The sequence below is a fragment of the Acinetobacter sp. V89_7 genome, from assembly GCF_029967895.1.
Lineage (GTDB): Bacteria > Pseudomonadota > Gammaproteobacteria > Pseudomonadales > Moraxellaceae > Acinetobacter > Acinetobacter soli.
Window position 1 is genome coordinate 1 of record NZ_JASCAJ010000028.1, and the last position, 103304, is coordinate 103304.

87 protein-coding genes and 4 tRNA genes are annotated in these 103304 nt (G+C 43.0%); 57 read left to right on the forward strand and 34 right to left on the reverse strand.

Annotated features, from left to right (window positions below; all coding sequences use genetic code 11):
- Position 1: 1 nt before the first annotated feature.
- From QLG00_RS08950 to QLG00_RS08995, 10 genes are all read right to left on the reverse strand, one after another.
- Positions 2 to 77, reverse strand: a tRNA-Glu gene (locus tag QLG00_RS08950).
- 160 nt (positions 78 to 237) lie between these two features.
- Positions 238 to 1122 (reverse strand): hypothetical protein, encoded by an 885-nt coding sequence (locus tag QLG00_RS08955; protein ID WP_282470826.1) that lies wholly within the window; start codon positions 1120 to 1122, stop codon positions 238 to 240.
- Between the two features lie 104 nt (positions 1123 to 1226).
- Complete coding sequence (locus QLG00_RS08960; RefSeq protein ID WP_004936271.1) at positions 1227 to 2135, reverse strand: alpha/beta hydrolase; 909 nt, start codon at positions 2133 to 2135, stop codon at positions 1227 to 1229.
- A 133-nt stretch (positions 2136 to 2268) separates the two neighbouring features.
- Positions 2269 to 3684: an amino acid permease gene (locus tag QLG00_RS08965; protein ID WP_004946267.1), complete on the reverse strand. Its 1416-nt coding sequence runs from the start codon at positions 3682 to 3684 to the stop codon at positions 2269 to 2271.
- Positions 3685 to 3810: 126 nt separating this feature from the next.
- A tRNA-Glu gene (locus QLG00_RS08970) sits at positions 3811 to 3886 on the reverse strand.
- A gap of 306 nt (positions 3887 to 4192) precedes the next feature.
- Positions 4193 to 4268, reverse strand: a tRNA-Glu gene (locus QLG00_RS08975).
- 18 nt (positions 4269 to 4286) lie between these two features.
- Positions 4287 to 4952, reverse strand: a complete 666-nt coding sequence (rnt, locus tag QLG00_RS08980) for a ribonuclease T (protein WP_004936280.1) — start codon at positions 4950 to 4952, stop codon at positions 4287 to 4289.
- Complete coding sequence (gene pyrC / locus QLG00_RS08985; protein WP_282470827.1) at positions 4937 to 5971, reverse strand: dihydroorotase; 1035 nt, start codon at positions 5969 to 5971, stop codon at positions 4937 to 4939. The genes rnt and pyrC overlap by 16 nt, the downstream gene beginning before the upstream one ends.
- Positions 5972 to 6160: 189 nt before the next feature.
- On the reverse strand, positions 6161 to 7504 hold the full coding sequence (gene argG / locus QLG00_RS08990; protein ID WP_004936287.1) for an argininosuccinate synthase: 1344 nt from the start codon (positions 7502 to 7504) through the stop codon (positions 6161 to 6163).
- A 220-nt stretch (positions 7505 to 7724) separates the two neighbouring features.
- A complete protein-coding gene (locus tag QLG00_RS08995) occupies positions 7725 to 8585 on the reverse strand; it encodes a LysR family transcriptional regulator (protein ID WP_104124531.1) in 861 nt (286 codons plus the stop codon).
- Between the two features lie 158 nt (positions 8586 to 8743).
- On the opposite strand from QLG00_RS08995, the gene QLG00_RS09000 reads away from it, so the two are divergent.
- The 6 genes from QLG00_RS09000 (at position 8744) to mhpT (ending at position 16325) form a co-directional block, all read left to right on the forward strand.
- A complete protein-coding gene (locus tag QLG00_RS09000) occupies positions 8744 to 9652 on the forward strand; it encodes a DMT family transporter (RefSeq protein WP_282470828.1) in 909 nt (302 codons plus the stop codon).
- A 261-nt stretch (positions 9653 to 9913) separates the two neighbouring features.
- Positions 9914 to 11944 carry an NADPH-dependent 2,4-dienoyl-CoA reductase gene (locus QLG00_RS09005; protein WP_282470829.1) on the forward strand — a complete coding sequence of 677 codons (2031 nt, stop codon included), beginning with the start codon at positions 9914 to 9916 and terminating at the stop codon, positions 11942 to 11944.
- Between the two features lie 85 nt (positions 11945 to 12029).
- Positions 12030 to 12119: transfer RNA gene (locus tag QLG00_RS09010), tRNA-Ser, on the forward strand.
- Between the two features lie 154 nt (positions 12120 to 12273).
- Complete coding sequence (locus tag QLG00_RS09015; protein WP_282470830.1) at positions 12274 to 14100, forward strand: DUF4209 domain-containing protein; 1827 nt, start codon at positions 12274 to 12276, stop codon at positions 14098 to 14100.
- Between the two features lie 535 nt (positions 14101 to 14635).
- Positions 14636 to 14845, forward strand: coding sequence for a cold-shock protein (locus QLG00_RS09020; protein ID WP_004936298.1), 210 nt, complete (start codon positions 14636 to 14638; stop codon positions 14843 to 14845).
- A 217-nt stretch (positions 14846 to 15062) separates the two neighbouring features.
- Complete coding sequence (gene mhpT / locus QLG00_RS09025) at positions 15063 to 16325, forward strand: 3-(3-hydroxy-phenyl)propionate transporter MhpT (protein ID WP_348994512.1); 1263 nt, start codon at positions 15063 to 15065, stop codon at positions 16323 to 16325.
- A 221-nt stretch (positions 16326 to 16546) separates the two neighbouring features.
- Here mhpT and QLG00_RS09030 read toward each other — a convergent pair whose 3' ends face one another.
- Entirely contained in the window at positions 16547 to 17986 is a 1440-nt protein-coding gene (locus QLG00_RS09030) for a PLP-dependent aminotransferase family protein (RefSeq protein WP_282470831.1), read from the reverse strand.
- Positions 17987 to 18372: 386 nt separating this feature from the next.
- On the opposite strand from QLG00_RS09030, the gene QLG00_RS09035 reads away from it, so the two are divergent.
- Both QLG00_RS09035 and QLG00_RS09040 read left to right on the forward strand, forming a co-directional pair.
- Positions 18373 to 18672, forward strand: coding sequence for a hypothetical protein (locus tag QLG00_RS09035; RefSeq protein WP_119025456.1), 300 nt, complete (start codon positions 18373 to 18375; stop codon positions 18670 to 18672).
- Between the two features lie 34 nt (positions 18673 to 18706).
- Positions 18707 to 20116: a S8 family serine peptidase gene (locus tag QLG00_RS09040; RefSeq protein WP_282470832.1), complete on the forward strand. Its 1410-nt coding sequence runs from the start codon at positions 18707 to 18709 to the stop codon at positions 20114 to 20116.
- Between the two features lie 56 nt (positions 20117 to 20172).
- Here the strand turns inward: QLG00_RS09040 and QLG00_RS09045 are convergent, their stop codons facing one another.
- On the reverse strand, positions 20173 to 21048 hold the full coding sequence (locus tag QLG00_RS09045) for a LysR family transcriptional regulator (protein ID WP_088459488.1): 876 nt from the start codon (positions 21046 to 21048) through the stop codon (positions 20173 to 20175).
- Positions 21049 to 21397: 349 nt separating this feature from the next.
- On the opposite strand from QLG00_RS09045, the gene QLG00_RS09050 reads away from it, so the two are divergent.
- The 10 genes from QLG00_RS09050 to QLG00_RS09095 all read left to right on the forward strand — a co-directional run bounded on the left by QLG00_RS09050 (position 21398) and on the right by QLG00_RS09095 (position 33398).
- Positions 21398 to 22555, forward strand: coding sequence for a cyanate transporter (locus tag QLG00_RS09050; protein ID WP_151795732.1), 1158 nt, complete (start codon positions 21398 to 21400; stop codon positions 22553 to 22555).
- A 117-nt stretch (positions 22556 to 22672) separates the two neighbouring features.
- Complete coding sequence (gene hutC / locus QLG00_RS09055) at positions 22673 to 23425, forward strand: histidine utilization repressor (RefSeq protein WP_004936319.1); 753 nt, start codon at positions 22673 to 22675, stop codon at positions 23423 to 23425.
- The gene (locus QLG00_RS09060; protein ID WP_282470833.1) at positions 23422 to 24000 is read left to right on the forward strand and encodes a HutD family protein; all 579 of its coding nucleotides are present in this window, start codon (positions 23422 to 23424) and stop codon (positions 23998 to 24000) included. Before hutC ends, QLG00_RS09060 begins: the two co-directional genes overlap by 4 nt.
- Before the next feature lie 240 nt (positions 24001 to 24240).
- Positions 24241 to 25917 carry a urocanate hydratase gene (gene hutU, locus QLG00_RS09065; protein ID WP_004946326.1) on the forward strand — a complete coding sequence of 559 codons (1677 nt, stop codon included), beginning with the start codon at positions 24241 to 24243 and terminating at the stop codon, positions 25915 to 25917.
- 77 nt (positions 25918 to 25994) lie between these two features.
- Entirely contained in the window at positions 25995 to 27533 is a 1539-nt protein-coding gene (gene hutH, locus QLG00_RS09070; RefSeq protein ID WP_076032774.1) for a histidine ammonia-lyase, read from the forward strand.
- Positions 27534 to 27597: 64 nt separating this feature from the next.
- Positions 27598 to 29013: an amino acid permease gene (locus QLG00_RS09075; RefSeq protein ID WP_025094276.1), complete on the forward strand. Its 1416-nt coding sequence runs from the start codon at positions 27598 to 27600 to the stop codon at positions 29011 to 29013.
- Between the two features lie 50 nt (positions 29014 to 29063).
- Positions 29064 to 30284 carry an imidazolonepropionase gene (hutI, locus tag QLG00_RS09080; RefSeq protein WP_282470834.1) on the forward strand — a complete coding sequence of 407 codons (1221 nt, stop codon included), beginning with the start codon at positions 29064 to 29066 and terminating at the stop codon, positions 30282 to 30284.
- Positions 30285 to 30300: 16 nt separating this feature from the next.
- Positions 30301 to 31221: a formimidoylglutamase gene (gene hutG / locus QLG00_RS09085; RefSeq protein ID WP_282470862.1), complete on the forward strand. Its 921-nt coding sequence runs from the start codon at positions 30301 to 30303 to the stop codon at positions 31219 to 31221.
- Between the two features lie 135 nt (positions 31222 to 31356).
- Positions 31357 to 32616 (forward strand): putative DNA modification/repair radical SAM protein, encoded by a 1260-nt coding sequence (locus QLG00_RS09090; RefSeq protein WP_282470835.1) that lies wholly within the window; start codon positions 31357 to 31359, stop codon positions 32614 to 32616.
- 2 nt (positions 32617 to 32618) lie between these two features.
- On the forward strand, positions 32619 to 33398 hold the full coding sequence (locus QLG00_RS09095; RefSeq protein WP_004946343.1) for a TIGR03915 family putative DNA repair protein: 780 nt from the start codon (positions 32619 to 32621) through the stop codon (positions 33396 to 33398).
- Positions 33399 to 33436: 38 nt separating this feature from the next.
- Here the strand turns inward: QLG00_RS09095 and QLG00_RS09100 are convergent, their stop codons facing one another.
- From QLG00_RS09100 to QLG00_RS09115, 4 genes are all read right to left on the reverse strand, one after another.
- Positions 33437 to 34138, reverse strand: a complete 702-nt coding sequence (locus QLG00_RS09100) for a VIT family protein (RefSeq protein ID WP_004936356.1) — start codon at positions 34136 to 34138, stop codon at positions 33437 to 33439.
- 222 nt (positions 34139 to 34360) lie between these two features.
- Positions 34361 to 35785 (reverse strand): deoxyribodipyrimidine photo-lyase, encoded by a 1425-nt coding sequence (phrB, locus tag QLG00_RS09105; protein WP_282470836.1) that lies wholly within the window; start codon positions 35783 to 35785, stop codon positions 34361 to 34363.
- A gap of 197 nt (positions 35786 to 35982) precedes the next feature.
- Positions 35983 to 36465, reverse strand: a complete 483-nt coding sequence (locus tag QLG00_RS09110) for a peptidylprolyl isomerase (RefSeq protein WP_004936362.1) — start codon at positions 36463 to 36465, stop codon at positions 35983 to 35985.
- 272 nt (positions 36466 to 36737) lie between these two features.
- Positions 36738 to 38048 (reverse strand): D-alanyl-D-alanine carboxypeptidase PBP6B, encoded by a 1311-nt coding sequence (locus QLG00_RS09115; RefSeq protein ID WP_004936366.1) that lies wholly within the window; start codon positions 38046 to 38048, stop codon positions 36738 to 36740.
- 168 nt (positions 38049 to 38216) lie between these two features.
- On the opposite strand from QLG00_RS09115, the gene QLG00_RS09120 reads away from it, so the two are divergent.
- Together QLG00_RS09120 and QLG00_RS09125 are read left to right on the forward strand one after the other, a co-directional pair.
- Positions 38217 to 39929 carry a M61 family peptidase gene (locus QLG00_RS09120; protein WP_282470837.1) on the forward strand — a complete coding sequence of 571 codons (1713 nt, stop codon included), beginning with the start codon at positions 38217 to 38219 and terminating at the stop codon, positions 39927 to 39929.
- Positions 39930 to 40270: 341 nt separating this feature from the next.
- Positions 40271 to 42505 carry an NADP-dependent isocitrate dehydrogenase gene (locus tag QLG00_RS09125; protein ID WP_004946371.1) on the forward strand — a complete coding sequence of 745 codons (2235 nt, stop codon included), beginning with the start codon at positions 40271 to 40273 and terminating at the stop codon, positions 42503 to 42505.
- A gap of 83 nt (positions 42506 to 42588) precedes the next feature.
- On the opposite strand, the gene uraH is transcribed toward QLG00_RS09125, so the two are convergent.
- A complete protein-coding gene (gene uraH, locus QLG00_RS09130) occupies positions 42589 to 42987 on the reverse strand; it encodes a hydroxyisourate hydrolase (RefSeq protein WP_004936374.1) in 399 nt (132 codons plus the stop codon).
- A gap of 113 nt (positions 42988 to 43100) precedes the next feature.
- The gene (locus QLG00_RS09135) at positions 43101 to 43895 is read right to left on the reverse strand and encodes an rRNA large subunit pseudouridine synthase E (protein ID WP_004936377.1); all 795 of its coding nucleotides are present in this window, start codon (positions 43893 to 43895) and stop codon (positions 43101 to 43103) included.
- Between the two features lie 715 nt (positions 43896 to 44610).
- Between QLG00_RS09135 and QLG00_RS09140 the strand changes: the two genes are divergently transcribed.
- The 4 genes from QLG00_RS09140 (at position 44611) to QLG00_RS09155 (ending at position 51216) form a co-directional block, all read left to right on the forward strand.
- On the forward strand, positions 44611 to 45999 hold the full coding sequence (locus QLG00_RS09140) for an L-cystine transporter (RefSeq protein ID WP_004936381.1): 1389 nt from the start codon (positions 44611 to 44613) through the stop codon (positions 45997 to 45999).
- Between the two features lie 127 nt (positions 46000 to 46126).
- On the forward strand, positions 46127 to 46969 hold the full coding sequence (locus QLG00_RS09145; protein ID WP_282470838.1) for a PhzF family phenazine biosynthesis protein: 843 nt from the start codon (positions 46127 to 46129) through the stop codon (positions 46967 to 46969).
- 132 nt (positions 46970 to 47101) lie between these two features.
- Positions 47102 to 48331, forward strand: coding sequence for a voltage-gated chloride channel family protein (locus QLG00_RS09150; RefSeq protein WP_004936385.1), 1230 nt, complete (start codon positions 47102 to 47104; stop codon positions 48329 to 48331).
- A gap of 107 nt (positions 48332 to 48438) precedes the next feature.
- Positions 48439 to 51216, forward strand: a complete 2778-nt coding sequence (locus QLG00_RS09155; protein WP_282470839.1) for a pitrilysin family protein — start codon at positions 48439 to 48441, stop codon at positions 51214 to 51216.
- A 38-nt stretch (positions 51217 to 51254) separates the two neighbouring features.
- Here QLG00_RS09155 and QLG00_RS09160 read toward each other — a convergent pair whose 3' ends face one another.
- The gene (locus QLG00_RS09160) at positions 51255 to 51638 is read right to left on the reverse strand and encodes a DUF3144 domain-containing protein (RefSeq protein ID WP_076033579.1); all 384 of its coding nucleotides are present in this window, start codon (positions 51636 to 51638) and stop codon (positions 51255 to 51257) included.
- 104 nt (positions 51639 to 51742) lie between these two features.
- Between QLG00_RS09160 and QLG00_RS09165 the strand changes: the two genes are divergently transcribed.
- Positions 51743 to 52375, forward strand: a complete 633-nt coding sequence (locus QLG00_RS09165; RefSeq protein ID WP_282470840.1) for a hypothetical protein — start codon at positions 51743 to 51745, stop codon at positions 52373 to 52375.
- A 21-nt stretch (positions 52376 to 52396) separates the two neighbouring features.
- On the opposite strand, the gene QLG00_RS09170 is transcribed toward QLG00_RS09165, so the two are convergent.
- Positions 52397 to 53866, reverse strand: a complete 1470-nt coding sequence (locus QLG00_RS09170; RefSeq protein ID WP_151977333.1) for a CYTH and CHAD domain-containing protein — start codon at positions 53864 to 53866, stop codon at positions 52397 to 52399.
- A 230-nt stretch (positions 53867 to 54096) separates the two neighbouring features.
- Here QLG00_RS09170 and QLG00_RS09175 point away from each other — a divergent pair, with 230 nt between their 5' ends.
- The 7 genes from QLG00_RS09175 (at position 54097) to rapA (ending at position 61724) form a co-directional block, all read left to right on the forward strand.
- The gene (locus QLG00_RS09175) at positions 54097 to 54477 is read left to right on the forward strand and encodes a DUF962 domain-containing protein (protein ID WP_212515451.1); all 381 of its coding nucleotides are present in this window, start codon (positions 54097 to 54099) and stop codon (positions 54475 to 54477) included.
- A gap of 156 nt (positions 54478 to 54633) precedes the next feature.
- Positions 54634 to 55398 carry an OmpW family outer membrane protein gene (locus tag QLG00_RS09180; RefSeq protein ID WP_282470841.1) on the forward strand — a complete coding sequence of 255 codons (765 nt, stop codon included), beginning with the start codon at positions 54634 to 54636 and terminating at the stop codon, positions 55396 to 55398.
- A 127-nt stretch (positions 55399 to 55525) separates the two neighbouring features.
- Positions 55526 to 56161 carry a thiamine phosphate synthase gene (gene thiE / locus QLG00_RS09185; protein ID WP_004936400.1) on the forward strand — a complete coding sequence of 212 codons (636 nt, stop codon included), beginning with the start codon at positions 55526 to 55528 and terminating at the stop codon, positions 56159 to 56161.
- A gap of 29 nt (positions 56162 to 56190) precedes the next feature.
- A complete protein-coding gene (hemL, locus tag QLG00_RS09190; protein ID WP_282470842.1) occupies positions 56191 to 57489 on the forward strand; it encodes a glutamate-1-semialdehyde 2,1-aminomutase in 1299 nt (432 codons plus the stop codon).
- 51 nt (positions 57490 to 57540) lie between these two features.
- On the forward strand, positions 57541 to 57960 hold the full coding sequence (locus QLG00_RS09195; protein WP_282470843.1) for a heme-binding protein: 420 nt from the start codon (positions 57541 to 57543) through the stop codon (positions 57958 to 57960).
- Between the two features lie 140 nt (positions 57961 to 58100).
- The gene (locus QLG00_RS09200; RefSeq protein ID WP_282470844.1) at positions 58101 to 58745 is read left to right on the forward strand and encodes an RluA family pseudouridine synthase; all 645 of its coding nucleotides are present in this window, start codon (positions 58101 to 58103) and stop codon (positions 58743 to 58745) included.
- A gap of 141 nt (positions 58746 to 58886) precedes the next feature.
- On the forward strand, positions 58887 to 61724 hold the full coding sequence (gene rapA, locus QLG00_RS09205; protein ID WP_004936414.1) for an RNA polymerase-associated protein RapA: 2838 nt from the start codon (positions 58887 to 58889) through the stop codon (positions 61722 to 61724).
- Positions 61725 to 61789: 65 nt separating this feature from the next.
- Here the strand turns inward: rapA and dps are convergent, their stop codons facing one another.
- Both dps and fabR read right to left on the reverse strand, forming a co-directional pair.
- On the reverse strand, positions 61790 to 62296 hold the full coding sequence (gene dps / locus QLG00_RS09210; RefSeq protein ID WP_004936417.1) for a DNA starvation/stationary phase protection protein Dps: 507 nt from the start codon (positions 62294 to 62296) through the stop codon (positions 61790 to 61792).
- 158 nt (positions 62297 to 62454) lie between these two features.
- Positions 62455 to 63147, reverse strand: a complete 693-nt coding sequence (gene fabR, locus QLG00_RS09215; protein ID WP_004936421.1) for an HTH-type transcriptional repressor FabR — start codon at positions 63145 to 63147, stop codon at positions 62455 to 62457.
- 142 nt (positions 63148 to 63289) lie between these two features.
- Here fabR and QLG00_RS09220 point away from each other — a divergent pair, with 142 nt between their 5' ends.
- Positions 63290 to 64351 (forward strand): ferredoxin reductase, encoded by a 1062-nt coding sequence (locus tag QLG00_RS09220; protein WP_004946394.1) that lies wholly within the window; start codon positions 63290 to 63292, stop codon positions 64349 to 64351.
- 13 nt (positions 64352 to 64364) lie between these two features.
- Positions 64365 to 65459: an acyl-CoA desaturase gene (locus QLG00_RS09225; RefSeq protein ID WP_004936426.1), complete on the forward strand. Its 1095-nt coding sequence runs from the start codon at positions 64365 to 64367 to the stop codon at positions 65457 to 65459.
- A 73-nt stretch (positions 65460 to 65532) separates the two neighbouring features.
- Here QLG00_RS09225 and QLG00_RS09230 read toward each other — a convergent pair whose 3' ends face one another.
- Positions 65533 to 66237, reverse strand: coding sequence for an SIMPL domain-containing protein (locus QLG00_RS09230; protein WP_282470845.1), 705 nt, complete (start codon positions 66235 to 66237; stop codon positions 65533 to 65535).
- A 475-nt stretch (positions 66238 to 66712) separates the two neighbouring features.
- On the opposite strand from QLG00_RS09230, the gene QLG00_RS09235 reads away from it, so the two are divergent.
- Both QLG00_RS09235 and QLG00_RS09240 read left to right on the forward strand, forming a co-directional pair.
- Positions 66713 to 68086: a diaminobutyrate--2-oxoglutarate transaminase gene (locus tag QLG00_RS09235; RefSeq protein WP_004936432.1), complete on the forward strand. Its 1374-nt coding sequence runs from the start codon at positions 66713 to 66715 to the stop codon at positions 68084 to 68086.
- A 3-nt stretch (positions 68087 to 68089) separates the two neighbouring features.
- Positions 68090 to 69622 (forward strand): aspartate aminotransferase family protein, encoded by a 1533-nt coding sequence (locus QLG00_RS09240; RefSeq protein WP_004946409.1) that lies wholly within the window; start codon positions 68090 to 68092, stop codon positions 69620 to 69622.
- Between the two features lie 107 nt (positions 69623 to 69729).
- Here QLG00_RS09240 and QLG00_RS09245 read toward each other — a convergent pair whose 3' ends face one another.
- The gene (locus QLG00_RS09245; RefSeq protein WP_004936439.1) at positions 69730 to 70215 is read right to left on the reverse strand and encodes an Lrp/AsnC family transcriptional regulator; all 486 of its coding nucleotides are present in this window, start codon (positions 70213 to 70215) and stop codon (positions 69730 to 69732) included.
- Between the two features lie 132 nt (positions 70216 to 70347).
- Here QLG00_RS09245 and QLG00_RS09250 point away from each other — a divergent pair, with 132 nt between their 5' ends.
- Complete coding sequence (locus QLG00_RS09250) at positions 70348 to 72069, forward strand: thiamine pyrophosphate-binding protein (protein ID WP_282470846.1); 1722 nt, start codon at positions 70348 to 70350, stop codon at positions 72067 to 72069.
- Between the two features lie 162 nt (positions 72070 to 72231).
- Positions 72232 to 73614 (forward strand): amino acid permease, encoded by a 1383-nt coding sequence (locus QLG00_RS09255; protein WP_151795717.1) that lies wholly within the window; start codon positions 72232 to 72234, stop codon positions 73612 to 73614.
- A 94-nt stretch (positions 73615 to 73708) separates the two neighbouring features.
- On the opposite strand, the gene paaZ is transcribed toward QLG00_RS09255, so the two are convergent.
- Positions 73709 to 75811 carry a phenylacetic acid degradation bifunctional protein PaaZ gene (gene paaZ / locus QLG00_RS09260; protein WP_282470847.1) on the reverse strand — a complete coding sequence of 701 codons (2103 nt, stop codon included), beginning with the start codon at positions 75809 to 75811 and terminating at the stop codon, positions 73709 to 73711.
- 250 nt (positions 75812 to 76061) lie between these two features.
- On the opposite strand from paaZ, the gene paaA reads away from it, so the two are divergent.
- The 14 genes from paaA (at position 76062) to sohB (ending at position 89985) form a co-directional block, all read left to right on the forward strand.
- Complete coding sequence (gene paaA, locus QLG00_RS09265) at positions 76062 to 76991, forward strand: 1,2-phenylacetyl-CoA epoxidase subunit PaaA (RefSeq protein ID WP_282470848.1); 930 nt, start codon at positions 76062 to 76064, stop codon at positions 76989 to 76991.
- A gap of 40 nt (positions 76992 to 77031) precedes the next feature.
- Positions 77032 to 77322, forward strand: a complete 291-nt coding sequence (paaB, locus tag QLG00_RS09270) for a 1,2-phenylacetyl-CoA epoxidase subunit PaaB (RefSeq protein ID WP_025094253.1) — start codon at positions 77032 to 77034, stop codon at positions 77320 to 77322.
- A 14-nt stretch (positions 77323 to 77336) separates the two neighbouring features.
- Positions 77337 to 78092, forward strand: a complete 756-nt coding sequence (gene paaC, locus QLG00_RS09275; RefSeq protein ID WP_282470849.1) for a 1,2-phenylacetyl-CoA epoxidase subunit PaaC — start codon at positions 77337 to 77339, stop codon at positions 78090 to 78092.
- 25 nt (positions 78093 to 78117) lie between these two features.
- Entirely contained in the window at positions 78118 to 78618 is a 501-nt protein-coding gene (gene paaD, locus QLG00_RS09280; RefSeq protein WP_282470850.1) for a 1,2-phenylacetyl-CoA epoxidase subunit PaaD, read from the forward strand.
- A gap of 49 nt (positions 78619 to 78667) precedes the next feature.
- Positions 78668 to 79726 (forward strand): 2Fe-2S iron-sulfur cluster-binding protein, encoded by a 1059-nt coding sequence (locus QLG00_RS09285; protein ID WP_282470851.1) that lies wholly within the window; start codon positions 78668 to 78670, stop codon positions 79724 to 79726.
- Positions 79727 to 79809: 83 nt separating this feature from the next.
- Positions 79810 to 80601, forward strand: coding sequence for a 2-(1,2-epoxy-1,2-dihydrophenyl)acetyl-CoA isomerase PaaG (gene paaG / locus QLG00_RS09290; protein ID WP_282470852.1), 792 nt, complete (start codon positions 79810 to 79812; stop codon positions 80599 to 80601).
- 219 nt (positions 80602 to 80820) lie between these two features.
- The gene (gene paaK / locus QLG00_RS09295) at positions 80821 to 82113 is read left to right on the forward strand and encodes a phenylacetate--CoA ligase PaaK (RefSeq protein WP_282470853.1); all 1293 of its coding nucleotides are present in this window, start codon (positions 80821 to 80823) and stop codon (positions 82111 to 82113) included.
- A gap of 63 nt (positions 82114 to 82176) precedes the next feature.
- Positions 82177 to 83124 (forward strand): phenylacetic acid degradation operon negative regulatory protein PaaX, encoded by a 948-nt coding sequence (gene paaX / locus QLG00_RS09300; RefSeq protein ID WP_004936468.1) that lies wholly within the window; start codon positions 82177 to 82179, stop codon positions 83122 to 83124.
- A 34-nt stretch (positions 83125 to 83158) separates the two neighbouring features.
- Positions 83159 to 83773 carry a gamma carbonic anhydrase family protein gene (locus tag QLG00_RS09305; protein WP_282470854.1) on the forward strand — a complete coding sequence of 205 codons (615 nt, stop codon included), beginning with the start codon at positions 83159 to 83161 and terminating at the stop codon, positions 83771 to 83773.
- Positions 83774 to 84044: 271 nt separating this feature from the next.
- Complete coding sequence (locus QLG00_RS09310) at positions 84045 to 85076, forward strand: substrate-binding domain-containing protein (RefSeq protein ID WP_004936473.1); 1032 nt, start codon at positions 84045 to 84047, stop codon at positions 85074 to 85076.
- Positions 85077 to 85179: 103 nt separating this feature from the next.
- Positions 85180 to 86559: a phosphate ABC transporter permease subunit PstC gene (pstC, locus tag QLG00_RS09315; RefSeq protein ID WP_004946438.1), complete on the forward strand. Its 1380-nt coding sequence runs from the start codon at positions 85180 to 85182 to the stop codon at positions 86557 to 86559.
- Positions 86556 to 87953, forward strand: a complete 1398-nt coding sequence (gene pstA, locus QLG00_RS09320) for a phosphate ABC transporter permease PstA (protein WP_004936478.1) — start codon at positions 86556 to 86558, stop codon at positions 87951 to 87953. The genes pstC and pstA overlap by 4 nt, the downstream gene beginning before the upstream one ends.
- 14 nt (positions 87954 to 87967) lie before the next feature.
- Positions 87968 to 88876 carry a phosphate ABC transporter ATP-binding protein PstB gene (gene pstB / locus QLG00_RS09325; protein ID WP_004936484.1) on the forward strand — a complete coding sequence of 303 codons (909 nt, stop codon included), beginning with the start codon at positions 87968 to 87970 and terminating at the stop codon, positions 88874 to 88876.
- A gap of 146 nt (positions 88877 to 89022) precedes the next feature.
- Positions 89023 to 89985: a protease SohB gene (gene sohB, locus QLG00_RS09330; protein ID WP_282470855.1), complete on the forward strand. Its 963-nt coding sequence runs from the start codon at positions 89023 to 89025 to the stop codon at positions 89983 to 89985.
- Between the two features lie 97 nt (positions 89986 to 90082).
- Here sohB and purB read toward each other — a convergent pair whose 3' ends face one another.
- Genes purB through QLG00_RS09350 form a run of 4 tightly spaced genes read right to left on the reverse strand, consistent with a single transcriptional unit; the run spans position 90083 to position 93898 of the window.
- Positions 90083 to 91471: an adenylosuccinate lyase gene (gene purB, locus QLG00_RS09335; protein WP_004936488.1), complete on the reverse strand. Its 1389-nt coding sequence runs from the start codon at positions 91469 to 91471 to the stop codon at positions 90083 to 90085.
- A 55-nt stretch (positions 91472 to 91526) separates the two neighbouring features.
- Positions 91527 to 92258, reverse strand: coding sequence for a high frequency lysogenization protein HflD (hflD, locus tag QLG00_RS09340; RefSeq protein ID WP_004936491.1), 732 nt, complete (start codon positions 92256 to 92258; stop codon positions 91527 to 91529).
- 13 nt (positions 92259 to 92271) lie between these two features.
- The gene (gene mnmA, locus QLG00_RS09345; protein ID WP_282470856.1) at positions 92272 to 93405 is read right to left on the reverse strand and encodes a tRNA 2-thiouridine(34) synthase MnmA; all 1134 of its coding nucleotides are present in this window, start codon (positions 93403 to 93405) and stop codon (positions 92272 to 92274) included.
- A 4-nt stretch (positions 93406 to 93409) separates the two neighbouring features.
- The gene (locus QLG00_RS09350; RefSeq protein WP_104125088.1) at positions 93410 to 93898 is read right to left on the reverse strand and encodes an NUDIX hydrolase; all 489 of its coding nucleotides are present in this window, start codon (positions 93896 to 93898) and stop codon (positions 93410 to 93412) included.
- Between the two features lie 328 nt (positions 93899 to 94226).
- Here QLG00_RS09350 and QLG00_RS09355 point away from each other — a divergent pair, with 328 nt between their 5' ends.
- Entirely contained in the window at positions 94227 to 95522 is a 1296-nt protein-coding gene (locus tag QLG00_RS09355) for a prolyl oligopeptidase family serine peptidase (RefSeq protein ID WP_282470857.1), read from the forward strand.
- Positions 95523 to 95568: 46 nt separating this feature from the next.
- Here the strand turns inward: QLG00_RS09355 and QLG00_RS09360 are convergent, their stop codons facing one another.
- From QLG00_RS09360 to QLG00_RS09370, 3 genes are all read right to left on the reverse strand, one after another.
- Positions 95569 to 96114 (reverse strand): gamma carbonic anhydrase family protein, encoded by a 546-nt coding sequence (locus tag QLG00_RS09360; RefSeq protein ID WP_282470858.1) that lies wholly within the window; start codon positions 96112 to 96114, stop codon positions 95569 to 95571.
- Between the two features lie 91 nt (positions 96115 to 96205).
- Positions 96206 to 97354 carry a D-alanyl-D-alanine carboxypeptidase PBP5/6 gene (gene dacC / locus QLG00_RS09365; RefSeq protein WP_004936509.1) on the reverse strand — a complete coding sequence of 383 codons (1149 nt, stop codon included), beginning with the start codon at positions 97352 to 97354 and terminating at the stop codon, positions 96206 to 96208.
- Between the two features lie 117 nt (positions 97355 to 97471).
- Positions 97472 to 97870 carry a hypothetical protein gene (locus QLG00_RS09370; RefSeq protein ID WP_004946453.1) on the reverse strand — a complete coding sequence of 133 codons (399 nt, stop codon included), beginning with the start codon at positions 97868 to 97870 and terminating at the stop codon, positions 97472 to 97474.
- Positions 97871 to 98118: 248 nt separating this feature from the next.
- Here QLG00_RS09370 and surE point away from each other — a divergent pair, with 248 nt between their 5' ends.
- The 3 genes from surE to QLG00_RS09385 all read left to right on the forward strand — a co-directional run bounded on the left by surE (position 98119) and on the right by QLG00_RS09385 (position 100889).
- On the forward strand, positions 98119 to 98886 hold the full coding sequence (gene surE, locus QLG00_RS09375) for a 5'/3'-nucleotidase SurE (RefSeq protein ID WP_004946454.1): 768 nt from the start codon (positions 98119 to 98121) through the stop codon (positions 98884 to 98886).
- A 130-nt stretch (positions 98887 to 99016) separates the two neighbouring features.
- Complete coding sequence (locus tag QLG00_RS09380) at positions 99017 to 99850, forward strand: peptidoglycan DD-metalloendopeptidase family protein (protein WP_282470859.1); 834 nt, start codon at positions 99017 to 99019, stop codon at positions 99848 to 99850.
- A 109-nt stretch (positions 99851 to 99959) separates the two neighbouring features.
- On the forward strand, positions 99960 to 100889 hold the full coding sequence (locus tag QLG00_RS09385) for a LysR family transcriptional regulator (protein ID WP_004936521.1): 930 nt from the start codon (positions 99960 to 99962) through the stop codon (positions 100887 to 100889).
- A gap of 49 nt (positions 100890 to 100938) precedes the next feature.
- Here the strand turns inward: QLG00_RS09385 and QLG00_RS09390 are convergent, their stop codons facing one another.
- Entirely contained in the window at positions 100939 to 102153 is a 1215-nt protein-coding gene (locus QLG00_RS09390) for an aspartate aminotransferase family protein (protein WP_151816069.1), read from the reverse strand.
- Positions 102154 to 102318: 165 nt separating this feature from the next.
- Between QLG00_RS09390 and grxD the strand changes: the two genes are divergently transcribed.
- Positions 102319 to 102660: a Grx4 family monothiol glutaredoxin gene (grxD, locus tag QLG00_RS09395; RefSeq protein ID WP_282470860.1), complete on the forward strand. Its 342-nt coding sequence runs from the start codon at positions 102319 to 102321 to the stop codon at positions 102658 to 102660.
- A gap of 44 nt (positions 102661 to 102704) precedes the next feature.
- Here the strand turns inward: grxD and QLG00_RS09400 are convergent, their stop codons facing one another.
- Complete coding sequence (locus tag QLG00_RS09400; RefSeq protein ID WP_004946459.1) at positions 102705 to 103046, reverse strand: hypothetical protein; 342 nt, start codon at positions 103044 to 103046, stop codon at positions 102705 to 102707.
- Positions 103047 to 103304 lie beyond the last annotated feature (258 nt).

The window sequence follows — 103304 nt, forward strand, 5'->3', positions numbered from 1 at the left end:
TTGGCGTCCCTACGGGGATTCGAACCCCGGTTACCGCCGTGAAAGGGCGATGTCCTAGGCCTCTAGACGATAGGGACGTTTCAGAGGTGGGCGTATATTAGGTTTAATTCCTGAGTCTGTCAAACTGTTTTCCTAAAAAAAACTGTAATTTAGCGATGAGTGTTTAAAAATACCGCGTTTCATTTATTTTGAATCAAAAAATCAAACATAATGAATAAATTTTGAGCTGAATATTGTTTAGCGGCTCTGACAACTTTCGATCAGTGCTTTGAGCACCTCAATATTTTGCAAATAACCAGAAATCTCATGTGGATGTGCACTCGATGTCGAAATTTCATGATTCAAAATAGGTGGATCAAAATCGAATGGGGGCTTTTCAAGTGGAAACGCTGTGAGAAAATCATCATGAGAATAAAAATTATGCCACACACCATGTAGACATTCGGGGTAACTGATCGGCTGTATGAGGTGTTGCTGAATGACACGAAACGCCAGAGGGGAGCCAAGTGTAATAAAGCCTTGGATATTAGAGATATTACACATTTGGCGTAGCAGATTATAGGCAATCACCGATCCTAAAGAGTGCGCCACAATAATACACGGTTGCTGAACAGGAATACCAATACGTATACGTTGATGAACACGTTGCATGAAGCTTTGATTTGCTAAATAACAATAACTTTCGATCAGAAATGTATGCATCAGCTCTTCATGTAATTTTGGAAAGTGATCTAGAAGTATCATCAGTTCTTTTAAAGATTGATCTTTTGCAGTCAAGCTCTCATCAAGTAATTTCTTCTTTATCATTGCTAAATCAAATAGATGTGCATGCCCACTGGCTTGTTTTTCTTTAAAAAGAGCGAATGAGGGAATATGAAGATGAGCAGGCAAGTGAAGTGAGAACAGTGATTTAGGTAAAAAGGTATCGAGGTCAAGGCGATTGCTTAAATGAAATTGGGTCAGTAAATCGCCATAAAAAGGAAAATGCAACTGATGTGAGTCGAATTGAAACAACAAATGATTCTGGCTTAGCCCATGCTTGAGCACGCTGAGCCAGTGCTTACGTAGGCTCTGTGCATTTAATTGCTGCTGATTCATACCATGAATAAACACAATATACATAGTGATACTTTTTATGGCCTATAGATTGAGCTTACATCAAAAAAATGTAGCGCTTTGTGTGGCTTGTTGAGTTGAAGTGTTGATGCAAAATCTGGCACTGCTTGTTAACCGTAATCCAGATAAAGCGCCGGATCTGGATAAAGCGGTTCCACAATACGCTCAATGACGGAAGGATGTTGTAGGTAGCCAATAATTTCATGCGGACGATTGACAAAGGTTGAAATCAATTGATTCTCAATTGGAGGATGAAAATCAAATGGTGCCTGATCGAGAGGAAAGGTGGTGAGATAATCTTCTTGCGAATAGAAATTGTGCCAATCTCCTATAAGCGATCTGGGGCGTTCTACTGGCATGTTGAGCTTCGATTGAATCACCTGAAAGGCCAGTGGTGAAGCAAGCGTAATAAAGCGTTGTACGCGTATGTGAGGCAATTGCTGTAATAGGTTGTACGCGATGACTGTACCCAGAGAATGCGCCACAATAATATACTCATCGTCGCTGTCAAAGGCAGATGCAATACGCTTGTGTACATCCTGCATAAAGTCTGGACTTGCCAGATATAAATACGCTTCAATAATCAGTTTTTGAATCACGCTTTCATGTAATTTGGGAAATTTGTTGAGCAGCACCACAAATTCTTTAAGTACGCGATCTTTGGCTAAATGCGAAAAAAGATAAAGTTTTGAAGTAAATGAAAGTTCTTCGTCGGTGTCAGATGTGAGTGAAATGAGCGGCTGGCTGTCATCTACAGGCTGAGATTCATCTGGAAGTAAAAAAGGCAGATGCCATTCTTGCCAAGTATCGCCAAGTAAATTGATCGGCTCAGTACTAAAACTGAGCATGTGCTTAAACAGTAAATCACCATAATAAGGAAAGGAGATATCCAGCGTATCGAGTTCAATGTGTTTTGCAGAATGATTCAGCCCAAGTTGAAAGATATTCAACCAGTAGTCTTGAAGCTGTGAGGCATCCATTTTTTGTTGCTGGGCGCCATGAACAAATACAATTTTCATCGTGATCAGGCTTATTTATTCTTATATTGACTTAAAATCTACAGAAGAATGATGCGCTAAACCAGTGATCTAAATAAAAAAAGTGTAGCGATTTTGCTACACTTTCCAATGAGTATTGTACCTTTTAACCGCTTTAGTTTTGATTACGGTAAAATATGTAGTGACTTAAATAACAACCCGCCACAAAGATCAAACAACCAATAAAACCGGGAAGCATTTCAGGATCAAGCGCCATACTTAAACCAGTAATCAAGCAAAATACAAATCCAAGAATCGGTAAAACTGGAAACAGCGGTGCAGCAAATTTGAGCTCAGATACGCTGTGGCCATCTTTATACCATTGACGTCTAAAGTTGAACTGACTCCAGCAAATACTCATCCAGACAATTACCATGGTAAATGCCGCAACGCCCAGTAAATTTTTAAAGATAGTCTCTGGTGCAAACTGCTCAGACAATAATCCCGGTATCGCACCAAACATCGTCACAATGAGGGCAATAATTGGCGTACCACTGGTGGTGAGTTTAGAGAAAATAGACGGTAATTGCTTTTGGCTCGAAAGCGACCACATCATACGAGAAGCAGCATATAAACCAGAGTTTGCAGCCGATAGCAGCGCCGTGATAATCACAAAACGGATAATATGGTCTGCATACGGAATACCAATATATTGAAAAACCGTCACGAACGGACTATTACTCACACCATGATTGCCTAAGCCAGTTGCCTCATAAGGCAACAGTGCGCTAATGACCACAATGGTGCCCACAAAGAAAATGAGCAAACGCCAGATGGCTGCATTAATGGCTTTGGGTACATTGACTGCCGGATCTTTAGTTTCACCTGCCGCAACGCCAATCAATTCTGTGCCTGAAAAGGCAAAGTTAACAATCAGCATGGTCGCAAAAATAGGCATCAGACCTTGAGGAAACCAACCATGACTGGTGAGATTGCTAAACAGTGGTGCGGTTTGATAGCCCTCAAAATGAATCAGACCAAAAATGGCCAATAGACCCAATATAATAAAGCCGATCACGGTCAGCACTTTCACCAGCGACAACCAGAATTCAGATTCGGCAAAAATATGCGTGGAGCTGAGGTTGAGTGCAAAAATGGTGATTGCAAAAACACTGGTCCAGATCCACATCGAGATATGGGGAAACCATTCTTGCATGAGTAATGCCGCGGCAGTAAATTCGGTACCTAGCGTGGCTGTCCATGTCAGCCAGTATAACCACGAAATCATGTATCCTGTGCCTGGCCCGATATAGCGTTTGGCATAGGCACCAAATGACCCAGACACTGGCATATGTACGGCAAGTTCACCCAAACACAGCATGACCATATATGCAATCAAACCGCCCAGCATATAGGCGATCACAGCGCCAATCGGGCCTGTTTGGGTAATCACTTCGCCTGAGCCTAAAAACAGGCCTGTGCCAATCGCACCACCTAACGACAGCATGACCAAATGACGAGTACTCATGGCACGTTTTAATGGAGCAGCACTGCTGAGTACTTGTTGGTCTGTAGAGTCTGGCGGCAGCATAGACAATATCGCTTCAAGATGAAAGAAAGCGCTATTTTAGTGAAAAAACTGAAATGTGCAATGCAGCATGAGTCAAAGAATAGACAGTGAGACAAGCAAAAAGAGAAATACAACAGAAAAATAAGATGGCGTCCCTACGGGGATTCGAACCCCGGTTACCGCCGTGAAAGGGCGATGTCCTAGGCCTCTAGACGATAGGGACGTTGCGAGGTGTGCGTATAATAGGAAGTTTCATCTGTGCTGTCAATTTGCATTGCAAAGAAAAAGGCAGAAATGTGATTAAGTGAATAAAAAATAGCTAATTGTATGAATATTAGGCAGTTTTTTAAATTTATTTGGCGGGTGACTGTTCAGTCGAAGTTTTCTTAGGTGCGTCATGCACGATATAAAGATAAAGCGCAGAAGGCAATAAAATGAGTATAGCGATCAAAATCTTTTTCAGCATGACATGTCTCGGTTTGAGCACAGGTAAACAGTATAAAAGAAAATGCAAGAGAGAAAAATAAGATGGCGTCCCTACGGGGATTCGAACCCCGGTTACCGCCGTGAAAGGGCGATGTCCTAGGCCTCTAGACGATAGGGACGTTGAGGATGGCGGTATCTTATTGATCCGCCACGAGTGTGTCAAGTAGGTGAGGAGAGAGTTTGTTTAAAATATAGCAAAACAGTTCGGCTGTCTTTTGCGTATCGTATAGCGCAGAATGTGCTTCCTTGCCATCAAACTCAATGCCTGCCTGTATACATGCCTTGGCCAGTACTGTTTGTCCAAACGTAACTGCACTTAAGGTCACCGTATCGAATACCGAAAAGCTATGAAACGGATTTTGATTTTTAGTGCTGGTACGTGCAATTGCAGCTTGCAAGAAGCCCAAATCAAAATGTGCGTTGTGGCCTACCAGTACAGCATGAGTACACTGCTGTTGCTTACGCACTTCATGAATCGACTTGAATATACGTTTGAGCGCTGAACGTTCATCTTCTGCCATGGCCATGCGCATCGGATTAAACGGATCGATCCCGATAAAATCGAGCGAACGACGATCAAGATTTGCCCCTTCAAATGGATTGATATGGGCTTGATAGGCTTCGCCTGGTACAAATTGCCCGGCTTCATCATAGACGATTGGAATACAGGCGATTTCAAGCAACGCATCGGTATGCGCATTGAAACCCGCTGTCTCGACATCGACAACAACGGGTAAGAAACCACGAAAACGCTGACCAATCACTGGAAGAGTGGAGGTTTCTTGAGTCACACTTTTCTCCATTGAAGGGTTTTACCTGCATAAAGCGGAATAATTTTTTCACCGTCAAGATAGTCTAGTTGCTCTGGAATCACTTGATCTTCTTTGACCAAGGTGATGGTCGAGGTGTTGCGTGGCAGGCCATAGAAGTCGGCACCAAAATGGCTGGCAAAGCCTTCTAAGCGCTCAATCTTTCCAACCTGATCAAATGCCTGTGCATATAATTCGATGGCTGTCGGTGCACTGTAGCAACCTGCACAACCACATGCATTTTCTTTGGCATCTTTCGAATGTGGTGCGCTGTCGGTACCCAAAAAGAATTTTGGATTGCCGCTAGTAGCCACTTCAATCAAGGTTTGTTGATGCGTTTGACGCTTTAAAATTGGGAGGCAATAAAAATGCGGTTTGATCCCACCGACCAGCATATCATTACGGTTAAATAGCAGATGCTGTGGCGTGATGGTGGCAGCTACGTTGCGGTCTTGTTCTAAAACAAAATGCGCGGCTTCACTGGTGGTAATGTGTTCGAGTACCAGTTTAAGTTTTGGAAACTGTTTGAGTAACGGAGACAATACTTCGTCTAGAAAGCGCTTTTCACGATCAAAAATATCCACATGGTTGTGAGTGACTTCACCATGCAGTAACAGTGGTACCTGATGCTCTTCCATTTGCTCAATTACAGCATAGACTTTGCGGATATCGCTTACGCCATTATCTGAATTGGTGGTTGCACCTGCTGGGTAAAGCTTAATCGCGTTTACAAATTCGGAAGCCTTGATTTTTTTGACTTCGCTCGCTGGGGTGTGATCGGTAAAGTACAGCACCATACGCGGATCAAAATGAACACCTTCTGGAACATGCGCCATGATTCGTTCACGGTAAGCCAAGGCTTCTTCCACTGTTTTGACAGGTGGGACAAGGTTCGGCATACAAATCGCGCGAGCAAACTGGTTAGCTAAATCTGGAACAGTACGTTGAAGTGCGATTCCGTCACGTAAATGCGCATGCCAATCGTCTGGCTGCAGAAGAGTAATCGTATCCAAGGGAATTCAAGCTGCAAAATAAAACAGATGATAATGCAAAAGCCCTGAAAATGGTAACAGGAAATGCTTACAATTCACCTCAAATTGCTTCAAGTGACTGCATCTAAGCGGATTTTTAATCAAAAAGTTGGTGCGTGCAGAAAAAATAAAAGCTGTCAGGTGACAGCTTTTATTTGAGATTTCAGACGATTATTTCGTTTTAGTCTCTAATTGTGGTACAGCTGAGCCTTGACCAATCGAGAGTAGGCCCGAGTTGGTATAAATGCCCAATTTTGCACGTGTATCGGTAATATCCAGATTACGCATAGTCAACTGGCCAATACGGTCCATTGGCGTAAACATCGAATCACCTTTTTCCATGGTTAAGCGTTCTGCTTCATAGGTCAGGTTTGCAGATTCAGTGTTCATGATGGTGTAATCGTTACCACGACGTAATTCTAAAGTCACAGTACCCGTAATGGCTTTTGCAACCCAACGCTGTGCAGTTTCACGCAGCATCAGTGCTTGTGAATCGAACCAACGGCCTTGATACAACAAACGACCTAAACGTAAGCCGTTGATGCGGTATTGTTCAATGGTATCTTCGTTGTGAATACCCGTCACCAGACGTTCGTAAGCAATATGCATAAGTGCCATGCCCGGTGCTTCATAAATACCGCGTGATTTTGCTTCGATAATACGGTTTTCAATTTGATCCGACATACCTAGGCCATGACGTCCACCAATACGGTTGGCTTCAAGAATCAATTCAACCGGATCTTCAATACGCTGACCATTGAGGGCAACTGGCATGCCTTCTTCAAAAGTAATGCTGACTTGTTCAGGCTGAATTTCAACGTCATCTTTCCAGAACGCAACACCCATGATCGGATCTACAATCTTGATACCGGCATCAAGGTATTCGAGATCTTTCGCTTCATGGGTTGCACCTAGCATGTTCGAGTCGGTCGAATATGCTTTTTCTTTCGACATTTTGTAGTCAAAACCATTATCGATCAGGAACTGTGACATTTCTGCACGGCCACCTAGTTCGTCAATAAAGGTTTGGTCTAACCAAGGTTTGTAAATTTTTAAGTTCGGGTTGGTCAGCAAACCATAACGATAAAAACGTTCGATATCGTTACCTTTGTAGGTCGAGCCGTCGCCCCAGATATTGACATCATCTTCTTTCATGGCAGTGACCAACATGGTCCCAGTAACCGCACGACCAAGTGGCGTGGTGTTAAAGTAAGGTACACCGCCAGTGCTGATATGAAATGCGCCACATTGGATTGCTGCAATACCTTCAAGTGCAAGCTGCAAACGGCAGTCGATCAGACGAGCTTTAACGGCACCGTACTGCTCAGCTTTCTTTGGAATCGCATCATAGTCATCTTCATCGGGCTGACCTAGGTTTGCTGTATATGCATATGGTTCAGCGCCTTTTTGTTTCATCCACAATAGAGCAGCTGAAGTATCTAGACCACCAGAGAAGGCAATCCCCACTTTTTTGCCTACAGGTACATGCTGCAAAATGGTTGCATTATCAGTCATTACTAATCCTAACGTTTATAAAAAGACCTAAAATGATGGTCATGAGAATTCACAATGGCGGGTATTGTAGCACTTTTTTTTATTGATTTTTTCCGATAATTCACTCGACCATCTGAAAAAAACAAAATTATGTTTTCGCTTGGAAGGCTGGCAGCAAAGGCTGCACGGCGCAGGCTGCTCGCGATATTTTATAATAGCCACTTTATACCTATGCAGATTTTTAGTTCACCTCAAGTGATTCGTTTAACTCGATGAACTGTTTTTCAATCGGGGTGAATACGTGATCATGCCGTGCAACCAAATAGAGTCCAATATTACGATATTGATCTGGAAGCTCTTTGTAATACTGGATGTCGTATTTTTTTAACAAAGATTTTGCAATCATGGAAACACCCATTCCCAATTGTGTAAAATTTATAAGTGCTTGATAATCATAAATATGAACCAATTCGCCTTGGCTTAAATTACGCTCTGTATAAATTTTATTGAGTGTAGTGGCATAGCAGCATTCTTCACAGGCCAGCAGAATATTTTGATGATTAAGACAATCGTCTAGAGATTCATGATTGATCATATTTTTACCAATAATCACCAGTTCATCCTGTTCCTTTAAACGGTACTGAAGATGCTTATGTTTGGGATGACCCAACACATAACCAAAATCGAGATGGCCTTGTGAAATTTCATCTTCAATAAAACCGGTCGATCCAGTTTTCATGGTCAGTGCCAAATCGGGATAGGCACTATATAACTGATTAAATGCAGGGTAAAAACGCATTCCACCCAAGCTGGTATTGGTACCAAAACGTAAAGTGGAGTCTTGTTGTTGAATCTTGTTTTCGGTTTCTTCCCAAGTAAACATCATTTTTTTGTACTGTGTGTATAACTGCATACCAGATTCGGTCAGTTCAACCCCTTTGGGTTTGCGAATAAATAGCTGACGATTATAGTGACTCTCAATTTTTTTGATTTTTGCGGTCATGTTAGATTGTAAATAATTCATTTTTTGTGCAGCGGCTGAAATGCTTTTGAGTTCAGCTACGTTTACAAAGGATCGGATATCATTAATATCAATATTCATGGCCGAACTCCGCATCAAAAAGAACCTAAGATGTATTTTTAGAGAGATGAATACAATAAGGTATTAAAAAAAATGATGCTCATATTAAAACATAACATTATTCATGATGTCATTTCTTTTCTATAATGGCGCATGTTTGTTGTGAAATGGGTGAAAACGTGAATATTCGAGTCATCAGTGCCATCACACTGTTGTGCCTTGTTTGGGGATCATTATGGGGATTGGTCAAACACAGCTTACAGGTGTTTACTCCATTTTTATTTATTTCCGCACGTTTGATTGTGGCTGCCCTAACCCTGATATTGGTACAGGCTTTACTGAAACGTTCGATTTTGCCTGCACGCCATGAATGGCGAAAAATGATTGTACTCAGTGTCTTGGTTTGTTTTGGATTTTATGCGACCCAAACCTTTGCCATGCAGTTTGTCGACTCAGGATTGTCGGCGGTATTGACTTTTACCATGCCAATTTTTGTAAGTGTTTTGGCGCATTTCTTACTGAATGAACGCTTGAATTTCCAAAAAACGTTGGGCCTGATACTGGGTGTGGCAGGGCTGATCGCGATCATGTGGCCGCAGCTTAAACACATTCAATTTAATCTGTCGGTGGTGGGTGAGTTGCTGTTAATCAGTTCGGGTTTCTTCTGGGCCACGGCGACGGTGTACATTAAGAAGGAATTTGCCGAGTATGACAAAATCAAGTTGACGATTTGGCAATTGCTTCTGGGGGCTGTGGTATTACTCGCTGGTGCACTTGCATGGGAACCTGTTGATTTGAATGTTTGGCTAGATCCATTGAATGCGTCAATCTTGTTCTATATTGCAATTGTTGGCACAGGATTTGCGTTTGTACTCTGGAACTGGATTGTGAGTCAGGTGGATACCTTTGTTGCTTCAATCTCGATTATGAGTATTCCGGTATTGAGCTTGTGCTTTGGTGCGCTGCTCTGGCATGAGCCTTTAACCATGAATATTGTATTGGGTGCGATTTGCATATGTTTAGGGATCGTGGTGAGCTCATTAAAGCTGGCTTCACAGCGACTTGCTGCCATTCAGAGTCATAAATAAACTCAAAAAACAGCTCTGTACAGCAGGGCTGTTTTTATAGATTTACTTGTAGATCAAGCTGAATAATCACCGTTAATATGATGTGATTCGAAACAAAGAATAAGATGTAAACTAACCAAAAGAATGTTTTGATAACTAATAAACTGACATTTTTAACACGTAAAAAAAGCACTCGGGTCATCCCAACCCCGATAAAAAGTATTAAAGTATTAAAGTATTATGCAACAAGTTGCAAAGCCAATAACAACCTAAGGATTCGTCATGACTAGCTATGCACATATTTTAAAACCACTGCATTTAGGTTTTACAACAATTAAAAATAGAGTCGTGATGGGCTCTATGCATACCGGCTTGGAAGACCGTTTTTATAATTATCCGAAACTTGCAGCCTACTTTGGAGAGCGAGCGAAAGGCGGTGTTGGCTTAATCATTACCGGCGGCATTTCACCTAACCGACAGGGCTGGCTTTTACCCGCAGGTGGAACTATGAATTCTTTGGCAGATATTCCACATCATCGTTTGGTTACGCATGCCGTACATAAGCATGGTGGAAAAATTTTGATGCAGATCTTGCATGCTGGTCGCTATGGTTATCAACCTTTTGTGGTGTCGGCAAGCCCAATTAAATCACCTATTTCACCGTTTAAACCGCGTCAGATGTCGGAAAGCAATATTTTAGACACCATTGAAGATTATGCCCGCTGTAGCGATCTGGCCAAGAAAGCAGGTTACGATGGTATCGAAATTATGGGTTCTGAAGGCTACTTGCTTAATCAGTTCTTGAGCCGTCATGTCAATCAACGAACAGATCGCTGGGGTGGCGAGATTGAAAACCGTATGCGCTTTGCAGTTGAAATTGTAAAAGCGATTCGTGAAAAAGTCGGTGAAAAATTTATTATTAGTTTTCGTCTGTCTATGCTGGATTTAGTTCATGATGGCAATACCATGAGCGAAGTGATTACGGTGGCACAGGCACTTGAAAAAGTGGGCGTTACCTTACTCAATACGGGTATTGGCTGGCATGAAGCGCGTATTCCAACCATTGTCACCTCTGTACCGCGTGCGGCTTTTGTTGATTATACTGCTTATGTGAAACAGCACGTGTCTATACCTGTGATTGCGGCCAATCGAATCAATATGCCAGATGTGGCAGAAGAGATCTTGGCACAAGGTAAAGCCGACATGATTCAGATGGCACGTCCACTTTTAGCCGATGCTTTTTGGGTGACCAAGGTGGCTACCAATCGTGTCGATGAAATTAATACCTGTATTGCCTGCAATCAGGCTTGCCTCGATCACACTTTTAAAAACCAGCGTGCAACGTGTTTGGTTAATCCGCGTGCAGCATACGAAACCGAGCTAACGTACATCAAAACCAAAAAGCCGAAAAAAATTGCGGTTGTAGGTGGCGGTGTTGCAGGGTTGTCGGCGGCCACCGTTGCAGCCAGTCGTGGGCATCAGGTGACGTTATTTGAAGCTGCGTCTGAAGTGGGTGGGCAATTTAACTTGGCCAAAGTTATCCCCGGCAAAGAGGAGTTTCATGAAACCATTCGCTATTTCAAAGTGCAACTAGAAAAAACGGGTGTAGATGTGCGTTTAAACACACGCGTCAATCGTGAGCAACTCGAGCGCGAGGGCTATGAAGAAGTGATTGTGGCGACGGGTGTTGTCCCACGCCAGCTTCGTATTGAAGGCAGTAATTTGCCACAAGTCCTTTCATATGCTGAAGTGTTACGTGGTGCTCCAGTTGGTGAAAAAGTGGCCGTGATTGGCGCAGGTGGTATCGGGTTTGATGTATCTGAATTTTTACTCAAACCTGCGCATCAGATTCAGCCCCAGCCCTTGGCGGATTGGCAGCGAGAGTGGGGGATCGACTCTAATCCGAATTACATTACCGAAGGTGGCCTGCAACCTGTCGAAATAGAAGTACCTGTGCGACAAATTTATTTATTACAACGTAAAACCACACCGCTAGGAATTGGCTTAGGAAAAACCTCAGGCTGGGTGCATCGCGCACAACTGAAAAAACATGCGGTGCGAATGATGCGTGGTGTGCAGTACAAAGCTGTAACCAATGAAGGCTTGTGGGTGGAAGTAAATGGTCATGATCAGTTACTTCGTGTAGATACGGTTGTGGTTTGTGCTGGACAAGAGTCGGTGAAAGATTTAATGCCTTTAGCACAGGAATCGACACTGGCACGCTATCATATTATTGGTGGAGCGAAGCTTGCTGCCGAGCTAGATGCCAAGCGTGCCATCCGAGAAGGCGCAGAATTGGCCGCAGAACTGTAATTTTGACGAAACAATATGCAAACGAGTGCAAAGCATTAAAATTTTTCTTGAATAAAATAAACGGTCTTTGTATTCTTACGCACATGGAAGCGTGGCAGAGCGGTTTAATGCACCGGTCTTGAAAACCGACGAGGGTGTGAGTCCTCCGTGAGTTCGAATCTCACCGCTTCCGCCAAATTTTATACAAAGCCCTGAGTATGTCAGGGCTTTGTTGTTTTTGGGGTTTATGCAACATAAGCCTGTAGTAAGCAAAATAAAAAATTAAAGTATTAAAATTTATGTATATTTAATAAGTATTATTTTTAAATTTATAAAAAATTGAGAGTCAGATGGAAAATACATTAGATCATGCACGTGAGAAATTTTTAGAATGTAATTGGGAAACAAATATTCCTGAAAATGATCATTATGGTTATTCCACCATTATGCAAAGTCTACAAACATTAGCGAAAAGTATGTTGGATACAGGAAGAACTGAGGAACATAAAGTTCTCGAGTTATTATCCAGAGCAGCTTCGATGAGACTTATACCAAGTAGCTTAAATGAACCGTTTAAGCCTATATTTGAAGATTTTCAAATGGGTAGAAGATCTACAATTCCTGAAGACTTCACGGCAGAAGAATTGTCTTTTTTTGAACAGATTCTAGATGACATAAGTGAGTCATTTTTAAAGGCGCGACTTGCTGATATTTTGTGGTTAATGCAAAAGCCTAAAGATATTAACCATGCAAGATTAGCTATTGATGCTTATATTGGAAATGAAATTGATGACCAATCTTGGCAAAAAGATATAAATAAATGTTTAGAACGAGGAGCACGTTTAGCTATACAAATTAAGGATTGGGAACGTTTAGAGCAAATAAAAAGTATGCTTTTTGCAGCTTTCCTTAAAGAGTATTCAGATAGTAAATTTATGCAGCTATGGATTGCTGATTTACTAGACACATTGAAGATTGACGATGATTTAAGGTCTCGAATAGCACAAACCTTATATGACAAAGCAAATGACTTAAAGAATAATAGTGACTTTCTTTCCGCAATCTTATATTTCGAACTATCTTCAAAAAAAAATAAGCAAGATGGTGAAGTTGAAAAACACTTACAGTCTTTAGTGGCAATTGCTGAATGCTATATTTCAGAAGCTAAAAAGAGAAGTTTAGATAGTAATTTGGTGGCAAATGGTTTTTATGAAAATGCTGTTCAAGCGTATCGCCGAATTCCTGTTAGAGATCGAAGTAAATATGATATTGAAAGTAAGATAATTGAGATTCGTCAGAAAATAACTTCTTCAGGGCAAGCTTCTTTAGATGAAATGGTTTCTTTTACATTACCTAATGTAGATATTTCAGATTTAATAGAATTATCTATTAAGCATGTGAAAGCAAAAGCTACTCCTCAAGAAGCCTTATTATTTTTTACAGGTGTGAGTCATCCAATTAAATATGAAAAATTATTAAATAGTGCTAACGATATTCTAAAGAATAGTATCTTTGGGAGTTTATTTGGGGGACGTCATCTCAGTAGTGATGGGCGTGTGATAGCAATCACGCCAGGTAGAAATTTAACAGCCGGAGAAGATGATCCTGCAAATCAAGCCGCTTTACTTCGTCAAGCTCAAAGCCAATTTTCTATCCACATTGATTTTGCGGTTCAAGTTCAAATTCTTCCATCATTAAAACAGCTTCAACTGGAACATAGATTCTCTAAAGATCTAATGATTGCTGTTTGTAAGCAGTCACCTATTGTTCAAGATGGTAGAGAAATTTTAATGGGTAATGCCTTATGGTTAGGTTTTGAAAATGAATTTGGTCTTGCGATACATCTTCTTTGTCCACAAGTTGAACATATGGTTAGATCATTATTAAAGCAAGCGGGTGCAATTACAACTAATCTTTCTATTGATGGTATAGAAAATGAAAATGGATTAAGTACATTAATGGAACTTCCTGAAGCTGAGCAGATTTTTGGAAAAGATTTAACTTTTGAAATCAAAAGTATTTTCACAGAAGCCTTGGGCTATAATTTAAGAAATAATGTAGCACATGGTTTATTAAATGATGATGAATCAACGTCTACAGCTAGTATTTATGCATGGTGGATGATTTTAAGATTAATTATTCGTTCAATTGTTCATGGTAAAATTAGAAAAGATTAATGGTTTATTAAAATATTTACGTTTGATTGATATTTAATAATTCAATCTATCTTCAACCAGCTTTCTCTGAGATATAGCTTCACACTCATTACAGAAAAAATAAATGAAAAAGCGACTAATAAATAATACTCGCTTTTTTATACGAATTTCAGCTCAAATGAAATCAAACATATTGCATTCTTTATAAGTTACCTTTTGTAAGATCAACAGTCTTGATCGTGCTGGTAATTTGTTTTTTAAGTTTGAACACGATCTCATTTAATCCCTGTTGCTGGATTCACAAGGCTTTGAGCGAGTAACCAACAAAATCCCGAATAAAGTTGCGAAACAGATCCAAGATACGGTTGAATAATTTCATTTTTGCTGTATGCTGATTGCAACTAGAAAAATTAGACGGTTAGTTCAATCTTCTTTAAGTATCGTAGTTTTAGTCTTAATCCTTCGTTTTATAGATCTTAAGCTCAATTTGTTCAATTTTTACAGTTAAATAGTCATCTCGCATGACGCTCCACCCTTAAAATTTATAGGATAGATTATGTCTAACACAGCTACTGGTACCGTTAAATGGTTCAACGAAACTAAAGGTTTTGGTTTTATTCAACAAGATTCTGGTCCAGACGTATTTGCTCACTTCAAAGAAATCGCAACTGACGGTTTCAAAACTTTGCATGAAGGCCAACGCGTTTCTTTCAACATCGTTGAAGGTAAAAAAGGCCCAAGCGCAGTGAACATCACTCCGCAATAAGGACATCTGTCCAAACAAGAGCACCTTCGGGTGCTTTTTGTTATTTAGAATGAAGTTTTAACTCGCTCGTAGGAGTGATCCAAACAAGATCAATTGAAATAATTATGCTATTCATAATTTAATTCACTATTGTGTAAATAAATACTCTTTGTTAGTTTGAAAAAAATAAAAAACAGCTCGGAAAGCTGATTTATACAAAATAAAAAGGAAGATAAACATGCAAAAGGTTGAATCCGGTCTCAAACAGCCTCCTCATTCATCTCATGTAATGATCATTACTTTGGTCTTGTGTTTTATTTTTGCGATTATTGAAGGTTTTGACTTGCAGTCTATAGGTGTTGCCGCCCCACGTATGAAAGCAGAAATGCTGTTGTCGAGCGCCGAGATGGGTTGGATCTTCAGTGCTGCTGTTTTGGGGACTTTACCCGGTGCATTAATTGCAGGGCGTATTGCCGATGTGATAGGTCGCAAAAAAGTGTTAATTGCCTGTGTCATTATTTTTGGTGCAATGTCTCTCATTACGCCTTTTATGCAGGAATATACAGCTTTATTAGCGATTCGCTTTCTGACTGGTATCGGCATGGGTGGCGCACTGCCAATTGTGATTACCATGGTGTCTGAGGCGGTTCCCGATAAATATAAGGCCACGGCAGTCAGTTCAATGTATTGTGGTATGCCAATTGGCGGTTTTTTGACTTCCGTAGTTGCACTAGGCCTAGATGCAGATCATCAATGGCGACATATTTTCTATCTGGGGGGCGGGGCGCCACTTCTTTTAGCCGTTGTTCTTTATTATTTTTTGCCTGAATCAAAAGCTTATCTGAAAAGCCATCAACGGCAAAGTACAAAATACAGTATGTCTGAGGTGCTGTTTTCTCAAGGACGAACCCGCACCACCGCCAGTTTATGGATCAGTTTTTTTGGAACCTTACTGGTGCTGGCCTTGCTACAAAACTGGCTTCCTACACTGATTGCCGGTTTAGGATTAACCAAGCATCAAGCAAGTTATATTCAAATGGGATTTAATCTGGGAGGTTCTGTTGGGGTGTTACTTCTGGGCCTAATGCTCGATCGTTTCAATAAAATTATGATTGCGATGTGCGCATATACCGGAATCTTCCTGTCATTGATTGGTTTGGCCTATTCGCATACCACTCTTGCCTTCATGCTCTCCGCCGCAGGGTGTGGTATGTTTGTTATTGGGTGTCAGTCGATTTTGTATACATTGGCTGCAACATATTACCCTACAGAAATGCGGGGGACTGGCGTTGGTGCGGCAGTGGCGTTAGGACGAGTTGGCGCATTTATCGGGCCACTTTTCGCAGGCTATTTACTGAGCGTTGGCCAAAGTGAAATCTTTGTAATTGCCTCCAGTATTCCCATGATTTTAATTGCTGCACTCTCCGTACTGTTTTTACTGTACCGACCAAATCATCAGCCAGTTACCGACACGGTGGCATCTTCACTTAAATCTTCCTGATCGGCTAAACCTAAAGCTTGACTCATTCAGCGCCTCTTGTGCGCTGTTATGGTCTGTTATAGTGTATTCATCAAAAATTGTATCTACCAGTTTTCCTATGGTCTGCCACACTCTGAAGTGTCATATTCAATCAGGAGTGGACAGCATGAACTTTTTATTTCGTAAAAATAAAGCCTGGTTTGTTTTTTTTATCATTACATTTTACTCATTTCTGGGCTTTTTTATGGGTTATCTGATTTGGGAATATGCATTGAATTGAGTGCAAATTGTCGCTTAATCGACTGTGCGAGTTGTTGAAGTGCCTGCTCAATGGTGGCGTCAATTTCAAACGAACAGTTTAAGCGCAAATGATGAGCATGTTCGGGACGCTGATTAAATAAATAACCTGGCGCAATTCCAATCTGGTGCTGTAGAAGATCTTGGTACAACTGTTGACTGTCTAGCTGTTCTGGAAGAGCAATCCACAAAAAATATCCAGAAGGATAATAATGTATGTGGCAAGTCGCTGGTAGTCGCTGTGTCAGTATTTCGTAATATTGATCTTTAAGGCGTTTTAAGCTGCTACGCAACTGCTTTAAATGTTTGTCGTAATGGCGTTGAGAAAGATATTCGACCAATGTACTTTGAATCAGCGCATTCACAGAGATGGTGCTCATCAGTTGTAAATGCTGAATTTGCGCTGAGAATTGTGCAGCATACACCCAACCCACACGAAATCCTGCGCCTAATGTTTTAGAAAATGAACTACAGTGTATCACTCGATGATGTCGATCAAAGAATTTCATCGAGTGTGGTTTGTGCGCGCCGTAATACAGCTCCTCATAGACATCATCTTCAATCAAGTACACATCATGCTCGTATAGTAATGCAGCAAGCTGTGCCTTAATTTCATCACACACGGTAAATCCGATCGGATTCTGGCTATTGAGCATCAATAAACATACTTTTATAGGGTAGGTGATCAGTGCTTGCTTAAAAGCCTCTAGATCGAGTCCGTATTCAGGGTGATCCGGTAATATGATCACATTTAAACCCAGATTTTCTGCGGCTTGCCAAGCACCATAAAAAATGGATTCTTGTAGCAAAATATAATCGCCTGCCTGAGTAAGCGCGCGTAGTGAAAGATTCAGTGCATCTAACCCACCCGAAGTGATCACAATATCTTCTGGGTCTGTCGGAATACCCTGCATGCAATAGCGCTGCGCTATGTATTTGCGTAATGCATAATTTCCTGGTGGAAGGCTTGGCATTTGCTGATAAGCCGCTTTGTGTTTAGCTTGTCGAGCCAATGTATGCATCAGCTGTGCTGAATAAAGTAAACGGCTGTCAGGAAAGGCACTTCCAAATGGCACAATATGCTCAGACTGAATTGACTTTAAATAACGAAATACCCGTGAATTGATTTCGATATTGGTACTCTGAACCATGTTATGTGTGCCCGATGCAGGCACTGGAGGGACAGCAACAAAGTATCCAAGCTTTGATTTGGAATAAATTAACCCTTGAGCTTCGAGCTCCTGATAGGCATTTAAAACGGTCATTAAGCTAAATCCAGAAATTTGGACTTGCTGTCTAAGCGAGGGAAGTTTGTCATGGGCTTTCCATGTCCCTGTTTCGATCAATCGCTTTAAGCTCAGTGCCAGTTGTTTGGATTTTTGCATATGATGGTCATGTGATTTGTCTGGATGACTATAACAGATTGTGTATGGATGCTTAAACCAGCGTTTTTTACTTGGATAATTTGTAAATGCTCAAATGGTTTCAGGCCTTAAGTAAATTTCAAAGATAAGATTATTTGTGTAACAAAAAATTTAAATGATATATTTATTACAGCATAAATAACTTCAAGATAATTGAATTTAAAGCGTTTTTTTATTTTATAAAGATATGAGGATTTTAACTCAGTATTTTTAAGAACTCTTCGTCAGTTTGTGGCTAGTTTTGATAATGATTCTCAGGTATGTTCGCTTGAAATTTGATCATGGATGATCTGGTTTTATCGATAGATCAGCCCATCACATCAACCTCAGTTCTACACGGATGAAACATGCGAATTGCTTCTATTTTGCTATTAGTTATTGTGCTTCTGACGTTATTGTTTTTTTATTTTCAACCATCTGAGACAGCTATCCCAATCAAGCAAAGTACTGCACAAGCTCAAGCAGGGCAGCTTGATCAGCCATCTCACCTAAATAATATCACTACTCAAGACGTGACATCTCATTCAGTTACTCAAGCAGAGCGGCAAGCATCCGACAGCGCGCCACTTGCCGATACCAAAAGTGATCTGAGCATTCAGCCCATAGATCCAGAAAAGGACCCGGGTAATCAAATTATTAAACCCTAACGTTTCTTCACCCAACAAAAATGGAATTAAACACATGCATAAGTACATGCTATTCATTGTAAGTATTGGATTGGGAATAACATCAGCGCACGCTCAGCTTTCATCTGAACAAGCTCGGGCGAAACTGTCTGCACAGGCGCTACAAAAAGTTGCACAAGGTAAAATTAATCTGGATGCACTATTGAATAATGCATCCAATGATTTGATTGTCGAGACGAATCATGCACAGCCATTAACAAGCACATCCTTAATTACACAACTGCATCAACAAAAACAGAATTTAAGACAACGTCTATCCGTACTTGGCGGTGTGCAGTTAATGCGTGATTACAATGCATTGCCTTTGACTTTTTATCGAATTCAACAGCGTGATACTTTGGTAAAGTTGCTCAATGATCCAGAGGTCAAAGCGGTTTATCCGAATATAGCGTCTAAAACCATGGCCAATGAAAATCTGAATCTGATTGGCCAACCAGCAATAAAATCTAAAGGTTATACTGGTCAGGGAACATCGGTGGCAATTTTAGATACGGGTGTAGATTATCGTTTAAATGATTTTGGAAACTGCACACGTGCCGGCACACCAGCCAGTTGTCGGGTCAGCTATGCTATGGATATGGCGCCAGAAGACAATCAATTTGATGACAGTGAAAAACACGGCACCAATGTTGCAGCGATTGCTGCCACAGTCGCGGCAGATACCAAGATTATTGCCATGGATGTTTTTCGTGGCAAACTGGCGTATGACAGTGATATTGCAGCGGCATTAAACTGGGTGACCAACAATGCCAAAACCCTCAATATCAAGACTGCAAACATGAGTCTTGGGGGAGATTTAAATACTTCGACCTGTACACGCTCATTATCAAAAAGCTTTCAAACGCTACGTGAAGCAGGTGTATTACCCGTCGTTGCGGCTGGAAATTCGGCTAAATCCAATGCCATTTCATATCCGGCCTGTTTACAGGGAGCAGTCAGTGTAGGGGCAGTGTACGACTCAAATATTGGCCGTGTCATGTATAGTTCATGTACCGATAGCAGTTCTTATGCAGATAAAGTCGCTTGTTTTAGTAACAGTTCTGCAAATTTAACATTACTTGCACCGGGTGTTCGAATTTCAGGTGGTGGCATTGTTATGAGCGGTACTTCTCAGGCAACACCGCATGTAGCGGCTGCACTGGCCATTATTCGAGCCAATAATGCCTTTGCAAATGATAGCCTCGACGAGAGCGTCAATCGACTCAAAAATAGTGGAACATTGGTGACCGATACTCGAAATGGTCTACGTTTTTCTCGTCTTAATCTGGCCGCAGCATTAAGTAGTTTAACAGGCACTCCAACGCAAAATAACACGGCAACGACTGATCAGAACAACAGCACAGCTGCGCCTGCGACGCCAACAAAATGTACCAGAACATTATTTTTTACCAGTTGCCGCGGCTAGCCTGAATCATTGAACTGAGTGTGATCGCTCAAAATGCGTGGCGATCACATTTGCTTTTACTCAGCACTTATCGATGTGAATGGCGCAAACTGATGCAAACGATTTTGTAATATTTGTGCCATTTGTGTGGCTAGTTCTGAGATAACGCCATCTTTTTCCCAGCGATAAAGCGATACCGCCATAGCGGGTGCTCGCCCAAAGACGCTGTATTCGCGCACATTGTATCCTTGTGTGGCTGCCACGGGCAAAAGCGAGATGCCTAATCCTGCTTCAATACCGACCAAAACACTGGCAAGGCTATTGCTTGAAAAAGCGACATACCAGTGTTTACGTTCACGTTCAATAAAATCAAACATTTCGTCGCGGTACAATCCACCTTGCGGAAAGGTTACCAAAGGAATGGGATCGGGCCATACTTGACTAAAATGCTGACTTTCAAACCAGGCAATTGCTTCTGGAAATGTTGCAAAATGATCTGCACTGGCCATCGGTTCCTTCACAACCACTATATCAAATTGTCCTGCGCGATAGCGTGTCATTAAATCACGACTTAATCCTGCCGTGACATCAAGCCGGATTGAACGGTGTGCTTCACTAAAGCTATGCAGTAATCTCGCCATTTCCGTATTCATAATGTCTTCTGGTACTCCAATACGGATGGGAATACTGCCTGTGGTGGTGCTCAGTACATTTTGTGCTTCAAGTTGCAAGGCCAGAATACGTCTGGCGTATCCCAAAAGCGACTCGCCCGCTGTGGTCAGTTGTAAAGAACGGGACTGGCGCTCAATCAAAGGCTTACCGACAGCATGCTCTAGCCGAGCCAGTTGCTGACTGATGGTCGATTGGGTCATATGCAGTTGATCTGCCGCCAAGGTAAAGCTTCCCGTTTCAACAATCGCCACAAATGCCCGAAGTAAACGAGGATCAAACATGTGGTGCTCCCAAATCGCTACAACGATCCTAAAAGTAAGTATTTATAATCTTAATGTATTCGATTAAATAATTTAATTTCTAAATATAAAAGATCATGTTTATGCTGAGTAATGAGAATGTACAGAACGGTTATGCTGAGCAGTATAAGAAACAAGAATATCTAAATGACTTGAGGAACATTTGAGTGAATGTGGATCGTGAGTTTTTACGCCATTTGCCAAGCAACCGATGCAAATTTGTTATGTTCCTACTCGCCCAGAACATCTCCCAGAGATCTACGCGTACTGGCAATCCATTAACATACCCAATCAACCGTGAGTAAATCAGGTGACCAATCGAGCTTTATTGATGATAACAGTGGCTTTAGTGGGGTTAAATTTGCGGCCCTTTATGACCAGTATTGGCCCTGTGGTCAATCGGATTAAAGCCGATATGGGCCTTGGTTTACAAGGAATTGCACTGCTGACATTGGTTCCTATGCTGCTCATGGGGATGATTGCGCTGCTGGGCCCGTGGATACACAACACTTTGGGTGAGCGAAAAGCCAGCCTGATAGCTTTAACTCTGATTTGTATAGGATGTGCGTCTCGATTTATCGCGCCGAATGGCTTATTACTGATTGGTACGGCAGGCGCAATTGGGCTGGGTGTCGCGATGTTGCAAGTGACATTTCCAAGCTTGATTAAACGAGAGTTTGCCGATCAGATGGGACCCATGATGGGGCTTTATTCTGCCATGCTCATGGGAGGCGGCGCGCTTGGCGCATTTTTAACGCCTCTGATCACTGCACAATATGGATCGTGGCAGTTTGGCCTTGCAATTTTTAGTGTTCCGGCACTGGTTGCGCTGCTTCTTGCGGCACGTTATTTAGCTCAGCCATCACAGCATAAGCTTCAATCAGCTTCGATTTCGCTGTTTTTATCACAACCGCGCACGTGGTTACTGATTGTATGCTTTGGGCTGATTAACAGTGGTTATACCAGCATTGTGGCATGGCTGGCACCTGCTTACCAAGAATTGGGCTGGAGTGCTAAATCAAGCGGAAACCTCATGGCGATTTTAACGCTTTGCCAAGCCATTTCCGCTTTAGTTTTGCCTTATTTGGCCCGGAAAAATCAAGATCGTCGGCTATGGCTCAGTGCGGCACTGGTGATGCAAATTGTAGGTTTTGCTGGTTTGGTTTTTATTCCTCAGATGTTTGCCTATGTATGGGTAATGCTGATTGGCGCAGGTTTAGGAGGCTGTTTTGCACTGATGATGATTATTGTGCTGGATCACTTATCTGATCCAGTCATGGCAGGTCAGCTTTCTGCACTCATGCAAGGAGGCGGTTTTTTAATTGCCGCAATTGCGCCATGGTGGGTTGCCATTTTGCACGATATAACAGCGAGCTATACCACCGCTTGGATGCTACAGTTGTTCATGGTGATTGTGGTCACTACTTTGGTGTATAAATTTAATCCTCGCCATTATGCCGATGTAATCGATGTAGAGGGAAAAAGATGAATTTAAAGCGATGAAAAAGCTACAATCAAATAAAAATTCATATGTATAGTCTTGTATATACAATTAAAGCTAAATCACGCTAAAATATACGAGTAAATATTCTATGAGCCGGAACTGATGTCAAGACCTACCACACACAATGATCTGGAACTCTCGCTGGCACAAGACAGCCCTGTTCCGTTATATCTGCGTGTAAAGCACATGATTTCACAGCGTATTTATGACGGGACTTGGCCTGTAAACAAAAAGATTCCATCTGAAAGTGAATTGGTCAATTTGCTTGGCTGTAGCCGGATGACAGTAAATCGAGCACTTCGAGAGCTGACCACTGAAGGCTTACTGGTTCGTATTCAGGGCGTTGGGTCATTTGTTGCAGAAGGACAAGGGCGAACTGCGTTATTTCAGGTCAATAATATTGCCGAAGAAATATTGGCTCGAAATCATAAGCATCATGCCCAAGTACTGGTGCTTGAGAAAATTCAGGCCAATGCCGAACAAAGTGTGTTAATGCAAATTCGTGAAGGGCAGACACTGTTCCACTCGATTATTGTACATTTTGAAAATGATGTACCTGTCCAAATTGAAGATCGTCTAGTCGATCCGGTCATCATTCCTGATTATCTTGATCAAGACTTTCAAAACATTACACCTAATGCATATTTGATGTCTAAGGCCCCGGTAACTGAAGGTGAACACGTGGTCACTGCCATTCTCGCAACAGCACAGGAATGTAAATGGCTCAAAATTAATAAAACTGAACCGTGCCTGCTGATTCGGCGTCGTACATGGTCGAACAAACAATTGGTTTCAAGCGCAAGATTGATTTATCCGGGCAGTCGCTATTTTCTGGAAGGTAAATTTACCCAATGATGAAACATCTTCTAGCCTCAGATTATAAAAAAATGCGCTGGAAGAATGGTTTGGGATATACGCTGGAATTGGCTCGAAGTGCTGGCGATGATCTGGCGCATTTTGAGTGGCGAATTTCAATGGCGGATGTTTCTGCATCTGGTGCATTTTCCAACTTTTTGGGAATGCAACGCATCTTGAGTGTATTAGAGGGTGCAGGGCTTTGTTTGAACATTGAGGGGATTGTCCATCAACTCAATAAGGGCCAAAGCATTTGCTTTTCTGGCGAGCGTAACGTATTTGCCGAATTGTTAAATGGGCCGATTCGTGACTTTAATCTGATTTATAACCCAAATCTTTGGCAAGCGCAGCATGTACGCTTGGCTGCAAAGTCGGCGCAAACTCGTCATATTTCGGCAGATCTTATTTTTCTGTTTAATGCCTCGACCAAGCCTCAGGTACTACAAATAAATGGAAAATCCTGCCTGCTTCTGCATTATGAAAGTATACTTTTAGATCGGCAAGAAGCGGTAGAATCTATACTGACGATTTCTGGAATTTTTAAGAATTTGTGCATAATTGAATTAAGAAAGTAAATTTTTGAATGGATCAAAGCAACACATACAGCCCTAGGTTGTATGTGTTTTTTTATGGCGTATAAAAATTAAAACAATAAAAAAACATTGTCTTATATATTAATTTCCACAATTTTTAAAAAAGCATCTTTTCATTAAAAAGGATTTGTGTAGTATATGGATGTATATACAAGTTAATACATCACTATACAGTGAAGTGAGCTTAAATTTCACTTCAAACTCAAAGGAAGGAGTCCTCTTGTGACCACAGCAACAACCAAATTCCGTGATATCGAAATTCGTGCACCTCGCGGTACAAAGCTCAACACCAAAAGCTGGCTGACCGAAGCACCATTACGCATGCTGATGAACAATCTTGATCCAGATGTGGCAGAAAATCCGAAAGAACTGGTGGTTTACGGAGGGATTGGTCGTGCTGCACGAAACTGGGAATGTTTCGATAAAATTGTCGAAACCCTTAAAAATTTAGAAATTGATGAAACTTTACTGGTTCAATCGGGCAAGCCTGTCGGCGTGTTTAAAACCCATCAAGATGCGCCACGCGTCCTAATTGCAAATTCAAACCTTGTGCCGCACTGGGCCAATTGGGAACATTTTAATGATCTCGATGCCAAAGCCTTAGCAATGTACGGGCAAATGACAGCAGGCTCTTGGATCTACATTGGTAGCCAAGGAATTGTGCAGGGAACCTATGAAACTTTTGTGGAAGCTGGTCGTCAGCACTACAACGGCAATTTGAAAGGGCGCTGGGTATTGACCGCAGGTTTGGGGGGAATGGGCGGTGCTCAGCCACTTGCTGCAACGCTGGCAGGTGCTTGTTCTTTAAATATCGAGTGTCAGCAGGCGAGTATCGATTTTCGTTTACGCACACGCTATGTCGATGAGCAAGCAACAGATTTAGACGATGCACTGGCGCGTATTAAAAAATACACTCAAGAAGGTCAAGCTGTTTCTATTGCCTTGCATGGAAATGCAGCAGAGATTTTACCTGAACTGGTGCGCCGTGGAGTACGTCCAGATATGGTGACAGATCAGACCAGTGCACATGATCCGCTCAATGGTTATTTACCTGTAGGTTGGACATGGAATGAATACCGTGAGCGCTCTAAAACCGAGCCAGAGCAGGTGGTTCAAGCTGCTAAAAAATCGATGGCGCAGCATGTTCAAGCCATGCTTGATTTTAAGAATATGGGCATTCCAACCTTCGACTATGGCAATAATATTCGCCAAATGGCCAAAGAAGTGGGTGTAGAAAATGCATTCGATTTTCCAGGTTTTGTACCGGCCTATATTCGTCCACTTTTCTGTCGTGGAATAGGGCCATTCCGCTGGGCTGCACTTTCGGGAGACCCAGAAGATATCTATAAAACTGATGCGAAAGTGAAGGAGTTAATTCCTGACGATGCGCATTTACATCGCTGGTTAGATATGGCACGTGAGCGAATTAGCTTCCAAGGTTTACCTGCACGTATTTGCTGGGTCGGGTTGGGCCTGCGTGCCAAACTCGGATTGGCATTTAACGAAATGGTTCGTAGTGGTGAGTTGTCAGCACCAGTGGTCATTGGGCGTGATCATCTCGATTCTGGCTCGGTGGCAAGTCCAAACCGTGAAACCGAATCGATGAAAGATGGCTCTGATGCTGTATCGGACTGGCCACTTTTAAATGCACTACTGAACACAGCAGGTGGCGCGACGTGGGTATCATTGCATCATGGTGGCGGTGTCGGAATGGGCTTTTCTCAGCATTCAGGTGTGGTGATTGTCTGTGATGGCACAGACGAAGCAGCAGCACGTATTGCACGAGTTTTAACGAATGACCCTGCAACTGGTGTAATGCGTCATGCCGATGCAGGCTATGAAATCGCAATTGATTGTGCCAAAGAGCAAGGACTAAACTTGCCAATGATCACGCAATAACTTGCTCAAATTGAGGTGATAGATGCTGATACCGAATCAGCATCTAAAATAAATATAGCGCAAACAGGACGCCAAACATGGAACTCTTACTTCAACCGGGCAAACTCACCCTCGCAGATTTACGCCAAGCTTATCATCAGCCGATTAAGGTAAAACTCGATGAGAGCGCATCTGCGGCGATCAATGCCAGTGTGGCCTGTGTCGAAAAAATCGTAAACGAAGGTCGCACGGCCTATGGCATTAATACAGGTTTTGGCTTACTCGCATCGACCAAAATTGCACCTGAAGATTTAGAAAAATTGCAACGCTCATTGGTGCTGTCACATGCAGCAGGGGTGGGCGAACCACTCGATGATGCTATGGTGCGCTTAATTATGTTGCTTAAAGCCAATAGCTTAGCACGCGGTTTTTCGGGTATTCGCCGTAAAGTGATTGATGCACTGCTCGCGCTGATCAATGCCGAAGTCTACCCGCATATTCCCTTAAAAGGCTCTGTGGGAGCTTCGGGCGATTTGGCGCCACTGGCCCATATGTCGCTGGTATTACTTGGTGAAAGTAAAGCGCGCTATCAAGGACAGTGGATTTCAGCAGTTGAAGCCCTTAAAATAGCCGGCCTTGAGCCGATTTCACTGGCAGCTAAAGAAGGTCTGGCGCTGCTCAATGGAACACAGGCCTCTACTGCCTATGCCTTGCGTGGACTCTTTGAAGCAGAAGATCTCTTTGCAGCAGCAACCGTATGTGGTGGTTTAAGCGTTGAAGCCATGCTCGGATCACGCGCGCCGTTTGATGCACGAATTCATGAGGTACGTGGTCAGCGCGGGCAAATTGATGTTGCAGCAGCGTATCGTGACTTACTGACAGAGTCGAGTGAAATTGGGTTGTCGCACGAAGAGTGCAGTAAAGTTCAAGATCCGTATTCACTACGTTGTCAGCCGCAAGTAATGGGAGCGTGTCTGACGCAAATTCGTCAAGCAGCTGAAGTTCTTGAAATTGAAGCGAATGCAGTGTCTGACAATCCGCTGGTCTTTGCAGCAGAGGACGATGTGATTTCGGGAGGGAACTTCCATGCAGAGCCTGTGGCGATGGCTGCAGATAATTTGGCACTGGCAATTGCAGAAATAGGCTCGTTGTCAGAGCGTCGTATTTCTATGATGATGGATCGCCATATGTCGCAGTTGCCGCCTTTTCTGGTGGCCAATGGTGGTGTCAACTCTGGCTTTATGATTGCACAGGTGACAGCAGCTGCATTGGCAAGTGACAATAAAGCACTTGCACATCCTGCCAGTGTCGATAGTCTACCGACGTCTGCCAATCAGGAAGACCACGTATCCATGGCACCAAATGCCGGAAAACGCTTGTGGTATATGGCCGACAACGTACGTGGCATTCTGGCGGTAGAGTGGCTCGGGGCATGCCAAGGACTTGATTTCCGTGAGGGATTGAAAAGTTCACCAAAACTTGAGCGCGCGCGGCATTTATTGCGTGATCAAGTGCCTTATTACAGCGAAGATCGCTTTTTTGCACCTGATATCGAGCAAGCCAGCGCGCTACTCGCAAGCGGGTGCCTAAATGCGTTAATTCTTCCAAAATTATTGCCGAGTTTGTCTGAAGTGTGATCTATAAATCGGTCACATGGAGTGGCCGAATCTAACTGAATTTCCTCAAGGATTGGAGATTAAAATGTCACAACACTCCACATTACAGCGCGGGTTGAATACCCGTCATATCCGTTTTCTGGCCTTAGGCTCTGCCATTGGAACGGGTTTATTTTATGGTTCAGCAACAGCAATTAAAATGGCAGGCCCTTCGGTCATCTTGGCGTATATCATTGCCGGAATTGCAATTTATATCGTAATGCGGGCGCTGGGCGAAATGGCGGTACATAACCCAGTATCGGGTTCATTTAGTCATTATGCCTCGCAGTACATCGGGCCGCTCGCCGGCTTTACCACCGGCTGGACTTATGTGTTTGAGATGGTGATTGTGGCACTCGCCGATGTCACCGCATTTGGGATTTACATGGGGTTTTGGTACCCCGATGTACCGCGCTGGATCTGGATCATGTCATTGATCATGTTTCTGGGCGGGATTAACCTCATTCACGTTAAAGTATTTGGTGAGCTTGAGTTCTGGTTGTCAATTGTCAAGGTCACTGCCATTATCGCCATGATTGTGGGTGGTTTGGGCCTGATGCTTTACGGTTTTCATGCAGATCATTCGAGCTTTACACCGGGATTACAAAATCTCTGGATTCATGATGGCTTTATGCCAAACGGCATTGCAGGACTGATTGCCTGTTTGTCGGTGGTGGTGTTTGCTTTTGGAGGCATTGAGATTATTGGGATTACCGCAGGTGAATCACAAGATCCGAAAAAGACCCTGCCGAAAGCTATTAATGCAGTACCGGTACGTATTTTACTATTTTATGTGCTGACTATTTTTGTATTAATGTCGATCTTTCCATGGAACCAGATTGGCAGCCAGGGTAGTCCCTTTGTACAAATTTTTGAAAATTTGGGCATTGGTTCTGCTGCCACGATTTTAAATATTGTGGTGATCACCGCTGCAATTTCGGCCATTAACAGTGATGTATTTGGTGCAGGGCGTATGCTGTACGGCATGTCGAGTCGTGGACAAGCCCCTCAAATCTTTCAAAAGCTTTCTAAGAACGGCGTGCCATGGATGACCGTGGTCGTTATGGCGGGTGTGTTGCTGGTTGGCGTCATTTTAAATTATCTTATCCCTGAAAATGTATTCATCATTATTGCCTCGATTGCCACTTTCGCGACGGTGTGGGTATGGTTGATGATTTTGCTTTCACAAGTCGCGATGCGTCGCAAACTCTCTGTGGCTGAAATCAAAGCGCTCGATTTTCCGGTAATTGGCTGGCCAATTGCACCAGCTTTCGCAATTATATTTATGCTGTTTATTTTGGCGATGATGGGATATTTCCCAGACTCCCGACCTGCGATTTATGTGGGTGCCGGCTGGCTGATTTTACTCTGGATTGCTTACATGATTTGGGTGAAACCCAAGCAAGGTCATCTAGAAGAAGACACCCCAGCGCTTGAGCACCGTGCAGAAATGGAACGATAACACTTAAGCAGCGTTCGTATCATGTGCGTATGCTGCTTCAGGAAAAAACAATGAAAACGCTTTGGAAAAACTGTCACATGGCAACTATGCGTGACGGTCAATATTCAATCATAAAAAATGCGGCATTGATCAGTTCAGGTACACATATTGACTGGATTGGTCCAGAACAGGACTTGCCTGATATTACAGATATACAGGTCTGTGACTTGCAAGGACGCTGGGTGACACCGGGACTAATTGACTGCCATACCCACAGTGTTTTTGGTGGCAATCGAAGTTTAGAGTTTGAGCAGCGTCTTGAAGGGGTGAGCTACGCCGAAATTGCAGCACAAGGAGGGGGTATTGCCAGCACTGTGCGTGCAACCCGTGCCGCCAATGAAGATGAATTACTGGCTTCGGGTCTCAAGCGCGTTCGTGCCCTGTTAAGAGACGGTGTGACCAGTATTGAGATTAAGTCGGGCTATGGGCTGGACTACTCCAACGAACGTAAAATGCTGCGGGTGATTCGTCAAATTGCCAAGCAGCTCCCCATGACCGTGAAGAGTACCTGTCTTGCGGCACACGCCATTCCACCAGAATATAGCAGCACAGATCAAGATGCATATATTGATCATATCTGTAACGAGATGCTACCTAAGCTACATGCCGAAGGCCTGATCGATGCGGTAGATGCATTTTGTGAATATCTGGCTTTTACGCCAGCACAAGTGGAGCGCGTGTTTCAAACGGCGCAGCAGCTAAATCTGCCAGTCAAGCTTCATGCAGAACAGCTTTCTGCATTGGGGGGAGCCACACTGGCAGCACGTTATCAGGCACTTTCAGCAGATCATCTGGAGTATTTAACCGAGCAAGATGTGATTGCGATGGCAAAAAATAACACCGTTGCGGTTTTATTGCCTGGTGCTTTTTATTTCTTACGCGAAACAAAATATCCACCAGTGGCTTTGTTGCAGCAACATGGTGTGCCAATTGCCTTGTCGAGTGATCTAAACCCAGGAACATCGCCTGCGCTTTCTTTAAGACTGATGATGAACATGGGCAGCACCTTGTTTCGACTAACACCTGAACAGACACTGGCTGGTGTAACCCGACATGCCGCACAGGCTTTGGGCTTACAACATTCACACGGTAGTCTGGAAGTGGGTAAGGTGGCCGATTTTGTCGCCTGGGAGATCGAACACCCCTCAGAACTGACCTACTGGCTGGGGGGAGATTTGTCCAAGCGAATTATTCGTCATGGTCAGGAAATCGAATATTCAGTTTATGCATGAGGTAAAGGGAATGACAATTCACCCAAGCTTTCAATGGAAAGGGCGTCACGATGGTGATGGCACAGCGCATTTACGCTTTCACCATCTTGTGGGGCAAAGCACGACGGCTACGTATACGCTGATCGGGTTTGCATCCGATGAAGGTGTACGACGAAATCATGGCCGGATAGGAGCGTCGCTTGCGCCAGATGCAATTCGCACTCAGTTCAGTAATTTGCCGGTTCATCAAAGTATTTCGATTTCAGATTGGGGCACGATTTACTGTGAAGATGCTGCACTTGAAGCAGCGCAGGAGCAACTTGCGACAGCAGTAGATGCATGTTTGCAACAGGGCAGTAAACCTGTCGTAATCGGTGGCGGTCACGAGGTGGCTTTTGGAAGTTTTTCTGGGTTATTTCGGCATGTCTTAAATCAAGATTTAAATAAAAAAGTTGGCGTCATTAACTTCGATGCTCACTTTGATTTGCGTGAAGCCACTCAAGTCACATCAGGTACGCCTTTTTACGATGCCGCAATGCTATCTGCAAAACATGGTCAAGAGTTTCATTATTTATGCTTAGGCGTTGCCAAACATTCAAATACTCAAGCCTTATTTGAAACAGCCGAGCGGCTTCATTGCGACTATTTGTTCGATCATGAGCTAAATAGCAGCAATCTTGATGCGGTATTGCGAAAAATAGATACCTTTATAGCGCGTGTAGATGAGCTTTATATCACGATTGATCTCGATGTTTTTCATGCCAGCATCGCTCCGGGCGTAAGTGCACCGGCCGTTAAAGGAATCGATCTGGCTATTTTTGAACCTCTGCTGCAACGCATCAAGGCAAGCGGAAAAGTAAAAGTTTTGGACGTTGCAGAATGTAATCCAAATTTTGATCTCGATCATCGGACAGCGAAGCTTGCGGCGTATATTATTTATCTGTACATGACAGATTGAGGCGGTTTGCTGCAACGCAAAGTTGTTTACATTTAACGCGACATCTGGTGTCGTAAATACATCAAATGCATGTCTACACTGACCGGCGATTTTTTATAATAGCGCTATGGGCAATCGCAGATCAGGTAGACATGCATGACAGATCGTATTCGTGAAAAGCTGCAAATTCTTGCAGATGCAGCCAAGTATGACGTTTCATGTTCATCAAGCGGCAGTGATCGAAAAAACAAAGATAAAGGGTTGGGAAATACCGGATCGGGTATTTGCCATAGCTATACCGAAGACGGCCGCTGTGTCTCGCTCCTTAAAATTCTATTTAGCAATGTGTGTATTTATGACTGCTCTTATTGCGTATCCAGACGTTCAAATGATGTCAAACGAGCTGCATTTACGGTGCAAGAAGTGGTCGATCTGACCATTAATTTTTATCGTCGTAATTATATAGAAGGGTTATTTTTAAGTTCAGGAATTTTTAAGTCTGCCGATTACACTATGGAGCGAATGCTTCAAGTGGTTAAAAAATTACGTTTGGAAGAAAATTTCAACGGCTATATTCATTTAAAAACCATTCCGGGTGCTTCACCAGAGCTGATTACCGAGGCGGGGCTTTATGCCGACCGTATGAGTATTAATCTTGAAATGCCGACCGAAGCAGGTTTAAAACAATTTGCACCTGAGAAAAGCCACGCCGAAGTACAAAAAGATTTAGGCATTGTTCGAGACCGCTTAATTCAGTTTAAAGATGAACGCAAGCTGATTCGCTCTGTGCCAAAATTTGTACCTGCGGGTCAAACTACACAAATGGTGGTAGGTGCCTCAAATGAGACCGATTATGATGTCATGATGATGGCCGATCAGCATTATAAAGATTACAAGCTTAAACGGGTTTACTACTCAGGTTATATCCCAATTAATGATCAAGACAAGGCTTTGCCAGCGATTGGTTCTGCACCCCCGTTATTACGTGAAAATCGTTTGTATCAGTCTGATTGGCTGATGCGCTTTTATGGCTTTGCTGCCAATGAGATTGTCAATCCGCAGTTTCCTAATCTGGATTTGGAGGTCGATCCAAAGTTAAGCTGGGCACTTCGACATCCCGAATATTTTCCTGTCGATATCAATCGAGCAGACTATCAAATGATCCTACGAATTCCAGGCATTGGGGTACGTTCGGCCAAAAAAATTATTCAGGCGCGTCGTTTTGGTCCACTACGTACCGACCAACTTAAAAAAATGGGTGTGGCCTACAGCCGCGCGCAGCATTTTATGTTTTGTATCGACACGCCAGCCTATAAAAAAGAGCTACATCCGACACAGGTTCGACAGCAAATTCTGCAGTCGGGTCAATCTAAGTACACCAAACAATTATCAGCGCAGTTGGGGTTTGGCTTTTAGCGATGGTGATATATCAGTTTGATGGCACAATGACCGGGCTTTTATGCTGTATCTTTCGTGCATTTCAGTTTAAAGAGTTTGATGTAACGTTGGCGCTTGAACATCAGGCTCAAGACTCGTTGCTTGCCGAAACCATTGAGATTGCGAGCCATGAGGCACAGGCCAAACGCGTTTGGGAAGGTTTAAGTCAAAAACTCTCAAATGAAGGCTTGAAACGCTTTTATTACAGCTATTTGTCTGAGCAATTACCGGCTTATCAGCATTTGTTTAATTTTGCTGTCTATGTCTTTCAAAGCCATATTTCGATTGAAAAAAATTATGGCAATCCAGATGTGTTAGGTGTTGCACAGTGGACCAAGCAAGTGGGACGTGAAAAACATCGTATGGAAGCATTTGTACGGTTTAAAAAAACCAAAGAAGGACTTTTTATCAGTTTGGTTCGTCCAGATTTTAATGTATTGCCGTTGATTCAACGACATTTTAAGGCCCGTTACCAAGATCAAGAGTGGCTGATTTACGATGAAAAACGCCACTACGGTATTTATTATGATTTAAATACCATTCATCAAGTCGAACTCAATGCGAGTACCATCGATAAAAATATCGACAATGGCTTTAGTCAGAATTTTGACCTTGAGCTGGATGAGCAGGAGATGCTCTACGACCAGCTCTGGAAAGACTACTTCAACAGCGTCAATATTCAGGCCCGTAAAAACATTAAATTGCATATTCAGTATGTGCCAAAGCGTTACTGGCGATATATGAATGAAAAGATCATCTAATGTTGCTTGAGGCCTGATTGATCATTTGCAGCTCAAGATTAAATTGGTCCGACCTGAAAAAATGACCCAACCCAGCTTGAAAAGGCCATCGCCAAAATGCCCCAAAGTGTAATCCGTAAGCTGCCTTTCCATAGTGCTGTACCGGCAAAATAACTCGACAGTGCCCCCATGATTGCCAAAGAACATACGCCGACAATCAACACCACGATCGACACCAAATGTTCAGGACTCAGCAAAATAGCCAGCATCGGGCAAAGTGCGCCCAATGAAAAAGACAAAGCCGATGAAAACGCGGCTTGAATAGGACGTGCCGCTGTTTGCTCAATAATACCAATTTCATCGCGCGCATGTGCTTCAAGTGCATCTTTCTCGGTTAACTGAATGGCAACTTCTTTGGCCAATTCTGGGCTTAAGCCGCGGCGCATATAAATAATGGTTAACTCTTCTAATTCAAGATGAGGATTCTTTTCAAGCTCTCTTGCCTCAAACTTCAAATCGGCATGTTCAATGTCCTTTTGCGACTGAACAGAGACATATTCACCTGCGGCCATGGACGTTGCACCCGATATCAAACCGGCCAGACAAGCAATAAACAAGGTATGCGAGCTTGCACCACTCGCGGCCATTCCCATGACTAAGCTGGTCACTGAAATAATCCCGTCGTTTGCCCCCAGCACAGAGGCACGTAGCCATCCGGTACGATGAATATAGTGATCTTCTGCATGATGAGAGTAGGTCATAAGCTTACCTGAATACATAAATCGATGAGATGAGTAAAACGGTTTATTCTTAGTTTTTACTTATTCAAAATAAAACAAACGCATATTTTTATTAAACGTTATCACAATATAGCAAGTCAGCTGTTTTTTCTATTTTATTTTATGGCATGACTTGAGTTCCGGTTTGAATGGGGGAAAGCTTCCAGAAAGACATAAATAGCCTTCTGAAAGCCAACAGATGAGTTAATTATTTTTAAATACTTCAATCGCCTCTGCACGACTGGCTTTTAAATCGACAATCGGTTTTGGATAGTTGAGCTTTGAGATTTGTTTACTCGCGTATGGCTCATGGATTTGAGTGTTATCCAAATGTTTGAGTTCGGGGAGCCATTCTCTAAGAAATTTCCCGTCTGGATCGAATTTTTCCGATTGGCTGACTGGATTAAAAATACGGAAATAGGGTGCGGCATCGGTGCCCGTCGAAGCACTCCATTGCCAGCCGCCATTATTGGCCGCAAAATCACCATCGATCAAATGTTGCATAAACCATTGTTCGCCTTTACGCCAATCGATCAGTAGGTTTTTGGTCAGAAACATGGCACAAATCATACGGACACGGTTATGCATCCAGCCTATTGCCTTGAGCTGACGCATGGCGGCATCGACAATCGGAATGCCGGTTTGACCTTGTGTCCATGCTTCAAAATGCGCGTCATTGTCTTTCCATGGAATGGTTTTGGTTTGATCTTGAAAGGGCTGATGGCGCGACAGCTTTGGAAAGTCAAACATGAGTTGCTGATAAAACTCGCGCCAGAGTAACTCATTCAGCCAAACTTCCTGACCTTTATTTTCTAATAAAAACTGGCCCTGATGTTTTGCAAAAATTGCCTGTACACACTGACGAATAGACACCAGACCAATGGTCAAATACGGTGAAATACAACTGGTTCCTTCAGCGGCCGGATAGTCACGCAGCTCGTGATAGTGATTGATTTTATCTTTTATAAACGCTTCAAGACGCTTATGCGCTGCTTTTTCACCGACAGGCCAGAGGGCTTGGGTTTTTTTATCGATTTCGTCATAACCCAAGTCCGTCATGGAAGGAAGTTTTGAGTCATCTGCTTTGATTTTTGGTACATCCGACTGAGCTTCGGGTTGCGGGAAGCATTGAGGAAGACTGATATTGAGCAGTTCGTAGCAGTTTTTCTTAAATGGCGTATACACCTGATAAGGCGCGTCACTTTTATTACGAATACTGCCTAAAGTGAATAGGGTTTTATCTTGATACAGTTTTAAATCTTTTTGAATGGCATTGAGTGCTGTTTGAGCCTGATGATCCCGCTCAAGTTCGTTAATGCCTACTTCGACATTGGCATAAACATTTTCAATCTTGTAGTGCTCTACCAGCTTGACTAGCTCGTCTGGAATATCTTTCCATAATGGAATGGTGCGTACAATTAGCGGAATATTGAGTGCTGTTAAATCGTCTTTAAGCTGTGCAAGTTGACGTAAATAAAAATCGATTTTTATCGGCGCATCATCATGACGTTGCCATTGCTCAGGAGAGAAAATAACCAATGCAAGCGTTGTGCCGGCCTGTGTTGCATGCCAGAGCGCAGATTGATCGTTTAACCGAAGATCATTTCGAAACCAGATCAATTGATTCATCTGTAGACCTATTTAAAGTGTTTAAATTTATAAAGTGTGTGAAAGCGAATTGTCTTTAATCTTATAAGTAAAAAAGTGAGCGAGATGTGAAATGCTGTTTAATTTTAGTTCATGCTCTATTTTTATCATTTTTGTGTGTTGGATGCATAAAAAAAGGTAAGACCGAAGTCTTACCTTTTATACTGGATATTTCCAGCTTAGTGGTGGTGACCACCTACACCGTGAACGTGTCCGTGATCTAACTCTTCTTGAGTTGCATCACGAATTTCAACGATTTCAACTTCAAACGTTAAATCTTGACCAGCAAGCGGGAAGTTGGCATCAACAACAATGTTGTCACCTTCAACAGCTTTAACTGTAACGATCTGAACGCCGTCATCAGTTTGCGCTTGGAACTGCATGCCCGGTTGAATGTTTTCAACACCTTGGAACATTTGAGCTGGAACTTCTTGAACGAGATCAGGATTGTACTCGCCATAACCTTCAGCTGCTGGAACATTCACTGTAAATTTGTCACCAACAGCTTTACCTACAAGTGCATTTTCCAAACCTGGGATGATGTTACCTGCACCGTGCAAATAGGCAAGTGGTTCGCCTTGAGATTGGTCAAGGGTTTCACCTTCAGCATTCGTTAATTTGTAGTGGAATGAAACCACGTGGTTATTTGCAATAGCAGTCATGTTTGTTGATCCATTCAATCAATTTAAGTTCACATCATAAAGTGAAAAAGCAGATTTGTAGATTAAAAATCGCAAAATCTCACAAATTTCACATTTAAGCGTTCATTTTTTCTTAGTTGGAGACGATTTTTGGCTTTTCAATGCAATTTATCAAATTTTATTGAGTTTTCTGCTCAAAATGTCTTAATTTGAGTTGAAAATGGCATTTTTATTGAGGTTTTTGCAAAAATAAAGGCAGCCGAAGCTGCCTGAATATATCTGACGATTACAACTTAGTGCAGCGGATACAGCTTTGCTGTTTGCTGGTCATGCCCAAACAGATTAAACAAACCCTTTACCCACATAAAGAAACGTTCAAAGAAATTTGCTTCTTCGATATGCACTGTATCGTTAATCTGAATGCTGTGAATCAATTGGTTGTTTTGATAAATCTGAACCGTAGCCAAATTGATTGCTTTCATTAAAGGCGCGGTCAACTGTTGTTCATTCAGTTCTACATTAATACGCGTATTGGTGGTTTGTAAGGGTTCAATCCATTGCTTTTGACCGTTGGCCATTGGCGTAAACAAACGCTGAGAAATGTTATCAAAGTTGTTGAGATCAATTGGCTGTGCCAGATTGTAAAGCGATGTAGTCACAATGGTTGGCGTATGTGTTTCGACCTTAAACATTTTTAAGGTGGATTTCACAACAGGCAGCTCAGCAATCAATTGCTTGTTTTTGATCACTTCTTCATCACGGGTATAGGCGTAGGCCAAATTCATGAGTTTATTGGCCACTTCGGCACGTTTAAATGCATTTTTAGTGCCGAGTACCACCACAATCAGTCGACGCTCAGGCAAATCGACATTCATGGTTGGGCGCTTCGCAGTTAATGCCAAGTTAAATCCAGCAGCTTTGGTGTAACCTGTTTTCAGGCCGTCAGCAGTAGGGTCCATTTTAAGCGCCAGATTGGTCGCACGATGAAAGCGCTGCTGATAGCGAAAACTTGGAAGTTTCGAGTAATTTAAGTAATCGGGTGTTTCTTTGACAATTGCCTGTGCAAGCAGGCTCAAATCATGCGATGTAGAATAGTGATCGGTCATGGTGACACCCGCCGGGTTGGAAAAATGAGTATCTTTCATTCCCAATGCGCGTGCTTCTTGATTCATACGTGCCACAAAGTTGGGGACGTTACCTGAAATTTTTTCACCTAGACTGACTGCAGCATCGTTGGCTGACATCACAATTAAACCGGCAAGCAATTGATCGATTGAAATCTGCTCACCCGGCTTGAGATACATTTGTGATTCATCCCACATCACCATATTGACCACAGGTGTTGCCGTGAGAATGTCATTTTTGTGGAGCTTTCCTGCTTTTAGCTCTTTTAAGGTAATGTAAGCCACCATCATTTTGGTTAAGGATGCTGGTGCCCGTTGTACATGGCTGTTGTGCTCGGCAATGATTTGACCAGATTGCGCATCCACAATACTCCATGCTTCTGCCTCAACACTCTCGGGTGCAATATTAAGCAAATTTGCATGTGCAACAGATGCACATAAAAGGCTAAATAAAGAAATAATGGTCAGTATCAGTCGCACGTGTTCACCTTAGGTTGCCATCCTCTAGCAGGAAATGCCAAAACACACGCATGCTATGCCTTTTTTGGGTTCAAGGCTAGTGACTTTTGCAGACAAATAAGACAACTACGCAAGACTTTGTAAAAAAATGCTAAGCTAAGATCATCTTGCTAATTCTTATGTAGAACTATGTTGCATTATCAAATCGAATTTGACGACTATCGTCAGCATCTCGTTCATGTCACCTTACGTTTTCTTGCAGACCCCAATCAGGAGTTATGGCTTCCAACCTGGATTCCGGGCAGTTACCTGATTCGTGAGTTTGCCAAACATGTTGAGTCGGTTCGTGCATACGATGAAGCGGGTCGTATTTTACAAATTAAAAAAGAGCAAAAAAACCGCTGGAGACTGTTTAACAACGATCACGAGCTTATTACGGTTGAATATGATGTTTATGCTTTTGATCTGTCGGTGCGTGGGGCCTATGTTGATCAGACCCGTTTATACGTCAATCCAGCTTGTGTGTGTATGGGGCTTTCTAATCAAGAAGAAAAACCATGTGAAGTTGAGCTTTTTCTTCCAGATGAGCTCAAACACTTTCAGTTGGCTACGGGTTTACCTGCAAAAAGCTTGGTGAGAGGGCGCTTTACACTCAAAGCCGAAAATTATGATCAGTTAATCGATAGTCCGTTTGAATTGGCTGAACAGACGCGCTTTGAATTTGAAGCAGCAGGAATTCAGCATGAAATGGTGATTTCTGGTCAACACAATACCAATGTCGAGCGCTTAAAATCAGATTTAGAGAAAATCTGTCAGACTGAAATTGCAATTTTTGGCTCGGCACCTTTTAAAGATTACACCTTTATGGCTATGGCCACTGGCAATAGTTATGGTGGTCTTGAGCACTGTAACAGTACCAGTTTAATTATTCCGCGTACCGATTTGCCACAGCCGAATGAAGCAGAAGAACCGTCTGAAGATTACCAGCGCTTTTTGGGCTTGTGCAGTCATGAGTATTTTCATTCGTGGCTGGTCAAATTTATCCGACCAGAAACTTTTGCCCAGTATAATTTGCATCAGGAAGGTTATACGTCGTTGCTCTGGATTTTTGAAGGCTTTACATCGTATTACGATGATTTGGTCCTGCTCAGAAGTGGCGTCATTTCACAGGCATCGTATTTAAAATTACTCAAAGCACAGATCGACCGCTATTTACAAAATCCGGGAAGATTTGTTCAGACTGTGGCAGAGTCAAGTTTTGATGCATGGATCAAGTTTTATCGTCCAGATGAAAACTCCAACAATGCCGGTACCAGTTATTACAACAAGGGCTGCTTGGTTGCACTTTGTCTCGATTTAGGCCTGCGCTTACGTGGATCGAACCTCGATGCACTGCTACAAAAAATGTATGCCAATACACAAAATGGTGTTCAGGTGAATGAGCGGACCATTTTTGAATTGTGTGAACAGTTAACTGGTGATAACTGGCTTGAGCAGATTAATCATTTAATCAATACCACAGATGAATTGCCACTCGATCAGCTTTTACCTGAATTTGGTCTGAACTACAGCATTCAGGGCGACAAACAATTACCGTTTGGTATGAAGTTGGCTGACAAACTAGAAGGTGTGTTGGTACAACAGGTGAACCGTAGTGCTAGTGCAGCCAAAGCAGGCCTTTCTGCGCAAGATGTGATTGTTGCGATTGATGGTTTAAAAGCGACTGAAAAGCTATTGGCACGTTATGCCAAGGCATCGGGTGAATATGTTGTACATGCGTTTCGTCGAGATGAGCTTATGACTTTTACAATAAGTGCCGATGCGCTTGAACTACAGGAAGTTCAGTTAACTGTTGAAGATCAAAATAAACTGGATAAATGGTTAAAATTCACTGCGCCATAAGCTTATAAAAGATAAACAAATAAAAACTGGTGACAATCACTGGTTTTTATTTGGGTGTGTTTTTTGTTGCGAGCATATGCATATCATGACAACAGCCCGTAAAAAATATGAAAAATAAGAGTTTCAAACAGTTAAATTTCTCAATATGTGCAATTAAACCGATCCAAAATCTGATAGTCGAACACTATTTTTTTTCGAAATGTGGATATCACTAGATATGACGTTGACTGAACAGTCGTGACAGCGGATACTCTCAGGGTTTTTATTTAAGCTAATCGGTTTCAGGGAGTGAATCTTGATCATCGCTCCTAAAAAAACTCAATCCAAAGCAGGAGATATATATGGCTGGTGGAAAGTCAACAATCATTTACACACTGACCGACGAGGCGCCGCTATTAGCGACTTACTCACTGCTGCCGATCATTGAGACTTTTACTAAGCCTGCAGGCATAGAAATTGCAAAAAGTGATATTTCTGTAGCTTCTCGCGTTCTTGCAGAATTCTCTGATTATTTAAGTGACGAGCAAAAAGTTCCAAACAACTTGGCTGAGTTGGGTCGTTTAACTCAAGATCCAGACACCAATATCATCAAATTGCCAAACATCAGTGCCTCTGTAGCACAGCTCACTGCATGTATTAAAGAGCTTCAATCTAAAGGTTTTGCGATTCCAAACTATCCTGAGAATCCAACAACTGAAGAAGAAAAAGAAATCAAGGCACGCTATGGCAAATGTTTAGGTTCAGCAGTAAATCCTGTACTTCGTGAAGGTAACTCAGACCGCCGTGCACCTGCAGCTGTAAAAAATTATGCGAAAAAACATCCACACTCAATGAGTGAGTGGAAGCAATGGTCGCAAACTCATGTTTCGCATATGGAAGAAGGTGACTTCTACCATGGCGAAAAATCAATGACACTTGACCGTGCGCGCAACGTTAAAATGGAGTTGATCACCAATCGTGGCGAAACGATTGTACTCAAACCAAAAGTAGCGTTGAAAGACGGTGAAATCATCGACTCAATGTTTATGAGCAAAAAAGCGCTGTGCGATTTCTATGAAAAGCAGCTCGATGATTGCCGCGAAGCAGGCATCTTGTTCTCTTTACACGTAAAAGCAACCATGATGAAGGTGTCTCACCCAATCGTGTTTGGTCACTGTGTGAAAATTTACTACAAAGACGCTTTTGAAAAACATGGCAAGCTGTTCGATGAGCTTGGCATTAATGTCAATAACGGCATGGCAGGTCTTTACGAAAAAATCGAAACATTGCCAACATCGCTACGTGAAGAAATCATTGAAGATCTTCATGCATGTCAAGAACACCGTCCAGCATTGGCAATGGTGGATTCTGCAAAAGGCATCACCAACTTCCATTCTCCAAACGACATCATTGTCGATGCATCTATGCCAGCCATGATTCGTGCAGGCGGTAAAATGTGGGGTGCCGATGGCAAGCAATACGATGCAAAAGCCGTTATGCCTGAATCAACATTTGCGCGTATTTACCAAGAAATGATTAATTTCTGTAAATGGCACGGTAATTTTGATCCGAAAACCATGGGAACAGTTCCTAACGTTGGTTTGATGGCTCAAAAAGCTGAAGAATACGGTTCGCACGACAAAACTTTTGAAATCCCTGAAGCGGGTATTGCCAACATTACCGATCTTGAAACGGGTGAAGTATTGTTGACGCAAAACGTTGAAGAAGGCGATATCTGGCGTATGTGTCAGGTAAAAGATGAACCGATTCGTGACTGGGTAAAACTTGCTGTTACACGTGCACGCAACTCAGGCATGCCTGCGATTTTCTGGCTCGACCCGTACCGTCCACACGAAAATGAGCTGATCAAAAAAGTTCAAAAGTATTTGAAAGAACACGACACAGAAGGTTTGGATATCCAAATCATGTCGCAAGTGCGTGCAATGCGTTATACGCTTGAGCGCGTTGTTCGCGGTTTAGATACTATTTCGGTCACTGGTAACATCTTGCGTGACTATCTCACCGATTTGTTCCCGATTATGGAATTGGGTACTTCTGCAAAAATGCTTTCAATTGTGCCGTTAATGGCCGGTGGTGGCATGTACGAAACAGGTGCGGGTGGTTCTGCACCGAAACACGTACAGCAGTTGGTAGAAGAAAACCACTTGCGTTGGGATTCACTGGGTGAGTTCTTGGCGTTGGCAGTTTCACTCGAAGAGTTGGGCATTAAAGAAGACAATGCGCGCGCTAAACTTCTTGCCAAGACACTTGACCAAGCAACGGGTAAATTACTCGATAACGGCAAGTCTCCATCGCGCCGTACAGGTGAAATTGATAACCGTGGTAGTCATTTCTACTTATCTTTATACTGGGCACAAGCACTTGCTGCACAAGACGAAGATGCTGAACTCAAAGCCAAGTTCGAACCACTTGCAAAACTATTAAGTGAAAACGAAGACAAAATCGTGGCTGAGCTTTCAGAAGTACAAGGCAAGTCAGTGGATATTGGTGGCTATTACGCGATTGATCCAGCTAAAGTGAATGCATTAATGCGTCCAAGCGAGACCTTTAATTCTGCGCTTTCAACAGTGGCTTAAAACACTTAAAAACTAAAAAAACCGATGCCTAGGCATCGGTTTTTTTATCTGTTCAAATTTTGAAAAGATTGCTTTTCTTGTACTCAGTTACCCCGATACGTCGAGTAACCGTAAGGGCTGATTAACAGTGGAATGTGATAATGCGGCAACGAACCATCGATGACAAAGACCACGGGCACCTCTGGAAAAAAGCTACGCTGATTTTTTTGGCGAAACCATTCACCTGTTTTGAAGGTGACCCGATATACGCCTTTATCGAGAGTTTTATTTTCCGGATAAAGTGCCTCGATCCGACCGTTATCGTCGGTCGAGCCTGAGTTGATTTCGACCCATTTGTCATTTTGCTGTGCTTCTAGCACTACATTCACGTGTGCCGATGGTAGACCGGTATCTAAATTTAATACATGCACACTTAATGGGTTTTGTGCAAAAACAAATCCCGAAAAACCAAGTCCAATGAGAGGAAGCAGCTTTTTTATCATCTGATTGATCTCAATATTCAAATGGTTATGGTATCGATTCGGCATAAATTCGTGTAGTAAAAAATGTAACATCATAAAAAAAGGATGCCGAAGCATCCTGTTTTTTTAGCAGATTAACGCGCTCGGCGGCCACGACTCTTGGTGTTGGGTCTTGTGGTGCCGTTGGTCTTACGACGTGGCTTTTCACTTTCGTCCATTTGCCAAATACGAGTGGTACCTGATTTCTTTTTCGCTGGATCTTTTTTGTCGCCGTCTTTATTTTTTTGATGCAGCGGCTTGCCTCCTGTGCCACCCGGCTTTTTCACATAAGAACGCGAGCGAAATGGCTTGTCTTCAGGGACATCTTTAAAGTCTGGATAAAGTAACGGTTCAATTTCCTTTTGCTCACCCGGTTGTAGCCCCAAGCGCTCAAGATCAATTGAGCCAATTTTGGTTCGAATGAGGCGTAAAGTCGGGAAGCCTACTGTTGAGGTCATGCGACGAACCTGTCGGTTGCGGCCTTCACAAATCTGGATTTCTACCCAAGAGGTCGGAATACTGGCACGATAACGCACTGGCGGGTGACGTTCCCAGAGCCATTCAGGCTCAGAGACTTTAATGGCTTTCGCCGGAAGGGTCATGCCATCAGCCAGTTCAACACCCTTGCGCAGCTGTTCGAGTGCTTCTTCGGTAATATCACCATCTACCTGAACCAAATAAGTTTTGTACTTTTTATTGTTTGGATGAGTAATGTATTGGTTTAAACCACCATGATCGGTCAAAAACATCAGACCTTCGGAATCGAGGTCTAGACGTCCTGCAATTCGTAAATCTGGATCATTGATAAAACTTGATACGGTCGGATGCTTACTGTCTTCTCGAAACTGCGACAACACATCATATGGTTTGTTAAATACAACTATTTTCATAAAATTTACTGCTTAAATCTTTTGATGTGAAAAAGGTGAGGGAGACTTAAACTTGATCGCTCGATGCGGATGATTTAAGCACTCAGCCCATGGCTTCATGACATCGTTTAAGGGAGTGATCTAAATAACTCAGCCCCATGTCGATCTTTTTGTATGACCTGTGGCAGAGGAGAATACAAATCGAGTTGAGCATACGCGACTGATGATTTGCGTATAACCCTAGATTTGCTTAAATATTAATCGAGACCGTTCGCTGGCTTCAACCTTTGCGGGGTATTAGATGAATCAACTGACATAGGGTAACCAACCGATGTAGTGAGCTCAAAACCAATACATGGATGATAAGGCGATCAATCCTTGGCGCGTAGGTGTTTTGCTTCATGACCAAGATTATAGCGTGTGCCTGACGCAATTGCTATCTAGCAACCACATCGATGCCATAACATTAAAGATTTACAGATGGAATTGGGTAAAAAAACCACATAGTATAAGTCTTAAGATCAATCCGTAATATAATCTCGATGAAGAATTAAACAGGGTGGAGTTTAAATATCTAAATAAAAATTATATAGATAACATAATAATTTATATCAGATAATTGAAAATATTCTCCATACTATGCGGCTTTGATTGAATAAAAAAACTGGCGTGGTAGATTCACGCTATGGTCAAATAGTTGAAGTTAAACGTTTTAAATTAAATTAGGAGTAGAGGAATGAATTGGCCTCTAATCGTCAATATTCTTGTTTTTATCGCCGCTTTGCTGCTGCTTGCACAAACCAGAAAAACCAACTGGAGTTTGGCAAAAAAAGTACTGGCAGGTTTGCTGCTGGGTGTCGTATTCGGTCTGGGTTTGCATCTGATCTATGGCGGTGGAAATGTCATTCTTAAAGATTCGATTAGCTGGTTCAATATTGTGGGCAATGGTTATGTAAAATTGCTGCAAATGGTGGTAATGCCGCTGGTATTTGTTTCAATTTTAGGTGCAGTCACCAAGTTGCATGAAGCATCTGCACTGGGCAAGATTAGTTTTTATAGTATTGGAACCTTGCTGTTTACAACATTGATTGCAGCACTGGTGGGTGTTGGGGTCACCAATTTATTTGGCTTGTCTGCGCAAGGATTGGTTCAGGGTGCAGCCGAAACGGCTCGCTTAAGTGCAATTCAAACCGATTATGTGGGCAAACTGACCGATTTGACTGTGCCACAAATGGTACTGTCTTTTATTCCGAGTAATCCATTTGCAGAGCTGACAGGTGCAAATCCGACCTCAATTATTAGTGTGGTAATTTTTGCAGTCTTCTTGGGTATTGCGGCTATTCATTTAATTCGCGATGACCAAGCCAAAGGCGAACGTGTTTTGCATGCAATTCAGATCTTACAATCATGGGTGATGAAACTGGTACGTTTGGTCATGATGCTAACACCTTATGGTGTATTTGCCTTAATCACCAAAGTCGTTGCCAGTTCGAACATTGCGGATATCCTCAATTTAGGTAGTTTCTTAATTGCTTCTTATCTTGGGCTGGGCATCATGTTTGTGGTGCATGCCATCTTGTTATTGTTTGTGGGTGTTTCCCCAGCAAAATTCTTTAAGAAAGTTGCACCTGTTTTAACCTTTGCCTTTACCAGCCGTTCCAGTGCTGCAAGTATTCCGCTCAATATCGAAGCCCAGACACGTCGTTTGGGGGTTCCAGAGTCAATTGCGAGTTTTTCTGCTTCTTTTGGTGCCACAATTGGTCAAAATGGTTGTGCCGGTTTGTATCCAGCCATGTTGGCAGTGATGGTGGCGCCAACGGTTGGCATTAACACGCTCGATCCGGTTTGGATTGCAACCTTGGTGGGTATAGTCACGCTCAGTTCAATTGGAGTGGCGGGTGTGGGTGGTGGTGCAACGTTTGCTGCCTTAATTGTGCTACCAGCGATGGGCTTGCCTGTAACACTGGTGGCACTGCTGGTTTCGATTGAACCGCTGATCGATATGGGGCGTACTGCCTTAAATGTAAATGGTTCAATGACAGCCGGCATGGTGACCAGTCAGATTTTAAAACAGACCGATAAAGATGTATTTGATCGTGACGATGTCATGCTCGATCAGTCTTAAATTCAATTCAAAAAAGCTCTAGATTGTTCTAGAGCTTTTTTCTGTGCTGGTTTTTTTAAAAATACTGTATCTGTTATTTTTCTTCCTAATTGCGAAAATAGACTAAAACGAACAAGAGACGATATTCATGAAAATGTACCAAGTCGATGCATTTACACAGCATCTTTTTAAAGGAAATCCTGCTGCGGTCATTATTCGAGAAGACTGGCTTTCAGACAGCCTCATGCAATCTATCGCACTTGAAAACAATTTGTCTGAAACTGCTTTTGTAAAAGTTTTGGATCATCAGAATTTTGAAATTCGTTGGTTTTCTCCAATCAGCGAAGTTGCATTTTGTGGGCATGCCACGCTGGCCAGTGCTTTTGTATTATTTAAAGATTACACCACAGCCAAAACGCTCCAGTTTCATGTAAAAGATTTAGGCATTTTTATCGTATCGCAAGCACAAGATGGCAAGATTCAAATGAATTTTCCTGTTCGACCAGCGCAGAAACTTGACGATTACCCGGCTATCTTAGATGAAGCGCTTCAAAAGCCTTTTAAGGCTGTGTATCAAAATGCACAGGCTTATATTGTGGAATATGAAAGCGTGCAAGATGTACTCGATGAAGTGCCAGATTTTTCAAAGTTAAAAACGCTTGGGAAAACCAGAACGGCCATTACGGCGTCTCATGCCACACTGGATTTACTCATCACTGCACCAGATACACAGCAATACGATTGTGTATCACGCTACTTTGCTCCAGCTATTGGAATAGATGAAGATCCGGTCACCGGTTCGATTCACACCGCCGTAGCGCCACTTTGGGCCGAGCGTCTGGGGAAACAGGAATTGGTTGCTTATCAGGCATCGACACGTGGTGGAACATTGTATTGCCGAATTTTAGATGACCAGCGCATTGAAATTTCTGGATACGCAGTGCTGTACATGCAAAGTGACATTACACTCGACGATGCTCAGCACACTTAAGCGTTTCACTTTACAAGTTTTCGCCTGCATTTAAGTTCAGATTAAGCGTGAAAGCTACAAAAGATGTTACACTTTTGTCCAGAACCTGAGCATTCACTATGCGTATTTAAATCGGCTTGCACACTGAGAGATATGAAAATTTTTCCATCGTCGGAATATCGTGAAATTATTCAATATACCGGGTATTGGATTGTGGTTTCGATCCTGATCGGGGTCATCTCTGGGGTTTCGTCGAGTCTGATTTTTGCGTGTTTTGATCTGGCCAATAAAGTTCGCGGTGTTTATCCGTGGTTGATTTATTTTTTACCCTTTATTGGCCTGATGTTGGGCTATCTGTTTTATTACTATGGTACGCCCATCGAAAAGGGCACACACTTGCTCATCGATGAAATTCATCAGCCTAAAGCCTTTATTCCAAAGCGCATGAGTCCACTGATATTTGTCAGTGCCATCCTCACCCAGATTTTCGGTGGATCGGCGGGGCGTGAGGCACCAGCCGTTCAGCTTTCCGGTGCATTAACCGATCATCTTACCCAAGTATTTAAAGTACCACATGACAATCGCAAGATCTTTCTGATTGCCAGTATTGGCTCTGGCTTTGCCGCAATTTTCGGCTTGCCTTTGGCAGGTGCCATTTATGGGCTTGAAATTACCTCGCTTGGAAAACTGCGATATTCGGCAGTTTTTCCGTGTTTTGTTTCGGCAGTGATTGCATCGCAGGTGCCCGAGTTTTTTCATATTGTGCACCCGCATCAGTATTATGTGGTGGCGAGTTTTCCAAAACTCACCAGCGAAGTGATCATTAGCCTGATTGTTGCAGGTGTAGTTTTTGGCATCATTGCACGTATCTTTATTGCTTCGATTCATTTTGTCAGTCAGCGTTTGAATCGTCATATTACCTTCATGCCATTTCGACCCATGGTGGGGGGAATTCTTATCATGTTGATGACGCTCATGGTCGGTCAGCAAACCTTTAACGGTTTAGGCGTGCATAGCATGATTGCTTCGTTTTATCATGAGTTGCCTGTCACCGATTTTATTGGCAAGCTGATTTTCACCGCGACCACCTTGGGCTCTGGTTTTAAAGGTGGCGAAATCACGCCGTTGTTTTTTGTGGGCACAACATTGGGCAATGCTTTAGGGCAGTTTTTACCGCTACCTATCTCGCTCTTGGCGGGGCTGGGGCTAGTGAGTTTATTTGCAGGGGCGAGTAAAGCACCCTTGACTTCTATTATCTTAGCCATTGAACTTTTTGGTGTTGCGATTGCCGAGTACGCCGTGATTACCTGCTTATTGGCCTATTTGTTTTCAGGCAATTGTGGTTTGTATCGTCATCTTAATTTAAAGCTCCACGATGACTAAACCATACACTGGCTTTTGTTTCAAAAAATCACTATGAATAGCGCGGGACATTTTTTAGTATAGAGTCGATTTTTAATGATTCTTATTACGATATTTTTGGAACAATTATGTTAACGCGCTTTAAACAGCTTAGTTTTTCTTTTGTTTTACTGGGTTTTAGTACCCTCAGTTGGTCTCAAGCTGTTTTAGTGAAGTCACAACACAATATTGAAGAATATAAACTTGATAACGGCTTACGTGTTGTTTTGGCACCTAACGAAAAAGCAAATAAAGTATTTATCAACACCATTTACTTAACGGGTTCGTTGAATGATCCTAAAGGTAAAGGGGGGATGGCACATCTGCTAGAGCATTTGGCATTTAAAGGCACCCAAGATGTTCAAGGTGAAGCCTTTCAGCGCCGTCTGGATCAGTATACGCTCTCCACCAATGCGAGTACGGAGTATTACACTACACGTTACACCAATATTGTACGTGCAGATCAGCAGGCGCTGGATCAGGTGTTGTACTTGGAATCGCAGCGTATGAACAAACTGGTGCTGCAAGACAAGTATGTTCCCTCCGAGATCGAAATTGTAAAGCGCGAACGTGAAGTGCGTTTAGATCAACCTTTTGCAGTGTTGATTGATCAGATGTTTAAGGCATTTTACGGCAATCGGTATCTGGGCCGTTTGCCGATTGGAGATTTACCTGAATTAAAATCCATCAATATGCAGGAACTTGAGCAGTTCTATCGTACATGGTATGCACCGAATAATGCTGTCATGGTTATTTCGGGAAAGTTTGACAAATCTTCAATTCTTCAGACCATCGACAAAAACTTTGCTCAAATACCGTCTCGGGCTGTACCCGCACCTGTTCAGGTACCAGCATTAGATCCAGCGAAAATCCAGCCGCGACAATTTTTAGTCGAGAAGGGCAGTGATCTGGCTAAATATAATATTTATAGCAACAAGAGTGAGCCTAAATTACAACCTGCATTAGCCCTTGCACCATTTTTGTATACTATGCAGCCAAGTGGCAGTCTTTATAAAAGTATTGTCGAAACGGGCACCGCAACCAATGTGGAAGCTGCAACATGGCTTGATCAAAATTTTAATTTGGTCTTTTTGGGTGCTGTGTATTCACCTTCGCAAAATGCCACGACCGTTGAGTCGGCATTGGCCAAGCAAGTGGAGCAGTTTAAGCCATTTGATGATATTGAGCTCAAGCGTGTCAAGCAACTGATGCAGACCCAGATCGATCTGATTCAAAAAGATCCGATTGCACTTGGGTCGCGTTTAAGTGACTACATTGCTTCTACGCGAGGTGATTGGGGGCGCTACTACCAAGATGTCGATGATGTAAAAAAACTGGATACCACCACGGTCAATCAGATATATCGTGAGTTTTTTACAGCCTCACATCGTGTGGTGGGAGACATCAAACCTACGCCTGAAAGCCAGAAAAAAGCCATGGCGCAGCAAGCCGCTTCAAGCGTGAAAAAAACGCTTGATCAGCAAACTGAGGCACCTGAACCGCTCAAAGATATTTCAGAATATCAGCGTGAAATTCAGCAGTTTACTCAGCGCTCAAAACAAGAAATTGAAAGCAACGAAAAGAAAATTGTGCGGGGTCAACTCAGCAACGGCATGCAGTACGCACTGTTTCCGACTGAAACCCGAGATGATCGAACCTACGCAACATTGTCGGTCGATTTTGGTACAGAACAATCTCTTTTTGGAAAAAGTGCAATACTTGATTTAACGTCTTACTTATTGCTACGTGGTTCTGAACAATACAACTTGCAGCAAGTAGCAGACAAATCGATTGAGGCTGGTGGTAGTGCGTCAGCCGCCATGTCGGATAATGGTATGGTGATTAATATTCAGGCCAATAAAGATCAATTTAATGATTTCTTTCATTTTATAATTGAAATGATGAAAAAGCCGTCGTTTGAACAATCACAATTTGATCTGATTAAATCGCAAAGTTTGGCCAGTCTAGATCGTCCTTATACCGAGCCTGAAACGGTTGCTGCGCTCACTATGGCGCGCTTGGTTGAAACCTATAAACCTGGAGATTTACGCTACCATTTCGAACCTGAATTGGCTAAAACAGAAATTTCAAAAGCCACTCAAGCGCAAGTAAAAGCACTTTATGATCGCTTTTTTGCTATGAATCACGCACGTATTTCAGTCACTGGAGATTTCGATCCAGTGCGCATGAAACAGACGCTAAATCAGAATTTTGCAAACTGGAATAATCAAGAGCCTTATAAAAAACTGATGTCTGAATACACGGCTTATCCAGCGCAAAAAGTGCATGCTCTCTCTGAGCAACGTGAATTTGGTAACTACCAAGCACTGTTAACATTCCCTGTGGGTACAGAGCACCCCGATGCACCTGCAATGCTGGTTTTAGCGCAGATATTGGGTGATTCACAAATTTCATCGCGCTTGGCCGTTGCTTTACGTGAAAAAAATGCCTTGGTATATGGCTTTGGAAGTGATGTGGATCTCGATCCAGACCTGAACAATGGCGTATTGAGCATTAGCGCAAACTACACAGCGGGCAAGGCCGATCAGCTTTCATCGCTAATTCATGAAGTGCTGCAAGAAATGATTCAAAAGGGTGTAACAGATCAGGAAGTTGCGGCAGCAAAAGCCAATATCATGAAAAAACGCGTCACTTCACTTGAGGATGAGCGTAATATTCACCGAATGCTCAATGGGCAAATGGAATATAAAAAGACCTTAAAAGATCGTCTGAAACGTGATCAAGAGTATGCCACTATCACCAAAGCAGATGTAGATCGTGTGATTAAAAAATACATCCAGCTCGATCATTTGGTTGAAGTGATGGCCGACCAGTACGGTCAAGCACAGTCAGTTAAACGCTCTTAATTTAAACGGTATTAAAAAAGCCCCATCTGGGGCTTTTTTTAATGATTGTGTTTGTGTGCGTGAAACTCTTCATTTTTTCTAAAACGTAAGTAATTTTCGAACTGCTCACAATATTCGTCAAAGTTATCTTCAAGCATCATTTGGAATTGTTGCATCAGATACGTCATGATTTGCTCTTTGGCCTCACGCATTTCTTCGCCATCTTTAAAGTTATTTGCGGCAACCCAAGTATTAAAACGCGCAGTCGCAAATAACATTGCGGCACTGACTTGGCCACGTAGCTCAGCAGGGTCTGGCTTTTCACCTTTTTTAGGGCGGCAGAACTCATTGGCAAGTTTAATGAACTCATCCGCACGCTCAAAAAATACGGCATTTAAAGCCTCTTCTTCGGTGATATCAGCGGCATTAATCTTTTGAGACATGGTTTTTTCCAACACAAATGAGGCAAACATTATACGTGAAACCCTTGCAGAAACTAAACCTTTGTCATAGTCTTAAATAGCCTAAGCAGAGCACGAGATGATTAATGCAAGATGCCATAGCGGTTCAAAATCTCAAACAGGATATTCATCTGTTACGTCAGCATATCTGGCCACCTCAGTCGCTTGAGATGGTAGACGGCTTACCCATTTATTATGGCTTACAAGCCGATGTTGAGCGTTATTACCAGCACTGGAAAGAACTTATTGAGCGTGCACAAAGTTTATTTCAGCCGTTTATGGAAGATGAAACAATCGATGCGATTCATTTACCGAGTCATTTGAATTTGCCGCTATTTTATTTTCATGTAGATCGCATCCGGATCAATAAAACCCGTGCCAAAGAATCAAAAACTTTTCGTGGTGTAGCGAGTTTGCAACAAAAGTGCGGTCATTTTGAACTGGATCAGGTACTGGCGATGCAGGAGTGGATCAATAGTGATGATACTGCGGCATTGGTGGCACATCGAGAATTTATCGATCTCAGAACCTATGTGTTTCAGCACGGGCAAAGCGACTATACCCGAACCCGATTTTATATGAATGGCATTGTACTCGGTGTAGAGCCGCACTTTAAACTGATCGATGCAAGAGACAAGCCGCGTAAACAGCGCAATGACAGTTATTCAGACCCCATTGCGGACAATGGTGTCTGGAAAATTTTTGGAAAGTATCGTTAGGTTTTGCTCAACAATCTGGCTCTATTTGGTCTTCCAGAAAGATGGTTGCTGACGAAAGCGCTCGAGTTGTTCACTTGCGTCTTTAATCAGTTGAGATTGTTGTCCGCGGCTCCAGCCTACAGCAAACCAGTAGGTGGGGTCGTCAGTAGTCAGCGCTTCAAAGTAAGTTTCAGTCATATGCATATCATTATAATCCCCCAGAATTTCCTGAATGCTTTGCAGCTGACTCAAGTACTGGCTAACTCTTTTGCTCTTATAAAGACCTGAAACAAATTCAATGCTGTAACGTAATCGTTTGGCTCGCTTGCGTAGGCGGTGGCGTTGTTCGGTTTTCAATGAAGCAAACTTTGAGGCATCTTGAATAATTTTCTTGAGTAAGCGATCAAGTGTATCTGATGCTTGCTTTTTCAGATTTTTCTTCTTGCTTGATTTGCCATTATGAATACTAAACGCCAGCAATTGTAGCAATAAACACACATGTTCAGGTTTTTCAAATGTTTGATACGCCTTGAGCTGACCGTATTTTTCTTTCGGAAGGCTCTTAAAGGGTGCACCCGATTCAACCAGTTTTGGCAAAATCTCATCGCGAAGGACATCTTGATCACGTGATACACCCAGTTCGCGCTGAAGATCGCCAAGAGCAGCTTCCCAACTGGTATCTACATCGCTCGACCAGCGACCAAATGTTTTTAACGCGCTTCGCATTCGACGAATGGCGACTCGTGCTTGATGAATGTGTTCAGGTGCTGCGATACCTTCAGCAATAAATGCAGCATTGGGGAGCAATTGTGCCAGTGCATTGCCAATCATTTGGCGCAGTGCCATATCGTTTGACATTTTTTTATCTAAAACCAGTGCCTTCGCTTTGGTGGCTGGCGAGGTTTTCTGATTGGTCGCGAGCAGATTGCCGCGTTCAGCTTTGCTTCTCACATCGAGCCAAAGTTTATATTTTTTCACCCACTCTTGTGTAAACAAGATCAACGTTTCGGCAGAGCCAGATTTAAGTTCAAATTCGACTTCACAGATTTTTTCAGCTCGCTCTGGTGTCGAAACTTCGCCATCATCCAGACAAATTTCAATATGCGTACCATCAACCTCAACCACGCGGTAGGTGCGCTGAACATCTGTTTTAAATTGCATGCAAAGCGTTTTCGCCTGATCGCCCAGTACAGCTTGAAGTCGTTGCATCACCTCTGGATAGGCTTGAAACAAACTTAGGTCAATTTCTGGCTCAGCATTCGACTTGCCTATTTTGACTTCACATTCAATGCGTTCAAGATGTGTTTTACCTGATGCTTTAAAGGTTTGTACCCATTCCTGACCTTCCAATCGCAATCTTAAAGCTACATGCTGCTGTGCCAATAAACGATCGGGAGTATCGTAGTATTTCGCTTGTAGCCGAATTTTCTCTGCGGTCTTGGCCTTTAAGGCTTGTAAAACACTTTTTTTCTTATTTTCTGGAAGCTGAAATTTTAACTCGACTTCAATCATGATACACCTCCAACGCCTTGTTCATTCTCATCATGTCTTTAAATGAAGCATAGCATTAACGTGGCCATCTACGCTTGATGTTTGTATTGAATTCGCTCGTATCTTTTCACCTTAGATCTGCCACGCTTAGCACTACACTGTTGGCGTAAAACAGCATAAATTTCATCCGATTTTCTACATTTTTGTTTTGAAAAGGCGTATCTTGAATAAAAAAACTCAGGACACTACTCATGAATGCGCCAGTGAAGATGCACACGCCAGCTACGACTCAGCAACCCAACTTTCCCATTCGTAATTATTCCGAATTTTATCGTTTTTATCTCACCGAGCACCGTCATATGGTTAGCCGACGCCTGCATGTGGCAGGGAGTTCAATCGGATTGTATTTCTTTGCTAAAGCGATTCGTCAGCGCAAGCCGCGCTATGCACTTTATGGTTTGCTCTCAGGCTATGCCTGCGCATGGGTCGGGCATTTTGTATTTGAAAAGAATAAACCAGCGAGCTTTAAACAGCCACTGTATAGCTTTATTTCAGACTGGAAAATGTTTGCCGATGTACTCAGAGGGCAATTGAGCTTAAAACACCGTGATCATGACAAAATTCCCAGTTAAAAGTGTTGTACAGATTTTTTGATGAATTAAACGACTACGCAGTTACGAAATTTTGAGTTTTCTAGTTGATCTTTCATGTATTTCTTCTAATATCAAGATTATCTGTAGGGCTGGGATGCCTTGGCCTTTAGATTCAATAAAATAGGACATTTTTTGATGAAAAAATTAACAACAGCACTTTTACCACTTGCATTGATTGTTACAAGTTTTGGCGCACACGCAGCAACCTCAGATGGTAAATCATATGCTGTTTCGGCAGGTTGGGCGCACATTATGCCACAAGGCACTAAGCAGGGTGTAAATTCGAGCTCACAAGTTACTAATTCTTCTGTGTATAACAACTTTAACTCAGCTGCGGGCTTTGAACTAGATAACGCAGATACAGCAGAATTTAAGCTTGATTATTTGGTAAATGACAACGTAACCGTTGGTTTGATCTTGGGTGTGCCGCCTAAAGTGGATATTCAAGGTAAAGGACAATTGCTAGGTGGTGCATTAAACCTTGATAGCTTTAGCAAAGTTGGTGATGTAAAAGTTTATAGCCCAGTACTGACAGGCAAATATACATTTGGCAATATCAACAATAAGTTCCGTCCATATGTCGGTGCGGGCTTTATGTATGCCAGCTTCCGTGATTTTAAACTCAACCCTGAAGTTAGTTCACGATTGTCAGCAACAGCTGCTTCAAGTATTCGTAATGTAGATATTGACGACACAGTCGCACCAGTCGCTTTCGTTGGCGCAGATTACAATATTACGCCGAACTGGTTTGCAACGGCTTCTGTCAGCTATGTACACCTCAGCACGCATGCAAATCTCGATGTCGTCAACAATGCATCGAACGCAACTTTGGTTCAAGGTTCAAGCAAAATCGAAATTAACCCGATTGTGACTTATCTTGGTCTAGGTTACCGCTTCTAAGTCATCACGGCTTTAAAAAAACCCCGAATCATTCGGGGTTTTTTATTACGAAAATACACGTATAAAAAAAATCAATGAAAGCAAATTTGCTATACTTTACAGGTCAGTACAGTTGAGAACGAAGTTCATGCGCGGTTTATACCTTATTACCAATGATGATCCGCTTGAGTTGTTATTGGATAAACTGGAAATTGCATTATCGACTGGTCATATCGCTATTTTGCAATACCGCCGAAAAAAGGTTGCCAAAACCGATCAATATTTTGAAGTAGAACAAATTAAAGTCTTGTGCGAAGCATATCATGTACCGTTTGTGATCAACGATGATCTTGATCTGGCGGTTCGCTATGGTCTGGGCGTACATCTGGGGCAATCTGATGGTGAAATTTCAGATGCTACACAGAAATTACCGCAAGGCGTGATTATTGGTCGTACTTGTCTGAACTCCTTGGCGCTTGCAGAAAAAGCCATTCAAGATGGTGCTACCTATGTGGCATTCGGTGCAATCTACGCCACCTCAACAAAGCCTGAAGCGGGCAATGTCGGTATTGAAGTGATTCGGCAGGCACGCCAGCAGTTTGATGTGCCAATTTGTGCCATTGGCGGCTTAACGGTTGAGAATGCGCAGGTGGTGATTGAGCAGGGGGCTGACCTGTGTGCGGTGATTAGTGATATATTAGGTCGACCCGTTCAGGATATTCCAGCGCGTATTCAAGCATGGGCTGCTTTATTTGCAGCGCCGTCATCTGCTGTAAATTCATAGTCAAATTTTATTAATCATCGAGAGTATTCATGCGTTTATCTCCAAAGCAAGTGCAATTGTTTGAGCAAGCCAGTAAACATATTCCAGGTGGAGTCAACTCGCCAGTTCGTGCGTTTAATGGCGTTGGCGGAACGCCTGTGTTTATTAAAAAAGCACAAGGTGCATATCTTTGGGATGAAGACGACAAGCGTTATGTCGATTATGTGGGTTCGTGGGGGCCAATGATCTTGGGTCACGCGCATCCAGATATTATTCAAGCCGTACAAACTGCGGCATTAGATGGTTTGAGCTTTGGTGCACCAACCGTACATGAAACCACTTTAGCTGATATTATTTGCGATATCATGCCGTCGATTGAAATGGTTCGTATGACCAACTCGGGTACAGAGGCGACCATGACGGCAATCCGTCTGGCACGTGGTTACACCGGACGTGACAAGATTGTTAAATTTGAAGGCTGTTACCACGGTCATTCCGATTCATTGTTGGTTAAGGCGGGTTCTGGTTTACTCACACTCGGTGAAGGTGAACCGACCTCAAAAGGTGTGCCAGTCGATTTTGCAAAGCATACCCTAACGCTTCCGTATAATAATATTGAAGCCTTAAAAGAATGTTTTGCCAAGTTTGGCCATGAAATTGCTGGAGTGATTGTTGAGCCTGTTGCTGGTAACATGAATCTGGTGACACCAATTGAGGGTTTCTTACAGGCGATTCGTGATGTCTGCGATCAATATGGTGCAGTATTTATTATCGATGAAGTCATGACAGGTTTTCGTGTTTCGCTGGGTGGTGCTCAGGCTGCATACAATGTTAAACCGGATTTAACCACTTTGGGTAAAATCATCGGTGCAGGTTTGCCTGTGGGTGCTTTTGGCGGAAAGCGTGAAATCATGGAATGTATCGCACCACTTGGTGGTGTGTACCAAGCGGGTACCTTGTCTGGTAATCCATTGGCCATGCGTGCCGGAATTGCCATGTTTAAGCATCTTCGTCAGCCAGATTTTTACAATAATCTGTTTAAAAAGCTTGAGAAACTGTTAAGTGGTTTACAGGCAGCGGCAGATGAGGCAGGCATTCCGTTTAAAACCCAGCAAGCCGGTGGTATGTTTGGTTTGTATTTTACAGATCAAGAAGATATCACCAGTTTCGATTCGATGCTGGCTTGCGACATTGGTGCATTCAAAAAATTTTTCCACGGTATGCTTGAGCGTGGTGTAAATTTGGCGCCGTCTGCTTTTGAGGCTGGCTTTATCTCTGCTGCGCATAGCGATGAAGATATCGAATTTACACTTCAGGCTGCCAAAGAAACGTTTGCCGAAATGAAATAATTGATGTATCTAAAAAGCCCGGTTTCGGGCTTTTTTATTGGAGTAAACCTGATGAAAACGAAACATTACCTGACACTGGATGATGCCGAAATTCTGGTCGATGCCGCAATCAAGTATGCACAAGAGCATCAGTTTAAGGTCAGTATTGCTATTGTAGATGATGCCGGTGCACTGTTGCTCATGAAGCGTATGGATGGAGCATCTGCACTCACTGCGGGTTTAAGCCTTGAAAAGGCCAAAGCTTCAGCCTTGAGCCGCCGTCCGACCAAAGCTTTTGAAGATCTGATTCGTAATGGTCAAATGGGCTTTTTAACAGTTGATACCTTTAAAGGCCAACTTGAAGGTGGTGAGCCGATTCTTTATTTGAACGATTTGGTGGGCGCGATTGGAATTTCTGGCGTAAAGTCTTATCAAGATGCTGAAATTGCACAATATGCAATTGCGCAATTACTTGCCCAGATAAAGAGCTAATGCTTGAAAGTCGCTAATCTGCTAAAATCAAGCGCTAATTTATGAAAAAGTTGCTGAAAAACGACAGATATGCATTGTATTTCCAAGCCAAGCTTTTTATTATTGCCGGCTGATTTTTACATCACCTCTGGAAGAAAACATTGAGTAATTTTCTCACTGATCACCTGATCCATCGCGATGAAGATTTCATGGTTGTCCATAAACCAGCAGGCATACTCAGTGTTCCGGGGAAAGGCGACGCATTATTCGATAGTTTACTCACGCGCTTAGTCGAAATCGAACCCAAAACATTACTTATTCATCGTCTAGATCGCGATACCTCCGGGATTTTGGTTTTTGCCTTGAATAAAGCGGCACAAAGTGCCATTTCAAAGCAGTTCCAGTCTCGTCAAACCGATAAAACTTATCAAGCGCTTGTGGTGGGTGAGCTTCACGGAAAAGGGCAGATCAGTGTTCCCGTGGTGTATGATCCAGCACGTCCGCCATTGCATATTGCAGATCCAGATTTTAAAAAACCAGCGCTCACCGATTGGGAAGTGATGGAGCATCTGGAGATTGATGGCGTTGCGGTCACACGTGTGAAGCTCAAACCGATTACAGGGCGCTCGCATCAGCTGCGCGTACACATGCAATATCTGGGGCATCCGATTGTAGGCGATACCCTCTATGCAGAACTCGCGCATCAGCAATTGATGCCACGTTTGTGTTTGCATGCAGAGCAATTAAGTTTTTATCACCCAAAAACTGACGAGTTGATGAGCTTTCATTGTCCCGTTCCGTTTTAATGCGAAAACCCTACAACATTCGTTAAAAGTTCATTTTTTTTGATGAGCTTTATGTCAAAATACATTGCGTAAAGACTACACAAAACGACTGCCATTCATTTTTATGGCCAGCGTAAAATGTAGTGATAACTTGAGATAAAGGTGGAAAAATTGCAGCAGTTTGCTATTGGTCAACGTTGGTTGTCAGACACGGAAACTGAACTCGGCTTAGGTGTTTTAATTGATGTTGATGAGCGCTCTATCAGCATATTATTTCCTAAAAGTGATGAAACGCGTGTCTATGCACGCAACAATGCTCCTTTATCTCGGATTGTCTTCAATGTAAACGATGAAGTTCAAGACCAAGAAGGCGCCAAGTGGCAAGTCGAATCGATCGAAGATCGTAATGGTGTGTTGCGCTATAACGTGATGCGTACCCTTGCAAATGGCGAAGCAGAACGTAAAGCCTTAAACGAAACCCGTATTGGTGCCCACATTCAGCTTTCAAAACCACTCGATCGTTTACTGGCCAGCCAAATCGATTATAAAGAATGGTATGACCTGCGTATTGAAGCATTGCGTTTACAAGCGCATATGCACAGCAGTCCATTGCGTGGTTTGATTGGTGCGCGTGTTGGGCTGATTCCGCATCAGCTTTATATTGCACATGAAGTGGGACAACGTTTTGCGCCGCGCGTATTACTGGCAGACGAAGTCGGCCTTGGTAAAACCATTGAAGCAGGCTTGATTATCCATCAGCAGTTAAAAACTGGTCGTGCCGAGCGTATCTTAATTTTGGTGCCAGATTCATTGCAGTATCAGTGGATGATTGAAATGCGCCGCCGTTTCAATTTGCAATTCTCATTGTTTGATCTGACCCGTACCGCTTCTATAAAAGAGCACGACCCAGAGCTGAATCCGTTCTTGACCGAGCAATGCATTATCGCCAGCGTCGATTTAATGATTGACCATGATGACCTCAGAGAACAGGCGCTTGAAGCTGGTTTTGATTTATTGGTGGTCGATGAAGCACATCATCTGATGTGGAGCGAAGAAGAAGGGGGTAACGATCGTTACGACCTGATTGAAGAGCTTGCAGAGCAAACGCCGGGTGTCTTGTTACTCACCGCAACCCCTGAACAATTGGGTGTGGAAAGTCACTTCGCACGTTTGCGTTTATTAGATCCACAGCGCTTTAGCAGCTTAGACCGCTTCCTAGACGAAGAAGAGCAGTATCAACAAACCGCGAAAGTGGCTGAGGTATTGATGTCGGATGAGCCACTGGCTGAAGCGCATATCGGTGCAATTGAAAGCTTGCTCGGACATCGGATTGACGATATTCCAGAGCAACGCTACCGTGCCATTCATGAGTTACTCGACCGCCACGGAACTGGACGTATTTTGTTCCGTAATACCCGTGAAGCAATTCAGGGCTTTCCAGGGCGTGATTGCCAGCCTGCGGCATTAGAGGCACCAGCCGATTGGTCGCTCGACGGTAAATTACGTGAGCAAATGTGGCCTGAAGAAGGTCAGCTCGATGGTGCATGGATGCAAACCGATCCGCGTGTGCCATGGCTCATGGAGATCTTGAAAAAAGATTTAAAACACAAAAAAGTATTACTGATTGCACGTAGTGGCCCAGTGGTCGAAGCGCTAGAAAGTGCATTGCGCTTACATGCGGGTATTCGCACGGCAATGTTCCATGAAGGAATGAGCTTGCTTGAGCGCGATCAGGCGGCAGCGTATTTTGCTGAAGAAAGCTATGGTGCCCAGATTTTACTTTGCTCTGAAATTGGTTCTGAAGGTCGTAATTTCCAATTTGCCAGCGATTTGATTTTATTTGATTTACCGGCCAACCCAGATGTACTTGAGCAGCGTATTGGTCGTTTAGATCGAATTGGACAAGAAAACCGTATTCAGATTCATGTTCCTTATTTGATTGGAACAGCACAAGAACGCATGTTCCGCTGGTACAACGAAGCGCTCAATATTTTCAGTAGTATTTCGCCAACGGCACAAACCTTACAAGAAAACTTCATTGTGGACTTAAAAGAGTGTTTGCTGGCAGATTTAGGGCAAAAGTTTGAAGATTTGCTTGAAGAAGTGAATGTTCAGCGTCAGGCGCTTGAAAATGAATTGCAAGCTGGTCGAGATCGTTTACTTGAGTACAACTCATGTCGACCTGTTGTGGCACAAAAAATTGTTCAGGCACTCGAAGATTACGACGACAACACCACGCTCCCGATGTTTATGAAGCGTTTTATGTCGTCAACCAATATCGATTTTGATGAACAAAGTAACGGTACGGTGATTATTAAACCAACCGACCAGATGCAGGTACAAGGTCTGACCTTAGACGAAGATGGCATGACGGCAACCTTTTACCGTGACCAAGCGCAAATTCGTGAAGATGCACAGTATCTGACACTTGAGCATCCGTTTATCGAAAGCGTCATGGAAATGATCAATACGCAATCATTTGGTAGTACCAATGTGGCGTTGCTTAAATCGAATGCCTTGAAGCAAGGAACAATCTTGCTTGAAGTCTGGTTTAAAATAGACGTTGTGGCTCCTAAATCACTGAACTTGCAAGCGAGCCTACCAAAGCAATTGGTGCGCGTGCTGTTGAGTGAAACAGGACAAGACTTGTCTGAAAAAATTGATCCGGCTATTTTACGTCCGTATTTGCATCACCTCGATGGCAATAGCTGCCGTCAGGTTGTTAAGGCACGTCGTGATGTGATTGAGGAGCGTTATACGCAGGCACTTGGATCTGCCAAAGAAGAGTTGCCAAAACTCAAAGAGCAGGCCAAACAGCACTATAGCCAAAAATGGCAATACGAAATTGACCGTTTGACTTACTTGCAGCAATTCAATCCGAGCATTCGTCAAGACGAAATTGATCGACTGGTCAAACTGCAAAAAGAAGGAATTAGTTTGCTCGAAGAGATTTCGTTGACACCCAATGCGATTCAGGTGATGGTTGTAGTAAAACCATAAGCATCAACCAAAATGTTAGACAGTAAAAATGGGAGCAGATGCTCCCATTTTTTATATGACCCAAATTAGGTGGTTTGATCTTGCTCAATGTTGGCTTCGAGGAACCATAAATACTGGTCTAAATCTTCAAGCGCAGCATGAATGATGTCTTCAGAAATTGGATCTTTGATTTCTTCGATGGTATCACGTAGGTGGTTCGCCACTACGCCATAGCGATCTGCAAGTTCTTTCAAATGATCTTGTACATCGTGGATTTCAACTGGATACGCCTTAAGGTGCGACGTTTGGGAAACAGCTTGTGTGGTTCCGTAAGCGGTACCGCCAATCTGTACCGAACGTTCTGCAACGTTGTCTAGATGGGTAATGAGTGACGTTCTGAATGTATCAAGCATTTCGTGAACGGCAATAAAGTTACTGCCGCGCATGTTCCAGTGCGCTTGTTTGGTGATGAGAGAAAGGTCGATCAGGTTAGCCAGAATCTGGTTCAAGATTTTTACTGTAGATTCTTTAACCGCTGCATCTAGGTTGTTGCGGGTATATACTTTAAGTACTTTGCTTGTTGACTTAGCCATGAAAAACCTCTTTTTGTTATAAAGCATCAACCGACTCGAAAGTCGATTACGAAAAACACTTCATTAGGTTAATGGATAAATACGCGCTGAAATGTTTTGATTTTTAAAGTTTTTGTATAAGTTCGATAAATAAAGCGTCACATCCTGTGACATCACACTTAACGTATTTTGGCTTCATCGAGGTGTCTTGCACCTTCTAAAATCATGCGAATCATAATCATGGTTTGTTCAGCCATTGCTGTTCGTTCATCGATTGGTAAGTCAAGCACTTTGGCACCCATGGTAAACACCAGTTGGGTGATGGCACGTGACACAAGATCGGGGTGTGACAAACGGCTATGATTGAGCCGTTCAAGACGGATCAAGTCTTCTTGCAGTTCTTGCTGGAAAAAATTGAGCTGCCGCTCAACTGCTTCTTTATAAGATTTTGAGCCAGTATATGCTTCACGAAGCAGCAAGCTTAAATTGCCTTCATCTGCATCGAGCTGCTGAATAAACACCTCAACAGAGCTACGGATAATGCTGTTTTGCTTTGATGCTTGCAGGCGTGACTCACGAATGATCTGACGCAACACTAACCCAGCACGATTAATCAAATCGATTGCCAGTTCATCGATATCTCTAAAATGACGATAAAAACTATTGGGTGCAATGCCAGCTTCGCGTGCAACTTCTCTTAAGCTTAAAGACGATATACTTTTTTCGGGGCCAATTAAGTTCAGCGCGGCTTGAAATAACTCTTCTTTGGTGATGGTTGCCTTACGACCCACAGTACGAATTGGCGCTTTCTCAAAAATCTCGGGATTGTGAGAAGGATTGTCGAGCACGTGAGAAAGAGAAGTTGACGCCATATTTTGCAAGAGTTTGGTAAGTTCATCTCATTATAACCACAGCAGCTTACGATTTGAAACGTAAATAAAAGGACAACTGTATATACAAATTTATATACAGGTGTATAATAATTAAAAAAGCGACACATCGAGTAGTATCAACATGCAATCTATCTCCAAGAGAAACACACTCTTACGCTCACTGACCGAATCAGTGTTCGACCCGCATGCGACTGATTTCTGGCTTCAAAAAATCAATCCTATCTGGTCTACACATCGTGCTCTTGCAAAAATTGTGCGTAAAGAGAACGTTGCAGCTGATACAGTGTCGTTGACACTCGAGCCAAATCGCCATGTGAATCTTGGCCAGCCAGGACAGCATCATCCTGTTCGCGTGAAGGTGCAGGGCCGTCTTTATGAGCGTAACTATAGTTTGACCGAGCGCGACAACACCCTTGTACTGACAGTAAAAAAAGTGGCTGATGGCATAGTAAGCCGCTGGTTGGTCGAGGATAGTCAGGTGGGGCAGGTAATCGAGCTGGGCCAACCTTTTGGTGATATGCTTATACCTGCTCAGTCACGCGTGGTGATGCTTGCAGCGGGAAGCGGTATTACCCCAATGTTGAGCTTGATTGAAGGTATGCAGGTCAAAAGTCAGCTTCAGCACACGCCAGTCGATTTGATGTACTGGGTAAAGCGACACGAAGATGCTGCATTCTTAAATGTATTTGAAGCATTGGCAGCACAATATCCATTATTTAAATTTCATGTATTTTATACCCAAGATCAGGAGCATGATTCGCGTTTAAATGTGACTCATCTTGCTGCAATTGATGATCTTGATCAATCGACAGTTTATGCATGTGGTCCTTCAGGATTTGTAGCAACAGCCGAAGACTTGTTTGGTCATGCACAGGTATTTATGAGCGAAGCATTCAGTATGAGTGCCATTGATACTAATGAAACAGGCTTTATCAATGTAACGCTCACTCAATCCAATAAGACCGTTGCTATTCCGAAAGGTCAGTCGATTCTGGCTGGGCTCGAACAGGCGAATGTGAAACCAACTTATGGTTGCCGTATGGGAATTTGCAACAAATGTGCGTGTCAAAAAGCCACAGGCGCCACCAAAAACTTGCTCAATGCCAGCGAAAATGCTGAGCCAAACAATTTGCTTAAAATTTGCGTAAATTCGGCAAAATCTGATCTTGTTATTGATCTTTAATGTGAGTACTCCCATGAATGCACCCGTTAAACTAGAATTTTTTAAAAATCCAAAAAACAGAGAATTAACTGCCGCTGAACTAGAGGCATTTGCGAAAGAACTTGACCAAATTAAACAAGATGTTTTGGATGATATTGGTGAAAAAGACGCACGTTATATCCGTCGCGTCTATTCCGCGATTCGTTACAGCAGTGTGCTCGGGCGTGCCTGTTTATTTGCAGGCTGGTTCCCACCAGCATGGATTTTAGGTACAGGCTTGCTAGGCTTTTCTAAAATTATGGAAAACATGGAACTCGGTCATAATGTCATGCATGGTCAATACGACTGGATGAATGACCCGAAATTCAATGGTCAGACATATGAATGGGACACTGTAGGTACAGCAGATAACTGGCGTCAGACGCATAATTTTAAGCATCATACATACACCAATATCAAAGGCATTGATGATGATATCGGTTATGGTTTATTGCGTTTATTCCCAGAGCAACGCTGGAAACCCGGCTTTTTGTTGCAACCGATTTATAGTATTCCGTTCTGCCTGTTGTTTCAGTGGGGCGTGGCCATTCAAAATCTTGAAATTGGTAAACTCATTTATAAGCGTAAAACGTGGAAACAGTTTGTCGAAGAATGGAAACCAACACAAAAGAAAATTGGCAAGCAATTGTTTAAAGACTATGTGTTTTTTCCATTGATTGCAGGCCCAGCGGCATTGCCAGTCTTTACAGGCAATCTGGTGGCAAACGGTATGCGAAATGTCTGGACTTTTAGTATTATTTTTTGTGGTCACTTCACTAAAGATGTAGAAGTATTTCCAAAAACAGTACTGAAAGACGAAAGCCGTGGTCACTGGTATATGCGTCAGATTCGTGGATCGTCTAATTTGACGGGTTCAGAAGCGTTTCATATTTTGACTGGGCACTTGAGCCACCAGATTGAACATCACTTATTTCCAGATATTCCGGCACGTCGTTATCGTCAGATGGCACCTAAAGTCGAGGCTGTATGTAAAAAGTATGGACTCAACTACAACAATGCTAGCCTGCTTAAACAATATGGTCAGGTATTGGGACGTATCGTGAAATACGCGTTTCCATTTAAAAAGTAATGGTTTACTCGTAAAAAAAAAGCATGCCAGATCAATCTGGCATGCTTTTTTTGATTTAGAGTAATTACAGTGATTATTTCAATTGAATTGAACCATTGGCATTTACGGTAATTTTTGACTCTCCAGCGGCCACATCCTGAGCAGGTGCGGCTTCCGCATTTGAAAATTTTGCTAAGCTTGCACGCATCATCATCGGTTGTGGCACGTAATTACTGGTGTTCAAATTAAGACTAACAAGGTTATATCCTGATTTGTTCCATGCCTGACTCACCATTTGTGCACGTTGTTGAAAGCCCTTCGATGCTTCAATCATCAGCTCATTTTCAACTTTTTTACGTTGTTCATCGGAAACAGTGAAGTTGATCGATTCAGTTTGAAAGTTTTGCTGTAGTTCAGAAATCAGCTGACTGGTTGCCTTAAAGTCTTTGCTTTCAAGACGGATTTCGGCGCGCCCACGCCATTCTTTAAACTTACTGCTGTCGTTATCGTAAACTGGATACGTGGTTTGTGTGCCTGTTTCTACCTTAACTTGTGGATATTTACGCGCAATCGCTAAGCCTTGATTCATGGCTTGTGTAATTTGCGTAGAAAGTGCTGCCGGCTGTTTGTTACTACGTTCAATAAATAGCACGGCATGCATTTGATCATTTGAAACTTGGCGTGATGCATCTGACTGAATATTGATGACATTATAGTTCAAAGCTTCTGGTCCAGCCGCTGAGACATAACCCGAAATTGTTCCTGTAAGAAGCAAGGCTGAGAGTACTAAAGTACGCATATAAATTCCTTAAAATGTATGTTGTAAAAATTATTTTTTACTTAGAAAACATCTTAGTAATTAGTTTCATATTTTTTGAGAAGCTTTTGTGGTGAGTTTGTAATACTTTGCATCATTTTGCAATTTTAATTGATACAAATTCTATTTAAATACATAGGCTTAATATTAGGGTTTATATCGAGAGTTCAAAAAAACGCAAATAACACTGTTGATGAAAAAAAAAGCGGGTTTTCTTTAGGGTGTCACATAGTATGATGATAATTTAGGCAAGGAAAAACACGATCGTTTTTTTTGGACAAGTTATATGAAATTAAAGGCCAAAAGGTCTTTATTTTTATATAAAAAAGGGTATCATCGCCCTCCTAGTATCATAAAAGCAATCGCTGTTTTACTAGAATCCTACAAGCACCGAGTCAAAGGACCGCAAGTCACCAGACTTATTTCTTTCAACCCTTATCTGAGATGGTAATCCGATATGAGCGTTAATTCCGTAAATCCTGCCACCAATTCCACCAACGAATATTACCTGACTCGCCAAAGTCAGATGGAATCAAATGTTCGTAGCTATCCGCGCAAGTTACCTCTTGCGATAGCTCGTGCACAAGGTTGCTGGGTTACAGATGTTGAAGGTACACAATACCTCGATTGTTTAGCGGGGGCAGGGACATTGGCTCTTGGTCATAATCACCCTGCTGTTATTCAAAGTATTCAAGACACGCTAGCAAGTGGTCTGCCATTGCATACTTTGGATCTTACAACTCCTTTGAAAGATGCATTTACTGAAGCATTGCTGTCTTTTCTACCAGGTGGAAAAGAAGAATATTGCTTACAGTTCTGTGGTCCATCTGGTGCAGATGCCACTGAAGCAGCAATCAAACTTGCGAAAACCTATACAGGTCGCAGTTCAGTGATCAGTTTTTCAGGTGGCTACCATGGTATGACCCATGGTTCACTTGCAATGACTGGTAACTTAAGTGCGAAAAATGCAGTGAATAATTTAATGCCGGGCGTGCAGTTCATGCCGTATCCGCATGAATATCGTTGCCCACTTGGTTTAGGTGGTGAAGCGGGTGTCGATGCACTCACTTACTACTTCGAAAACTTTATTGAAGATGTTGAAAGCGGCGTAACCAAGCCTGCAGCTGTCATTCTTGAAGCAATTCAAGGTGAAGGCGGCGTGGTGACTGCACCAGTAAAATGGTTGCAAAAAATCCGTGAAGTGACTGAGCGTCACAACATCGTATTGATTTTAGATGAAGTTCAAGCAGGCTTTGGCCGTTCAGGTAAAATGTTTGCATTCGAACACGCAGGGATCGAGCCTGATGTTGTGGTGATGTCTAAAGCAGTGGGTGGTGGTTTACCGCTTGCTGTACTCGGTATCAAGCGCAAATTCGATGCATGGCAACCTGCTGGTCATACTGGAACATTCCGTGGTAACCAGTTAGCAATGGGTACAGGCTTGGTTGTTTTAGATACCATCAAAAATGACAAGCTTGCTCAAAATGCACATGAGCGTGGTGAATTTCTACAAGCAGAGCTGAAAAAGCTGGCACAAGAATTCCCATGTATCGGTAACGTGCGTGGCCGTGGTTTGATGGTGGGTGTCGAGATTGTCGACGAACGTAAACCAGCAGATCATATGGGTTCATTGCCTGCCGATGCACAATTGGCCGCAGCGATTCAAACTGCATGTTTTAACCATAAGTTACTGCTTGAAAAAGGTGGTCGCAACGGTACTGTGATCCGTTTACTTTGCCCGCTGATTATCAATCAAGATGAATGTGTTCAAGTCATTGAACGCTTCAAAAAAGCATTGGCGGATGCACTCAAAGCAGTTCGAGGCGAATAATCCATGGTTGATTTTGCAGAACACCGTAAAGCGTTGCTCTGTAACGATGCTGCATCTATTGCTGACTATCAGTCAGCAATGGACGACGCTGTAAAAGCTGTTGCAGCATGGCTACAAAACGACAAGATGTATACAGGTGGAAGTATCAAGGAATTGCGTTCGGCAATTGCCTTTAATCCATCTAAAGACGGATTGGGTTTACATCAGTCTCTTGAACGCATGGTTGAGCTTTTCTTAAATAAAAGCTTGAAAGTACACCATCCGTATTCGTTGGCACACTTACATTGTCCAACAATGGTGACCAGCCAGATTGCAGAAGTCTTGATCAATGCAACCAACCAATCGATGGACTCATGGGATCAAAGCCCAGCGGGTTCATTGATGGAAGTTCAGTTGATTGATTGGTTGCGTAAAAAAGTAGGCTACGGATCAGGTCAAGCTGGCGTATTCACCTCAGGTGGCACGCAATCGAACCTGATGGGTGTGCTACTGGCGCGTGACTGGGCAATTGCTAAAAACTTTACAGACGAAAATGGTCAGCCGTGGTCTGTTCAGCGTGATGGTATTCCTGCCGAAGCAATGCGTAACATCAAAGTCATTTGTTCTGAAAATGCACATTTTTCTGTGCAAAAGAACATGGCGATGATGGGTATGGGCTTTCAGTCAGTAGTCACGGTGCCTGTCAATGAGCTTGCTCAGATGGATGTCGATGCGCTGGAAAAAACCATGGCGCATTTGCAAGCCGAAGGCAAAATCGTGGCATGTGTGGTGGCAACAGCAGGCACAACTGATGCTGGTGCAATTGATCCGCTGAAAGAAATCCGTGACATCACCACAAAATATGGCGCGTGGATGCATATCGATGCGGCATGGGGTGGTGCACTGATTTTGTCGAACGACTATCGCGAGATGTTGGCTGGAATTGAATTGTCTGATTCAATCACGCTCGATTTCCATAAGCATTATTTCCAAAGCATCAGCTGTGGCGCATTCTTGCTCAAAGATGAAGCCAACTATCGCTTTATGCATTATGAAGCGGAGTATTTAAACTCAGCTTATGATGAAGAGCATGGTGTACCCAACCTTGTGTCGAAGTCTTTGCAAACGACGCGTCGCTTCGATGCATTGAAGCTTTGGATGACCATTGAGGCACTTGGTGAAGAACTTTATGGCTCTATGATTGATCATGGTGTAAAACTGACGCGTGAAGTGGCAGATTACATCAAGGCAACTGACGGCCTAGAGTTGTTGGTTGAGCCACAATTTGCATCTGTACTGTTCCGTGTTGTACCGCAAGGTTATCCGGTTGAGTTGCTTGATACCCTGAACCAAAACGTTGCAGATGAATTGTTTGCACGCGGTGATGCCAATATTGGTGTGACCAAAGTGGGTCAGGTGCAGTCGCTCAAAATGACCACGTTAAGCCCGGTTGCGACACTCGAAAACGTTCAAAATCTTTTGTCATTTGTATTGCAAGAAGCAGATCGCATTAAAGATGCAATTGCTTCAGGTACATATGTTCCAGCAATTGATTAATCGATGCGTATCAAAAAACCCAGTTTAGACTGGGTTTTTTTACGCCAATCTTTGCAGCTCAAGATTTTTAGCACATGATCTTCAACGCAAGATTTTAACACATTGACTTAAACTGCCAGTGGACTAGTCTGACGTTTATTTTTTCCTAAATATTGATTTTGTTCCTTCACTTTTTTTAGCACGATATAAGTTTTGATATGCCCGATTGCTTCACAAGTCAGGAGTCGTTCGGTCACAAAATTAGAAAGATCTTCAAGATTTTCTGCCACGACTTTTAAAATGTAATCGGCATCACCGCTGATAGAAAAAGAATCATGAATTTTTTCTTCATGTTCGATCATCTCGAGAAAAGTGATTTGAGATTTGGCCTCATGAATTCTCAAATTGATATGCACCATCGCTGTGACTTCTAGCCCCACAGCTTGCTGATCGATACGCGCGGTATAGCCTAAAATAATCCCTTTTTGTTCAAGTATTTGCCGGCGACGTGAGCACTGCGATGCAGACAACCCGATCAGATCACCAATCTCCTGATTTGTTAACCGTCCATTTTTCTGTAAAGCACTGATGATTTTCCAATCAAATTTATCCATTGCATCAAATCCTTTTTTGATACACAAAATGTGCGTTTTTATAAAAATTAGTATCCATTATGCATGAAGATCAGTGAGTCGATCACCTATTATTTTTATAGAGACAAAAAAATAGTATCAAGGAGAAGAACAATGTTTATCGAGATTGGACAATTTTTAAATCAACGTTTAAGCGAGTTAGGAATAGATCATATATTCGGATTACCCGGAGATTTCAACCTGTCGTATCTAGAACAAATCGAAGAAGATACATCGCTAGAATTTATTGGAAACTGTAATGAGCTAAATGCCGCCTATGCGGCAGATGGTTACGCGCGTAGTAATGGTGTGGCTGCTCTTGTGACCACTTATGGTGTGGGTGATTTAAGTGCAATCAATGGCATTGCTGGTGCTTATGCTGAAAATGTCCCTGTGATCTTAATTTCGGGCATTCCACCTCTGCATGCAGTCAATCGAGGGGAGTTAATTCATCACACCTTGGTTGATGGTAATTACGACAATATTATGAACTGCATGAAAGAGTTTACTGTTGCACAAACCCGTCTCACTCCAGAAAATGCAGCTTTTGAAATTGATCGTGTGCTCAAGCAGTGTTTGATCTCGCGCCGTCCAGTCTATATTCAGTTACCTTCCGATATCACTCATATCAAAATTGATGTTGATGCAAAGCCACTCGATAAACGTATTCCAAAAAGTGATCCGCAACTTTTAGAACTGGCATTAAATGAGTTTTGTGCTGAGCTCTATTCGGCCAAACGTCCAGCATTTCTGATCGATCAAACCGCCAAGGTGTATGGTTTAGGTAAAGTTTTGGCTCAAATTGCGGAAAAATACAATATTCCTTACGCGTGTCTTTGCACCGCAAAAAATGTAATTGATGAGTCGTCAGATTTGTATGCAGGAATTTATGCTGGAAGTGCAAGCCAACCCAAAACTAAAGAGATCATTGAGCAATCCGACTGCCTGATTGGAATTGGTGCGCGTTTTAGCGATGTTGGGACTGGCTTTTTTTCACATCAGATTCGCAAACATCGCTACATTGATTTAAAACAATACGATCTGACGATTTATGATCGTAACTTTGCCGGAATTGAAATCGCTGAATTTTTAACTGCATTATTACAGCGATTAAAAACCCGTGAACGTGAACCAAAGAGTTGTTCAGCTCCCTCGGTTCAAGCGCCAGAATATTCAGAACAAGATTCGCTGACTCAAGCTGCGCTATGGCGTGCAATGTCAGGCTTTTTCAAAGCCAATGATGTGATTATAGGAGAGGTTGGCACTTCCAATTCCTCTATTTCTGGTATTTGTTTACCCGCGACTGCTGATTATATTGCGCAGCCAATCTGGGGATCAATCGGCTATACATTACCTGCGTTACTGGGCAGTATGCTAGCCCAGCCAAAACGCCGCCATATTTTATTTATTGGTGATGGTTCAATCCAGTTAACCGTACAAGAGCTTTCCACAATAGTACGTCAAAAACTCAAACCGATTATTTTTGTTTTAAATAACGGGGGGTATACCATTGAGCGTTTAATTCTCGGCGAAAAATCATCGTATAACGATATCCAGAACTGGAACTATACCGAAGTAATGCGGGTGTTTAATGGAGCAGATGCCTACAGCACACATATCGTCGAGACAGTAGGGCAGTTACATACAGTACTGGATCAGCTTGAGTCGAGCCAAACGTTGGCGCTGATTGAGCTTAAACTTCCTGTCATGGATGCACCAGCCAGTCTGACCAAATTTGCCGATGTAGTGGCGCAATACGATTATGGTCATTATAGCTATCAACAACTCAAACCAAAGACCGCCGATATACTCAGCCCGGTCGGCACCTATAAATAAAAGACTATCAGGACACTGTGCGATAACCAATCACCACAGTGTCTTTTTTATTGAGATTAAGCATTTAAGGGGTATTCATAAGAACTTTATTATTTAAATTCACATCGTAAAAGATTCAAAGGAACGCACAGGAGTGTGCAAATTGAACCATGGAGCGCAGTAATGGAAGCACAACAAACGAACGAGTTAAAACAAGGATTATCGAATCGGCATATTCAGTTAATTGCTCTAGGAGGAGCCGTAGGGACAGGGCTGTTTTTAGGTATTTCACAAACCATTAAGTTGGCAGGGCCATCGGTTTTACTGGGTTATGCAATCGCAGGCATCATTGCATTTCTGATTATGCGACACTTGGGTGAAATGGTTGTCGAGGAACCGGTCAGTGGGTCTTTTAGCTATTTTGCCAACAAATACTGGGGTCCAATGGCCGGTTTTATGTCTGGCTGGAACTACTGGGTGTTATACGTGTTGGTCAGCATGGCCGAATTGAGTGCAATTGGTACCTTCGTACAGTTTTGGTTGCCCGAATTACCCACATGGATCACTGCGCTTTTTTTCTTTATTGCCATTAATGCCATAAACCTCATCAATGTACGTTTTTTTGGTGAATCTGAGTTTTTATTTTCCTGTATCAAGATTATTGCGATTTTCAGCATGATCTTCTTCGGTTTATATTTGTTGATATCAGGCGATGCTGGACCTCAGGCCAGCGTGGCCAATCTCTGGCAATTTGGTGGCTTTTTTCCAAATGGAATCCAAGGCTTTATCATGTCCTTGGCCATTATCATGTTTGCCTTTGGTGGATTAGAGCTGATTGGTATTACGGCGGCAGAAACCAAAAATCCATCCAAGACTATTCCTAAAGCGGTCAATCAAATTGTGTATCGTATTCTGATTTTTTATATTGGTGCGATCGGAGTTTTGCTGTGCTTATTTCCATGGAATCAGTTGGCTCAAGGCGGTAGTCCTTTTGTTTTGATTTTTCAGTCGCTAAACAGCCACGGTGTCGCCAATATTTTAAATTTTGTGGTGTTGGTGGCTGCAATCTCGGTATATAACAGTTGTATTTACTGTAACAGTCGAATGCTGCACGGTTTGGCCATGCAAGGTAATGCGCCACGAGTCCTACAACGAGTGAATCGTCGTGGTATTCCGGTATATGCTGCTGGTGTTTCAGCGTCTATTACAGCGCTTTGCGTATTAATTAATTACTTAATGCCAGGCAAAGCCTTTCAATTTTTGATGATGCTGGTGGTCGCAGCGTTAGTGGTCAACTGGCTCATGATTTCTTGGACACATCTGAAATTTCGAAAAGCGATGCAGCAACGACATCATCAAACGACGTTTCAAAGCATCATGAGTCCATGGAGTAACTATTTAACGATTGCCTTTATTTTTGGTATCCTGATCATTATGAGTATCACGCCGGATATGCGACTTGCCGTAATGCTGGTCCCTATCTGGTTGATCGTGCTGGCAGTGGTGTATCAGCTTAAATACCGTAAAAAAGACATCTTGACTGCTGAAGCTCAAACGCATTCATAAGCACAGCAGACAAAAAAAGAGTTCGCTTTCGAACTCTTTTTTCATGGATATCATCAGCTGATCTGCACCTCAGTGTTGCAGACCAGTCTTTTATTTAAGCTGCACGTTCAACCAGCGTTAAAATATCGTAGGTTGCCACCAGCTCTTCGCGTTGATTTTTTACTTTAATGTCCCAGACCACCACACCGTGCGGTTTTTGCGTTGGATCGTTGAGTGTTTTTGGGGTTTTTTGTTTACAGGTCAACTCAACTTGAATGGTATCGCCAATTTTTACAGGCTCGACAAAGCGTAAATTGTCCATACCGTAATTGGCAATGACTGGCCCGGGAGCTGCATCGACAAATAACCCCGCAGCAGCAGAGACAATAAAGTAGCCATGTGCCACGCGCTCACCAAACAGCGAGTCTTTGGCTGCAATTTGATCCATATGCGCATAAAAATGATCGCCACTTAAGCAAGCAAAATTGACAATATCGGCTTCAGTCACGGTACGGCGTGCAGTTTTTAAACGCTCACCAATTTCCAGTTCATCAAACGTTTTTCGAAATGGATGAACGCGATCTTCCACAATGTGGGCGCCTGCTGTCCAGCTTTGCCCCAGTTGGGTGAGTGCATTTGGCGATCCTTGTATGGCTGTACGTTGCATATAGTGTTTCACCGCACGTAGGCCACCCAGTTCTTCACCTCCACCCGCACGCCCCGGACCGCCATGTACCAATTGAGGTAATGGAGAGCCATGACCAGTACTTTCTTTAGCACTTTCCTGATCTAAAATATGAATTCGGCCATGCCATGGCGCAATTTTTGCAATCAGCGCTTCAATATTTTGATGACTTTCACGTACCACTGACGCGACTAAGCTACCTGCACCTTTGGCAATCAGTACTGCCAATTGCTCCAGATCATCGTACGGCATGAGCGTACATACGGGGCCAAATGCCTCTGTTTCATGTATGGATGTGGCTTGAACAGGATCATTGCACAGCAGTAGTGTTGGCGGGTAAAAGGCTCCTAATGTGGTATCTTCGGCGTGAATTAGACAATCATTACGCAAGTGACTTCCAAACACAATTTGCGCTTCTTGGGCCAATACTTCAACACAAGCTGCAACGTCTTGCTGCTGTTTTTTGCTGGCCAAAGCGCCCATGGTAACGTCTGCTCGACTAGGGTCTCCAACCACAACCTTTTTTAGTTGCTCCATGAGCTGCTGTTGAACTGTCTCTAGCGCGGCTTTAGGTACAAAAGCACGTCGGATGGCGGTACATTTCTGGCCTGCTTTACTGGTCATTTCATTGACCACTTGCTGTACAAAAAGTGCAATAGTGGCTTCACTACAATCTTCAGTCAAGATGGCGCTATTGATTGAATCGGCTTCCATGCTAAAAGGAATTGAATAACGATTTAAATGTGGATGCGCTCTGAGCTGCTGCCCAGTTTGTGCAGAACCCGTAAATGTAACGGTATCTTGAGCATTTAAATGATCAAGTAAGTCATGGATCTGCCCGCAAATGAGTTGTAAAGCACCATCGGGTAAGTATCCGCTCGCCAAGATATCCTGTACAACCGCATGGGTTAAAGCGGCACCTTCTGTGGCGGGTTTCACAATACAAGGTACACCTGCCAGTAACGTTGGCGCAATTTTTTCTAACATCCCCCAGATAGGAAAGTTAAACGCATTGATGTGTAGCGCAACGCCAGCTTTGGGATGCAAAATATGTTTAGCACCAAAGTTGCCTTTTTTTGATAGTGGAATCCACGCATCTTCGACCAATGTTGTAGCATCGCTTAGTTCGCGTCGAACGAGGCTAGAATACGCAAAAAGTGTACCGATACCGCCTTCGATATCAATCCAAGCATCTTTACGGGTACATCCCGTGGCTTGTGCCAATGTGTAATAGTGTTCTTTACGATCAAGTAAATATTGCGCCACCTTTTTAAGCGCATTCGCACGATGATGAAATGTCCATTTCGCAAGTACTGCACCATGTTGTTTTGCATAATCCACTACAGCTTGAACATTTAGACCATCACTACTTACCCGATAAATAGCAGCACCGTTAATGGCATGATGCACTGTGCGAGTATTGGTATCTGAGGTGTAGGATTCACCACACACCAATGAACTTAATGCGGGCGCAAGCGATACATTTGGCTCCGAATGTGCAGAAACATGCGCGTCTGAATCAACCAGGTACATAGTTAAACTCCATTTATGATACGTTTTCATTCATTTTTTAATTATTGCGTTACTTAATTTCTAATAGAGCTATATAAAAGTCAATTAAAATTCGCTGTTATAAAAATATTTAAAAAATAAAATTAATATAAAACAAAATCTTGATCAAGTTTCATTTTAAAAAAATAAATGATACTAAAAATTAATATTGATTTTTATTTTGTATCAAATTAACTTAAGTGTATGGATACTTTTGACGAGTAAGTGAATCATGAGCACGCAACAGGAACGGTTTGATCAGTGCATAAAACAAGACTCTTTTATTGAGCCCAAAGACTGGATGCCCGACGCATATCGCAAAACCTTGATTCGTCAGATTGGTCAGCATGGTCACTCTGAGGTGGTGGGTATGTTGCCAGAAGGGAACTGGATCACACGGGCACCCACGCTCAAACGTAAAGCGGTGTTGCTGGCGAAAGTTCAAGATGAAGCTGGTCATGGGCTTTACTTATACAGTGCGGCCGAAACACTCGGTGCAGATCGTGATGACATGATGCAAAAGCTGATCGATGGGAAAATGAAATATTCTTCAATTTTTAACTATCCGACGCTGACTTGGGCAGATGTGGCAGCCATTGGCTGGCTTGTCGATGGTGCAGCAATTGTCAATCAGGTCGCGCTATGTAGAACCTCGTACGGGCCTTATGCACGTGCCATGGTTCGCATTTGTAAAGAAGAAAGCTTTCATCAGCGCCAAGGCTTTGAAGCCATGATGCAACTGGCAAATGGTACTGAAGAACAAAAACAAATGGCACAAGATGCGGTTAATCGTTTCTGGTGGCCAGCCTTGATGATGTTTGGCCCAAGCGACGACAACTCGCCCAATAGTGCTCAGAGCATGTTCTGGAAAATTAAACTCTTTAGTAACGACGAGTTACGACAAAAATTTATCGATAACACCGTACCGCAGGTTCATCAGCTTGGTCTGACTGTTCCGGATTCGAAATTACAGTGGAATGAAAGCACTCAGCATTATGAGTTTGGCGAAATTAATTGGAATGAATTTAATGCAGTGATCGCAGGAAGAGGACCTTGTAATCAGGAGCGTCTAGCAGCACGCCGTAAAGCATGGGAAGACGGCCAGTGGGTACGAGAGTCTGCAGCGGTTTATGCACAAAAACAAACTGCTAAAGTTGCATAACTGAGCGAAAGCACCAATAGGAAAACAAGGAATAACAATCATGGAATATAAAAATAACTGGTCATTGTATGAAGTGTTTATTCGCAGCAAACAAGGTTTAAGTCACCGACATGTTGGCAGTTTACGCGCATCTGATGATGAAGTGGCGCTTCAAAATGCACGTGATGTTTATACGCGGCGTAATGAAGGAACGAGTATTTGGGTGGTGAAGTCTGAGTTAATTCGTTCATCTCAACCTGAAGAGAAGCCAGAATTTTTTGAACCGTCACAAGACAAAGTCTACCGTCATCCGACCTTCTATACCATTCCCGATGGTATTGAGCACATGTAATGCGGAGACTACTTATGAACACTTCAGTATTTTCACAGTTTTTGCTGCACATTGGCGACAGTCATTTAATTTTATCTCATCGCTTATCTGAGTGGTGTGGTCATGCACCCGAACTAGAGCTTGATATTGCACTTGCCAATATTGGTCTAGATTTATTGGGTCAGGCACGTACTGTATTGAGTCTGGCGGGAGAAATTGAAGGACAAGGACGCGATGAAGATCGTCTGGCTTATTTTCGTCATGAACGAGAGTATCGCAATCTATTGCTGACCGAGCAACCGAATGGCGATTTTGGGCAAACCATCGTTAGACAATGGTTGATGGATCATTATCATGCACTGCTTTTTCGTGCCTTAAGTGAGAGTAAGCATGAAGGGCTTACAGCATTTGCAGTCAAGTCACTCAAAGAGGTGAATTATCATCTGCGTTTTTCAAGCACATGGATGGAGCGCTTGAGTCTGGGTACAACAACTGCACATGAGAAAATCCAACATGGACTCGCTCAGCTTTGGCGCTTTACCGATGAGCTTTTTGATCTGACCCCAGAAGAACATTCACTGGTCGAGGCAGAAATCATTCCAGATCTTGCACCGCTAAAACATATCTGGCAAACACGCGTAACCGAAGAGCTTACACGTTTGGGCTTACAAATACCTGAATTGGGTGCGTATCGTCGTGGAGCCAAGCAGGGCTTGCATACCGAGCATCTGGGTTATGTACTGGCAGAAATGCAATATATGCAGCGTAGTTATCCAAATATGGTGTGGTAAAACAGCCATATACAGGAGGTATGACGTGAAACAGATTCGATTACTCAACGATACTTGCTGGGACATATTGTCGCAGATTTCAGATCCAGAGATTCCAGTGCTTTCAATTATCGATTTAGGCATGATCCGGGGCGTTGAAATCAATAATCAAGACGAGATTATCATCAAGCTCACGCCAACCTATAGTGGTTGCCCAGCAACAGATTTGCTCAAGGCTGAGATATTATCGGCATTTGAGCAGCAGGGTTTATTACCGGCGCAGGTGGTGATCGATCTGAGTCAAGCATGGACGACAGATTGGATGACAGATACAGGCAAGCGCAAGCTTAGAGCTTACGGCATTGCACCGCCACAAGGTGATGCTCACCAGTGTGGCACGCATGTCGCTTTGCAAGATGGCATCGAGTGTCCACATTGCCATAGCCGTCACACCAGATTAGTCAGTGAATTTGGTTCAACCGCATGCAAGGCGTTATACAAATGTCAAAGCTGCCTCGAGCCTTTTGATTACTTTAAATGTATCTGACGCTTAAACAAACAATAAAAATAGCGTCACGCTAAAAAGGAATTTTGATATGAACCCGTTTATTCCGCTCACCATTAAAGCAATACAGCATCCAACCGAGCAATCGATTTGTATTTCCTTTGATTTGCAAGATGATCAAAAGCACGTATTTGATTATATGCCGGGCCAGCATTTAACGATTCGCCATCAAAGTGAGCAAGGTGAACTGCGCCGTTGTTATTCGATTTGCAGCGATCATGATGAAGATTTGAGTATTGCCATCAAGAAAATTGATCAGGGGCAATTCTCGACTTGGGCCAATGAACATTTGCATGTGGGGGATGTACTCGATGTGATGCCACCACAAGGCATTTTTTATCAAAAAGCCGCAAAAGCGGGTGGTCGTCACTTTTTATGCATCGCGGCTGGTAGTGGAATCACACCAATTTTATCTATTATCAAATCGGTGTTGAAGCATCAACCTGATGCGTTTGTCACCTTGATTTATGGCAATCGATCTTGGAAACAGACCATGTTTTCAGAGCAAATTATGGATTTGAAAGATGCATTTAAAGGTCGTATGCAACTGATCAATGTATTCTCAAGAGAGTTCAACGACAGCGAGATTTTTAATGGTCGTATCGATGCTGTTAAGCTACAGCAATTAGCCACTGCTGGATTGATTCCACGCGATGCCGATCACTGTTTTGCCTGTGGCCCTGAAAGTATGCTCGATGCGATTGAGACCTATTTGCCCCAACTGGGTATCGCGTCAGAAAAAATTCATACTGAACGCTTTAATACGGGCACATCCGCGTCTTCGTCTCGTGAGCAGATCGAACATCGCAGCGAAGAAACCGTCAATATTATATTAGATGGTCGTGAGCTACTAATTGAGGTGAGCAAAGAAGATGACAGTATTTTAGATGCAGCTTTGCGTGCTGGAGCCGATTTGCCTTATGCGTGCAAAGGCGGCGTATGTGCAACCTGCAAATGCAAGGTGCTCAGCGGTGAGGTGGAAATGACACTTAACTACAGTCTGGAACCAGAGGAAATTGCAAAAGGGTATGTATTGAGCTGTCAGGCACGGCCAATCAGCGCAAATGTCAGAATGAGTTTTGATGAATAAATCGCTTAGGTTTGCTTAAAAGCATGCCTGATGCCCTGAATAAAAGACCGGATGAAACAAGAATCAGAAAATTGGAGAATAAAATGGAATTTCAAACCATAATTGTGCAAGAACACAATGCGGTGGGTTATCTCACCTTAAACCGACCACAGCAACTCAACAGCTTTAACGAAATCATGCATCATGAAGTATCAAAAGTGATGCAGCAATGGACCACTAATCCTCAGATTCGCGCCGTGGTAATCACAGGATCTGGCCGAGGATTTTGTGCCGGACAAGACCTCAATGATCGCGTGGTCGATCCAGATGTCGATGCGCCCGATCTAGGTTTATCGATTGAAAAATATTACAACCCGCTGATTCAGTGCATTACCGAAATGCCAAAACCAGTGATTTGTGCGGTAAATGGTGTGGCTGCGGGTGCAGGTGCCAATATAGCGTTGGCATGTGATATTGTGGTTGCGGCTGAATCTGCCACCTTTATACAAGCATTTTGTCGCTTGGGACTGGTACCGGACTCAGGTGGCACATGGTTTTTACCTCGTTTGGTTGGTCGAGCACAAGCCATGGGACTGGCAATGCTGGGCGATAAAGTGACGGCACAACGTGCGCTTGAACTCGGCATGATCTGGCAGGTCGTACCCGATAATCAATTACAGCAGACCACCACAGATCTGGCTGAGCATTTGGCCAAGCAACCGACGTATGGTTTGTCGCTGATTAAAAAAGCAATCCATGCTTCGGCGCATAACCCACTTGAAACACAGCTACTTTTGGAGCGTGATTATCAACGCCTTGCAGGTCGCTCAAATGATTACCGCGAGGGCGTGCAGGCGTTTATGCAAAAACGTGTGCCGCAGTATTCTGGCTGCTAGTAAATTGTAAAGCTTTGCACATGCAACAATGAATGAAAAACACGATACTGTAGCCCAAATGACATTCCATAACGATGAAATGGTCTAAATCAAAATGTACGAGATTCGGTTTGTGCTTATGTTTTTTGGCTATAACCTAATACCAATGACGATTGAATTGATGACAACAACTCGCATGATCGAGATAAATAGCAGTCAGGATGACTGAGGAGCCAGACGGTGAATAAGAATGCATTAGATGCGATTGAAACAGCCTCAATCGATGAATTGCGCAGTGTACAGTTTGAGCGTATGCAAAAAACATTGCGTCACGCCTACCAAAACAGTCCAGCGTACCAAAAAAAGTTTGATGAAGCAGGTGTACATCCCGACGATTTTAAACAACTGGAAGATTTGGCAAAATTTCCATTTACTACAAAAAAAGACCTCCGTGACAATTATCCGTTTGGAATGTTTGCGGTGCAACAAGAACAAATTGTGCGTGTGCATGCCTCTTCAGGTACAACGGGACAACCCACTGTGGTTGGTTACACCCAGCAAGATATTCATTTATGGGCAGATGTCGTGGCACGTTCTTTGCGCGCTGCCGGATTGACTGCAAAGGATGTGATACAGGTTTCCTACGGCTATGGCCTGTTTACAGGTGGGCTAGGTGCTCATTATGGTGCTGAGCGTTTAGGCGCTACCGTCATCCCGATGTCGGGAGGTCAAACCGAACGTCAGGTACAATTGATTCAAGATTTTAACCCAACTGCACTTATGGTGACGCCATCTTATTGCCTGAATATTATTGAAGGGCTTGAAAAGCAAATGGGCAATGCCAGAGCGTGCTCAATCAAGACGGGCATATTTGGAGCAGAGCCGTGGACCAATGAAATGCGCCATGAAATCGAACAGCGCTTGGGTATTGATGCACTCGATATCTACGGATTGTCTGAGGTGATGGGTCCTGGTGTGGCAATGGAATGTCTGGAAAGTAAAGATGGACCAACCATTTGGGAAGATCATTTTTATCCGGAAATTATACATCCAGAAACAGGTGAGGTTTTGCCGGATGGTGAATTAGGTGAGCTGGTCTTTACCACGATTACCAAAGAGGGAATGCCGGTGATTCGTTACCGTACGCGTGATTTGACCCGTCTTTTACCCGGTACAGCACGCACAATGCGCCGAATGGATAAAATTATTGGGCGCAGTGACGATATGATGATTATTCGTGGTGTAAATGTGTTTCCATCACAAATTGAGGAACAGATTTTACATATTCCGCAATTGGTGCCAAATTATCAGATCCAGATTTGTAAACATGGTCACTTGGATACCTTGCATATTCGTGCTGAAATGCGAAGTGAGCTTAGTGACGCGCTGGCGCCCCAACTGTGCGTACAACTGCAAAACCGGATCAAAACCATGGTGGGAATTTCAGTAAAAGTCGAGATTTTATGTGAGGGAAGTTTACCTCGCTCCGAAGGTAAGGCTCAGCGTGTGTTCGATACCCGAAAATCGGCGTAATTCAATCAAAATGATCCGTCACGGGATGGATCATTTTTTTCTAAACAAGGTGTAAGAAACGAAATGAATCAGAAATTAAAACAAATTATCGATGAATTCGTTCAGAAAGAAGCTTTAAGTGTCACCTCACTGATCATGACTATTTTTGGTGATTGTATTTTTCATCGTGGAGGAATGATCAGTCTGGCCAGTTTGATACAGCTCATTGAAACCTTGGGCGTAAATGAACGTTCTGTTCGTACCGCCGTATTTCGTCTGGTCAAAAATGGTTGGTTGGTTTCCGAGAAAGTTGGTCGTACCAGTTATTATCGAATTACTGAAAGTAGCCGTCAGCGCTTTATCAATGCAGACCAAAAAATTTATAGCCTGAGCCACCATGAATGGGATCAGCAATGGGATTTGGTTCTGCTCAGTTCGGTAGAAATTGAAAATAAGATTCAACTAAAAAAAGAGCTGGAGTGGTTGGGCTTTGCCAATATTGCGACAAATCTGATGGCTTATCCAGGGTGTGATCATTTAAAACTGCAAAGTTTACTCATGAATTTGAGCATGACCGATCAGGTGGTTATTTTTAAAGCGCAAACACTTAAATTGTGGCAAGAATCGAACCAAACTGTAAAACGTATGGTCGAAAGTAATTGGCCAGTTCAGGAGTTGCATCAACGCTATGGAAAGTTTATTGGTGATTTTCGTGAGCTACTCGGTATCATTGAAAATGAAGATGCATTAGATCCATTGCAGGCGTTTCAAATCCGTATTTTATTGATTCACCAATATCGCCGTATTTTACTGAAAGATCCAAATTTACCATTTGAACTGCTGCCGTCTCACTGGCTATCACTCAATGCACGTAACCTGACCGGCAACTTATATCAACTGGTATTTCATGAGGCAGAAAGCTTCTTTTTACATACTGCACGCACATCAGAAGGGGCGATGCCGTCAGCGCATCCGCAGTTTTATAAGCGCTTTGGTGGACTGGTTCTGGAAAAAAATGAGCCTGTTGCCTAATTGTAATGGCTGTTTCAGGTAATGGAGCAAAGTGATGCCGTGTTATTCAATTGATGGTGTGATTCCTGTGATTAGTCCGCATGCCTATGTGCATCCTACTGCGGTATTGATTGGGGATGTGATTATTGAAGACGGCGTGTATGTTGGGCCGCTTGCTTCACTGCGTGCCGACTTTGGTCGCATTCATGTACAGGCCAATGCCAACATCCAAGATGCGTGCGTGATTCATGGTTTTCCAAACAGTATTACCCAAGTTGCAGAGCGCGCGCATGTGGGTCATGGTGTGATATTACATGGTTGTACATTGCATCATAATGTTTTGATTGGTATGCACAGCGTCATTCTTGACGGGGCTGTTATTGGTGAAAATACAATTGTCGGCGCACACAGTTTGGTAAAGGCAAAGATGCAAGTACCTGCGAATGTAATGTTGATAGGTAGCCCAGCCAAAGTCATTCGAGAATTAACTGAGGCAGAAAAAAACTGGAAACAGCAGGGAACACAAACTTACATCGAGTTAGCACAGCGCTGCTTACACAGCATGCAGGAAGTGCAGCCGCACGCGCAAATACATTCACATCGACGCGATTATCACGATTTTTTTTCGCAACATGTCACAAAACATGAATATTTGACCAAGCAGCCTTGATCTCTAATTGAGAGTTCTGAGTTGAGTGTAATTCATCCATTTGATGGTGTTTGAGCGAATCCTTGATTTTAAAAATATTTTTACATTAGCAATAAATTAAGCGCAGATTCTGTTTGATTGAAAAAAATGACAATAAAAATTTATCATCATAAAAGCGTCATAAAGTTGTCACTTAATTGTCATATTATCTGCTCAGAATGCAGTTAACCAAAGTACAACACTTAAATAAAGAAAGCGTTGTCATTAAATTGCACAAATGAGAGAAAACAGAATGCGCTTAAATCCACGTCACATCGCCATCGCATTAGCAGTATCTGGGGCAACTTTAGCGACAGCTGCAAATGCAGCCCGCGACACGATTCAGATTGCAGGATCTTCTACCGTATTGCCATATGCAAGTATTGTGGCAGAAGAATTTGGTAATACATTCCCTCAATTTAAAACGCCTGTAGTAGGCTCAGGCGGTACTTCAGGCGGCTTAAAGCAGTTTTGCCAAGGCGTGGGCGACAACACCATTGATATCGCAAATGCATCTCGTAAAATTAAAGATACTGAGTTGGCAGCATGTAAAAAATCTGGCGTAAATCAAGTCCAAGAAATCAAAATTGGTTACGACGGTATCGTGTTTGCATCGAACTCATCTAAACCGGCTTACAAACTGAAACCAGCTTTTGTTTTCGCTGCATTGGCAGAAAAACTCCCGTCGAATGGTCAGTTGGTTCCAAACCCGTATACACGTTGGAATCAAATTGACAAATCGCTTCCAAACGAACCGATTACTTTAGTCATTCCAGCGTCTAACCACGGTACACGTGAAGTGTTCCAAGAAAAAATGGTTGAAGCAGGCTGTGAATCATACGAATATTTCAAGAAGTTAGATAAAGACGACCAGAAGAAAGCATGTTCGGCATTCCGTAAAGACGGACGTGTGATCGAAATTTCAGGCGACTACACAGAAACACTTGCGCGCCTTAAAACATCACCAAGTGCGGTGGGTGTATTTGGTTTAGGTTTCTACGATCAAAACCGTGACAAGCTACGTGTTGCAACTGTAAATAACGTGGCACCATCTGAAAAAACCATTTTGAATGGCAGCTACCCAGTTTCTCGTCCGTTGTTCTTCTATGTAAAAGGTGAACACTTAAAATCAATCAAAGGTTTACCACAATACGTTGAGTTCTTTATCAACAAGAAAACCTCGGGTAAAGGTTCTAAACTTGAGAAAGCGGGTTTGATTTCAATGTCTGATTCAGAGCGTGCAAAAGTCTTGGCAGACTTTAAAGCGGGTAAATCAGTTAAGTAATTTGTTTAACATTGGAAAGCTGATGGTGATTCAACAACACCATCAGCTTTTTTCTAGCAAAGTTTTTTCAAAGAATCAAAATTGAAAAAACGGTGGAGATTACATGAATCTGCTATTGATTGGCGTGCTATTGGCTTTGATTGCTATAGCTTATCAAATCGGGTTATCTAAAAGCCGTAGCCTAGCAGGTAAGGGAAATAATTCCGCGTTATTGCACTCACGCCCGGGTTATTACGGTGCGCTGGTGGCGTTATGGTGTGGTATCCCTGCGTTTTTAATTTTAATTGTTTGGAATATTGCTGAACCGCATTTTTTAAAACAAATTGTACTCAATCAGGTGCCTGCTTCCATTTATGCAGGTATGGATCAAGCCAGTGTTGAAGTGCTGCTCAATCGTGTAAAAGCCATTGCATCAGGTTTTGGAGTAACCGATCAGCCTGCCGCATATGAGCTGGCTGCAGCGCAGCAACTGGCAAAATTCCAGACTATTGGCTCTTATGCCAAGCTGGCTGTGGTGTTGTGTGCTGCTATTGCAGGCCTTCTTTTTGCCAAGAAACGCATCGGTCAAAGCTACCGTGCGCGAAATAAAGTCGAGCGCGTGATTAACATTACCTTAGCGCTGTGTTCAGGTGTGGCGATTTTAACCACTTTGGGCATTGTGATGTCGATGTTTAGTGAGGCATTACGCTTTTTCAGTTTTGTTAGTCCCTTTGATTTCTTCTTTGGTACCGAATGGAATCCGGGCTTTAGCACATCAGGGAATGCCGAAGGGAGTTATGGCCTGTTGCCTTTACTCTGGGGCACCCTCATGGTGAGTGGTATTGCACTATTGGTGTCTGTTCCGCTAGGCCTGATGATTGCGATTTACTTATCTGAGTATGCATCTTCAACGCTGCGCTCATGGGCAAAACCAACCATCGAGATTCTGGCTGGTATTCCCACCATTGTATATGGTGTGTTTGCACTGATGGTGATTGGGCCGTTCTTTAAAGAAGCAGGTGAAATGATTGGTCTTAATATCACCGCAACCAGCGCACTTACAGCCGGTTTCGTTATGGGTATCATGATCATTCCGTTTGTTTCTTCACTTTCAGATGACATTATTACCCAAGTTCCTCGCGCACTTCGTGATGGCTCTTTAGGTTTGGGTGCAACCAAATCGGAAACCATCCGTCAGGTGGTCTTGCCAGCTGCACTACCCGGTATTATTGGTGCATTTTTGCTCGCGGCATCTCGTGCGATTGGTGAAACCATGATTGTGGTATTGGCCGCAGGTAACAGCCCGCTATTGCATATCAATCCGCTTGAAGCTGTATCGACCGTTACGGTGACGATTGTGAATCAGCTCACTGGTGATACCGACTTTGCAAGTCCACAGGCTTTGGTGGCTTTTGCCCTTGGTTTAACCCTTTTTGTGATCACGCTTGGTCTCAACATTATTGCACTCTACATCGTGCGTAAATATCGTGAGCAATACGAATGAGTCTATCCAATACATCTACACCAGTGGATCAGAATGCATTTGATCCACAAGTTGCCGCCGAATTACGTGCGAAGCGCAAAAGTAAAATTCAAAAGTCGCTGGCAAAACGTCATCGCAAAGAAAAGTCGTTTCGTATATTCGGCTTATCCGCAGTGGTCATTGGTTTGCTGTTTGTTGCTTTATTATTCGGCAGTATTTTGGCCAAAGGCTTACCTGCATTTTGGCAAACCAGCGTGACTGTTCCTGTTTATTTCGACCCGACGATTATCAATGCTGGCCCTAAGCCTACTCAAGCAGCAGGTGAGACCCCAGCGCACTTTCAGGAACGCTATATCGATTGGCAAACCAAAATGGGCATGGTCGATTGGGATGCACTCATCGTAAACGGCATGATTGCTAAAGATCCAGCTTTGGCTGCCAAACGTGATGATCTCACCAGTTTATATACCAGTTCGGAAGCCTATCGTTTACGCGATATGGTATTTCAAGATCCGTCATTAGTGGGTAAACGCGAAGAGATCAAGTTCTTGGCCGATGCTAACATTGATGTCTGGCTGACAGGTAAAATTGACCGTTCTTTACCAGACGATCAACAACAGCTCAGCCCGGAAGTTCGACAGCTGGCCGATCAGCTTGAAGCAAAAGGCATTTTGTCACATACCTTTAATACCAGTTTGTTTACCAACCCAGACTCGCGTAGCTCTCCTGCAACGAGTGGTTTAGCTGGTGCATTCATGGGCTCGTTGTTCATGATGCTGATCGTGATTTTTATCTCTATCCCGATTGGTGTGGCCAGTGCGATTTATCTGGAAGAGTTTGCTAAACAAAATATCTTAACCGACACCATCGAAGTCAATATCAACAACTTAGCGGCGGTACCTTCAATCGTATTTGGTTTGCTCGGGGCTGCCATCTTTATTAACTGGATGCATCTACCACTTTCTGCGCCGCTGGTTGGGGGCTTGGTACTGAGTTTAATGACTTTACCGACAGTGATTATTACCACGCGTGCATCTTTAAAAGCGGTACCGCCTTCGATTCGTCAGGCTGCACTCGGTCTAGGTGCATCAAAAGTACAAACCGTTTTTCATCATGTTTTACCATTGGCGCTTCCTGGTATTTTAACCGGTGCCATCATTGGTGTGGCACAGGCTTTAGGTGAAACAGCACCACTGTTATTGATCGGGATGAGTGCTTTCGTTGCCAGTGTACCGACTTCTCCACTGGATCAATCTACTGCGCTTCCAGTCCAAATTTTCTTGTGGCAGGGTAACGAGCTGCGCAATTTCTTCGAAGGCCGAACCGCCGCTGCGATTATTGTGTTGCTGGTGATGATGATTGGCTTAAACAGCCTTGCCATTTGGTTACGTAAAAAGTTTGAAGTGCGTTGGTAATTGAGGAACAGATCATGAATACTATGAATACAACCCGTCCCGTAGAAAAGGATACGACAGTGACCTCAGAACAAATGCAGTCTACTGGTACAGATACACCACAAAAACGTCATGGTTCATTTGTGTCAATCGATCCGAACACATCACCTAAAAAAGACGTAAACAAAACCATTAAGATCAGCACCAGCGATGTGCATGTATATTATGGCGAAAGTGAAGCCATTAAAGGGATCGATCTGGAAGTTTACGAAAACGAAGTGATTGCCTTTATCGGACCATCGGGCTGTGGTAAATCGACCTTTTTGCGTACCTTAAACCGCATGAATGACACGATTGATAGTTGCCGAGTGACAGGTAAAGTGTTGCTCGACAACCAAGACATTTATGATCCAAATCTGGATGTTGTGTTGCTTCGTGCTCAAGTGGGCATGGTGTTCCAAAAGCCAAACCCATTTCCAAAATCTATTTTTGAAAATGTTGCATATGGTCCGAAGCTTCACGGTTTGGCGCGCGATAAATACGACCTTGAAGAAATTGTTGAAAATAGCTTGCATAAAGCAGGTTTGTGGGATGAAGTGAAAGATCGTCTGAATCAGCCGGGCACTGGTCTTTCGGGTGGTCAGCAACAGCGTTTATGTATTGCACGAACCATTGCGGTAAGTCCAGATGTGATTTTAATGGATGAGCCATGTTCGGCACTAGATCCGATTGCAACGGCAAAAATTGAAGAACTGATTTCAGAGCTTTCGCATCAGTACACTATCGCGATTGTTACCCACTCGATGCAGCAGGCGGCACGTGTTTCAGATCGTACGGCGTACTTCCATTTGGGTGATTTGATCGAAGTGAACTCAACTGAAAAAGTCTTCACGCAGCCAGATCATCAATTGACAGAGGCTTACATTACCGGACGCTTCGGTTGATGAAACGTATAAGAGAAGGCCTTCGGGCCTTTTTTTATGCCTAAAAATAGGGCGTAAACTCGACTGTTTTCAAAATAGATATTGAATTTTCTAAAGAATGTCCTCATCTTTATCTAAATAATGTGCAATTAGAGAATGGCCGAACTATGTTATTTCATTTACCTAAATTACCAGCCGAATTACGTGTCACACATTTAAATGCACGTGTAAATGAACAACGAAAAAAGATTGCACAAACCACTGCATCTAAACTTGAGCTGTTACAGCTCACACAACAACTTGCCAAAGAAGCCAAAGCACGTAAGAAAAAGAACCAGAAAGTGTATGTACTCGATTTTAAAGGTGATGTACAAGCTTCTGCTGTTGAGCAGCTTCGTGAAGAAATTACGCTCGTTCTGGCGACTGCAAAATCTGGTAAAGATCGTGTGGTACTGCGTTTAGAAAGCCCGGGTGGCATGGTGCATGGTTATGGTCTGGCAGCTGCGCAGTTGGTACGTTTGCGTGATGCGGGCTTTCATCTGACCATCGTGGTCGATAAAGTGGCGGCCAGTGGCGGCTACATGATGGCGTGTATTGCGAGTGAAATTATTTCTGCGCCTTTTGCCATTTTAGGCTCGATTGGTGTGGTGGCTCAGGTGCCAAATTTCAATCGATTACTCAAAGAACATAATGTAGATTTTGAGCTGTATACTGCTGGTGAATATAAACGTACCGTGACCATGTTTGGTGAAAACACCCCTGAAGGAAAAGCCAAATTCGAGCAAGAACTTCAACAAACCCATGCATTATTTAAGCATTTTGTAGAAAAGTACCGTCCACAGCTCAATGTTGAAAAAGTTGCAACGGGTGAGCATTGGTATGGTCAAGATGCACTTGATCTGAATCTGGTCGACAAGCTGCAAACCTCAGATGAATATTTATTGAGCTTGTTGCCGCAGCATGATGTATTTGTGATTACAACACGTAAAAAACCAACCCTTGGTGAAAAATTAGGTCTTCAAGCTGCCCAGATTGCAGATACACTGATTCCTGCTGTAGTGTCCAAACTTACCGACACCTTGATCAAAGCCAATGGTCATTTGGTACAGCTACGCGATCCTAAGCTTTAATCTTACGCATAATATTTTAAAAAAACGCGTAGTAACCCATGAATGCAATAAAAAAAGCGGAATTTAAATTCCGCTTTTTTATGACTAGAAGACCAACTTAGAGTTTGGCAATGAGGTCATGAATTTGTTTTGCTTGATCTGCTGCATTGCCGGTATAGCTTGCTGGCGTCATTTCGGCCAAACGTGCACGATCTTCACTCGGTACTTGAGTCAATTCATCACCATTGACGAAGTTCACCATCATATCGCGTGTCATGGCTTGACCACGTGTTAAAGCTTTTAGCTTTTCATATGGTTTTTCAACGTTGTAACGACGCATTACAGTCTGAATTGGCTCAGCCAATACTTCCTGTGCTTGATCTAGATCTTCAGCAAGACGAGCAGCGTTGAGTTCAAGTTTACCAATACCTTTTAAGCAAGCTTCAAAAGCAATTAGACTTTGAGCAAAACCGACACCCATATTACGTAATACGGTTGAATCGGTCAGGTCACGCTGCCAGCGTGACACTGGAAGTTTCTCGCCCAAATGTGCTAGTACCGCATTGGCAATACCGAGGTTACCTTCTGAGTTTTCAAAGTCAATCGGATTGACCTTGTGTGGCATGGTTGAAGAACCTACTTCGCCATCTTTAAGCTTTTGCTTGAAATAACCCAACGAAATGTAACCCCAAACGTCGCGGTTAAAATCGATCAAGATGGTGTTGTAACGACGTAGCGCATCAAACAACTCGGCCATATAATCGTGTGGCTCAATTTGCGTGGTGTACGGGTTGAAGTTTAAGCCTAAAGATTCGACAAATGCTTGCGCATGCGCAGCCCAGTCAATCGATGGATAAGCCGACAAGTGTGCATTGTAGTTACCGACCGCGCCATTGATTTTGCCAAGCAATTCGACATTTTCAAATTGTTTAATCTGACGTGCCAAACGGTAAGCCACGTTTGCCATTTCTTTACCAAGCGTCGTTGGGCTGGCAGTCTGACCATGTGTACGAGACAACATTGGCTGTTCGGCATGCGTGGTTGCAAGCGCAGCAATTGCATTTAAGATGTCTTTCATGCTCGCCACAAGTACATCACGACCATTTTTAAGCATTAAAGCATGTGACAAGTTATTGATGTCTTCAGAGGTACATGCAAAGTGAATGAATTCACCTGCATTTTTGAGTTCATCGATATTTGCAATTTTTTCTTTCAAGAAATACTCAACTGCTTTCACATCGTGGTTGGTGGTGCGTTCGATTTCTTTAATGCGGTTCGCATCATCTTCAGAAAAATCTGCAACGATTGCGTCGAGTGCTGCATTGGTTTGAGCTGAAAAAGGAGCAATCTCAATGATTTCGGCGTGGTTCGCAAGTGCTTGTAACCAGCGAACTTCAACTGTCACACGAGCATGAATCAAACCAAACTCAGAAAGAAAAGGGCGCAAAGCATCACATTTGCTGGCATAACGTCCGTCTAATGGAGAGAGGGCAGTTAAAGCGTTCATAGAGATTCCTTAAACAGGGAATTGACGTAAAACGAAAATCGCAGCAGCATCAGATCTAGACCATTTGATACTGTAAGCGAGCGAGAGTTTGAATATCTTGAAGCAATTTACGTTTGCTAAAAATCATGTTCCATGAACTACCACCGAGCTGGCGCCACAGATGTGCAAGTTGCAAGCCGGTAAACAAGCAGGCACGAATGCGATTGGTATGATTGGCATCTTTAAATGCTTCTGCATTACCGCGTACCAAAATCCGCGGGTTAATCTGACCTGCGGTATCGACATAGGCTTGGGCAAGATTTGCAATAATGCTGGAGTGTAAATAGTTATGATCAAAAAAAGACAATTGCTTGAGAATTTTTTGCTGTGATTTTTCAATAATTGCCACATATTCAGGATTGCTATACACCTTTTTTTCAAGATGAAGCAGCGCCATGGCATACGACATAGGTAGCTTGGCGCTTGGCATTTTGGGGATTTTTGTTTTTGGCGTGGGACTAAATGGTTGGTTGATACTGCTTTCAAGCGTTTTGAGGCCAAGAGCGATATCGCCGAGTTGATTGAAAAAGTCCAGTGTTTGTGTTGAGGAGTTCACCGCAGGTCGGATATTTAGGCTGGCTTTAATGAGTTGCTCAAAATAAAAATTCCCGCTTTCCCCAATACTTTGCTGTCCGGTCATGGCGGTCATATGAGTCAGCTGGGTGGCTTGAAAGACACCCGCCAACGCTAATGCACGGTTCTGACGAACATTCAATGATTGAGGCTGTTGAAAAGGGGTATCAACCATGCCTAAGATCCCTTTATATAAAATCAGGTTTTGGGGCGTTGGTATTGAGGATTACACCACCACCCAAACAAATTTCATCCGAATAAAAAACAACACTTTGACCCGGTGTAACGGCGCGTTGCGGTTGGTCAAACTCAACTCTTATACGGTTTTCGTTGTATTCATCACGGTAAATTGTACACGCTTGATCTGGCTGACGGTAGCGAGTTTTTGCAGTACATCGGAAACCTGTAGCAGGAATTTCCTGTTCACCCGCCACCCAATCAATATTTTCACTCCAAAGTGCGGTACTTTGCATCAAAGGATGTTCATGACCTTGACCAACCACCAAACGGTTGTTTTCCAAGTCTTTGTGCAATACAAACCAAGCACCTTCGCTTGCGCCTTTCATGCCACCCAAGCCAATACCACCACGCTGACCCAGCGTATAGTACATCAAGCCATGATGTTCACCAACGTCTTTACCATTATCGAGTACAATTTTACCCGGCTGAGCTGGCAGATATTGCTTTAAGAAGTCATTGAATCGGCGTTCACCAATAAAGCAGATACCCGTCGAATCTTTTTTCTTGGCAGTGGCTAAATCTAACTGTTCAGCGATCTTGCGAACTTCAGGCTTTTCGATTTCACCTACTGGGAACAAAGTTTTATTAATTTCGCGACCATGTACAGCATGCAAGAAGTAGGTCTGATCTTTATTGTTGTCTACACCACGCAATAACGGTGCATACGTTTCACCACGTGAGTTTTGCATACTTGAACCACGACGCGCATAGTGGCCTGTTGCAATAAAATCTGCGCCGAGTGTCATGGCGTGATCTAAAAATGCTCGAAACTTGATTTCTTTATTGCACAAAATATCCGGGTTAGGCGTACGCCCAGCAGCATATTCTGCTAAAAAGTGTTCAAATACGCGGTCCCAATATTCCATTGCAAAATTTGCAGTATGTAGCTTGATCCCAATTTTGTCGGCTACAGCCTGAGCATCAGCCAAATCTTCTAGTGCTGTGCAATACTCGGTTCCATCATCTTCTTCCCAGTTTTTCATGAAAAGACCTTCAACCTGATAACCCTGTTGAAGTAAAAGTGCAGCAGAAACAGATGAATCTACACCACCAGACATACCGACGATGACACGTTGTTGCATAGGACTAGGCATCCAATTGAGAAGTGAGGGGAGAAGCGAAGGGATGCTCATATACGAGCGATAAAGGATATTTCTTTCCAGCCAAGGCATCTTGAATGGCTTTTAACACCAGCGGACTTCGAGCACGTGCCGAAATTTCAAGCTCATCTGGCGTCATCCAGACTGCAGCGACGATATCGGTGTCGAGTTGTGCTTCTGTATCGACATCTAGCACATGCGCCAAAAAACAAAATCGATAATAGGTGTGATCTGGAAACATAGGCGGCGTATAGCTGTAAATGCCAAGTAAATGGTCGATTGCCACGCGATGCGCTGTTTCTTCAAAAGTCTCACGAATCGCGGCATCAATGAGCGTTTCGCCAGCTTCGACATGGCCTGCAGGCTGGTTAAACACGGTATGTACGAAGCCTTCGCTGTGTTCTTCAACCAATAAGAATCGGCCATTTTTTTCGACAACAGTGGCAACGGTGACATGAGGTGTCCAAGCAGTCATAAACAGCACCATGATTTTAAAACGCATATTCTACAAAATTTGCACCTTTGTGGCTAGGCTATAACGCGGTGCAGTGAGCCATTAAGGTAAAAAGCACGCAAAACTCACATTCAAGGTGCATTAAAAATAATGTTAAAGCAATCTTTTAAGTCTAAATATAGAATCTCCAGCATTTGCTAAAACCTTTAGAATGACTACAGAGTAATGCAAAAACATGAAGGAGTAGACAGATTTAATTTCTATTAATGTTTCAAGTATCATCAAAATGTGATTTTATAATGAAGCCCCTAAGGATTAGGGTATAAATTAAAATAACTGGAATAATATCATGCAAAAAATATTGAAAAAACGGATGCTTGCACTTTCATGCTTATCGGTATTCATGCTGGCGGCTTGTAATGATGATGACAATTCATCTGGTAGCGTGGGTTCATCTACATATGTATCAGAATCGGCTTACGCAAAGGATTCACTAAGTGAAGCCGCTTCAATCACGGTCATGACGTATAAAATGCAAAGCGTCAGAAATGTCGCTGTCAATGCAACCGCAATGGTTTTATTCCCGAAAACTGCGCAGCCGGCAGATGGCTATCGCGTTATGGTCTGGGAACACGGAACCTTAGGTGTGGGCGATAGCTGTGCACCTACCAATAATCTACTTGGGCCACGCTTTAAAGATCCATTGGCTAAAAGTCTTTTGGCTGCAGGGTACGTGATTGTGGCACCAGATTATGAAGGACTTGGAACGCCAGGAATACATCCTTATTTGCATCTTGAAAGTGAAGCACGTTCTGCAATTTCGGCTGTTAAGGCAGCACAGGAACATTATGGCAGCAAGCTTAATAAACAATGGATGTCGATTGGTCAGTCACAAGGCGGTCAGGCATCATTGGGAACAGCTGAATTTGCCAATAGTGATACTAACTTTAAGGGCGCTGTGGCAGGCGCACCTGCATCGAGTTTGGGTCAGATTATTTTTAGTGTTGCCCCAGCTGCACTTGTGGCTGCCGAACAAAAAGAATTAGATGCCGGTGCAAGTTTGGCCTATCGTGCAGAAAATGGCTCTATTGGGGCTTATGCAACTTTACTGACCTATGCTGCATTTGCTGCAGTCGGAATTAAGGCATCCGATCCAAGTTTCAACTACAGAGAAATCTTTAGTGATACGCGCTCACAACTGATTGCTGAAATGGCAGAAGGAAGTACGGGTGAAAACGGATTGTGTCTTGACAGTACAGATCCGGTGAATGCGCCACAAGACAGTCTACGCTATCGATTTGCTCAAGATATTGTTAAGTTTTTAAGTGACAATCCAAGTAAAAAGCTTCTGGATTATCCTGGATTAAATCAGCAGAAATTTGAAGCCAGTGCGCAAATCAAATCATTCTTGGCGGCAAGTCAGCCGGGCACAAAAAAGATTGATAAACCGATCATGATTATTCAGGGAACCGCAGATATGAGTGTGCCGTATCCTGTTACGCTCGCGCTCTATAACGCGATGAAAGCACAGGGAACTAATGTGCAGTTACTCACTGTACCAGGTGCTACACATACCCAAGCGATCGTCGATAAAAACGCCGATGCAGTGAACTTTATTCAGACTTATATGCCGGCTCGTCCTTAAGCAAACATCACCCCAAGATTTTAAGCGTCAATCTTGGGGTGATAGCTTAGGCTTCTAATTGATTTAAATAGTTATTTTTAACCTTCACATAATGCTGTGCCGAATAAGGCAAAAATGCTTTTTCTTTTTCGGTTAATGGACGCACTTGAACCACAGGGCTACCCACATACAAATAACCACTTTCAAGTCGTTTGCGTGGTGGAACCAAGCTTCCTGCACCAATCATGACATCATCTTCAATCATCGCGTCATCTAAAATCACGGTATTGATTCCAACCAAAACACGATTTCCGATGGTACAGCCATGCAAGGTGACATGATGGCCAATGGTAACGTCTTCCCCAATGGTTAGGGGGGAACCATTTGGCTTGGTCTCATTTTTATGGCTTACGTGCAGCATGCAGTGATCTTGTACATTACTGTTGCGACCAATCCGAATCTGATTTACATCGCCCCGAATCACAGCAAATGGCCATACCGACGTATGTTCAGCCAGTTGAACATCACCAATCACAACCGACATTTCATCGACGTAACAGCTTGAGTCGATTTTAGGCTGATGTTCGAGATAAGGACGTATATTTTTTTTCATTAGTGATCAATATCGTTGAGTTTTATACAGTATAAAAGAAAAAAGGCATTCATGTTTAAAACAAGAATGCCTTCATTTTTATTACAACCAATTAAAACAGGTTGCTAAAAAACTGCTTGATATGGTCGATCAAACGCGAGAAAAAGCCCGCTTCTTCGACTGGTTTTAGTGCCACCAATGGTTTTTCTGCAATCACTTTACCATCAAGTGTTGCAACCAATTTGCCCACAACCTGACCTTTTTGTAGCGGTGCATTCAATTTTGGTTGTACAACCAATTGGGTTTTAATGTTGTCTGCCTGACCTTTTGGCATGGTGACATTGAAGTTTTCTGCCAAACCAATCTGCACTTCATTTTCTTTACCAAACCATACTTTGGCCTTGGCAAGCACTTGATTTGCAGGTTGAACGTTTACCGTTTCAAAGTTTGAAAAGCCCCACGCTAAAAGAGTACGGGTTTGGTTGGCACGCTCATTAACACTGTTGGTTCCAAAAATAACTGAAATCAAGCGCATTGGCCCACGTTTACTCGATGTGGTGAGGCAGTAACCTGCTTCCGAGGTGTGTCCAGTTTTCAGACCGTCTACACTAGGGTCGGTGTATAGCAATGCATTACGGTTACCTTGCTTAATACCGTTAAAGGTGAATTCTTTTTCTGAATAAATTGGGTAGTACTTTGAACTGTCTTTAATGATGTGCTGTGCAAGCAGTGCCATATCTTTGGCAGATGAATAATGACCTTCTGCTGGCAAGCCAGTCGAGTTCATAAAGTGGGTATTCACCATACCTAAACGTTTGGCTTCTTGGTTCATCATGTGGGCAAATGTACCTTCATTGCCTGCCACATGCTCTGCCATGGCTTTAGAAGCATCATTACCCGATTGCACAATAATACCACGCAACATTTCAAGGACTGTTGCCGTGCCATTTAATGGTACATACATACACGATTCTGAACTACTTCCGCGGCACCATGCAGATTCATTCATACGAACCTGTTCGCCTTCGGTTAATTCGCCTTTTAAAAGCTTCTGCTCAATGATGTAACTGGTCATCATTTTGGTCATTGAAGCCGGTGCAAGATGCTCATTTTCATTTTTAGATGCAAGAATTTGACCGGTTTCATAATCCATCAGGACATAGGATTTGTTATTTAATTCTGGTGGTGTGGATAACACAGTTGCTGCATAGGAAAATGAGGGTAAAAGAACGAGTGCAGCAAGGGCGCTTTTTAGAGTCATTTCTAGTTGGTCCAATATCTTGAGTAAAGCAGAAGAGCCTAGCATTTTAGGATAAAGCAAAGCCGACTTCTACGGGAAAGTCGGCTTATTTCACACAGTATTGTAAATACGATTAAATTATGACTTATATGCTTTTACATCTTCGCAAACAGCACGATTTTGCTCATCACCAGCCTTTTTGGCATCAGCACGCGCTTCTTTTAAAAACTTCTGGAAATTTTTTTGTTTGCTGAGTTTTTCTAATGCCTCATCTGGATTACTTTCGTTTGGCATATAGTCTTTAACCAAACGTGAGTAGCCAGATTCAAATGCAGCTTTGTCTTGTGCAACCAATTTTGGGCAAATTTCATGCAGTACACGGATTGCTGCGAGCTCTTCTTGCGTAATGCCTTCTTGCGGTGTCACTTCAATATTTTCAGACATGTCTTTCGCATCGGCAGCGTGAACTACGGGTAATAGGGCACTCGATACAACAAGCAAAGCGGAGGAAATACGTAAAGCAATCGATTTTTTCATTGTTGACCTAAATCACATCTAAAATACAGTAATTTCACTAGAGTACCGTGATCTGAAAAGAATAAAAGTCAAAAATGTATACTTGATGTTGGTTTATCGAAAAATCATACAGGTGAAAAGAGTACATAATCATCTTAAAAATCAGCATGATTTTTGCGCAGTGCATCGCTTTGGGGCTTGAATATTGATAAGAACATGGCGATATAATCGGAGCCTTGTTTTCGTTGATTAGATAGAGTCTGCTTGAAGTGAATATTTTAATAGCCAATGACGACGGTGTGTTTGCTCCCGGAATTCAAGCATTAGCCAAAGCATTACGTCCGCTGGGGCGGGTGGTCATCGTAGCACCAGAAAGTGAGCGCAGTGGCTACTCGAGTGCCTTAACGCTTGACCGACCACTGCGTCCGATTCAAATTGCACAAGATGTCTGGGCGGTCAACGGTACTCCTGCCGACTGTGTATATCTGTCAATGAACGGCTTGTTTGATTTTGAGTTTGATCTGGTCGTGAGCGGAATTAACAGCGGCGCCAATTTAGGTGACGATGTACTGTACTCGGGTACGGTGGGTGCTGCATTTGAAGGACGCTTAATGAAGCAGCCAGCGATTGCGGTGTCTCTGGCAGGCAGTAATGTGCGTTCTTATGAAAATATCAACGACTATGCCGTTGCTGCACAATGGGTTCATGACTTTATTAAAAAAGGACTGCCAAATTTACCAGCACGTCATATTCTCAATATCAATATTCCAGACGTGCCTGAGCTAAAAGGCGAAAAAGTCACCTATCAGGGGCTACGTGGTCAAGCCAAGCCAATTACCAGTCATGTCGATCCGCGTGGACGTCAGGTCTATTGGATTGGTCTTGCTGGGGAAGCCGTAACAGATCCAAGAAAAACGCCGTCACATATCCAGTCAGATTTCTTTGCAGTCGCCAATGGTTATGTCAGCATTACCCCGATTCAGATGGATGCAACCAATTATAATATTTTAGAAGACTTACAAACATATATAGGCTAGAGCTATAACTAACCGCGCTGTAAGTGTTGTAACTTTGTGAAAAAAAGGTGAAGAGACTCGTTTCTTCATCCTTTTTTGGTAATCTTAGTGCAACGATTTGTTAGTGTTGCTTGATTCGAGAGGGAGATAAATGCAATTGCTTCGACAACAACGGGATTTTAATGCTTCGGCCCATACTTTCATCAAAACAATAATGTTGTCTGCTGCGGTTGCTGGTACACTTGCAATCACCGGATGTGCCTCAAAACCTCAGATAAATCAGCAAGTTCGATATACGAGTGCGCCAGATTACTATACGGTGCGTTCAGGTGATACATTAAGCGGGATTGCCGCACGCTATGGTTTAAATTATTTAAATGTGGCAGAGCTCAATGATATTGCACCGCCATATCGCATTTATGTAAACCAATCTTTACGTTTGAAAGGCTCCGCAACCCGTCGCTCTGTGACTACTCAGCCAATGGTTCAATCTGCACCTATTCAACGCCAGAGTATTAATTTACCGACCACAACGGCGCAAACCACTCCACCAAGAACCACCACGCCTGTAAATACTGTACCAGCGCCAGTTGTTCCTGTTTCACCTGTACCAAGTACTTTGCGCTGGATGAAACCATCGAATGGTCCAGTCATTCAAAACTTTAATTTGGCAAGTAATATCAAAGGGATACGCTATGGTGGAAACCAAGGTGATCCAGTCTTCGCAGCAGCAAACGGTCAGGTAGTATATGCGGCAGATGGCTTAAAAGAATATGGAAACTTGGTGCTGGTTAAACATGTCGATGGCTATATCACAGCGTATGCACATAACAGCAAGATGCTCGTAAAAAGCGGAGATAATGTAACGGCCGGTCAAAAAATTGCTGAAATGGGATCTTCAGGTACAAACCGCGTGATGCTTGAGTTTCAGGTGCGTTTAGATGGTAAACCGATTAATCCTGCCAACATTATCCCAATTAACTAATAGGAATTATGAATTAGATAATGCAAAGCATAGATTTCTCCGTATAATACAACGAGTTGCTTTTATCATATTTAGATAAGGAGCATCTCATAAGTTCAGAGGGAAATTTATGTTAGATCAACTTCGAGCAATGGGAGTATTTGCTTGTGTTGTAGAGAAAAGTTCGTTCAGTGGTGCAGCCCGAAATTTGGGTATCACCACCAGTGCCGTCAGTCAGCAAATTCGGTCACTAGAGCAAGAGATGGATGTTACACTGCTACATCGCTCTACCCGAAAGTTAAGCTTAACTGAGGCTGGACAAGCTTTTTTCCACAGTTGTCAAGAAATGCTCGCTGCTGCAGAGCGTGGAAAAATTCGGATCAACGAATTAAGGGATGATTTAATCGGGGATCTTCGCATTGCGACGACACCAGAGTTAGGTGCATTCCACGTGATTCCTGCATTGTCACATTGGATGTCTGCTCATCGCGGATTGTCCGTTCATTTTGAAGCTGATCATCGGTATATAGATCTTATTGAAGGGCGGATTGATATAGCCATTCGGATGAGCCAACGTATAGACGATCAGAGTTTAAATGCCATTCCGATGGCGCGTGTCGATCAAGTATTGGTCGCCTCGCCAAGTTATTTAAATCAATCGGCTCCAATTTCGCGCCCAGAAGATTTGGCGAATCATGATCTCATTCCAATTAATCTGATGAATGGTTATCAAGATTTTTCGTTTCAACACGCATCAAGTGGTGAACGCGTCGATCTTCAGATGAAAAATCGTTTGCAAACAAATAACGTATTTATCGCCAAAGCGCTATGCCAGCAAGGCCACGGCGTTGCCAGAATATTGTATTTGGATGTTCAAAAAGAATTGATCAATGGCTCGCTGGTCGAGGTCTTACCGGATTGGAACCTTCCTGCATTTAATTTGTATGCACTGACTCAAAAGCGCGAACAGCAACCGATGAAAATTCATCGTTGTCTAGATGCTCTCAAACAATATTTTGGCCAGCTTCCAGGCGGTCGTAATTTGTTAGAAGCATGCTAAGCGCAGAATAAAAAAAGCCGCTGATGCGGCTTTTTTTGATTGATTTAACTTAGGCCTTGATAAAATCTGTAATGGCCGGCACTAAACGCGCCAAAAGGTCATCGGCTTGTTCAAATGTCATATTGAGTGGTGGGAGTAAACGCACTACGTTTCCTGCGGTCACATTGACAATCAGCTTATAATTGTCACGTGCACTATGCACGATATCTGCACATGGCATAGGTAATTCAATACCAATCATCATACCGAAGCCACGCACCTGAACTGAAAACTCTCCGAGACGTTCGCGTAACTGTTCAACAATATAACTGCCCACTTTTTCCGCATTTTCAATGACATTCTCTTTTTGAATGGTATCAATTACGGTGTAAACCACTCGTGAACCCAGCACTGTTCCACCATATGTCGAACCATGGCTACCTGGCCCAAGCAGACCAACAGCTTTGCCTTGCGTCATCACAGCACCCACCGGAAAACCATTGCCTAAGCCTTTAGCGGTTGTCAGAACATCGGGAATAATATTGGTGTGCTGGTAAGCAAAGTACTTTCCTGTACGGCCGTTTCCAGTTTGAATCTCGTCTAACATCATCAGCCAATTGTGTTGATTACACAATGCACGCACTTCTTCAAGATAGCTAAAACCTTGAGGTGCAGTATTAATACCGCCTTCGCCCTGAATCGGTTCAATTAAAATAGCCACGATATCAGGATGATGAAGTGCAGCTTCTTGAATCGCTTCAACATCACCAAAAGGAACGCGTATAAAGCCTTCTACCAATGGATAAAAGCCTTCTTGTACTTTACTGTTGCCAGTTGCAGATAAAGTGGCGAGGGTACGGCCATGAAAAGATTTTTCAGCCACAATAATTTTAGGTTGTCGAATCCCTTGCTGTGCGCCAAACTTACGCGCAATCTTGATTGCGCCTTCGTTGGACTCGGCACCACTGTTTGAAAAGAAAATTTCGTGCATGCCTGAAACTTCAGCCAGCTTTTGTGCTGCTGCCGTTTGCCATGGAATTTCAAAGATATTACTGGTATGTACCAACGTCGCGGCCTGTTCGGCGATCGCCTCGGCAATGACAGGGTGTGCATGACCCAGTCCACAGACCGCAATCCCGGTTAAGCCATCGAGATACTCGGTTCCATCTTCCGTATAAAGATAAGATCCTCGGCCTCGCACAAAACTGATCGCTTGGCGGCCATAGGTTGCCATCAAATGAGTGGGTTGATCAGGTTGTACAGGGGCGAGGGTGATGTGATTCATATCGTACTCTTATCTGTGAAAAGAAATGAATTAAAAAGGGTATATAAGCAAAAACTCTTCAGGAAAGAAAGTATAAAACGAAAATTAAGCGAGAAATCTTAGGATCAGGCACACGGATTGTATACTTTTAGGTATAATGCCCTGAGAATAGTTGAGGATTTATCTATGACTGAACAAGCGCGTGATACAGAAGCGTTAATTCGTGACCAAATTGCTAAACATGCAGTGTTACTTTACATGAAAGGTACGCCACAATTTCCACAGTGTGGTTTTTCTGCGCGTGCAGTTGAAGCGCTGAGTCAAATTGGGCGACCATTTGCTTATGTCAATATTCTCGAAAATCCAGATATTCGTGCAACATTGCCGGGCATTGCAAACTGGCCAACATTCCCTCAATTATGGGTCAATGGCGAACTTATTGGTGGCAGCGACATCATGCTCGAAATGTTCCAAAATGGTGAGTTAAAGCCATTAATCGAGCAGCATAGTCCAGCTCCAGAAGCATAATGCTGATATAAAAAATCCCACATTATTGTGGGATTTTTTTGTTTTTATTTACTGTCTTCTTTCACATCTTTCGCTGCTTTCTCGACATGTGCAGCGGCATCATGAGTCGCATCACGTGTTGCAGCTTCAGTTTTTTGAGCTGCATTTTCAGTTGAAGCAGCTGCTTTATCGGCAGCAGCATCGATTTTAGCCGCAGCGTTGTCTGTAGCCGATTCAATTTTTTGAGCTGCGTTGTGTGAAGCATCTTTAATATCGTGGCCTGCTTGAGTTGCTGCATTTTCCAAATGTTGGCCTGTTGTTGCGCCTGTCTCAGGGGCTTTTTCTTTACTACAACCCACCAGTGCCACAGCGGCCGCCAAGCTTGCAATCATCATCAGTTTTTTCATTGTATATTTCCTTTTTGTGAGGCATCCGATTGATATCGAAGTTAATTCATTATGCTAAAAATTATGCTATCTACTGATTTAAATTTGTAATTAAAATGTTTAAAAATGCAATAAAAAAAAAGGCTTATCCATCGGGGAAGATAAGCCTTATAAAAAGGTAAAACTACACTTGCGTTAAAAAATTAACCATTGCGAATAATATAATCAAAGGCAGACAATGCGGCTTTGGCCCCTTCACCTGTTGCAATAATGATCTGC

What these genes read in the sequence shown, in the direction of transcription:
- QLG00_RS08955 (WP_282470826.1), bottom strand. Translation starts at nt 1,122, where the DNA reads ATGTATATTGTGTTTATTCATGGTATGAATCAGCAGCAATTAAATGCA.
- QLG00_RS08960 (WP_004936271.1), bottom strand. Translation starts at nt 2,135, where the DNA reads ATGAAAATTGTATTTGTTCATGGCGCCCAGCAACAAAAAATGGATGCC.
- QLG00_RS08965 (WP_004946267.1), bottom strand. Translation starts at nt 3,684, where the DNA reads ATGCTGCCGCCAGACTCTACAGACCAACAAGTACTCAGCAGTGCTGCT.
- rnt (WP_004936280.1), bottom strand. Translation starts at nt 4,952, where the DNA reads ATGGAGAAAAGTGTGACTCAAGAAACCTCCACTCTTCCAGTGATTGGT.
- argG (WP_004936287.1), bottom strand. Translation starts at nt 7,504, where the DNA reads ATGACTGATAATGCAACCATTTTGCAGCATGTACCTGTAGGCAAAAAA.
- QLG00_RS08995 (WP_104124531.1), bottom strand. Translation starts at nt 8,585, where the DNA reads ATGAATATTGATATTAATGATATCCGATCCTTTGTAAACGTAGCTGAA.
- QLG00_RS09005 (WP_282470829.1), top strand. Translation starts at nt 9,914, where the DNA reads ATGACTAGCTATGCACATATTTTAAAACCACTGCATTTAGGTTTTACA.
- QLG00_RS09015 (WP_282470830.1), top strand. Translation starts at nt 12,274, where the DNA reads ATGGAAAATACATTAGATCATGCACGTGAGAAATTTTTAGAATGTAAT.
- QLG00_RS09020 (WP_004936298.1), top strand. Translation starts at nt 14,636, where the DNA reads ATGTCTAACACAGCTACTGGTACCGTTAAATGGTTCAACGAAACTAAA.
- mhpT (WP_348994512.1), top strand. Translation starts at nt 15,063, where the DNA reads ATGCAAAAGGTTGAATCCGGTCTCAAACAGCCTCCTCATTCATCTCAT.
- QLG00_RS09030 (WP_282470831.1), bottom strand. Translation starts at nt 17,986, where the DNA reads ATGCAAAAATCCAAACAACTGGCACTGAGCTTAAAGCGATTGATCGAA.
- QLG00_RS09035 (WP_119025456.1), top strand. Translation starts at nt 18,373, where the DNA reads ATGCGAATTGCTTCTATTTTGCTATTAGTTATTGTGCTTCTGACGTTA.
- QLG00_RS09040 (WP_282470832.1), top strand. Translation starts at nt 18,707, where the DNA reads ATGCATAAGTACATGCTATTCATTGTAAGTATTGGATTGGGAATAACA.
- QLG00_RS09045 (WP_088459488.1), bottom strand. Translation starts at nt 21,048, where the DNA reads ATGTTTGATCCTCGTTTACTTCGGGCATTTGTGGCGATTGTTGAAACG.
- QLG00_RS09050 (WP_151795732.1), top strand. Translation starts at nt 21,398, where the DNA reads ATGATAACAGTGGCTTTAGTGGGGTTAAATTTGCGGCCCTTTATGACC.
- hutC (WP_004936319.1), top strand. Translation starts at nt 22,673, where the DNA reads ATGTCAAGACCTACCACACACAATGATCTGGAACTCTCGCTGGCACAA.
- QLG00_RS09060 (WP_282470833.1), top strand. Translation starts at nt 23,422, where the DNA reads ATGATGAAACATCTTCTAGCCTCAGATTATAAAAAAATGCGCTGGAAG.
- hutH (WP_076032774.1), top strand. Translation starts at nt 25,995, where the DNA reads ATGGAACTCTTACTTCAACCGGGCAAACTCACCCTCGCAGATTTACGC.
- QLG00_RS09075 (WP_025094276.1), top strand. Translation starts at nt 27,598, where the DNA reads ATGTCACAACACTCCACATTACAGCGCGGGTTGAATACCCGTCATATC.
- hutI (WP_282470834.1), top strand. Translation starts at nt 29,064, where the DNA reads ATGAAAACGCTTTGGAAAAACTGTCACATGGCAACTATGCGTGACGGT.
- QLG00_RS09090 (WP_282470835.1), top strand. Translation starts at nt 31,357, where the DNA reads ATGACAGATCGTATTCGTGAAAAGCTGCAAATTCTTGCAGATGCAGCC.
- QLG00_RS09095 (WP_004946343.1), top strand. Translation starts at nt 32,619, where the DNA reads ATGGTGATATATCAGTTTGATGGCACAATGACCGGGCTTTTATGCTGT.
- QLG00_RS09100 (WP_004936356.1), bottom strand. Translation starts at nt 34,138, where the DNA reads ATGACCTACTCTCATCATGCAGAAGATCACTATATTCATCGTACCGGA.
- phrB (WP_282470836.1), bottom strand. Translation starts at nt 35,785, where the DNA reads ATGAATCAATTGATCTGGTTTCGAAATGATCTTCGGTTAAACGATCAA.
- QLG00_RS09110 (WP_004936362.1), bottom strand. Translation starts at nt 36,465, where the DNA reads ATGACTGCTATTGCAAATAACCACGTGGTTTCATTCCACTACAAATTA.
- QLG00_RS09120 (WP_282470837.1), top strand. Translation starts at nt 38,217, where the DNA reads ATGTTGCATTATCAAATCGAATTTGACGACTATCGTCAGCATCTCGTT.
- QLG00_RS09125 (WP_004946371.1), top strand. Translation starts at nt 40,271, where the DNA reads ATGGCTGGTGGAAAGTCAACAATCATTTACACACTGACCGACGAGGCG.
- uraH (WP_004936374.1), bottom strand. Translation starts at nt 42,987, where the DNA reads ATGATAAAAAAGCTGCTTCCTCTCATTGGACTTGGTTTTTCGGGATTT.
- QLG00_RS09135 (WP_004936377.1), bottom strand. Translation starts at nt 43,895, where the DNA reads ATGAAAATAGTTGTATTTAACAAACCATATGATGTGTTGTCGCAGTTT.
- QLG00_RS09140 (WP_004936381.1), top strand. Translation starts at nt 44,611, where the DNA reads ATGAATTGGCCTCTAATCGTCAATATTCTTGTTTTTATCGCCGCTTTG.
- QLG00_RS09145 (WP_282470838.1), top strand. Translation starts at nt 46,127, where the DNA reads ATGAAAATGTACCAAGTCGATGCATTTACACAGCATCTTTTTAAAGGA.
- QLG00_RS09150 (WP_004936385.1), top strand. Translation starts at nt 47,102, where the DNA reads ATGAAAATTTTTCCATCGTCGGAATATCGTGAAATTATTCAATATACC.
- QLG00_RS09155 (WP_282470839.1), top strand. Translation starts at nt 48,439, where the DNA reads ATGTTAACGCGCTTTAAACAGCTTAGTTTTTCTTTTGTTTTACTGGGT.
- QLG00_RS09160 (WP_076033579.1), bottom strand. Translation starts at nt 51,638, where the DNA reads ATGTCTCAAAAGATTAATGCCGCTGATATCACCGAAGAAGAGGCTTTA.
- QLG00_RS09165 (WP_282470840.1), top strand. Translation starts at nt 51,743, where the DNA reads ATGCAAGATGCCATAGCGGTTCAAAATCTCAAACAGGATATTCATCTG.
- QLG00_RS09170 (WP_151977333.1), bottom strand. Translation starts at nt 53,866, where the DNA reads ATGATTGAAGTCGAGTTAAAATTTCAGCTTCCAGAAAATAAGAAAAAA.
- QLG00_RS09175 (WP_212515451.1), top strand. Translation starts at nt 54,097, where the DNA reads ATGAATGCGCCAGTGAAGATGCACACGCCAGCTACGACTCAGCAACCC.
- QLG00_RS09180 (WP_282470841.1), top strand. Translation starts at nt 54,634, where the DNA reads ATGAAAAAATTAACAACAGCACTTTTACCACTTGCATTGATTGTTACA.
- thiE (WP_004936400.1), top strand. Translation starts at nt 55,526, where the DNA reads ATGCGCGGTTTATACCTTATTACCAATGATGATCCGCTTGAGTTGTTA.
- hemL (WP_282470842.1), top strand. Translation starts at nt 56,191, where the DNA reads ATGCGTTTATCTCCAAAGCAAGTGCAATTGTTTGAGCAAGCCAGTAAA.
- QLG00_RS09195 (WP_282470843.1), top strand. Translation starts at nt 57,541, where the DNA reads ATGAAAACGAAACATTACCTGACACTGGATGATGCCGAAATTCTGGTC.
- dps (WP_004936417.1), bottom strand. Translation starts at nt 62,296, where the DNA reads ATGGCTAAGTCAACAAGCAAAGTACTTAAAGTATATACCCGCAACAAC.
- fabR (WP_004936421.1), bottom strand. Translation starts at nt 63,147, where the DNA reads ATGGCGTCAACTTCTCTTTCTCACGTGCTCGACAATCCTTCTCACAAT.
- QLG00_RS09220 (WP_004946394.1), top strand. Translation starts at nt 63,290, where the DNA reads ATGCAATCTATCTCCAAGAGAAACACACTCTTACGCTCACTGACCGAA.
- QLG00_RS09225 (WP_004936426.1), top strand. Translation starts at nt 64,365, where the DNA reads ATGAATGCACCCGTTAAACTAGAATTTTTTAAAAATCCAAAAAACAGA.
- QLG00_RS09230 (WP_282470845.1), bottom strand. Translation starts at nt 66,237, where the DNA reads ATGCGTACTTTAGTACTCTCAGCCTTGCTTCTTACAGGAACAATTTCG.
- QLG00_RS09235 (WP_004936432.1), top strand. Translation starts at nt 66,713, where the DNA reads ATGAGCGTTAATTCCGTAAATCCTGCCACCAATTCCACCAACGAATAT.
- QLG00_RS09240 (WP_004946409.1), top strand. Translation starts at nt 68,090, where the DNA reads ATGGTTGATTTTGCAGAACACCGTAAAGCGTTGCTCTGTAACGATGCT.
- QLG00_RS09245 (WP_004936439.1), bottom strand. Translation starts at nt 70,215, where the DNA reads ATGGATAAATTTGATTGGAAAATCATCAGTGCTTTACAGAAAAATGGA.
- QLG00_RS09250 (WP_282470846.1), top strand. Translation starts at nt 70,348, where the DNA reads ATGTTTATCGAGATTGGACAATTTTTAAATCAACGTTTAAGCGAGTTA.
- QLG00_RS09255 (WP_151795717.1), top strand. Translation starts at nt 72,232, where the DNA reads ATGGAAGCACAACAAACGAACGAGTTAAAACAAGGATTATCGAATCGG.
- paaZ (WP_282470847.1), bottom strand. Translation starts at nt 75,811, where the DNA reads ATGTACCTGGTTGATTCAGACGCGCATGTTTCTGCACATTCGGAGCCA.
- paaA (WP_282470848.1), top strand. Translation starts at nt 76,062, where the DNA reads ATGAGCACGCAACAGGAACGGTTTGATCAGTGCATAAAACAAGACTCT.
- paaB (WP_025094253.1), top strand. Translation starts at nt 77,032, where the DNA reads ATGGAATATAAAAATAACTGGTCATTGTATGAAGTGTTTATTCGCAGC.
- paaC (WP_282470849.1), top strand. Translation starts at nt 77,337, where the DNA reads ATGAACACTTCAGTATTTTCACAGTTTTTGCTGCACATTGGCGACAGT.
- QLG00_RS09285 (WP_282470851.1), top strand. Translation starts at nt 78,668, where the DNA reads ATGAACCCGTTTATTCCGCTCACCATTAAAGCAATACAGCATCCAACC.
- paaG (WP_282470852.1), top strand. Translation starts at nt 79,810, where the DNA reads ATGGAATTTCAAACCATAATTGTGCAAGAACACAATGCGGTGGGTTAT.
- paaX (WP_004936468.1), top strand. Translation starts at nt 82,177, where the DNA reads ATGAATCAGAAATTAAAACAAATTATCGATGAATTCGTTCAGAAAGAA.
- QLG00_RS09305 (WP_282470854.1), top strand. Translation starts at nt 83,159, where the DNA reads ATGCCGTGTTATTCAATTGATGGTGTGATTCCTGTGATTAGTCCGCAT.
- QLG00_RS09310 (WP_004936473.1), top strand. Translation starts at nt 84,045, where the DNA reads ATGCGCTTAAATCCACGTCACATCGCCATCGCATTAGCAGTATCTGGG.
- pstC (WP_004946438.1), top strand. Translation starts at nt 85,180, where the DNA reads ATGAATCTGCTATTGATTGGCGTGCTATTGGCTTTGATTGCTATAGCT.
- pstA (WP_004936478.1), top strand. Translation starts at nt 86,556, where the DNA reads ATGAGTCTATCCAATACATCTACACCAGTGGATCAGAATGCATTTGAT.
- pstB (WP_004936484.1), top strand. Translation starts at nt 87,968, where the DNA reads ATGAATACTATGAATACAACCCGTCCCGTAGAAAAGGATACGACAGTG.
- sohB (WP_282470855.1), top strand. Translation starts at nt 89,023, where the DNA reads ATGTTATTTCATTTACCTAAATTACCAGCCGAATTACGTGTCACACAT.
- purB (WP_004936488.1), bottom strand. Translation starts at nt 91,471, where the DNA reads ATGAACGCTTTAACTGCCCTCTCTCCATTAGACGGACGTTATGCCAGC.
- hflD (WP_004936491.1), bottom strand. Translation starts at nt 92,258, where the DNA reads ATGGTTGATACCCCTTTTCAACAGCCTCAATCATTGAATGTTCGTCAG.
- mnmA (WP_282470856.1), bottom strand. Translation starts at nt 93,405, where the DNA reads ATGCAACAACGTGTCATCGTCGGTATGTCTGGTGGTGTAGATTCATCT.
- QLG00_RS09350 (WP_104125088.1), bottom strand. Translation starts at nt 93,898, where the DNA reads ATGACTGCTTGGACACCTCATGTCACCGTTGCCACTGTTGTCGAAAAA.
- QLG00_RS09355 (WP_282470857.1), top strand. Translation starts at nt 94,227, where the DNA reads ATGCAAAAAATATTGAAAAAACGGATGCTTGCACTTTCATGCTTATCG.
- QLG00_RS09360 (WP_282470858.1), bottom strand. Translation starts at nt 96,114, where the DNA reads ATGAAAAAAAATATACGTCCTTATCTCGAACATCAGCCTAAAATCGAC.
- dacC (WP_004936509.1), bottom strand. Translation starts at nt 97,354, where the DNA reads ATGACTCTAAAAAGCGCCCTTGCTGCACTCGTTCTTTTACCCTCATTT.
- QLG00_RS09370 (WP_004946453.1), bottom strand. Translation starts at nt 97,870, where the DNA reads ATGAAAAAATCGATTGCTTTACGTATTTCCTCCGCTTTGCTTGTTGTA.
- QLG00_RS09380 (WP_282470859.1), top strand. Translation starts at nt 99,017, where the DNA reads ATGCAATTGCTTCGACAACAACGGGATTTTAATGCTTCGGCCCATACT.
- QLG00_RS09385 (WP_004936521.1), top strand. Translation starts at nt 99,960, where the DNA reads ATGTTAGATCAACTTCGAGCAATGGGAGTATTTGCTTGTGTTGTAGAG.
- QLG00_RS09390 (WP_151816069.1), bottom strand. Translation starts at nt 102,153, where the DNA reads ATGAATCACATCACCCTCGCCCCTGTACAACCTGATCAACCCACTCAT.
- grxD (WP_282470860.1), top strand. Translation starts at nt 102,319, where the DNA reads ATGACTGAACAAGCGCGTGATACAGAAGCGTTAATTCGTGACCAAATT.
- QLG00_RS09400 (WP_004946459.1), bottom strand. Translation starts at nt 103,046, where the DNA reads ATGAAAAAACTGATGATGATTGCAAGCTTGGCGGCCGCTGTGGCACTG.